Raw genomic sequence first — 115343 nt, forward strand, 5'->3', positions numbered from 1 at the left:
AATAAAAAAACTGCACACTTTGAAAGGAACTCTCCTTCCAAAGTGTGCAGTTCTTTGCTTTTTGTACTTCCATCAGCTCTCGAAGACTTCAGGGAACAATAGGCGTAAAACAGACATAGTTAAGCGTCGGCCTTTCCCGCTGTATGGATAAACGTGCATATGCATCGCTGGGTTGAAATTGGCTTCAATGATTCCATAAGCCCCCGGTTCATTGGCTGGCTTGGTTTTATCTGGAATAATCAGATCGATTCCGCTGATAGATGCTTGTAATGCGGCTACCGCATCGACTGCTACTTGTTTGTAATCATCGTTGAAGTCATCCGTCACATCGATAGAATCACCGCCAGTACTGATATTCGAGTTTTCTCGCAAATAAACGATCTGCCCCTCTTCGGGTACTGAATCCACTTGATACCCTTGCTCTTTTAACATCAGTTGTTCCAGTTCCCCTAATTGGATCAGCTCTAATGGGGTCCGATGATGGGTGCCGCGCAATGGATCGAGATTTTTCTCTGCGACGAGTTCCGTGATCGTGCGCTTGCCGTCACCCACGACATTGGCAGGGATACGTAGTAAAATCGCATCGACTCGCCCATCGATCACGAAGAACCGATATTCCGTCCCTGACAAAAAGGTCTCAACGAGGATCGAATCATCTTCCGCAAAGGCAATGGCGACCGCCGCTTGATAATCCGCTAAAGAGGCACCTTCTTTGAAAATCGAGATACCGATCCCATAGTTGGTGGTTTTCGGTTTTACCACAAACCCGCTGTGGGCAATCTGAGGATAAAACGCGATCGCTTCTTCTGCCGAAGCGAACTCAGCGCCACTTGGTACATAAAAGCCATTTTCGGCTAAGATTTTTTTAGTGACCGTTTTATTCGCCATGATCAATGGGACGATGTACTGATCCTTACTGGTCATATTGGCATTTTTAACATATTCGATGTGGTCTTTCACGGCTAATTTCAAGAATTGATCCGTTTCATCCAGTACCGACACTTCGATTCCTTTTTGGATCGCATCGAACAAGAGGATCTGGGTCGACAATTCCATTGCTCGAAAGCCAGCTAATTGATATGGTTTTTCCCAAGCAGCTTGATGATACTTTTGTCCCAGCACTGTTGCTGTCTGGGCTTGACTGGTTGCTTGACTTGCTGAGAAAAGACGTCCCGCGAAGGTTCTTTCTGGTTCAGCCAGCATTTCTGAAAGCTGATCCAAAAATGGTGGATGCGGCAGCTCAAGGGCTTGGGCAAAGTCCATCATTTCAGTAATCAGCGCTTGCGCTTCTTGCTGATAAGTCAAAGGTGCAAGCGGATGTTCTAATGCGACCTGATCATTTTTCTGATTGCCCTCTTCGATCCACGCATCCGCATCGCTGCCTTCTTCTTTTGTACTTAAAAACAATAAGAAGAAATGCAAGAATGCGACTTGCTCTTTGGAAATCCCATAGCGGGCAAAGGGATCGATGTCAATATTTCTTAACTCAATATAACGGATACCCGCTGAGGCTAAATCTGCGACCCGTTTTCCCCCACGTAGACGCACTGGCGCATAAAATTCTTTTTCCTCTGAAAGCTTTCCCGTCTCCACTAATTTGGCAATATCTGCAAGATAGGTCTCTAACGAAGCGTAAGATACCTTGACGTCTTCGTGATTCGTGTACCCATAGCGGCTATTGCGAATACTGCGGACTGGTTCTTGCGGTCCGTTTTCTGTCGTAAAATAATTGGCTTCTGAAGCAGGAGTCGCCCCAAAGAAATACGTCAAAAACCAGCGATAGTGCAAATAATTGCGAGTTACTTTCAAATAAAGTGCGGTTTTAAACGTCTGGAAGCTTTCCTTCGTTTCAGACAAAGCATACAGCTGTTGCAAAAAGTCTTCCGCAAATTCGAAATTGAAATGAATCCCACTGACCATTTGCTTGCGGCGACCATATGTTTTAGCTAAATAGCGGCGGTAGAGCACATCTTCAAATTGGTCTAATTTAGCAATGACGATGTCTTCTTCTTTTTCTGGTAAAGCCGGTGGCATACTCAATGGCCAGAGCATTTCTTCTGCTGACATCGAACGATACGCCACATCATGAATAGCCCCTAAAAAACGGAACAATTCATCCACGGAATCAGCGACGGGCGTAATCAGTTCCAGTTGGTTTTCGGAAAAATCCGTTTGGATATACGGATGGAAGCGCCGATTACCTAACGTTTTAGGATGATCGGTACCTGCAAACGTCCCATCGAGCCGCACCCGCTGCGCTTCACGCTCAATCCCGTAGCGTCCTTTCAATAAATAGGGAAAAAGCTCTTTATGTGATAACAATGTTTTTATTTTCATTCGACTGCCCTCTATGTTCTTCTACTAAATTTTTTCTCAAATGCTATTTCTTTCCATCTATTATAGTGAAAACTGGTGAAAAATGCAGAAATTTGCTCCTCACTTGTAATATCTCTTACTAAAATTACCAAGAATTTATAAAATACTTGAATAAATTTGATATTTACCTTCAAAATAAAGTATACTGCTTATAGAACAGTAAATTATTATGTCCATATTACTCTTTTTTGAAAGGAAGAATAGTGAATGAAGCCACTTAATCTTACCAAACGCGAACGTCAAATCATGAATATCTTTTGGAATTCAGACAAACCTCTTTCTGCAAATGACATTGCTGTCCAACAGCAAGATCTAAGCAAGAATACCATTCAAGCAGTCGTACGTAAACTAAAAAACCACGACTTATTGAAAGTAGCGGATATCGGCTACAGCGGTACTGTTTTGACTCGGTTGTATTCTCCGAATGTGACCCAAGAAGACTTCTTAGCAGCAGAATTGTCTGATCAATCTTTATTGAATTTGATTACGAACTTTATCGAAACCAATAAAGATATCGATACATTGAACAACTTGGAAAAAATGATCACTGAGCGCCAAGGGGAACTTAAGAAATAATCTTTCCCCATCGTTCAACTCGTTGTATTCTGCCTGATACTTCCCAAAGTTTTTAGACAGTGCAGAAGAAAACGAAGCCTTCAAACTGCTTTTCCTGATTTTTTGGCAAAGTCGTGCATCGCTGTACCCACATTTGCCACGCCAAGTGTTCTCAGCTTTACGTCACAAGTCAAGCTCGTGGAAAGAGACGACGACCCGTTTTCTCTTCCCTTTGATCTCACAAAAGCAACAATAAAGGAGAGCCATGTGTAGGTGTATCACCTAACACAGGGCTCTGTTTTTTTATTCTTTGATCAAGCCTTTGAATAAGCCAACGACAAATTCATTTGGATCAAATGGTTCTAAATCATTGATGCCTTCCCCGAGCCCCACTAATTTGACAGGCAGCCTCAGCTCGTTACGGATCGCCAAGACGATCCCCCCTTTGGCTGTTCCATCAAGTTTGGTTAAGACGAGACCAGAAACATCCGTCGTTTCTTTAAATTGTTTTGCTTGATTCATCGCGTTTTGACCCGTTGTTGCATCCAACACGAGCAGGACTTCATGAGGGGCCGTTGGGTCCACTCGTTGAATGATCCGTTTGATTTTTTCTAGTTCGTTCATCAAATTGACTTTGTTTTGCAAACGACCCGCTGTATCTACTAATAAAACGTCAGCATTTTCTCGTTTTGCGCGCTCCATCGCATCAAACACGACTGCTGCAGGATCGCCTCCCGCATTACCACGAACGACTTCAACACCAGCCCGTTCACCCCAGACCACTAATTGATCGATGGCACCGGCACGGAAAGTATCCGCTGCAGCCAATAAGACTTTCTTGCCTTCGGCTTTGAATTGGTGGGCTAATTTCCCGATACTGGTGGTTTTTCCAACACCGTTCACGCCAACAAATAAAATGACGGTCAACCCCGACTGCATATTCAACTCGTTGACTTCACCGACACCTGCTTCCCCATATAGGTCAACCAATTTTTCGATGATGACATTTTGGACATCTGCCGTTTTCTTCACATTACGTAGTTTGACTTCTTGTCTCAATGCATCCGCGATCTTCATCGCCGCATCAAAGCCGACGTCTGCGCCGATCAGCGTTTCTTCCACTTCTTCGAAGAAGTCTTCGTCCACCGTACGGAAGTTGGCAAACAATTCGTTCATCCGTTGCCCAAAGGTTTTCCGTGATTTCGTCAATCCTTTGGTGTATTTATCCTGCACACTTTCCGTTTCTGGCGCTGGTTGAAGGATTGGTTCAGAAGCTGGTACTTCCTCTGATGGTGTATCCTTAGCCACTTCTTCTGGAATACTTGGTGCTTCTTCTCCTTTATTCGCTGTCATTGCTTCTTGCTGCGGGGACACTTCAGCAGTTTCTTGCTCTGCCTCCAAATCACTGGAGTCGGCGGCTTCTGCAGGTGCCACTGGTTCTGAAGCGCCTTGTTCAGCAGGAGTTTGTGCTGGCTGGCTTTCTTCTGAACGCTGTGCCTCTGGTGAGTCAGCATCGACTAACGGTTTGTCGGTTTCTTGCTCTGCTTCTTTGGTTTCTCCAATCAGCGCTTTTTTGATTTTGTCAAAAAATCCCATCTTACGCACCTCCTTTTAAGACATATTCTTCAATCACTGCTGCCACACCGTCTTCTTGGTTTGAAACGGTGACAACGTCAGCTGCCTCTTTAATGATTGGCACGGCATTGGCCATCGCTACGCCAATCCCTGCATAGCGAATCATCGGCAAGTCATTTTCTTCATCACCGATCGCCATCACTTCTTCTTGCTTGATCCCTAAATCTTGCGCCAATAGGCTGATACCATAGGCTTTGGTGATTCCTTTAGGCATAAATTCCAACAGGTTATTCCGGCTTTTGATGATTTCATATTTCTCGCGGATCTCTGAGGAAATCTCGGGGATCTTAGGATCCAAGACTTCCTGATGGTAGGCGATCACCGCTTTATTATAGAGCATCGATTCATCAAGATCAGCTACGGCAAAAGGACGACAATCCAATAAAGGATTTAACGAGCCATAAATCGATGGATGCGCTGCTGAAGTGGGTAAACTCAAGACGATCTCTTCGGATACCACGTCTAGAGGCAAATTCAAGTCTTCCGCCACTGAAACCAATTCATGGATATCTGCCAGCTGCATCGCTGCTTTTTCAATGATCTCGCCAGTCTCATTTTTTTGAACCAAACCGCCGTTAAAGGTGATGCTATAGTCGCCGGGTTCTTTCAGCGATAATTCTTCTAAGTACGGACGGATCGCCCGTAATGGACGTCCCGTACAAATGACGATTTTTACGCCTTGTGCTTTGGCACGAGCAAGTACCTCTTTGTTGCGAGGAGTCACTTCTTTTTTGTCATTCAATAACGTTCCGTCTAAATCGATCGCAATCAGTTTAATCATATCATTCCTCCTCTATGCTTGATCTGCTGCAAAACTACCGCCTTCACGCACTTCTTCTAAGCGCACGGACACGGTCTTCGACACTCCAGATTCTTGCATGGTCACACCATACAACACATCTGCTGCCTCCATCGTTCCTTTACGGTGAGTTACGACGATAAACTGTGTATCATTTTGGAAAGCACTCAAGTAATGACCGAAACGAGAGACATTGGCTTCATCCAATGCTGCTTCCACTTCGTCAAGCACACAAAACGGTACTGGACGAACTTGAATAATGGAAAATAATAACGCAATCGCAGTCAGCGCCCGTTCGCCCCCTGATAGCAAGCTGAGGTTTTGCAATTTCTTGCCCGGTGGTTGGGCTTCGATCTCGATCCCAGTGTTCAATAAATCTTTCGGATCTGTTAAGACTAATTCCGCATGACCGCCGCCAAACATATTAGGAAATACTTGTTTGAATTGCAGACGAATCGCATCGAAGACTTCGCCGAAACGGGTTTTGACTTCTTCATCCATTTCAGACATCGTATCAAACAGCTGTGCTTTAGCCGACAGCAGATCGTCTCGCTGACTCGTCAAGAACAAATGCCGTTGATTGACTTGCTCATATTGTTCGATCGCATTTAAATTGACTGGACCAATTTGCTCGATCGCTTGTTTTAGTTCCTGAATGTCGACTTTGGCTTGTTCTGCATCCTCAATTTCAGGGAAATCTTGCGCTGCCTTTTCAAAGGTGAGATTGTATTCTTCTTGTAAATACAACAAACGATTATCCATCACTAATTCTGCGCGATTTTTTTCGATCTCAACTTCGGTTTTTTCTGACAGCTTTTCTTTTTGCGTTAAGTTTTCAGCACTCAGGGCTTCATCTAATGCGCCGATTTCTTGTTGAACGACTTGCCGTTGTTCACGAATCACCGTCAATTCCGCTGTTACCTGCTGCTTGGTTTTTGTGAAGGCTTCAATTCGCTGAAGAATGCTTTCTTCTGAAAACTCATGATCGCTGACGTTGCTTGTCAAGGCAGCTAACTGCCGTTCTAAGGAGAGTTGACGCGCTTCGTTTTCTTCTAATGCTTGATTCGTAGCGGCAATTTTTTGCTGCAAATGCGCCACTTGTTCTTTTTGAACTGCGAAAGCTGCCTGCAAGCGCGCACTTTCTTGTGCTAAGGTTTGGCGTTTTTCCTCGATCAAGTCTTCTTCGGCATTCATTTGATGAATATCTTGGTCGATTTTCGCCAATTGCGCTGCAATATTCTTTTGCTGTTCTTCCAAGATCGTCTTCTTCTCATCATATTCCTCAAAGAAGGCTTGCACTTCGCGATGTTCAAAATCAAACACTTGCTGCTCTTGCTTCAAGCGGCTCAGGTCATTCTCAAGGTTTTGTAAGCGGCTTTGCAGCTCATGCTCCGTCATGCGAGCCTGTTCTCCTTGCGTCCGCAATTCTTCTAATGCTGCTTGTGCTTCTTTGGTCGCTGCTTCAAAATGCTGGACTTGCTTTTCCGTTTTTAAAAGCCGCTCATCCAGTTGCGCCGCTTGTGCCGTCAATTGTTGCAGCTCGTTGCTTTGGCTAAACAAACTACCGGCATTTTTCTTCGTTGCGCCACCTGTCATGGAACCGCCAGTATTCATGACATCCCCTTCTAAGGAAACGACCCGATAGCTATAGTTCAATGCCCGTGCTAACGCATTGGCACTTTGCAAGTCTTCGGCAATCAAGATACTGCCTAACAAGTTATCCGTAATCGTTTGGACGTGTTCGGGCGACTGGACCAATTCGCTGGCAACGCCGATAAATCCAGACACTTGCTTGGCTTGATTGCGGGCATAATCTGGTAAATGACGGGCTTTGATGGTCGTCAGCGGTAGGAAGGTTGCACGACCCCCGCGATTTTCTTTCAAATACGTGATGGCTGCTCGCGCATCCCGCTCATTTTCAACGACGACATGCTGTGCAGCGGCGCCTAATGCGGTCTCGATCGCCACGGTATAGTCTTGCGGCACATCGATCAACTCCGCTACTGCGCCAACGATACCGCTGATCTGCTGTTTGTTTTTCAAAATCAAGCGAACGCCTTGATAAAAGCCGCTATAATTTTCTTGAATGTCTTGCAGACTGCGCTGTTTCGCTCGTACCTGCTGCACTTGACTCATTAACTGATACATTTTCTTTTGTTCTTCATCAAAGCGTTTTTTGTTGGTCTGAGCTTTTTCTTGAAGATGGATGTATTGCTTGCGTTGTTCTTCTAAAATCGCTTTAGCCTGCGTCAGCTGCTCTTCCACGATTTGCGCTTCCGTCGTCTTTTCTTTCAACGACGTATTCATTTGCGTCTGCTTGCTTAGCGCCGTTTGATTTTTCGCGGCTTCTTGTTGGTATTGACGCTCCAAGTATTTCAATTCGTTTCCAATCGTTGCCTGCTCCTGCATGGCTTCAACATATTGGCTACGCAACTCTTCAATGATTTCTTTTGCTGAACGTTGGTACTTTTCCTGCTCTTGCTGACACGCCAGCATCGCTGCTTCAACTTCCTGCACACTACGATTCTTTTGTGAAAGCAAGCCGATCAGTTCCGTTTTTTCTTCATTTAAAAGTGTGACCCGCTCTGTGACTTCCTCTAAAGTTTCTTGGTATTCGGCAGAGCTTTTTTGCGTATGCTTTGAACGTTCATCCAAGACTTCTTTTTGCCCTTCGGCTTGCTTCAGTCCTTCGGTGACCTCTAAAAGCTGCTGATTCAAACGCTCCAACGTTTCATCAAAAGCAGTACGTTGTTGCCGCAAAGAATGTAACGACAGTTCCCCTTGGTTGATCTTTTCGGAAATCTGCGCCAGTTCTTGGTTAAAGGTACTCAGTTGAGCTTTGGCTGTCTCCCACGCTTCTTTTGCTTTCGTGATCTCTAAGACCGCATAGGCCACATCGACCGTCGTCAATTTTTCTTTTAACGCTAAAAAGCGGTTGGCTGCTTCACTTTGGGCTGCCAGAGGCACCAACTGATCTTCTAGTTCATAAATGATATCTTGTAGACGGCTTAAATTGTCTTCAGTTTCAAACAATTTTTGCTCGGCTTTCTTTTTCCGCTGTTTGTATTTCAATACCCCCGCCGCTTCTTCAAAAATCCCACGACGGTCTTCTGGTTTGCTGCTGAAAATTGCTTCTACCTTGCCTTGGGAAATGATCGAAAATGATTCTTTCCCCAACCCAGAGTCCATAAATAACTCTTGGATATCCTTTAAACGGCAAGCTTGTTTATTTAAGAAAAAGTCGCTTTCGCCGGTTCTTCTCAAGCGGCGAGTCACGCTGATCTCACTGTAATCCATCGGCAAGTATTGATCGCTATTGTCTAAAACGATCGTCACTTCCGCTATATTTAGCGCTCTGCGGGTGTCAGAACCTGCAAAAATAACATCAGGCATTTTGCCACCACGTAGATTTTTGGCAGATTGTTCTCCTAAAACCCAACGAATCGCTTCGGTAATATTGCTCTTGCCGCTGCCATTTGGTCCGACGACTGCAGTCACTCGATGTTCGAAATCAATGACTGTGCGGTCGGCAAAGGATTTAAAGCCGGCAATCTCTATTCGTTTTAAATACACTCCGCCAGTCCTCTCTTACTGTTCAAGATCCGCCAAGGCATTCGCAGCGGCGTCCTGTTCTGATAATTTCTTCGATTTTCCTTGTCCTTTTCCGATCAAGGTGTCATCGCAATAGACTTCCGTCCAAAAAATCCGTTCATGGGCGGGGCCTGCTTCTTTGATCAAACGATAATTGATGGAAACATCGCCGCCACGCTGCAAGACTTCTTGCAAGCGGGTCTTGTGATCCATCTCATGGGAAAAAGCACCTGCTTTTACTTTTGGAAAGACAACTTTCGTCAAAAAGCCGCTGACACTTTCCAGTCCTTGGTCCAAGTATAACGCACCTAAAAAGGCTTCAAATAGATCACAAAGCAAAGAAGGTCGTTTACGACCGCCAGAGTTTTCTTCCCCTTTGCCTAGACGAATGTATTCATCGAATCGGCAATCTTTGGCAAACATGGATAAACTGTCTTCGCGAACGATTGACGCCCGTAGCTTCGTCAGCTTACCTTCGGGCAGATCTGGCAATTCACGATACAAATACCGTGAAACGATCAACTCTAAGACAGCATCGCCCAAAAACTCTAAACGTTCGTTATCTGACAAGTGCAAGTTGCGGTGCTCATTCACATAAGATGAATGCGTAAACGCTTGTTCAAGCAGATCTACATCATGGAACACAATATCAAACTTTTCTTTTAGTTCTTTCGTTAATTGTGTATTCATTTGTCACATTCCTTCATTAGTTTATCGACACTTCCCTATTATACTGGTTTTTGCCGAATTATGAAATGTTTCCTCCAAATTCTTGGAAAGACTGTAATAAAATTTTATTTACTTAATCTTCTCCTGTATAAAAAAGCCTGTTTTCCTCAGATACCCGCAAAAAAACAGAAAAAAAGACGTCCTGGAAAGGACGTCTTTTCATCGATCATTGATTAACGAGATTCAGCTGTAACTGAAACTGTTGCCCATCTGTTGTGGTCAATGTCATAAGCCCATGAGAAGTCTTTGACACGGTTTGAAACAGGCATTACTTGGTTTCTGTAAAGAGTAGGGATAACAAACGCTTCGTCTGCTGCATACTCTTGCCATGCATCAAATGCTTCTTTACGTTTTGCATCATCAAATGAATCTTTTGAGTCGATTGCATCTAGAAGTTTTGTATTTTCTTCAGATTCAAAACGAGTGTAGTTGAATGCTGCGTTCGGGCCGTAAAGTCCGCTTGGAGAAGGATCTGAACCAGTTCCCCATGCTGCTTGGAAGACATCGATCTCAGGATCATCGTTTTTCAACTTGTCATAGAAAGCTTGGAAGTCGATCAAGCGACCAGTTGTGTATTGTACATCAAGTCCGATTTCATTCCATTGTTGGATGTAGTAATCAGACAATGGTTGAGCCGTTTCGCCACCAGACATTGAAGCAAAGTTGATGGTTAATTTCTCACCATTTTTGTCTTCACGCATGCCGTCGCCATCGACATCTTTGTAGCCAGCATCATCAAGTAATTGATTTGCTTTGTCGATGTTCAATGTGTAGCCTTCTACTTCGGTGTTGTGCAGTGTGCCGAATACTGGTGGGATCAATGTCGTTGCATTTGAACGCAAGCCATTGTAGAAACGGCTTCCGACAGCATCGTTATCGATTGCGTAACCCATTGCTTGACGCAATGCTTTATCCGCCATTTTAGACTCAGGGTTGTAGTTTACTTTGTTTTCTTCTTCATTCCAAGTACCTAATTTAAAGCCTAGGTAAGTGTATGCTTGTTCAGGACGACCTAAGATTTGGTAGCCATCTACATCTTTGTAGGTTGGATACGTATCTGTTGGCATTGAATAAACAACGTCATATTGTTTTGCATTCAATCCTTCTACGATTGATGCTGAAGGAACAGCTTTAAATGATAATTTATCCATTTTAGGTGCGCCGCCGTAGTAGTACTCATTCGGTACGTATTCAACAGACTCTCCCGCAACGATATTTGACATCACATAAGGACCAAAGACAACTGGATTTTTACGAACTGGATCGCTTGATTCCATATCTTTGACTTCGATACCTTCAAAGGCATGTTTCGGTAAAGCAGATTCATATACTCCGCCACCAGCTTGCAACATACCTGGGTGAACTTCTTTGTATTGGATTTTAACGACTTTGTCACTTTCTTTGGTGATACCAGAAATAGTATCAGCTTTGCCATCATGGTAATCTTCCATACCAACGATATTGGTAAAGTTGTTGTCATAGCGGATACCTGTGTAATCTTTATGACCGATTACTTCATAAGAGAAGATCACGTCATCAGCGGTAACATCTTCGCCATCTGACCATTTCAAGTTGTCACGTAATGTGATCGTTGCTGTGTTGTTGTCTTCATCTAACTCAAGATTTGCTGCACCGCCGTCAACGATTTTGAAGTCAGAATCGTATAAGAACAATGTTTCATTACTTGGTTCCATGAAATAACTGTCATAACTGTCTTGATAAAACTCAGGTACGAATAACCCTTGGAACTGCGTATCCATCACTACTGCAACATCCAATGTACCGCCTTCGATTGCTTCTTCATCATTGCTGACTTCGACTGGCATTGTGCTGATATCTTCTGTTTCTGTCGCTGCATTACCGCCACCAGAAGAATCGGTTCCGCCACCGTTGCTGCCACAAGCTGCCAATGCTAACACTGACAAAAGAGTGACCATACCAAAAATATTTTTCTTCATCCTGTATCCTCCTTGTTTATCCTAGTCGTTGACGCGCATCCGCTGAACGCTTAAATGCTTGACCAACGTAATTGATACTCAACATCAAGACTAAAATTAGAATTGATGCGGGTAACCAGATCCACTGTCTGTTGACCAGCACATCACCGCTGCTGGCATATCCGATCAGTGTTCCCAAACTTGGAACATTGGTCGGCAGACCAAAACCTAAGAATGTTAGTGTCGTTTCAATACCGATATTCGCTGCAAAGTTCATTGTTAAGTTGGTGATGATCAATGAGCTAAGGTTCGGCATGATTTCGCGGAACATGATGACAAAGTCATTGGTTCCAAGGGTTTTCGATGCACTAACATAGTCGCGACGGCCTTCTGAAAGGGTCTTACTTCGGAAGAGCCTTGCTTTTCCGACCCAGTAAAAGGCACTCATGACCCATATAAAGGTCCAAACGTTGTAACGAGGTACGATCGATACGATAACGATAATGATCAACATGATCGGCAAAATCATAACGAAGTCAACGATACGCATCAAAATATTATCAATGATGCCACCATAGTAACCTGAGATGATCCCTAATCCGACCCCAACGATCGACGTAATGATCGTGATTGAAAAACCAATCAAGATTGAGTTACGCGCACCGATGATCAATTGTCCCCAAACATCACGGCCACCTTCATCCGCCCCTAAAAGGTAGGTGCCGCCGTTTGGCGAAATCGCGCCGGGTACAGCGTATTTATCAAGGATGCTGACACGCATCACTTGTGATTGGTCGATAACTGCTGAGCCGATAAACACGAACAATAAAACTGCGACTAACAACACTAATGAAAAGATCGCCATTTTATCTTTTAAGAATTCGCGAAAAATCATTTTTAATCCCATAGGCGGGATGCTCTCTTGTTTTAGTACTTTTTCTTTCTTTTCAGACACATTTATCCCCTCCTATTACTGGATTCTGATTCTTGGATCGACAATACTCATGATGATATCTGATAGTAGCGTACCGATCAAGGTCGCTAGTCCTAAGATCAATGTCAGTGAAGTGATCACGGCATAGTCCCGTTGGACGATACTATCGATAAACAGTTTTCCGACACCCGGGTAAGCGAAGATTTTCTCAATGACCACAGAACCTGCGATCAATGAAGTGATCTCGTAGCCCATTTGTGATGCGATTGGCAACGATGCATTACGGAAAACGTGACGTGAGAAGACTTTATTCGTTGGTACCCCTTTTGAACGAGCGGTACGAACGAAATCCAATGATTTCGAATCAATGACTTCACTTCGCAAGTATTGGATCGTCACTGCTGTTCCTAATAATGCAGAAGTGATCGCCGGTAATAGTAGGTGATACAAGCGACTCCAAAACTCAGCCATGCCACTGACCCCCGGTGCAACGGAACCACCCGTTGGGAACCAAGCCAATCGGTAACCGAAGATGAACAATGCGATCAACGCAAAGATAAACAACGGTACGGCGAAACTGAAGAAGTTGTAAACAACGACGACTTTATCAAGCAATGAATTTTGGTAACGTCCTGCCCACATCCCTAAAGGAATGGCAATCACGTAAGTCAAAATGACCGTCAATAAAGATAACCACAATGTATTGCTGATACGTCCTGCTAATAACGTTGAAACAGGTAATTTAAAGATGAAACTTTGACCAAAGTCCCCTTTTAAGGCATTTCCGATCCAACGGAAATACTGGGTATACCATGGGTCATTCAAACCAGCGGCTTCACGCATCCGCTCAATAACAGCTGGATCTTGGTTTGGATTGATCAAACCAGTAAATGGATCCCCAGGCATTGCTTGTGCGATCAAGAAAATCAAGATACTCAAAATAATGACTTGCGGGATCATCAACAACAAACGACGTAGAATTGTTTTCCACATTATTCAGCACCCCCGTTTTTCAATGCGACTTGGTGCGACTCGGTGATTTTACGCAAGTCATACACTCTACCAGTTTCGTCGTAGTAATCTTTTTGATGGGTCACATATTCCAATTCGACCTTGCGGCGGTTTTCTTTGTGAGCATCGCGATTTTTTACGTCGATTTGAGGAATCGCTGATAATAAACGTTTTGTATAGATGTGACGCGGGTCTTGATAGATGTCTTCCCGTGTCCCGATCTCAACGAAGCGGCCTTTGTACATGATGGCGATATTGTCACACATGTGTTTTACGACCCCTAAGTCATGAGAGATAAATAAGAAACTTAAGCCAAATTCTTGCTGGATCCGTTTCATAAAGTTCAGTACCTGCGCTTGAACGGATAAGTCAAGGGCCGAAACCGGCTCATCGGCGACGATCAGTTTTGGATTGGATGCTACCGCGCGGGCAACCCCTAACCGCTGACGTTGCCCACCAGAGAACTCATGAGGATATTTGTATAGGGCATCTTCTGGCATCCCAACGATATCCAGAAGGCTTTTCACTCGTTTTTTCTCTTCTTGATCGCTTAAGCGTTCAAAGTTGCGTAATGGTTCGGCGATAATGTCTATTACGCGTTTTTTAGGATTCAAGCTGGACATTGAATCTTGGAAAATCATTTGGACATCTTTGTTGTAGTTCATTTTTTTGCGGACGGAACGTTTGGTCACGTCTTGCCCATCATAAATGATTTCGCCACTGGTGATTTTTTCTAATCCAACGATGGCTTTCCCCGTCGTGGATTTACCAGAACCAGACTCACCAACCAATCCGTAGGTTTTTCCTTTTTCTATGATGAAGTCCACACCGTCAACGGCATACACATGATCCGTGACGCGGTTGAAAAATCCGCTGCGAATAGGATAGTGGACTTTCAGATCTTTAATTGTAATTAATTCTGTCATCTACACTTCTCCTTCTTCGTCTCTAAAATGAAAATGCTTGTAGCATGTGCAACGGACCAAATGATCAGGTGCTACTTCATGCAAGACTGGGTTTGCTTCGTGGTCGCTTTCAGGAATCCAAGGAATCCGTGCGGCAAACCGACAACCCGTCCGTGGCATATTTTTCAAGGAAGGAACTACGCCTTCGATCACGTGCAGTTCACTGTCTTGTGAATTTTCTTGAGGGATCGAGTTGAGCAATGAGCGGGTGTATGGATGTTTCGGATTGGCAAACAACTCTTCGGCTGTTGCGACTTCCACAAACTGCCCCCCGTACATCACGGCTACTCGGTCGGCCATCTCTGCTACGACACCTAAATCGTGGGTGATCAAAATAATCCCCGTTTGCGTTTCTTCTTGCAAATCTTTTAGTAGATCAAGGATCTGTGCTTGGATCGTCACGTCCAATGCGGTCGTTGGTTCATCCGCAATAATGATTGGTGGTTTACAAGCAATCGCGATCGCAATGATGACCCGCTGACGCATCCCACCAGACAATTCATGAGGGTACTGACGTCCTACACGTGGCGGATTGGGAATCCCCACTTGTTCTAATAATTCTAATGCTCGTGCTTGGCGCTGTTCGGCATTCATATCTGTATGATAAGACAAGCCTTCTTTGATTTGATCTTCGATCCGCATCAAAGGATTCAGTGCAGACAATGGATCTTGGAAAATCATCCCAATATCATTTCCGCGAATTTTGTTGTACAGCGTTTCGTTTAAGTTTGACAAGTTTAAATCTTTATATAAGATTTCTCCGGTGATTTTCGTGTTATTTGGGTCATGCAGCCCCATGATCGTTGTAGCTAACGTACTCTTGCCGCAACCAGATTCTCCTACGATCGCTAAGATCTCATTGCGATCCAGTGTAAAAGAAATACCATCTACTGCGTCATAGTAATCGTCTTTAATACGAAAACCTGTGTGAAGGTTTTGAACATCTAGTAATTGATTATCTCTGGACAATCGAATACCCCTCTCTACTTTCTAAGATGTCTTGCAATTTAATGTAAAAAAAGAAGGAACATGCATTTCATTTCCAAAAGCTTTCTTAACATTGTATAATATATTCTTAATAATTATATAGAAATGCCACCAATAATGCAAGTCCCAGAAAAGTTAATACACTGAATTTTCAGAAAATTTACATTATGCTTTCAACGCCGTCATGTCAGGTTTAACGACCGTTTTTTAGATTTCGCTACCAAAGAAAAGCCGCTCAAAATCACTGCGGATCAATTATGAGAAAGAAAGAGCTAAGTCATCTAGGACTTAGCTCTTATGTCTGTCTTAAGCAAGATGGCTTGAAATATAATCAACCGCTCCACCGACTGTTTCGATCTGCTCGGCATCTTCATCAGAAATCTCGGTACCAAATTCATCTTCTAGTTCAAGGACGAATTCCATCACACTGATCGAATCAGCGTTCAAGTCGTCTTTAATGCTCATCGTATCCGTTACGTTCTCTGCGTCAATTTCAAAATGATTGGCGATCACGACCGCAACTTTCTTGAATACTTCATCTCGTGTCAACTGGCTTCACCTCCACGCGTTTGCACAAAACATAGAATGGCTAACAAACATTGTACTGCTTTCTATGCTTTTTGTCTAGATATTTTTGCAATTTCATTACAATCATTGCATTATGATTGCGTTTCGTCTTTGTCAGTCGGCATTTCTTCAAAATGGGCGACCAATTGTGCCACGACATCTGTCGCTAACATCGTATGGATCTGCTTGATGGTGTACGCCACCGCTTCTGGTCCTGTCGCACCATGGGTTTTGATGACTGGTGCTTTCAAACCAAACAATACGGCACCGCCGTGTTTCGCATAATCCATTTCATTTTTCACTTTCCGCAACGCATCTTTTAATAATAATGCGCCTAATTTCCCTTTGGCACCAGAATCGAGAATCGATTGTTTCAACAGCGCCATCAAATTCAAGGCGGTTCCTTCGATCGATTTCAAAACAGCATTTCCAGTAAAGCCATCTGTCACGACGACGTCAGCTGCACCATCCAATAATTCCCGAGCCTCGACATTGCCGATAAAGTGGATCGTCGGGTCTTGCGAAAGCAGTTCAAAGGCTTTTTTCGTTAATTCACTGCCTTTGGTTTCTTCCGTTCCGTTATTTAACAAGCCGACCCGTGGTCGATTGATCCCGCGAACTTTTTGGGCATAAAAGGACCCTAAGACGGCATAGTTTGCCAAATGTTCTGGTTTATTGTCGGCATTGGCACCTAGATCCAGCATGTCAAAGCCAGCATCTTTGCCGATCACTGGCATCGTGGACATCAATCCGGGACGGTCGATCCCTTTGATCCGACCGACGATAAACAAACCAGCCGCTAATAAGGCACCAGTATTTCCAGCTGAAAAAATCGCATCTGCCTCACCATTTTTGACCGCTTGTGCTGCCAAGACCATTGAGGCGGTTTTTTTTCGTCTGATCGCTTTGACAGGCTCATCATCACTATTGATTTTTTCATCCGTGTGGATAATGGTGACATTTTTATCGTCCGTCATGTATTTTTTGATTTCATTTTCTTTTCCGTAAAGGAGGAATTCAATCTCTGGAAAGTCTTTTTTTGCCAGCATGACTCCTTCTACGATCGCTTTTGGGGCGTTGTCTCCGCCCATTGCATCAACAGCAATCCGCATCTCGCTGCCACTCCCTTCATTTTCCCAATCAGTATAGCATATTCTTTAATCAAAAAATTGTTTGTCTGCTTTTTTTGCTGCTAAATAGTTTGCCAATGCCGAAAATTCTGGCAACAGCTGCCAGCCATTTTTTTGCCAAAGCTGGGCAGCTTCGACTTGTGCCACTTCTAGAATATGGGCATCTGCGACCAAATCGGCAGCCGCAAACTCTGGCAAGCCCGATTGTCGATTGCCGAAGACTTCTCCTGGTCCTCGCAACTGCAAATCTTTTTCGCTGACTACAAAGCCGTTGGTGGTTTCTGTCATGATCTTCATTCGCTCGACCCCTGTCTCATTTTTCGGGTTTGCGATCAATATACAGTAAGAAGCATCGGCACCGCGCCCTACCCGTCCACGCAATTGATGAAGCTGGGCTAACCCGAAGCGATCGGCGTCAATGATCAGCATCACTGTCGCATTGGGGACATTGACCCCTACTTCGATGACCGTCGTGGAAACCAAGATCTGCAGTTGATTTTCTTTGAAAGCTTCCATGATGCTGTCTTTTTCTTGATTCTTCATTTTCCCATGCAGCATTCCCACTTGATAAGTAGGAGAAAAGTAACTTTGCAGCTGCTCATAAATCTCCGTGGCATTCTTGACATCCAGCATTTCGGATTCCTCGATCAAAGGACAGATGACATACATCTGATGCCCATGTGCCAATTCTTTTTGCGCCCACTCTAAGATCGATTCAAACTGCGGCGGACGGACCCAGCGAGTCTCTACAGGAATCCGTCCTGCTGGCATTTCATCGATCACCGAAACATCCATTTCGCCATAAGCCGTGATCGCTAACGTACGAGGGATCGGTGTGGCGGTCATAAAGAGCACATCAGGCAGATAGCCTTTTTCCCGTAAGACTTTTCGCTGATTGACCCCAAAACGGTGTTGTTCATCGGTGATGACTAAGCCAAGATGTGCAAAGTCCACCCCTTCTTGAATCAGCGCATGGGTCCCAACGATGATGTCGATCTCCCCGGCTGCTAATTGTTCTAAGATGACTCGCCGTTCTTTTGGTTTGGTCGAACCTGTCAAAAGAGCGGTGGTCACTTCTAAGGGGTCAAAGAGTTGATTCAAGCTTTCTAGGTGCTGCTGGGCCAAAATCTCAGTCGGCACCATCAGTGCGCCCTGAAAGCCAGCCGTCATCGTGGCATAAAGGGCGATCGCCGCCACGACTGTTTTCCCGCTTCCTACATCTCCTTGCAAGAGTCGCTGCATGTGCTGCGGACTTTTCAGGTCATGGCAGATTTCATTGGTCACGCGCTTTTGCGCATTCGTCAATTCAAAGGGCAGTTTACGAGTAAACTCTTTCAAGCGTTGCACATCATAATCGATCGCCAAGCCGTTTTTCTCGGCTTTTTCGCTTTTCTTCAGTCCTTGGATCTGCATTTGGAACAAAAAGAACTCTTCAAAAATCACCCGACGCTTCGCTTGATGACTCTCTTGGGGATCTTTAGGAAAGTGCATCGCAAACATCGCGGATTTCCGATCCAACAAGCGATATTTTTCGATCAATGACAAAGGCAAGATCTCTGTGATCTGATCACCAAAATCAAGGAATGCCTGTTTGATCAGTTCAATCAACACACTTTGACGCACGGCTTTATTGACATGATAAATGGGGGCAAAGTCTTCTGCGCTCTTGCTGCCGAGAATTTTCATTCCCGTCAGTCCTTTGCGTTTGGCGTCCCATTTGCCATAGACGGCGATCTCTTCTGAAACCTCTACTTTATCCTTCAAATAAGGCTGATTGAAAAAGGAGACATTAAAGACATCGTGGTCTTGCATCATGCGAAATTGCAACCGACTTTTTTTATAGCCAAAGCGATTGACGACCGGCGGGGAAACGACGATCCCCTTGATCGTTACTTTTTCTTGGTCTTGAATCTCCGCTAATTGCCGTTCTTGAATGTCTTCATAACGAAACGGATAATACTTCAGCAGGTCTTCAATGGTTTCGATCCCTAAACTCGCCAAGTCTTGGGCGCGTTTTTCTCCGACACCCTTTAATACCGTAAGTGGCTGATTCAGCATAGGTACCCTCCTTTTCCAAAGTGATTTTGTTTATTGCAGAGATTCCTGCATTCATAGAAAAAGACGGAGCCAAAAATCATCTACGATTTTTGCCCCCGCCGCCTAATTTGTTTATTCTGCTGAGAAAAGATACGGATAAACTGGCTGATCGCCTTGATGGATCTCTACTTCAATCTCAGGATGCAGTTCAACGATCGCTTCTTCGATTTTCGCTGCTTCTTTGGCTTTGCCTTCTTCACCGATAATGATGGTGACGATCTCAGTATCTTCTGTGATCATTTTTTCTAAGGTAGTCATGGAAGCAGAGAAACGATCAGGAACAGAAACAACGATTTTGCCGTCGACCATTCCTAAGAAGTCGCCTTCTGTGATTTCGATGCCATCAATTGATGTATTACGGATCGCATGAGTCACTGATCCGCTGACAACACTTGCTAAGACATCGGTCATAGCTTGCTGATTTTCAGCTAGTGTGGATTGCTCGTGGAATGCCAGCATCGCTGTCATCCCTTGTGAGATCGTCCGTGTTTCAACAACCGCTACTGGAATCTCGGAAACTTCCGCTGCTTGCTGTGCAGCCATAAAGATGTTTTTGTTATTTGGTAGAACGATCACTTGGTCGGCATTAACTTCATTGATCGCCAACAAAATGTCTTCCGTACTTGGGTTCATCGTTTGGCCGCCACTGATGACATATGAAGCACCCAGGCTAGTGAACAATTCTTTCAAGCCTTCGCCAGCCGCGATCGCGATGATCGCAAATGGTGTCCGTGGACGTTTCACTGGTGCAGGTTTTGCACCTTGTTGGTCGTGTTCCAAAATCGTTTCATGCTGAAGACGCATGTTGTCAACTTTGATTTTCACCAATGAGCCGAATTTTTGACCATAATTCATGACTTCGCCAGGATGTTCCGTATGGACATGGACTTTGATGATCTCATCGTCGTTGACCACTAATAAGGAATCCCCTAACTCATTTAAGTAATTACGGAATGTTTCATAATCAAATTCACTATCTACAGTCGGACCTTCACCGATCTTCACCATGATTTCTGTACAGTAACCAAAGGTGATATCTTCTGTCGCTAAGTGTCCTTGAACGCTGCGATGATGTTCGGCATTGACCATTTCATCCATAGCCGCTGGGGAAGGTTCGAAGATTTCATCGGCTGGGTATTCACCCGTCAACGCATTTAAGAAGCCTTCATAAATGAACAACAATCCTTGACCGCCGCTATCTACCACGCCGACTTCTTTTAAGACGGGCAATAGATCTGGGGTTTTCGCCAATGAACGTTTTGCACCGTGAACCACGGCTTTCATCACTTCGATACAATCATCGGTAGTTTGTGCTTTTTTCTCGCCATATTCAGCTGCGATGCGTGCCACAGTCAAGATGGTTCCTTCCACAGGTTTCATGACTGCTTTATAGGCGGTTTCTACTCCATGAGTAAAGGCTTGAGCCAATTCTGGTGCAGTGAGTGTTTCTGCGGTCGGGATAGCTTTAGAAAAACCGCGGAATAATTGAGATAAAATGACGCCAGAATTCCCACGTGCGCCCATCAATAGTCCTTTTGAAAGTGTAGCGGCAAGATCGCCGACGTTTTCTGAAGTCGCATCTGCGACCGCTTTTGCTCCACTGGTCATGGATAGATTCATGTTTGTCCCAGTGTCTCCATCTGGAACAGGAAACACATTCAATGAGTTGACAAACTCTGCATTAACTTGTAGACGAGCCGCGCCTGCCTGCACCATTTCTTGAAACTGACTTGCGCTGATATTCGTTACCTTCACTTAGATAGTCCTCCTTAAAATCATCCGCCATGAACGGATCCCTTGCCTAATCTGGCAGTACACGTACGCCTTGAACAAATACATTCACCGAGTTCGCAGATACACCTAGCATCGTTTCTAAGTTGTATTTCACTTTTTCCTGCACGTTGCGGGAAACTTCGGAAATTTTTGTTCCATAGCTGACGATCGTGTATACATCCACTGCAATGCCGTTTTCTTCTTGGCGGACAACGACACCGCGAGAATAATTTTCTTTTCGTAAAATTTCATTGATGTTATCTTTGATTTGTTTCTTGCTAGCCATACCAACAATGCCGAACACATCTGTTGCTGCGCCTCCGACCACTGTTGCAATGACTTCATTGCTGATTTCAATAATACCTGATGAGGTTTGAATTTTTACAGCCATTTTATAGCCTCCTTCAATGGGCATGACCCATCTTTCTTCTTACATATTTTATCATAGCTGTACCGCAAATAAAAGGATGAGACATATGAAAAGGGGCTTTCTGACCAAACGTCTTGCATTTCGACCTTGTTTAATTTACAATGTTTACCGGGAAAAGTCAATGTTTCTTGAAAATTACTCTTGCTTTTTTCACCTTTCTGTGATAAATTCAGATGGTATGAGCTGAAATAGCGCTCCAACATCAAGGCAAAGGAGGAAATAACCACATGGCTAAAGTTTGTTACTTTACTGGACGTAAAACTACAAGTGGAAACAATCGTTCTCACGCAATGAATGCGACAAAACGTACTGTGAAACCTAACTTGCAAAAAGTTCGCGTTATGATTGACGGAAAACCTAAAAAAGTTTGGGTGTCAACTCGTGCTTTGAAATCTGGAAAAGTTGAGCGCGTATAATTAGACCTTTTCGGCCGTTCGTTTTGAACGGCTTTTTTTGTACCCTTTTTTCTTTAGTGCGCTTTCACTTAGGTTTTCATTAAAGAAAACAGGTCTTTGTTTTTTTAATCGATTCACCTGTGGTAAACTAAGAAAAAATTGATAAAGAACAGGTGACTTCTTGTGACGAAAATAAAAACATTTGCCAAACAACATTGGCCTTATATGCTTGCTAGTTTCTTCTTGCCGTTTCTTATCATGGCAGTGATCTATTTGACCATCGGCATCTACCCTGGCAGCAGCCGCAGTGTCTTAGCCAGTGATGCCTTTTCGCAATTCTCAAACTTTCATGCCAGCTTTCGCAATATGCTCTTAGGCAAGCAAAGTATCTTTTATACATGGAACGCCTCTTTAGGCTTGAATTATCTGGCACTGATCTCCTATTACTTAGGCGGGATCTTCACTCCTCTGGTCTTGTTTTTCCCAAATCAGCTGATGCCAGATGCGTTGTACTTCTTGACCTTGATCAAGATCGGCAGTGCGGGCTTGGCGTTTTGGTTTTATGCCAGCCAAACCTTTAAGATCCAACGTTGGCAGCATGTGACCTTAGCCGTTTGTTATGCCTTGATGTCCTTCATCACCGCCCATTCGGAACTGATCATGTGGCTTGATGCCATGATCTATCTACCGCTAGTGATTTTAGGTATTGACCGTTTAGTGAAAAAGAAAAAACCAGTCGTGTTATTTATCAGTTATCTGCTGTTATTTTTATCCAGTTTTTACATGGGCTTTATGATCGGTCTCTTTTCCGTGATGTATTTCTTGGTTCAGTTGGGTCGCAACTGGAAGCAAGCTCGGGGGGCGATCATCCCTTACGGCATCACCTCCTTGTTAGCTGGCGGCGCCTCAATGGTGATCATCTTACCTGCCTTATTGGATTTACGCTCAAACGGGGAAGAATTGACGACGATATCTTCCTTTAAAACCGAAGCCACCGATGTCTTTGACCTTGTGATGAAAAACATGATCGGTGTTTACGATACGACAAAATACGGCTCCATTCCCTTCATCTATATCGGCTTATTGCCGCTGCTGTTGTGTATTTTATATTTTGTTTCGAAGAAAATCCGCTTGAAGGATAAATTCTTATACGCTGGCATGTTTGCTGTTTTGATCGCCAGTTTTTATATCGTGCCGATGAATCTTTTTTGGCACGGGATGCATGCCCCAAATATGTTCCTTTTCCGTTATGCCTATTTGTTCTCCTTCTTAGTGATCATGCTGGCGGGATACGGGTGGGAGCATCTGCAGCAAAAAGATCGCGGATTGTTTCTCATTATTGGTCTTTCTACGATCGTGGTGTTTGCCCTCTCCTACGCATTGAAAGGACCTGGAACCTATGAATATGTTTCCGCTACTTCTTTTGCGCTAACGATCGTATTCTTTGTTCTTTACTTGTTATGTATTGGGTTCGGGCAATTAGGTCTTTTAACACAAAAACGAGTGACGATCTTGATGCTGATCTTCGTCTGCGGAGAAATGGCCGTCAATACGAGCGGCATGGTTCGCGGAATTTTGAATGATTGGAACTATGCTTCTCGCAGTTTGTATACAGAACCTTATCCGGACATCAAAAAACTAGTCACTCAAGCCAACGAAGACAATGATACCTTTTTCCGATTAGAAAACCTTGATCCTGTTTCTTCCAACGACAGTATCAATTATGGCTACAGCGGTGTCAGCATGTTTTCTTCGATCCGTAACCGCAATTCCTCAAGCTACCTGGATAAGCTGGGCTTTCGGTCCCGCGGCACCAATTTAAATATCCGCTATCCGAACAATACCTTGCTGATGGATGCTTTTACAGGGATCAAATACAATATCTCCAAGCCAAATCTCACCAAATACGGCTTTCAACGAGTCGGAGAATCTGGTGAATACAAGCTTTATGAAAATCAAAATGCGTTACCGCTAGGTTTCTTGGCTGAACCGACCATCGAATCGATTGAACAGCCGCAAAACGACAACTTGACGAGCCAGAAAAATCTTTTCAACGGCTTGGCGGATTTAAATTTAGAGTATTTTGCCTTTCAGCCGATCACGGTGATCCATAGTAAAAATACAGATATCACCAATGACGGCATGTATATGAAATTTACCGAGCAAGAAAGCAATGTCGCAAAAGAAGTGACTTGGCAAGTGGAGGTTCCGGCGAACTCGCAAGCGTACTTGAGTCTCTTCCCTGCCAACTTTGGGGAATTGGAAAGCTCATCTGCCACCGTGACAGTCAACGGCCAGCAGCGAGAAACGCAAATCAGTATCAACGGTCAATACTACGACTTAGGGCACTATGAGACCGATACGACGGTTCAATTCACCGTCAGCTTCTACGGAACGCCTGAAATCTCCTTCCAAAACCCGCAAGTCGTGACCTTGGATACCAACGCCTACCAACAAGCAATTGATGCGATCCAAGATCGAGGGGTCGCTATGACGGTCGGCAAACGCAGTGCCAAAGCCGATATCACGACTGAAAAAGAGCAACAGCTTGTAACGACCATCCCTTATGACAAGGGCTGGACTGCTACGCTTGACGGCAAAGAAGTTCCAATCACCGCCTTTCAAGACGGCTTTATCAGTGTGACGATCCCAAGTGGCACCCATCACTTGGAACTGTCCTTCTTGCCGCAAGGCTTTGTTATCGGTGTTTGCTTGTTCTTCGGCTGCATCGCATTGTTTATCCTGTTTGCTTGGTTTTACCAGAAACAAGTAGCCAAAAAGCAAGTCTTAGACGACCAACGTCAACTCATGGATCAACCACCAGAAACCTAATCGAAAAAGAACCAACTCGTCTTTTTGAGGCGCTCCCCATAAGTTAGAGCAAACGCTGACTTATGGGTGTCGCTCAATGATCGGTGAGTTTGGTTCTTTTTTTGTGCTGGCGTTCCGCAGTTGTTCGCTCTAGTGGTCTTAGCCTCCACTGCCGACTAGATCCCCTTCGATGCGGGGGCAATTCCTAGCCCGTTAGCCCTTAGAGCGTTTAGCGAAACATAAGATAACTGTTAGGTTCTTCCGCATTTTTCTTGATGGAGTGCAACGATCGCTCCCATAAGTTAACCATTTTGGTTTGTTTCAAGACGCGAAAGATCGAAAGCCCTTGATCGATTTTCAACAGTCCTTTTTCTTGATCGCCATAAATATACCAGTACCACCCTTGATAGCAAAGAAGATGCGTGCTGTTTAGCATGTCTCCGCGCTCTGCCAATAATTCCTCTGCAATGGTCAACACCTCTTTTGCCCACTCCAGGCGGCGAAAATTGACAAACGTCGTAAAACAACTAAAAATCAAATCCATTTGAATTTCTCGCATCAAGGACAAGCCTTGTTCTTTTTTTGTGCTGGAAATAGCGATCTGCAGTAAGTGATAGGAGGTTTCGACAGGAAACAAGAATTGAAAATACCGAAACAGTAAAATCTCATAAACGCCCCAGTTGTCTACTTTCGTAAGGTAGGAAATGACGGGGCGAGTTTTGGTGCGCAGCTTTTCCATATAGTCACTAGAAGAGTGATTGGGTTTAGGACCTGAGAGATTGATTTCATGTATCTCCTTTGTGATCTCAAGGTACAGAAAAACAAAAGAATGCTGTTTGGAAGCGGCGATCAGTTCGCTGCGCATTTCCTCCAGCCCTTCTTTGCTTCGCTGGGCGTGGGCGTTACTCAAGTAAGCTTCTTTGTTGATCCCTAAAATTCGATCCAGTAAATCCATAAATTCGCTCGTCATATAGCTGGGGAAGCTCATCAGGTTGTCGTGACTTTTTATGCCTTTTTGCTGCGCACGTAAATAATAAAACTCCTCCACCGTAACATGTATATTTTCTAATAAGCGTTCCAATCGATGAATACTGATACTTGAAGCACCTTGCTCAAATTTACTGATAAACGAGCGACTGTTTTGTTCATCCGCCACTTGAGCGATCGTATAGCCGCGCTCTTTGCGCAATTGTCGGTACAGTTTTCCTTCTTCCATAACCATCCTCCTAGCGATCAGTCTGCAAACGCCAAACCAAACTTGCTTTACGAATGAAGCTCTGCCATTAAATGCTACTATTTTAGATTCAAATTTAGATTCAACCTTATAAAATGTTGAGGAACAAAATCTACGGTACCCTATTTACATGCCACTCTTTTAGCTGTTAGCCACTCGTGACAGTAACCTCTGGTACGCTCCTGGTACATTTAAATTCCACTATAGTGGATTATTTTCTTCTCTTAGTATAAAGCATCCTATACTGATTTTACAACGTAGAACGTGAAAGGATGATTTCGATGAAAGAATATCAACAAAACAAAGGCTATCGTGCCTTAGTCAACGCCGCCTTACTCAGCGGCATCGGCATGAGTTTATTTAATATCGTCTTTGTAGTTTATGCCAGTACATTACCCTTTAATGCCCTTGCTGTTTCCTTAGCCTCCATGGCACTGTTAGTCCCTGATCTCTTACGGATCCTGACTGGCTATCTAGCCGATCGTACCAAAAACAAAGTGCAATGGATGATCAGCAGTCGACTATTACAAGGGGTCCTTTTTGTGGCACTCGCTTTTTTGATCCAACTGCCGCCTAGTTTATGGTCTTTCTTCCTTTTGCTAGGCATCAACATTGTATCTGATTGTTTGGGCACTTATTGTTCTGGGTTGCAGCTGCCCTATGTTCGCCGTCTTGTGCCTGCTGACGCCTTAGACAGTGCCATGGGCTTTCAAATGGCGTGTCAAACCACCGTTCAAATCGTCTTTCAAGGGATCGGTGCTTGGGGGATCATTTTACTGAATAATAATTTTGCCGCTTTTGGTTTGATCAATGCCGTGACGTTTTTCTTAGCCGCCATCGTGATCTTCTGGAACCGCTCGCTCTTTTATGCGGTGCTAGGGAAAATCAATCAAGCACCAACACCACTCTTTCAGAATTTCTCGGAAACCTTTAAATTATTGACTGGTACAGCTTTTCTTAAAAAGATGATCCTCTTTGCCTTACTGATCAATACCTTAGCTGCTAGCACGAGCGGTCTACTAAATCTCCAGCTGTTGGATGACCTTGCGCTTTGGTTTGCCACTTATGGCAACACCGTTGCGATGGCAGGCATCGCCACTTCCATCGGCATGGTCGCTGGCGCCTTGTTTGCTGCCGACTGGTTCAAGAATACTGGTCTGGTTCGCTTGATTGCGTATACCTCCTTCGTTTTATGTCTATTGACCTTGAATTTTCTCTTTCTGCATAACCGTTGGCTTATGATTGCGCTGCTCTTTGCTGAAGGCTATCTGATTGGAAAAATCAATCCTCGCTTTTCGGCACATCTGATTCGTGAGATCGATGAAGAACATCTCGCCATCAGCAGCGGGATCTTTTCCACCATTGTGATGCTAGGGGGACCCGTCGGTCAAATGGTCTTTTTAGGCATCGGCAATCGCTACCACGTTGCTTGGAGCTGGCTGCTTTACTTGCTTTTCGCATTTTTGGTAGCCATCGCCGCCTTAGTAGCTGCCGGTACCTTGGAAAAAACACCCACCATTGCTGCGCCTAAAAAGGCAGCGGGAAGGACTGAAGATTGGCAAGAAACCACCTCTGTTTTGCCTGAGAAAAAATAAAAACACAAGCTTTCGCTTTCTCTTGTTGGACAAGAGCAGCGAAGCTTGTGTTTTTCCTTATTCATAAGCAACATGAACCAAATACAATCCTTCTGGATGAGCCGTGGGACCTGCCGCATTTCGGTCTTTTTGCGCAATGATCGCGGGAATACTGTCAGGTGCGAGTCGTCCATTGCCGATTTTCAACAATGTGCCCACCATGATTCGGATCATCTTGTACAAAAATCCATCGCCGCGAAAGGTGAAAATCAACTCATCTCCAGCGTCATTGACTGCCATGGATGCTTCATGGACCGTCCGTGTTTTGTCATCAACGGAACTGCCCGTCGCACAAAAACTGGTAAAGTCATGGGTGCCTAAAAAATCTGGCAACGCTCGTTGGATTTTTTCCAAATCTAGCGGATACGGATAATAGCTCGCATAATGACGGCGGAAAGGACTGCGAGGTTTCCCAATGTCCACTCGAAACTGGTAGGTTTTTTCAACGACTAAGTAGCGGGCATGGAAGGTATCGTCAACGATCTCCACCGATTTTACCGCAACATCTTCTGGCGTTTGGGTATCTAAACCAAAGCGCATTTTTTCCAGTGGGCGCTTTTGAGGGAAATCGAAGTGGATCACTTGCCCTTGCGCATGGACCCCCGCATCGGTGCGGCCAGAACCATGAATCTGAATCGGCTGCCCATTGTTCATCTTCGTTAATGTCTTTTCAATCTCTTCTTGAACCGTTCGTCCATTGGGTTGACGCTGAAATCCTTGAAAATTCGTGCCATCATAAGCGATCGTCGCTTTATAGCGGACCATTGAATCACCTGTTTCTTTCTATTTTTTCACAAAAAAGCCTATGAGAAAAGTCTGATCGATCGACAGGCCTTTTCGAACCAGCCGCTGGGATCGCCAGCAGCCTCGTTGCTTCGTTAAGAACCTTTCGCGGGTTGACTTCAATCATAGGTCTTCGATTATCCTCGTAAGAACACTAACGCTACTGTAAAGAGCGCAAAAACGATGACAACCAATGTGTCCCGTTGATGCCAGTGCAAAATCCGATACTTCGTACGCCCTTCGCCGCCTTGATAGCCTCTGGCTTCCATAGCGGTAGCTAGATCTTCCGCACGGTTAAAGCTGCTGACAAATAAAGGAATCAATAAAGGAACGATCGCCTTCATCTTCTGCAACAGTCCCCCTTCGCCGAAATCGACCCCGCGGGCACGCTGAGCATTCATAATTTTTTCTGTTTCATCCATCAAGGTTGGCACAAAGCGCAACGCGATCGACAGCATCAGTGAGATTTCATGGACAGGGAAACGGATCGCTTTTAAAGGACGCAAAATGTATTCGATCGCATCTGAAAGCTCTAATGGAGGCGTCGTTAACGTCAACAAGGTCGACATGAAAATGATCAAAACAAAACGGCAAAAAATAAAAATCCCGTTTTGGACACCAAATTCTGTGATGTTAAAGATCCACCAAGACCAGTAGACGTCGCCGCCGGTAGTAAATAAAATCTGTAACGCCACAGTAAATAAAATCAGCCAAATCAAAGGTCGCACGCCTCGAATAAAGAAGCCAAAATCGATTTTTGAAAAGGAGATACAAAAGAGCGTAAAAGCACCCGCTAATAAATAGCTTTGCCAATTATTCGCCAAAAAGATAATCGCGATAAAATAAAAACTAGCAATCAATTTGACTCGTGGATCTAAACGGTGGATCAAGGAGTCCCCAGGAATAAAACGACCGAAAATCAGTTTATTCATCATGGGCAGTCGCCCCCTTTGCTACTAAAACATCTGCCAGTTCATCAGCCGTTAGCGGCAACTGCTCAAATGCCAATCCTCTGGCTTGTAGTTGCTCCGCAAATGCGGTTGCTGTCGGTACCCCTAACTGCTTTTCTTGCAGCCAGGCAGTATCTTGAAACACAACGGACGGCGTGCCTGCTTTGACGAGACGTCCTTTTTCTAACACATAGACATAATCAGCATAGTTTGCCACATCATCCATCAAGTGGGTCACTAAAATGATCGTCATGTTCTTTTCCCGATGCAGGCGATCAAACATTTCCATCATCTCTTTGCGTCCTTGTGGATCTAAGCCAGCTGTCGGCTCGTCTAAGACCAAAACTTCTGGTTCCATAGCCAAGACCCCAGCAATCGCTACACGGCGCATTTGGCCCCCTGAAAGGTCAAATGGTGAACGTTCCAGAAAACTTTCATCTAAACCTACCAATTGAATGTATTCTTGGGCTAAACCTTTGGCTGCTTCTTCGGAGACCCCAAAGTTTTTCGGTCCAAAAGCGATATCTCTCGCAACGGTTTCTTCAAATAATTGGGATTCAGGAAATTGAAAAACGATCCCGACTTTTTTACGTAACGGTTTTAGATTTTTGTTGTCTGTCTCGGGTTTGATGACTCGCTCACCGATCGTGACCGTGCCAGTCGTTGGTTTTAATAATGCATTCAAGTGCTGCAGCAACGTAGATTTTCCGCTCCCTGTATGACCGACTAAGGCGGTATAAGAGCCTTCTTTGATCTCTAAATCGATATCGAACAAAACCCGTTGTTCAAACGGAGAATGCGGTTGGTAGGTGAATCCTACTTGTTCAAAACGGATGTCCATAGCCAATCCACCATCCCTTCTTCAGTTAAGTACGCTTGCGGTACCGTGACGCCCCGCTGTTTTAGTGCCGCCTTTAATTTTTCAGGAAATGGCAGATCTAAGCCTAGCTCAATCAGTTCCGGACCTGCAGAAAAAATCTCTGCGGGTGTCCCTTCGCGGACGAGCTCTCCTTGACGCATCACCAGCACCCGATTGGCGTTGGCTGCTTCATCGATATCATGGGTGATCGAAAGCACGGTCAAATTGTTTTTCTCTTTGATTTTTTTGATCGTTGCGATCACTTCTTCACGGCCTTCTGGATCTAGCATACTAGTGGCTTCATCAAGAATGATGATATCTGGGCGCAATGCAACGACGCCTGCAATGGCTACCCGCTGTTTTTGACCACCAGAAAGACGTGCGGGTTCCCGGGTCGCAAACTCGCTCATCCGTACTTGTTCCAGAGCGTCTTTGACACGAACCAGCATTTCTTCTCGCGGGATTCCTTGATTTTCTAAACCGAAAGCCACATCATCTTCCACCGTCGAACCAACGAATTGATTGTCAGGGTTTTGAAAGACCATACCGACCATTTTTCGAATATTCCAGATATTTTCTTCATTCAAAGGCAATTCGCCGACAGAAACACTGCCTTCTTGCGGCAAGATCAAGCCATTGATGGTTTTTGCTAAAGTTGATTTACCAGAGCCGTTATGGCCGATCAACGCCACCCATTCCCCTTTGTTGATGGAAAAGGATACGTTATTTAACGCGGCACGCTCTTCTTCGCTATAACGCACAGTAATAGCATTCAATTCAATGATTGGCTTCATGATAGACTCCTTCATTTGCGATTAATTCTTTCTAACACTACCAAAAAAGTGCACGTTTTTCAATGATTCACGCACGATTTGTCTCCAGATCTTTTTTTCACTTGCCATTACCTGTCTTGACAGGTAATCGAAAGTAAAAAAAAAGCACTTTATGATGAGTGCGTACACCTCGAAATACATCGAGGTGTAGGCGCTGAGCTAGACTCGGAAAGTTTCTTCCAACATCATAACACTCTTAGTAAACATCTATAAAGTGATGATAAGTGTGATTTTAAACAAGTTCTAGGATAACCATTGGTGCAGCATCTCCGCGTCTTGGTTCTGTTTTCAAGATACGAGTATATCCACCTTGGCGATCTGTGTAACGAGGAGCGATATCATTGAATAATTTTTGTAATGCTGATTCAATAACTACTTCTTCGTTTTCTTCACGTACACTTGCAACTTCATTACGAACGAATGCTGCTGCTTGACGACGTGCATGCAAATCACCACGTTTACCTAAAGTGATCATTTTTTCTGCAGTTGAACGAACTTCTTTCGCACGAGCTTCAGTCGTAACGATACGTTCGTTAATGAATAAATCAGTTGTCAAATCACGCAACATCGCTTTACGTTGGCTAGATGTGCGTCCTAGTTTACGATAACTCACGTGGTTTCCCTCCTTCACTTTCGAATGTTGTATCGGTCAGACGAACCGAACTAACGTAATCGAAAACGGTTTAATCGTCTTTACGTAGTCCTAAACCTAAATCATGTAATTTCACTTTGACCTCTTCAAGAGATTTACGGCCTAAGTTTCTTACTTTGATCATTTCTGGTTCAGATTTGTTTGTCAATTCTTGTACAGTATTGATTCCTGCACGTTTTAGACAGTTGTATGAACGAACAGATAAGTCTAATTCTTCGATCGTCATTTCCAACATTTTTTCTTTTTGTGTTTCTTCTTTTTCAACCATGATTTCAGCGTTTTTCGCTTCATCCGTTAGGTTAACAAAGATGTCTAAATGTTCAGTCATGATCTTCGCAGACAAACTCATTGCTTCCAATGGTTCGATTGAGCCATCAGTCCATATTTCCATCGTTAATTTGTCGAAATCATCCCGACGACCGACACGTGTGTTTTCTACTTGGTAGTTGACACGACGTACTGGTGTATAGATTGAATCGACTGGAAGAACACCGATCGGCATGTCTTCTTTTTTGTTTTCGTCCGCTTGAACGTAGCCGCGGCCAGGTTTCACTGTTAAGCGAGCATGGAACGTAGCACCTTCAGAAACGGTACAGATATACATATCTTTGTTAAGGATTTCTACATCACTATCAACGATGATATCGCCAGCAGTTACTGTAGCAGGTCCTGAAATATCAATTTCAAGGGTCTTTTCTTCATCCCCGTACATTTTCAATGCAAGACCTTTAATATTCAAGATGATTTGAGCAACGTCTTCCCGAACACCCTTAACAGTTGAGAATTCGTGTAAAACTCCATCGATTTGAATATTGGTGATTGCCGCACCAGGTAAAGAAGATAATAAAATACGACGTAGGGAATTTCCTAGTGTAGTTCCGTAGCCTCTTTCAAGAGGTTCCACGATGAACTTGCCATAATCTTTGTCTTCATCAATCTTTGCGATTCTTGGTTTTTCGAATTCAATCATTCTTATCTATTACCCCTTTCAAAACGAAAAGTGTCTTGTTCAATGACGTATTTGTTACACTCAAAATGAGCAGCACTCATTAAACACGACGGCGTTTTGGAGGGCGGCATCCATTATGAGGGACTGGAGTCACGTCACGGATCGCACTCACTTCCAAACCTGCTGCTTGTAATGAACGAATTGCTGCTTCACGTCCAGAACCAGGTCCTTTAACTGTTACTTCAACAGTTCTTAATCCGTGTTCCATTGCTGCTTTGGTAGCTGTTTCTGCTGCCATTTGAGCGGCAAAAGGAGTAGATTTTTTGCTTCCTTTGAAACCTAATGAACCAGCTGATGACCATGCTAATGCATTACCATGAGTATCAGTGATCATTACGATTGTATTATTGAATGTTGAGTGAATATGTGCAATACCCGCTTCAATATTCTTTTTCACACGGCGTTTACGACTCACTTTTTTTGCTGCCATGAAGTTTTAACCTCCTTCACTTAGGAATTATTTTTTCTTGCCTGCGACTGTTTTAGACGGGCCTTTACGAGTACGTGCATTGTTTTTCGTGTTTTGTCCACGAACTGGCAATCCACGGCGATGACGGATTCCACGGTAAGAACCGATTTCCATCAATCGTTTGATGTTTAAGTTCACTTCACGACGAAGGTCACCTTCAACTTTTAATTTATCAACTTCCGCACGGATAGCATCTGTTTGTTCATTCGTTAAATCACGAACGCGAACTTCTTCAGACACGCCAGCGTCAGCTAAAATTTGTTTTGCAGTCGTGTTACCAATACCATAGATATAAGTAAGTGAAACGACCACACGTTTATCACGAGGAATATCTACTCCTGCAATACGAGCCATATTTGTTACACCTCCGATTATCCTTGACGTTGTTTATGTTTTGGATTTGCTGGGCAAATCACCATAACGCGTCCTTTACGACGAATTACTTTACAATGTTCGCACATTGGTTTTACTGATGGTCTTACTTTCATGATAATACCTCCTGTGGTTTTACGGAGTACAATTATTTAAAGCGATAAGTAATGCGGCCACGGTTCAGATCATACGGGGATAATTCCACCGTCACTTTGTCTCCAGGTAAAATACGAATGTAGTGCATCCGGATCTTACCAGAAACGGTCGCTAGAACTTGGTGTCCGTTTTCCAATTCTACTTTAAACATTGCATTCGGCAAAGTTTCGACGACTGTACCTTCGACTTCAATCATATCTTCTTTTGCCACGCACAGTACCTCCTTGTACTTGTGATTTTCACACGATAAAATGGCGGAAACTCGGTTCCCACCTGATATTCTCAAACTATGCTCCTACTTAATAAAAAGTAGAAGTCGGACTGACATATTCTATCATATCCTGTCAAAGATTTCAAGAGAAAGTTTTAAGCTGCAAGTTGGACTCGGGCAATCTATGATTAGTCAATGATCTTTTGAACATCTTCGAATACAGCGTCGATGTCGCGATCCCCATCAATCGATTGCAATAACCCTTTGTCTTTGTAATAAGTCAAAATTGGTTCACTGCTTTTGATATTGACAGCTAGACGATTTTTGACCGTCTCAGGCTTATCATCTTCACGTTGGTAGAAGTCATGACTTCCACAACGATCACATGTTCCTTCCTCTTTTGGAGGATTGAACAATTTATGATAAGTTGCCCCACAATTGCGGCACATGAAGCGGCCGGCTAAACGTTCTACAAGAACTTCTTCAGGAACATGAATATCAATAACGGCATCAAGTTTTTTGTTAAGGTCAGCTAGCATCTCATCTAACGCTTTTGCTTGATCCAATGTACGAGGAAAACCATCTAATAAGAAACCTTTCTCGGTATCAGGTTCAGCTAAACGTTCTTTAACGATCCCATTTGTAACCTCATCAGGAACTAATGCGCCTTGATCCATGTATGATTTTGCTTTAAGGCCTAGTTCTGTTTCGTTCGCCATCGCAGCCCGAAACATATCGCCTGTTGAAATATGAGGAAGACCGTATTCAGCAACGATACGTTCTGCCTGAGTACCTTTTCCAGCACCAGGTAATCCCATTAAAATGAAGTTCATTCTAATTCCTCCTGTAAGTTTTTGAATAGTGTTGAGGAAATCCTCAACACTTCAATAACTTTAATTGATGAAACCAGTATATTTCCGTTTCAGCATAAGCCCTTCTAACTGCTTGGCAGTATCAAGTGCCACACCGATAATGATCAATAGACTCGTTCCACCTAGACCGATCGATTGCGGTAGATTCCAAGCCATCTGAGCGATGATTGGAAGTAAAGCAACCAATCCTAAAAAGATCGATCCAACCGTGCTTAATCGCATCAACAAACGTGATACATATTCTTCGGTTCCTTTACCAGGACGCACACTCGGAATGTAACTTCCTTGTTTTTGCAAGTTTTCCGCTAATTTCTCAGGGTTTACTTGAACAAATGCGTAGAAGAAAGTAAACGCAACGATCAAGACAGTATAGATGATCGCACCCGGTACAGTGTTATAACTAAAGATCGTTTGCACCACTTCGTACCAAGTTTCTCCTCTATATGAACTACCTAATGCTTGAATGATCGCATTTGGTGTTGTAATAAAAGAACTGGCAAAGATAACTGGGATAACCCCGGCAGCATTTACTTTCAAAGGAAGGTAACTGCTGGTAGGCGCTCCTGCTACCCGTTTTGTATATTGGATCGGAATCTTGCGTTCTGCTTGTTGAACATACGTTACTAAAGTAATGACGATCAACACAGCGATCACAAGCAGCGCCATAAAGATAGCATTTAGCCAGATATCCGATTGATCCACGTTAATGAAGTAATCTTCAATCAATTCTTTGATGCTTGCTGGTAAGCGTGAAATGATTCCTGCAAAGATGATCATTGACACACCGTTTCCGATACCACGCTCGGTGATCTGCTCTCCTAACCAAGTGACTAACATCGTTCCGGCTGTTAAAATCAGACCGATCACGATATAGGTTGCCATATTAGGATTGTTTACAAACCCGAGTTGAGTGTAATAGTTAAATCCAGCCGTTAATGTCATGGATTGGACAAAGCCCAATACCAACGTCAAGTAACGTGTTGCCTGATTTAGTTTCTTACGACCCACTTCACCTTGCTTCGACCATTCAACAAATTTAGGGACGATATCCATCTGCAACAACTGAATAACAATTGAGGCAGTGATGTAAGGCGAAACCCCCATCGAGAAAATCGAAAATTGTTGCATGGCGCCACCACTTACCAAGTTTAACATGTTTAAAAATGGTAGATCTGCGATGGTGTTTAGGCGACTTGCGTCTACGCCTGGCACAGTAATATGTGTTCCCAGACGAAAGACAAACAAGATTAAGACGGTGAACAATATTCTGGATCTAATATCCTTAACCTTAAAGGCATCCTTCAATAGTCTGATCATTAGATCACCTCGATTGATCCACCAGCAGCAACGATTGCTTCTTCAGCTGCTTTTGAGAATTTAGCTGCTTTCACAGTCAATTTCTTCGTTAATTCTCCATTAGCTAATACTTTGATTCCAGCTTTTTCGTCTTTGACGATTCCAGCTTCGTGTAAAGCAACAGGTGTTACTTCAGCACCGTCTTCAAAGCGGTTCAAGACATCAAGATTGATGACTGCATATTCTTTGCGGTTCACATTTGTAAAGCCACGTTTTGGTAAACGACGGAACAATGGTGTTTGTCCACCTTCGAATCCTAGACGTACTCCGCCGCCTGAACGAGCTTTTTGACCTTTTTGTCCACGTCCAGCTGTTTTACCGTTACCAGATGAAGTTCCTCGACCGACACGGTTACGTACTTGGCGTGAGCCTTCTGATGGTTTTAATTCATGAAGTTTCATAGGTTTGGCACCTCCTTAATCAAACTAGATCTGCTGATCCTTAGACCTCTTCAACGTCCACTAAGTGAGAAACAGTGTTAACCATGCCTTTGATTGCATCATTAGCAGGTTTTACAACTGTTGAATTCAACTTTGTAAGACCTAACGCTTTAACAGTATCACGTTGGTTTTGGGGACGTCCGATAATACTGCGTTTTAAAGTAATTTTCAATTCAGCCATTATAGTGTCCTCCTTAACCGATTAATTCTTCTACTGATTTGCCGCGAAGTGCTGCCACTTCTTCAGCGCGTTTTAATTGTTTTAAACCTTCAACTGTTGCGCGAACAACGTTGATTGGTGTGTTAGAACCTAAAGATTTAGATGTGATATCAGCTACCCCAGCTAATTCCAATACGGCACGAACTGGTCCACCAGCAGCTACCCCAGAACCTTCTACAGCAGGTTTCATAAGGATGCGTCCGCCGCCGAATACACCGATAACTTCGTGAGGGATTGTAGAACCAACCATTGGTACTTCCACCAAGTTTTTCTTCGCGTCTTCGATTGCTTTACGGATTGCTTCTGGTACTTCTTGTGCTTTACCAGTACCGAAACCTACGTGTCCGTTTTTGTCACCGACAACAACTAATGCAGCAAAACGTAGACGACGTCCACCTTTAACAACTTTAGTTACACGGTTGATCGCAACAACGCGGTCTTCTAATTCCAAATGTTTTGGATCAATATAAACCATGAATGGTGTTCCTCCTTCTCTTAAAATTCCAGTCCATTTTCGCGAGCTGCTTCAGCTAAAGCTGCTACACGGCCATGGTAAAGGTATCCACCACGGTCAAAGACTACTACTTTAATACCTTTTGCTGCTGCACGTTCTGCGACTAATTTACCGACAGCTTGTGCTTGTTCAGTTTTTGTTGCACCTGAAACTTCTTTGTCTAAGGCAGAGGCACTTGCTAGCGTCACACCCGCTACGTCATCAATTACTTGTGCGTAGATGTTTTTGTTCGAACGGAACACGTTTAAGCGTGGGCACTCAGCAGTACCAGAGATTTTGTTACGTACACGACGATGTCTTTTCTGACGTGTCTTGTTTTTATCTGGTTTTGTAATCACAATTTGTCACCTCTTTTAATTTTGCTAGCCTAAGCTGCTAGTCGTAAAGAATTACGACTATTTACCAGTTTTACCTTCTTTACGGCGTACAAATTCGCCAACATAACGAATTCCTTTGCCTTTGTAAGGTTCTGGAGGACGAACGCCACGGATATTGGCAGCCAATTCGCCAACGACTTCTTTATCTGATCCTTTAACGATCACAGAAGTGTTTGAAGGAACTTCGATTTCGATTCCAGCTGGCGCTTCGATTTCAACTGGATGAGAGTAACCAACGTTCAACACAAGTTTTTTCCCTTGTAATTGAGCACGGTACCCAACCCCGATTAATTCTAACGCTTTTTGGAAACCTTCAGAAACACCAACAACCATGTTGTTGAAGTTTGCACGGGTAGTTCCGTGGATAGTTTTCATTTCTTTACTATCATTTGGACGAGTGAATGTTACTTCGTTTCCTTCGATATTCATTGTGATATCAGAAGAGAAAGTACGTGTTAATTCACCTTTAGGTCCTTTAACTGTAATGTCGTTTCCGTTTTGCTTGATTTCAACACCAGCAGGAAGAACGACGATCTTATTACCGATACGACTCACTTAGAGGCACCTCCTTGTGGAATATTTTAAATTACCATACATAAGCGACTACTTCGCCGCCAACATTTTTTGCTCTAGCTTCTTTGTCAGTGATTACACCGTCAGAAGTTGAGATAATCGCGATTCCTAGACCATTCAATACTTTTGGTACTTCGTCAGCTTTGACATAAGCACGCAAGCCTGGTTTAGAGATACGTTTTAAGTTTGTGATAACACGTTCACCGTTTTTACCGTATTTAAGAAATACGCGGATCACGCCTTGTTTGTCATCTTCAATGTATTCAACATCGCGGACGAAACCTTCACGTTTCAAGATTTCAGCGATATCACGTTTGATTTTTGAAGCAGGTACTTCTAGGCTTTCGTGTTTAACCATGTTTGCGTTACGCACGCGCGTTAGAAAATCTGCAATTGGATCTGTCATGACCATGGGATAATTTACCTCCTTTATGCGAGTATAGTTTACCAGCTAGCTTTCTTCACGCCGGGAATTTGTCCTTTATAGGCAAGTTCGCGGAAGCAAATACGGCAAAGATGAAATTTACGATAAACTGAATGTGGACGTCCGCAACGTTCACAACGAGTGTATTCTTGCGTTGAGAATTTAGCAGGGCGTTTGTTTTTAGCAATCATTGATTTTTTAGCCACGTAGTTCGCCTCCTTTTTTTATTTTTGGAATGGCATGCCTAATTGTGTCAACAATTCACGAGATTCTTCATCTGTGTTTGCTGTTGTTACAATCACGATATCCATACCACGTACTTTGTCGATCAAATCATAATCTACTTCAGGGAAAATCAATTGTTCTTTGATACCTAAAGTGTAGTTTCCGCGTCCGTCGAACGCTTTTTTGCTCACACCGTGGAAGTCACGGACACGTGGCAATGACACACTTACTAGTTTATCTAAGAATTCATACATTCTTTCGCCGCGTAGTGTTACTTTCGCACCGATTGGCATTCCTTCACGTAAACGGAATCCTGCGATAGATTTTTTCGCTTTTGTGATCAATGGTTTTTGACCTGAGATCAATTGTAATTCTTCAACAGCTTTGTCTAAGTTTTTAGCATTAGAAACAGCGTCACCGACACCCATGTTGATAACGATTTTATCAACTTTTGGTGCTTCCATGATTGAGCTGTAGTTAAATTTGTCCATTAATGATGGGACAACTTCTTTTGAATATTTTTCTTTAAGGCGGTTCATCTGTTAGCCCCTCCTTCCTTCATCAGATTATTTATCAAGAACTTCTCCGGTTTTCTTAGAAACGCGGACTTTTTTGCCGTCAACTTCTTTGTAACCGACACGCGTAGCTTCACCGTTCGATGGATCAACCACCATCACGTTAGAAACATGAATTGGTGCTTCCATTTCAACGATTCCGCCTTGAGGAGCAGTTTGAGAAGGTTTTTGGTGTTTTTTGACAACATTGACACCTTCAACAACGACTTTGTCTTTTTTAGGAAACGCTGCTAGCACAACGCCTTCTTTGTTTTTGTCTTTACCAGTGATAACTTTAACTTTATCGCCTTTTTTAACAAACATGTTTGTTTCGCACCTCCTTTAGATAAGAATCACTATTACAATACTTCTGGTGCTAGGGAAACGATCTTCATAAAGTTGCCTTCACGCAATTCGCGGGCAACTGGGCCAAAGATACGAGTTCCACGAGGGCTCTTATCGTCACGGATAATAACCGCAGCATTTTCATCGAATTTGATGTATGAACCGTCTGTACGACGAGCTCCTGATTTAGTACGAACGATAACGGCTTTAACGACGTCACCTTTTTTGACAACCCCACCTGGCGTTGCTTGTTTAACCGTAGCAACAATCACGTCACCAATATTGGCAGTTTTACGACCAGATCCGCCAAGGACTTTGATCGTTAGAATTTCACGGGCACCTGAGTTGTCCGCCACTCTTAATCGGCTTTCTGCTTGGATCACGATGTGTATCCTCCTTTCAGATTTTGCAATTCACAATCTATATAGGAAAATCTCGTGTGATTAGATAATCACTGCCTTTTCAACAATCTCTACTAGACGGAAACGTTTCGTAGCTGATAATGGACGAGTTTCCATAATTTTCACGATATCGCCAACTTTTGCTTCGTTGTTTTCATCGTGTGCTTTGTATTTCTTAGAATAGTTCAGACGTTTGCCGTAGATAGGGTGGTTTTTCTTTGTTTCAACGACAACAGTGATAGTTTTATCCATTTTGTCTGATACCACGCGACCTTGGTAAACTTTGCGTTGATTTCTTTCTTCAGTCATACGCTAAATGGCCTCCTTCCACTATTACTTAGCTTGTTCACGCAATACTGTTTTAATGCGTGCAATCGATTTACGTACTTCTTTGATACGTGCAGTGTTTTCTAATTGACCTGTTGCTAATTGGAATCTAAGATTGAACAATTCTTCTTTCAATTGTTTTTCTTGATCTAGCATTTCGGCAGTGGTTAATTCTCTGATTTCTTTAACCTTCATTCGATTCACCACCCATTTCCTCACGTTTTACGATCTTCGTTTTCACTGGTAATTTGTGAGAAGCAAGACGTAGCGCTTCGCGCGCAACTTCTTCAGGTACACCGGCAATTTCAAACATGATTTTACCACGTTTAACTGGTGATACCCATCCTTCAGGAGCCCCTTTACCAGAACCCATACGTACCCCGATAGCTTTGGCAGTATAAGATTTGTGAGGGAAAATTTTGATCCATACTTTCCCGCCACGTTTCATATAACGAGTCATTGCGATACGGGCAGCTTCGATTTGACGGTTTGTGATCCAGTGTGATTCAACAGCTTGTAAGCCGTATTCACCGAATGCTACTTCTTTTCCGCCTTTCGCTTCGCCACGCATTTTTCCGCGGAACTCACGACGGTGTTTTACACGTTTAGGTACTAACATGTTTATTTCCCTCCTTTCTCAGTGTTCTTTTTAGTTGGAAGAACTTCTCCACGATAAATCCACACTTTAACTCCTAGTTTTCCGTATGTTGTATCTGCTTCTTCCCATGCGTAATCAATGTCCGCACGTAATGTATGAAGTGGAACGGTTCCTTCTGAGTAACCTTCTGAACGAGCGATATCCGCACCATTTAGACGGCCAGAAACTTGTGTTTTGATTCCTTTAGCGCCAGAACGCATTGTGCGTTGGATCGCTTGTTTTTGAGCACGACGGAAAGCAACACGGTTTTCTAATTGACGTGCGATTCCTTCGCCTACTAATTTAGCATCTAAATCTGGTTTTTTGATTTCAACGATGTTGATGTGAACTCGTTTGCCAGTTAGGCTATTTAATTCTTTTCTTAGGTTTTCGACTTCAGATCCGCCTTTACCGATAACCATACCTGGTTTAGCTGTGTGGATTGAAATATTCACGCGGTTTGCTGCACGCTCGATCTCAACTGTAGACACAGCGGCATCAGCAAGTTTAGATGCGATAAATTTACGGATTTTCAAATCTTCATGTAGAAATTCAGCATACTCTTTTTCAGCATACCATTTAGCATCCCAGTCACGGATGATGCCTACACGCATTCCAATTGGATGTACTTTTTGACCCACTGATTGTCCCTCCTTATTTTTCTGATACGACTACAGTAATATGACTTGTACGTTTGTTGATCGGTGAAGCTGAACCTTTCGCACGTGGACGGAAACGTTTCATCGTTGGTCCTTCGTTTACGAATGCTTCAGAAACAATCAAGTTTTCAACATCTAAGTCAAAATTATTTTCTGCATTGGCAATAGCTGACATCAAGACTTTCTCGATGATTCCAGCTGCTTTGTTTGGTGTGAACTTTAAGATCGCGATTGCTTCAGCAACGCTTTTCCCTCTGATTAAGTCAATAACTAGACGAGATTTACGAGGAGAAACGCGGACTGTTTTAGCAGTTGCTTTCGCTGATGTGATTTGTTCTGCCATTTTTGGATATCCTCCCCTCAAAATTAGCGTCTTGTTTTCTTATCATCGGCAGCATGTCCGCGATAAGTTCTTGTTGGTGCAAATTCACCTAATTTGTGTCCTACCATGTCTTCTTGGATGTAAACTGGTACATGTTTCCGTCCATCATACACAGCAATTGTAAATCCGATAAAATTAGGGAAAATTGTAGAACGACGTGACCAAGTTTTGATCACTTTTTTCTTTTCAGCGCCTTCTTGTGCTTCGACCTTTTTCATCAAATGGTCATCGACAAAAGGTCCTTTTTTCAAACTACGACCCATGGTGTACCTCCTCTCAAAATGTGCGACACACGGTCAAGTATATTACTTAGTTTTACGACGACGAACGATAAGTTTGTCTGATTTTGCTTTTTTGTTACGTGTTTTGTAACCAAGTGCAGGTTGTCCCCAAGGAGAAACTGGTGCTTTACGTCCGATTGGTGCTTTACCTTCACCACCACCGTGTGGGTGATCATTAGGGTTCATTACGCTACCACGTACAGTTGGGCGTTTGCGCATCCAACGAGAACGACCGGCTTTACCGATGTTGATCAATTCGTGTTGTTCATTACCAACAGAACCGATTGTTGCACGACATGATGCTAAGATCATCCGTACTTCACCAGAGTTCAAGCGGATCAATACGTATTTGCCTTCTTTACCAAGTACTTGAGCACTTGTTCCAGCTGAACGAATCAATTGTCCACCTTTACCAGGTTTCATTTCGATGTTGTGGATAACAGTACCGACTGGAATGTTTTCTAGTGGTAATGCATTCCCTACTTTAATATCTGCATCTGGACCAGAAACGACAGTCATGCCAACTTCTAATCCTTTAGGTGCTAAGATGTATGCTTTTACTCCATCCTCGTAATGTACTAACGCAATGTTAGCAGAACGGTTTGGATCATATTCAATCGTTTTAACCGTAGCAACGACGTTGTCTTTGTTACGTTTGAAATCGATCAAACGGTATTGACGTTTGTGACCGCCACCTTGATGACGAACCGTGATACGTCCGTTGTTGTTACGACCAGCATTGTTTTTCAAAGGAGCTAACAATGTTTTTTCTGGTGTTGAAGTTGTGATTTCAGCGAAATCAGAACTTGTCATATTACGACGGCCGTTCGTGGTAGGTTTGTACTTTTTAATCGCCACGTCTTTTTCCCTCCCATGTAAAGTTTATGCGTGAGTTGCTTATTCAGCAGCTTCGAAAATTTGGATTTCTTTAGAATCTTCAGTTAAAGTCACAACAGCTTTGCGACGTTTTTTTGTATATCCTGCATATTTACCCATGCGTTTGAATTTTGGACGAACGTTGATGATGTTCACGTTTGCCACTTTCACTCCGTCAAAGGCAGCTTCTACAGCTTGTTTTACTAAAGTTTTGTTAGCTTTTGTGTCCACTTCAAAAGTGTATTTCTTGTCATCCATGGCAAGCATTGATTTTTCAGTGATCACTGGGCGTTTAATAACGTCTAGTAAGTTCATTATGCAAGCACCTCCTCGATCTGAGTAAGAGCAGTTTGTGTCACTAACATTTTGTCGTTAGAAACGATGTCTAAAACACTAATGTTATCAGCAGTAACTACAGAAACTTTTGGCAAGTTGCGCGCAGATAAAGCGGCAAAGTCGTTTTCAGATTCTAAAACTACCAATACTTTAGAGTCAATTGTCAAGTTAGCTAAAACTTGTTTGAATTCTTTTGTTTTTGGAGCATCAAAGCTTAATCCTTCTACTGCTACCAAGTTATTTGAAGCAACTTTTTCTGACAATACAGATTTCATTGCTAAGCGACGAACTTTTTTAGGAAGTTTGTAGCTGTATGAACGTGGTGTTGGTCCGAAGACTACGCCACCTCCACGCCATTGTGGTGAACGGATTGAACCTTGACGGGCACGTCCAGTTCCTTTTTGGCGCCATGGTTTACGGCCACCGCCACGAACGGCACTGCGGTTTTTCACAGCGTGTGTTCCTTGTCTTAATGAAGCGCGTTGCATGATGATTGCATCATAGACAACTGATTCATTTGGTTCGATTCCGAAGATTTCTTCGTTCAATGTAATTTCGCCATTTTGGCTTCCATCTTGTTTGAATAATGCTACATTCGGCATTCCTTAGTTCCTCCTTTCTTCCTATCTACTTATTTAGCTTTCACAGCTGATTTGATTGTAATCAATGATTTTTTCGCGCCAGGTACATTACCTTTGATCAAGATAACGTTGCGTTCTGCGTCCACGCGTACGATTTCCAAGTTTTGGATCGTGATGCGATTTCCGCCCATACGTCCAGCAAGACGTTTGTTTTTGAATACACGGTTAGGTGCAACTGGACCCATTGATCCAGGACGACGGTGGTAACGAGAACCGTGAGCCATTGGTCCGCGGCTTTGTCCGTGACGTTTGATAACGCCTTGGAATCCTTTACCTTTCGAAGTGCCGGTTACATCGATGATGTCTCCTGCTTCAAAAATATCAACTTTGATTTCTGATCCTACTTCTAAGCCCTCTAGCTCTACATTCTTGAATTCGCGAATGAAGCGCTTAGGAGCCGTGTTTGCTTTTGCAACATGACCTTTCGCAGGTTTGTTAGACAAAACTTCACGCATATCTTGGTAGCCGACTTGAATTGCTTCGTAGCCGTCATTTTCGATTGTTTTCACTTGTAGCACTACGTTTGGTGTAGCTTCTACTACAGTTACTGGAATCAATTCGCCAGATTCAGTGAAGATTTGAGTCATTCCCACTTTTTTCCCTAAGATTCCTTTGGTCATGATTACACCTCCATCTTAATTATTATAGTTTGATTTCGATATTAACACCGCTTGGCAAGTCTAGCTTCATTAAAGCATCAACAGTTTTTGGTGTTGGATTCACAATGTCGATTAGACGTTTGTGTGTACGCATTTCGAATTGTTCGCGTGAATCTTTGTATTTGTGCGTCGCACGGATGATCGTGTACAAGCTGCGTTCAGTTGGTAATGGAATTGGACCAGATACGCCAGCTCCAGTTCTCTTTGCAGTTTCTACGATTTTATCCGCTGATTGATCTAAAATACGATGTTCATACGCTTTTAAACGGATACGAATTTTTTGTTTTGCCATTGTTTTCCCTCCTTCGCCTATTTTGAAAAGTAGACATAGCTCCACGAAAATTTTCCGTCACGCTCGTCCATGGCAAAGCGTCCGGGCGTGTCGCAACCTCTCGTTTCGTAGCCGGCAGAAAATTTCTTTGCTGCCAGTGTGACTTACGTATTTACGTAAACAGCACCTTTATGATTATATTACGGATAAACATTGATTGCAAGCTTTTTTTATGGAAAAACCGGGATTCTTTTGCATTTCTTTCAGAAAATTTTCTTTTGTTTTCGAAACACAAAAAAAGAAGCGTTGCCCGCTTCTTTTAAGTGCTTCTTCAATTCCTATTTATATAGAAGAAAACCTGCTATTGCGGCGCTTCTTCCTTCATACGGTCTTGGGCTTGGGTATAGGCACCGTGCCACACATGACCCACATAAGGATTGATGACCACGCCTTCTTTGATTGCTGCTGTGACAAAAGCTTTTGCTAAGCGAATACTTTCCACGACGGGTTTGCCTTTTGCAAGACCAGCAGCGATCGCTGCTGAAAAGGTGCAGCCTGCTCCGTGATTAAAATCGGTAGCGATTTTGTCACTTTCCAACAGGAGGAAGGATTCTCCATCATAAACAAGGTCGATGGCTTTTGCTCCTGGCAAGCGATGACCGCCTTTGATCACGACGTATTTAGCACCTAATTGATGGATTTTTTCAGCAGCTTGCTTCATGGCTTCCACACTAGTCAAATCACCCAAACCTGAAAGAATCCCCGCTTCTACTAAATTAGGGGTGACAACATCTGCTAAAGGCAACAAATGCGTGATGATGGCATCGACACTTTTTGGCTGTAAGATTTCTGCAGTCCCTTTGCAAGCAATGACGGGATCGATCACCACATTTTTAACTTGCTGTTTTTGAATCATCTTCGCTGCTTGCACAATATTGTCTTCATTGCCTAACATCCCCGTTTTAAGGGCATCCATCGGATCACCTGCAAAGGCGGAGATCAATTGCTTTTCGACAAGCGCTGTTTCCATTGCCGTTACTTCATGGCTCCAACCTGCTTGTGGATCCATCGTGACGATCGAAGCGATCGTGGCAAAACCAAAGACACCATACTCCTGAAACGTTTTTAAATCTGCTTCGATACCGGCACCTCCGGTTGAATCAGACCCGGCAATTGATATTACTTTTTCCATCTTCCTCATCTCCTTGTGCTTTTTGCTAAGTATAGTCAATCTTCCCCTTGACGAAAAGAGCCATTTGGCTTATTTTTAAACCATCCAATTGAAAAAGGTGGTGCAGGATGGCTTCATCAAGTATCGACAAACAGAAGAAACAACCGATTTACCAGCAGATCGTGACTCATTTTATCGAAGAGATCCAAGCGGGAATCTATGGACCTGGGGATCGTTTGCCACCAGAGCGCAGCCTCGCCCAGACTTTTGGCGTCAATCGTTCCACCGTCGTCAAAGCGTTAGATGAATTGAAAAGCTTAGGATGGATCGAACGAAAACAAGGCAGCGGCTCTCGTGTGTTGGAAGGTCGTTGGGGGAACCGCCAAACGCCACTTTCTTATTTGCGCTCGTCTTTAAGCAGCCCTTATCTGCAGCAAGACCCTTACGTTCAACAGATTCAGCATTTGCGCACCGAGAAGGATGTGCTGGATCTGTACACAGGTGATCTACCTGCCGATCTGATCCCCGATTTCACGTTTCCTGCCTTTACCTGGGAAGAGATTCGCAAGGAAAGCACCAAAGTATTACCGACGGGTTATGAACCTTTGCAAGAAATCTTATTGCAGCACCTTGCTGATTCCTTCAATTTGCCCACCAACGGACAAAAACTAGTGATCACTGCTGGATCGACACAAGGAATCACCTTGCTAATGCAAGTCTTATTGCATGCGGGGGATTGTATCGCGACAGAGGACCCTTCTTTCTTGTTCTCTCTCCCCTTGTTTTCCACGATGAATGTCCAGCTGATCGGGATCAAGCAAGATAGCGAAGGGATGCGGCCTGCGGCATTGGAAAAAGTGTTGAAGGAAAAGAAGATCAAATTCGTCTATCTGAATCCCACCTTCCAAAATCCAACGGGTCATACTATGAGTGACCATCGGCGCCAAGCGATCATCCGCCTTTGCCAGACCTACCAAGTACCGATCATAGAAGACGATGTTTTTAGCGAGTTGGCTTTTGATAAAGTACCACCCAAGCTAAAATCCATGGCTCCCGAAACCGTCATTTATTTAGGCTCGCTTTCCAAATTACTAGGATCATCCATCAAAATCGGCTGGCTTTTGGTGCCAGAAGCGTTAGCCGACCAATTTGCCCAAGCGAAAAAACGGATGGCGATCGATACCACGATCTTCCCGCAAGTCCTTGCCACCATCGCCTTACGCTCCTCTGATTACCACCAGCAGCAGCGGACACTGCTTGCAGAAATGGCCCAGCGTCAGCAAGACTTACTCCAACTCTTGCAGGCATTTCAGGAGGATTGGCAATGGCAGCCGACGAAAGGTGGCCTTTACCTGTGGTTGACTTGGCGTCACCGCACATTGACTCGCAAAGATTGGTCACTCTTTTTGGCGAACCATTGCTTAGTAGCACCTGCGTTTCTTTTCAGTAACGATACGAATGGCTTGCGTTTGAACTATACCCGCTTAGCCAAAGATGATTTACCGCGATTTCAAGAACGATTCACAAAAATCACCCAACAGTTAAAGGAGCAAACCTATGAACGAAACCATTGAGCTTTTGCACAATCACCGCACTTACCGACAATTTGACCCTGACTACCGCTTGAGCCAAGAGCAAGTAACCGCGATTTTGACTGCGGCTCGTCAAGCACCTAGCTGGATGAACGGGCAAGCCTATTCGATCTTAGTGATCGACGACCCACAGATCCGCCAACAAATGGTCGAATGGAATCCTGGCAATCCTCATATCGCAGCAAGTTCACTCTTTCTGCTATTCTTAGCTGATTTAAACCGAACCAAAAAAGTTGCTGACGAAAAACAGACCCCCTATCCAATCGATGAGGGCTATCAGCCATTATTGATCGCCACCACTGATGCCAGCATCGCTTTGCAATCTGGTGCGATCGCTGCTGAATCACTAGGCTTAGGCACCGTCATTTCCGGCAGTGTCCGCAAAGACAGCGCAAAAATCGCTGAATTGTTGCACTTACCAGAATACGTCTATCCTGTGGCTGGCTTGAGCATCGGTAAACCAATCGTAGAAATGAAGGTCAAACCTCGCTTGCCAGAAGAAGCGGTCATTCATTACAACCATTATCAGGACTATTCTTATGAGGCGATCGAAGCGTACGATCAAACGATGACTGCTTTTGGAGAAGCCCGCGAGACCAAACCATGGTCAGAAAAATTCGCTGGCTTTTACAGCAATCGTCCTGACCAAGGATTTGACGCCTTCTTGAAGAAGCAAAATCTAATAAAATAAAAAGCACCGCTCTCTTTAGCTTCGATGAACCGTAACGGATTCATCCACGCTAAAGAGAGCGGCTTTTTTTCTACAAGAGTCAAAAAAAGAGCAAAAGCGCGTACGCTTTTGCTCCTCGATCAATCAAATTAAGCTTGGATTGAAGTTACAACGCCTGAACCAACAGTACGTCCGCCTTCACGAATTGAGAAACGAGTTCCGTCTTCGATAGCGATTGGGTGGATCAATTCAACGTCGATTGTTACGTTATCACCAGGCATAACCATTTCAGTTCCTTCTGGTAATTCAACAACACCAGTTACGTCAGTTGTACGGAAGTAGAACTGAGGACGGTAGTTAGTGAAGAATGGTGTGTGACGTCCACCTTCTTCTTTTGTTAAAACGTAAACTTCAGCTTTAAATTTTGTATGAGGTGTGATTGTACCAGCTTTAGCCAATACTTGTCCACGTTGGATGTCTTCACGAGCAACACCACGTAGCAATGCACCAATGTTATCCCCTGCTTCAGCATAGTCTAACAATTTACGGAACATTTCAACACCAGTTACAGTTGTTTTAGCAGTTTCTTCAGCAATACCAACGATTTCAACTTCGTCACCAACGCGAACTTGTCCACGTTCAACACGGCCTGTAGCAACAGTACCACGTCCAGTGATTGAGAATACGTCTTCGACTGGCATCATGAATGGTTTGTCAGTGTCACGTTCTGGAGTTGGAACGTATTCGTCAACTGCAGCCATTAATTCCATGATTTTTTCTTCGTATGAAGCATCGCCTTCAAGAGCTTTCAAAGCAGAACCAGCGATTACAGGAACATCGTCGCCTGGGAAGTCATATTCTGACAATAAGTCACGAACTTCCATTTCAACTAATTCTAGTAATTCTTCGTCATCAACCATATCCATTTTGTTTAAGAAAACAACGATGTATGGTACACCAACGTTACGTGATAACAAGATGTGTTCACGTGTTTGAGGCATAGGACCATCAGCAGCAGATACTACTAAGATCGCGCCGTCCATTTGAGCAGCACCAGTGATCATGTTTTTAACGTAGTCCGCGTGTCCTGGGCAGTCAACGTGAGCATAGTGACGTGCTTCAGTTTCGTACTCAACGTGAGCAGTTGAGATAGTGATTCCGCGTTCGCGTTCTTCTGGAGCGCCATCGATTTGGTCGTAAGCTGAAGCTTGAGCCAAACCTTTTTTAGATAATACAGTTGTGATAGCAGCTGTAAGTGTAGTTTTACCATGGTCAACGTGTCCGATCGTACCAATGTTTACGTGGGGTTTAGAACGGTCAAATTTTTCTTTTGCCATTTTAAAATGTTCCTCCTAAAAATGCAGTTTATTTTTTATATTTGATAGGTAGGGAGCCGCAGCTCCCCATCCCTTATCATCGATAATATTGTACACGAAACTCAGAAAAAAATATAGCTTTTTACTTAATTTCCTATACTTCCATCAATTATTCAGCTTTGCCGCCGTTTTTCTTGATGATTTCTTCTTGAACAGATTTAGGTACATCTTCATAGTGATCAAATGTCATCATGAACGTACCGCGACCTTGTGTTGATGAACGAAGTGTTGTTGCGTAACCGAACATTTCAGCTAATGGCACGATTGCGTTCACGATTTGTGAGTTACCGTGTGCTTCCATTCCTTCTACGCGTCCACGACGAGCAGTTACGTGACCCATAACATCACCTAAGTAATCTTCTGGTACAGTGATAACTACTTTCATCATTGGTTCAAGAATTACTGGGTTTGCTTTCTTCGCTGCAGCACGTAAAGCCATAGAAGCTGCAACACGGAAGGCAGTTTCACTTGAATCGACATCATGGTATGAACCATCATAAAGTTTTGCTTTGATGTCTACTAATGGGTAACCGGCTAAGACACCGTTCGCCATTGATTCTTCAAGTCCTTTTTCAACTGCTGGGATGTATTCACGAGGAACCACACCACCGACAATCGCGTTTTCGAATTCGAAGCCTTTACCTTCTTCGTTTGGTGTAAATTCGACCCATACGTGACCGTATTGACCTTTACCACCAGACTGACGTACAAATTTACCTTCCGCTTGTGTTGCTGCACGGAATGTTTCACGATAAGAAACTTGAGGCGCACCTACGTTTGCTTCAACTTTAAATTCGCGACGCATACGGTCAACTAAGACGTCCAAGTGAAGTTCTCCCATACCAGCGATAACAGTTTCGCCTGTTTCAGCGTTTGTTTCCACACGGAATGATGGATCTTCTTCAGCAAGTTTTTGTAAAGCAACCCCCATTTTATCTTGGTCAGCTTTTGATTTAGGCTCAACAGCGACTTCGATAACTGGTTCTGGGAATTCGATTGATTCAAGGATTACTGGTGATTTTTCATCACATAGTGTATCCCCAGTTGTTGTGTCTTTCAAACCAACAGCAGCGGCGATATCGCCTGAGTATACTGTTTGGATTTCAGCACGAGTGTTGGCGTGCATTTGTAGGATACGACCGATACGTTCGCGTTTGCCTTTTGAAGCATTCAATACGTATGATCCAGAGTTCAAGATACCTGAATACACACGGAAGAATGTCAAACGACCTACGAATGGGTCAGTCATTACTTTAAATGCTAATGAAGCAAATGGTGCTTCATCGTCAGCCGGACGATCAGTTTCTTCGTCTGTTTTAGGATTGATCCCTTTAATCGCAGGAACATCAAGTGGTGAAGGCAAGTAGTCGATGACTGCATCCAACATCAATTGAACCCCTTTGTTTTTAAAGGCAGATCCGCAAAGAACAGGGAAAAAGTCAACAGTCAATGTTGCTTGACGAATACCAGCTTTCAATTCTTCTTCAGTGATTTCTTCACCTTCCAAGAATTTCATCATTAGTTCTTCATCAGTATCAGCAACAGCTTCAATTAATTTTTCGCGCCATTCTTCAGCTAATTCTACGTATTCTTCAGGAATTTCAGTCTCTTGGATTTCAGTTCCTAAGTCATTTGTGTAGATTTCAGCTTTCATTTTTACTAAGTCGATAATACCAGTAAAGTCATCTTCCGCACCAATTGGTAATTGGATTGGGTGAGCATTTGCTTGTAAACGATCATGTAAAGTTGATACAGAGTATAAGAAGTCTGCACCAATTTTGTCCATTTTGTTACAGAATACAACACGCGGTACGCGGTAATCTGTCGCTTGACGCCAAACTGTTTCTGTTTGAGGTTCTACACCTGATTGTGAGTCCAACACAGTTACAGCACCATCAAGTACACGCAATGAACGTTGCACTTCGATTGTGAAGTCCACGTGTCCTGGTGTGTCGATGATATTTACGCGGTTTTCTTTCCATTGCGCAGTTGTCGCAGCAGAAGTGATTGTGATCCCACGTTCTTGTTCTTGTTCCATCCAGTCCATTTGAGAAGCACCTTCATGTGTTTCACCAATTTTATGGATTTTACCTGTGTAATAAAGGATACGTTCAGTTGTCGTTGTTTTACCAGCGTCAACGTGGGCCATGATCCCGATATTACGAGTTTTTTCTAGCGAAAATTCTCTTGCCATTCTAGGTTGTTCCCCTCTCATTCTTACTTAACTTAAGCTAAGGTTGTCTCAGTACCTTCCAATAAAAAGCAGTGAGGATCTTACCAACGATAGTGAGCAAATGCGCGGTTGGCTTCCGCCATTTTGTGTGTGTCTTCGCGTTTTTTCACAGAAGCACCAGTGTTGTTTGCTGCATCCATGATTTCTTTTGCAAGACGTTCTTCCATTGTGTGTTCGCCACGCAAACGAGCGTAGTTTACCACCCAACGAAGACCTAGAGTTGTACGACGTTCAGGACGTACTTCTACTGGTACTTGGTAGTTAGAACCACCGACACGGCGAGCTTTAACTTCCAATACAGGCATAATGTTTTTCATTGCTTGTTCGAAAACTTCCAATGGATCATTTCCTGTAGATTCTTTGATAATGCCAAAAGCATTGTAGATAATATTTGCAGCAACACCGCGTTTACCATCAACCATTACACGGTTGATCAAACGAGTTACTAATTTTGAGTTATAAATAGGATCTGGTAAAACATCACGTTTTGCAACAGGACCTTTACGAGGCATCCGTAACTCCTCCTTCCGAGATATCAGTTCTGATTTAAATAAGATTCATTTGATCTGTTTGTCTTAAAGATTAAGCTTTAGGACGTTTTGTACCATATTTAGAACGAGATTGTTTACGATCGTTAACACCGGCAGTATCCAATGCACCACGAACGATATGGTAACGTACCCCTGGTAAGTCTTTTACACGTCCACCACGTAACAAGACCACGCTGTGTTCTTGTAAGTTGTGTCCGATACCTGGAATATAAGCTGTCACTTCAATCAAGTTTGACAAACGAACACGCGCATATTTACGTAGAGCTGAGTTCGGTTTTTTCGGTGTCATAGTTCCCACACGAGTAGCTACCCCACGCTTTTGAGGTGAGTTAACATTCGTTTGAGCTTTCTTGAAACTGTTATATCCTTTGTTCAATGCTGGTGAATTTGATTTTTCAACCTTGGATTTACGAGGTTTACGTACTAATTGATTAATTGTAGGCATCCCTAGTTGTCCTCCTTCCTTGATTCGCTTTATAGTCCCACACATCCAGGTGGTTCTTTTTTTGCGATAAAAAATAATGCATTCTCTGCATTCATATCAACTATGCTTTGATAGACAGTCAGCACGTCTCCAACGAGAGACCTGTAGATAAAGCACCTTTGATAGAATATCATGCTTATTCTTACCTGTCAAGTATCCTCCTAAGCTTTTTTCAAAAGAAATCTGTTACGAAAAAATCCGCAAATTTTGCGCTTCTTCCTATATAATAGAGACAAAGCATTTATTTAAAAAAGGCGGGAAGAAAATGAACCTAAAAGAAATGGTCGGCATTGAAGCGGCTAGTTATGTAAAAGATGGCATGGTCGTTGGCTTGGGCACTGGCTCAACAGCCTACTACATGATTGAAGAACTGGGTCGACGTGTAAAAGAAGAAGGTCTATCAATCACGGGTGTCCCAACTTCTTGGGCATCGAAAAAACAAGCAGAAGGATTAGGTATCCCGATTCGCACCATCGATGAAGTGGACGCTGTGGATCTTACGATCGACGGTGCAGATGAGATCAGCCAGGATTATCATGGCATCAAAGGCGGCGGTGCAGCCCTTTTATTCGAAAAGATCGTGGCGTCTAACTCCAAGAAAGTCTTGTGGATCGTTGATGCATCGAAAATGGTCGAAACACTTGGTGCCTTCCCGTTGCCAGTGGAAGTGATCCCTTATGGCAGCCAACAGCTGCTGCGTCTGTTCGAGAAGAAAAACTACCATCCAAAACTGCGTCTGAATGAAGAAGGCGAACCGTTAAAAACCGATTGCAGCAATTACATCATCGATCTTCATTTAGAAACGATCACCGCTCCTACTGAGTTGGCACAGGAATTAGATGCTACAGTGGGCGTGGTTGAACACGGTCTGTTTTTGGATATGGTCCATACGATCATTGTCGGATTGCCTGAAGGCCCGAGTACCAAGCACGTTAGATAAAGGAAACAAAAAAGAGGAGCGATAATGCTTCTCTTTTTTTCGTTTTTTTTCTTCAATCGACTTAATTTTTATTATTTTTTGTGCAAATTACCCTATCATTTAAGAAATAATTATGATACATTCAATAAAAAGGGAAAGGTAGGAGGGTTTATGAAAATCATAGGCTATGCTCGTTCAACGATCACCGACAACTCAACAAGTGAACAATTAAACAAGCTCGAAGAATTTGGGTGTCATGAATTTTTCCATGAGACATTTAGCGTGGAAGAAAGTGAAGAAAATCATTCATTGGAGTCAGTGGTGGCACAAATGCAGCCCGGCGACACCTTAGTCGTTACGGAACTGCATCGTTTAGGGAAAACCACCAGACAGCTGACCGATCTCACTGATCTATTAAAACAGCGAGAGCTTCATCTGGTTTCACTGGCAGAACAAATCGATACCCGCGGTCCGATGGGACAGGTTTACTTCAATTTAATGGAAGGACTTGCGATCATGGAACGCTCACTCATCAAAGAGCGCACGCTGGTCGGCTTAAATAAAGCCCGCAAAAAAGGCAAAATTGGCGGTCGTCCAAAAATCGATCCGAAAACGATTAAAAAAATCCGTCAATTGTACTACGAGAAAAAAGAAACGATTCAATATATTTCTGAAAAATGCGGTGTTTCTGTAGGTACATGCTATAAATACATAAAATTATCCGAAGAAGAATGGAACAAGTTACGTTCATAGTTGTCGACTCCCCCTAGAACAGCATGAAACAAAAGCGGTCCTCTTTTTAATGATCCCCTTTTGTTTTTCCTTAAGAATGGCGTTTTCCCCCAGCTTTTCCTCCAAAACCATGGAAATTCTTTGAGAAAGAGTGTACAATAAATACGGAATTGAAAATTTCAGAAAAATATCGAATATCTAAAGGAGAGTTTTACATGCCAAAATTAGTATTTTCTCGTCATGGACTAAGCGAATGGAACAAATTAAACCAGTTTACCGGTTGGGCTGATGTTGATCTAGCGCCAGAAGGTGTCGAAGAAGCAATCGAAGGCGGACGTAAAATCAAAGAAGCAGGCATCGAATTTGACGTTGCTTACACATCTGTTTTAACTCGTGCCATCAAAACTTGTAATTACATTTTAGAATATTCTGATCAACTTTGGGTACCAACGATCAAATCATGGCGCTTAAACGAACGTCATTACGGTAAATTACAAGGTTTAAATAAAAAAGAAACTGCTGAAAAATACGGTGACGAACAAGTACACATCTGGCGTCGTTCTTACGATGTTTTACCTCCATTGATGGAAGCTTCAGATGAAGGTTCTGCTGCAAACGACCGTCGTTATGCAATGCTTGACCCTCGCGACGTACCTGGTGGAGAAAACTTAAAAGTTACTTTAGAACGTGCATTGCCTTTCTGGCAAGATGAAATCGCCCCAGCATTAAAAGACGACAAAACTGTCTTAGTTGCGGCTCACGGAAACTCTCTACGTGCATTAGCAAAACATATCGAAGGTATTTCTGACGAAGATATCATGGATCTTGAGATCCCAACTGGTCAACCACTTGTTTATGAATTGAACGATGATTTGACTGTTGCGAAAAAATACTACTTATAAGCCTCGCTTATCGCTGCCCTTTTTTAAAAAAAGGGCAGTTTTTTTATTGGCATTTCCTCCCCCCTCTTTTATAATTGAGGGCGTACTCGAAAGGAGCTTATTATGAAACTAGTCAAAAATGATACCGTTTTATTTTTAGGTGACAGCATCACAGATTGCGATCGTGATCGCCAAGATCCCCACGATTTAGGACATGGGTTTGCCCGTCTCGTTGCCGATCAGCTGGCAGAGAAATTCCCCACTGCGGACTTTACCTTTTATAACCGCGGGATCGGCGGCAATAAAGCTGCCGATGTCTTAGCCCGTCTCCAAGAAGATTGCCTCCAATTAGCGCCTGACGTCTTGGTCTTTATGATTGGGATCAACGACACGTGGCACAATGCCGGTGGTCCCGATTTTGGTTCAGAAGCTGCGGCAACGTCCTTTGAGGCAACCTACCGTCAAATTCTGGAACAAGTGACCCAACAGGGGATCACGCGTATTTTCTTGCTGGAACCTTTTGTTTTGCCATATCCTGAAGATCGCCAAACTTGGCGGATCGATCTTGATCCGAAAATCCAAATCGTTCGTCGCTTAGCTGCCGCCTTTCATTGTCAGTTGCTGCCGCTGGATGGCTTGTTTGCCGAAGCAGCCGTCGCTAGCTCCCCACAGGCTCTGACAGGCGATGACGGGGTGCACCCCACTCCTGCAGGACACGCCTTGATTGCGAATCAGCTAATGGCCCGTTTGGCTTTTTCTTCTGAAGGGTAAATAAACAGACCGCTCCGCGACAACCAAGTTGCAGGAACGGTCTTTTTTATGATTAAAGATAAGTTGAAGGAGTCAAGGAATCTTGGTAGATTGCAATCACGTCTTCTTCTTGCAGCGGTACATACGCATTTGTTGCAATAGAGCTGAATTGAACTGCTTGAGCCGCCATTTCAGCAAAATGGGTGTCATCGGCGATCCCTACTTCTGGCAAAGTCATCGGAATATCGCAAGAAGCAAAAAAATCATACAGTTTTTGAATCCCCATTCGGGCAGCTAATTCTGGCACTGCTTCTTGGACACCAAAGACTTCTCTAGCAAACCGCGCAAATTTCGGCGCCGTTTCTTCATTCAACACATGAAGCATCCAGCGTGGGGTCAGGATCGCTAAGCCGATGCCATGGGTAATGTCATAAAACGCACTCAACTCATGCTCCATCGCATGACAAGACCAAGCACCACCCTTGCCACTTCCAGTCAAACCATTTAAGGCTAAGGTGCTCGCCCACATCAAATTCGCCCGTGCATCATAGTCTGTGGGGTCATTTAATGCGATGGGCAGATTTTTAATGACTGCTTTTAGCAATCCTTCTGCTACACCGTCTTGGACATCTGTTCCTTCTGTTTTACTGAAATAATTTTCAATCAGATGGCTCATGATATCCGCTGAACCGGCAGCCGTTTGATAGCGACTGACACTAAAGGTCGTTGTTGGATCTAAAAAAGATACTTTCGGTAAAAATTCGGGTCCGTGAACACCAAGTTTTTGTTTCGTTTCTAGATTAGAGATCACCGCGCCGCGATTCATTTCACTGCCAGTAGCCGCAAGGGTCAAGATCGTTACTAATGGAATCGCTGGTCCTTGATAGCTTCTGGAAAGAACTAAGTCCCAAGGCTCTTGCTCACTGCAAGCCGCCCCAGCGATCACTTTGCTGCAATCAATTACAGAACCGCCGCCAACAGCTAAAATGACGTCGATCTTTTCTGAACGACAAAGAGCGGCTCCTTGACGAACGGTTTCGATTCGTGGATTTGGATCGACACCAGTCAATTCAGTGACTTGATTGCCGTTGGCAGTCAATTGCGCCATGACTGCATCGTACAAACCGTTTTTCTTGATACTGCCGCCACCATAGACTAGCAAGACGTTTTTTCCAAATGTATTCAGTACCTCTGGCAGCTCGTTCAGACGGTCTTTCCCAAAACGAATGTCCGTCGTTACATGAAACGTAAAATTATTCATTGTCTCGTCTCCTTTTTACACCTTTTCTTTTCATTAAACCATTTTCTGGCAAAAGTGCAACGCTTCTTCGTGGCTTTTTGCCAACAAAAAAAGATAACACATTCTCGGTTGCATGCAAACCAATACGATTTGGCTGCTTGCTCTATCAAAAGCAAGCAGCCTTCGCATCGTTCATGCACCGATCCTGCGGTATCTTTTTTACGCGATCGCTGTTTCTAAGCCAACTTTGATCATGTCGTTAAATGTCGTTTGTCTTTCTTCTGGCGTTGTTTCTTCTCCAGTGATGATGTGGTCGCTGACGGTACAGATCGCTAAAGTTTGAACGTGGAATTTCGCCCCTAAATAGTATAAGGCTGCGGCTTCCATCTCAACACCCATCACCCCAAGGTCTGCCAACTGTAACGTTTCCGTCATGTCATCTTTGTAGAAGGTATCTTCAGATAAGATATTGCCGACGTGGGTCGTAAATCCTGATTCAATCGCTGTATCATAGGCTTTACGCAACAGTGCAAAGTCAGCGATTGGTGGGAAATGGAAACTTTGGAAGTTTTTTGCTACCATCGATGAACTTGTTGCTGCCGCTTGGGCAATCACAAGATCACGCACGTGGACATCTTTTGAGATGGCACCACACGTACCGACCCGAATCAATTTCTTCACGCCGTAAGAGTTGATCAATTCATGGGCATAGATACTCGCTGAAGGCATGCCCATGCCGGTTCCTTGGACAGAGACCCGCTCACCCTTATAAACGCCTGTATAGCCCAACATTCCCCGAACGTTGTTGTAACAGATCGGGTCTTCTAAAAATGTTTCAGCAATATATTTTGCCCGCAGTGGATCACCTGGTAACAAGATTTTGTCTGCGATCTCGCCTGCTTTTGCTTCGATATGAACGCTCATTCGTTTTTCTCCTTTGGTCTGCTTTTTATAGTACTGCTAACGTTTCTTTGATCAACGCTTTAAATTCTGCCTTGACCCGTTCCGTCGTTTCCACGACTTCTTCATGATTCAAGCTCGCTTGCATACCAGCAGCCAAGTTTGTGATACAAGAAACTCCTAAGACTTTCAAGCCACTGTGAACAGCAACGATCACTTCCGGGACAGTCGACATACCGACAGCATCGGCGCCGATCGTCCGAGCAAAGCGGATCTCTGCTGGCGTTTCATACGTAGGACCTGAGAAGCCCATATAGACGCCTTCTTTTAAGTGCAATCCTTTTGATGCACCAACTTTTTGTGCCGCTTCCCGATAAGGCAAATGGTAGGCTTGGCTCATATCTGGGAAACGTGGACCCATTTCTTCTTCGTTTTCACCAATCAGTGGGTTGTCCCCCATAAAGTTGATTTGATCGGTGATCAACATCAAGTCTCCCGGCTGGAAGCTTTCGTTTACGCCGCCACAGGCATTGGTCACGACTAAAGAGTGAGCTTTCAATGCCGCCATCACACGGACGGGGTAAGTAACCGTCTGCATCGAATGGCCTTCATAATAATGGAATCGTCCTTGCATCGCTAAGACTTTTTTCCCAGCTAATGTTCCATAGACCAATTGTCCTGCATGACCAACCACTGTCGAAACAGGAAAATGCGGAATATCGTTGTAAGGCAACACGATTGGGTTTTCGATCTCATCGGCTAATTCACCTAAGCCAGATCCTAAAATCAACCCAAATTCCACTTCACCGACGCCGCTTTCTTGAATAAATGCCGTTGTTTCTTGTAATTTCTCATGTAACGTTGTCATTTCATCACCTCTAGTTTAAATGTTGTAAAAAGCTTGTTCCGTTTTCTGTAGCTGAAACACCAAAGTTTTCAGCGATCGTTGCGGAAATATCCGCATAGTAGCCTTGTGGCAATTTGCCTTGGCCTTGGAATTTCTTGCTGTACGCTAATAATGGCACATATTCTCTCGTGTGATCCGTTCCCGTAAAGGTTGGGTCATTGCCGTGGTCAGCTGTGATCAACAACAGATCCTCGTCTCCCATTGCTTCTAAAAGTTCTGGAATACGCAAATCAAAATCTTCAATGGCATGAGCATACCCTACAACATCGCGACGGTGACCATAAAGCGCATCGAAGTCGACCAAGTTCGTAAAGCTTAGACCCATAAAGTCTTGTTTCATCACCTTCAGTAACTGATCCACACCGTCCATATTGCTCTTCGTCCGTACAGAATCGGTGATTCCTTGTCCGTTGAAGATATCATTGATCTTCCCAACGGCGATCACGTCTTTTCCAGCTTCTTTCAAGGAATCTAATACTGTATGGCCAAATGGATCGAGTGCGTAGTCATGACGATTGCTCGTACGAGTAAAGTTTCCAGGCTCACCGACATACGGACGCGCGATGATGCGGCCGATCATATATGGCTCATCTTTCGTGATGTCCCGAACGTACTGACAAATACGATACAATTCTTCTAATGGAATGATTTCCTCATGCGCAGCGATCTGCAACACTGGATCAGCCGAGGTGTAAACGATCAGATCGCCTGTCTTCATTTGATGTTCGCCGAAGTCATCAATGACTGCTGTCCCTGAATACGGCGCATTGCAGACGATTTTACGTCCAGAGAACGCTTCGATCTGTTGCAACAATTCATCGGGAAACCCATCGGGAAATACGCGGAAAGGTTTTTGGATATTCAAGCCCATGATCTCCCAGTGCCCCGTCATCGTATCTTTCCCAACGGAAACTTCTTCCAATTTGGTTGCATACCCATCATGGTCAGCTACCGCCTTCACGCCTTCTAAAGGACGGATCGTCCCTAGGCCTAATTGTTCCAAGTGAGGGATCGTCAAGCCTGCTTCTTTTGCAATATGGCCTAACGTATCTGAACCGACATCACCAAAAGCTGCCGCATCAGGTGCTTCACCAATTCCGACTGAATCCATCACGATCAAGTGTACACGTTTAAACATTCTATTCCCTACTTTCTTTATTTTATGCTTTTACAAGCGGATCTACTACCTCTATCATACTAAACTTAAGCAAAAATTGCGCTGGGTTGCTTTGGAAATTTCCTGATGCGTTCCTTTCACCCAGAGGATAGAAAAAGGGCAGGACACAGCAACACATTCATGTCCCATAGCCCCACCCTTTCATACTGAAAAAATTATTTAGATTTAATGTAGTTCTTCCCGTTAGCTTTCGGACCAGCGGCTTTTCCAAGGAAAAGAACGAGCACGATGATCGTCAAAGCATAAGGCGCAGCTTGTAAGTAAACCGCTGGAATGGAAGAGATGATTGGCAGTTGGCCACCTACGATACTGATGTTTTGCGCAAAACCGAAGAAAATCGCAGCTCCCATTGCACCAAGTGGATTCCATTTACCAAAGATCATCGCAGCCATCGAGATAAATCCTTGACCGGCGATCGTTGTCACGGCAAAGCGACCCGCGATCGATTGAGCAAACAAGGCACCGCCCATCCCGCCAAGGAAACCAGAGATCAAGACACCTGAGTAGCGCATCACGTAAACATTGATCCCTAAGGTATCCGCTGCTTGTGGATGCTCACCGACAGAACGAAGACGCAACCCAAAGCGTGTTTTGAAAATCACGAACCACGCGATCACTGAGATCAAAATAGCGAAGTACGCCGGTAAGAATGTTTGATTAAAGAAAATCGGGCCAATGATAGGAATATCTTTAAGAATCGGGAAATTGAAATACCCCAATGTCCGTTGGATGTTATCCGTTTGCCCTTTGTTGTAGATCGCTTTGACTAAGAACACAGCCAAAGCTGGTGCCATCAAGTTCATCACCGTACCACTGATGATGTGGTCGGCACGGAAGTTGATGGTTGCCACCGCATGCAGCAAGGAGAAAACCACACCGACAAGTCCGCCGACGAGCATCCCTAACCATGGTGTCCACGCTCCAAATTGTGACGCAAATTCAATATTGAAAACAATCGAGCTAAAAGCACCCATAACCATGATTCCTTCAAGACCCACGTTAACGATCCCGCTGCGCTCTGAGAACACGCCACCTAGCGCCGTCAAAATCAGAGGAGACGCATAAATCAATGTTTGAGTGACGATCGAAGAAATTAAACTAATATCCATTAGATGGTTCCTCCTTCCTGATCTTGATCGTTTGGTTGGGCTTCAATCTCCTGTACGACCAGCGCTTCTTTTTTGCCGTCAAAGATTTTTGCCAACAAGAAACGAATCACAAAGCTGATCGCTACGAAGAAAATAATAATTGCGATATTGACATCGACTAATTCAGATGGAATACCTGCAAACTGCATGCCTTGTCCACCTAATTTCAAAATACTGAACAAGAGGGCTGAAAGCAAGATTCCGATCGATGAGCCGCTTCCTAACAAGGATACAGCCATACCGTCAAACCCGATGCTCAATGATGACCCTTGAACGAAGAAGTTTTCAAACGTTCCTAGTCCTTGAACGACTCCACCTAATCCAGCAAGCGTTCCAGAGATGATCATGGAGACAATGATCGTCCGTTTGCTGCTCATCCCCGCATATTCAGAAGCGCTTGGGTTCAAGCCCACCGCGCGAATCTCATAACCAAGAGTGGTTTTTTTCATCAAGAACCAAACCAAAACTAAGAAGATCAAGGCTAAGAAGATCCCTAAGTTCAAGCGAGAGTTGCTCGTGATGCTTGCTAGAAACGGCGTCTGCATGGAGGCATTTTCCCCCACCATTTTTGTGACCCCTTTTGTCGTGATCATGGATTCGCTCATCACATTATTGACTAAATGGTTCCCCGTATAAAGCAAGATATAGTTCATCATGATCGTCACGATGACTTCACTTGTTCCAAAGAATGCCCGTAGGAAACCAGGAATCGCAGCTGCGATCGCCCCGCATAAAGCCCCTACGATCACGGCTAATGGCAAGACCACCAACCGAGGCGCATCTGGCATCGCTAGTGCGACCCAGATACTGGCAACCCAACCTGCTAGCGCTTGACCAGAAAGACCGATATTGAAGAATCCGGCTGAGTTTGCAACGGCAAACCCCAGAGCGGTAAAGATCAATGGTCCTGCTGTAACAAAAATCTCACCAATGTTGCGGGCATTTAACCCACCTGTTTGTCCGTTGATAAAAACGGTCCGAAACATTTGTGTATACCCTGTGATCGGGCTGTAGCCGAAGGCCGCCATGATGATCCCGCCAAGGACGAATCCTAACAAGACAGCGATGATCGGCACTAATATATTGCGGATCTTTTCTTTGCGGTTATTCAACCGAACCACCTACTTCCTCCATTTGCAGCTCTCGTCTTGCTTCCTCCAAGGAGTACCCTGCCATCAACAAGCCAAGCTCTTTCTCTGATGTTTCTTTCGGATCAACGACCCCAACGATCTCACCAGCATGAATAACAGCAATGCGGTCTGATACATTCAAAATTTCATCTAATTCAAAGCTGACTAACAATACCGCTTTGAACTTATCCCGCTGTTCAATCAAGCGTTTGTGGATAAATTCGATCGCTCCAACATCCAACCCACGGGTCGGATTGGCAACGATCAATAGATCAGGATCGCGGCTGATTTCTCGTGCGATGATCGCTTTTTGTTGATTCCCGCCGGACAATGCCCGTGCTGGTACGATCTCGTTGACTGTTCGTACGTCAAATTCTTGAATCAAGTCACGAGCAAACTCGTTGATCTCTCCGTAATCCAAGACACCTGCATTACTCAAAGGTTTTTTGTAGTAGGTTTGCAAGGCGATGTTTTCTGATAACATCATATCCAAGACAAGCCCGTATTTATGGCGGTCTTCTGGCACATGACCAACGCCGGCTTCGGTGACTTTCCGAGGCTTGAAGTTAGTGATGTCATCACCATTCAGCAAGACCTTGCCGCTTTCGACTTTCCGTAAACCAGTGATGGCTTGTAACAGCTCTGATTGCCCATTGCCATCGATCCCAGCAATCCCCAATACTTCACCTGCACGTACTTCTAAGCTTAAGTTTTTTACTGCTTCTAAGCCACGGTTTTCTTTTACAACTAAGTTTTCAACAGAAAGCACGACTTCTTTTGGTGACGCTTCTTTCTTCGGTGTCTTGAAGGACACAGAACGACCAACCATCATATCGGCCAACTGTTGTGAGCTGACGTCTTTGACATTGACAGTGCCGATCCCTTGTCCCCGACGGATAACTGTACAACGGTCTGCCACCGCTTTGATCTCATCCAGTTTGTGGGTGATCAAGATGATTGATTTGCCTTCACGCACCAATCCGCGCATGATCTCGATCAGCTCTTCGATTTCTTGCGGTGTCAAAACTGCCGTTGGTTCATCAAAAATCAATACATCTGCGCCGCGGTAAAGAGTCTTCAAGATCTCTACCCGTTGTTCCATCCCGACAGAGATGTCACGCACATAAGCATCTGGATCAACCGATAAACCATATTGTTCAGAAACTTTTTTGATTTCTTTGCGGGCTTTCTTGCGATCTAACACACCGAGATGATGGGGTTCGCTCCCCAAAATGATATTTTCTGTTACAGTAAAGGCGTCTACCAGCATGAAATGCTGATGCACCATCCCGATCCCCAATTTGTTTGCTGCGGTCGGACTCGTGATATTCACTTTTTCACCATTCATCCAGATTTCACCAGATGTTGGTTCCAATAATCCTGACAGCATATTCATCAAGGTCGACTTGCCCGCTCCATTTTCACCAAGCAATGCGTGGATTTCTCCTGGCCTTACTTGCAAGTTGACATCGTCATTGGCTTTGAACGTTCCAAACTCTTTGGTGATATGACGCATTTCTACAACATATTTTTCCTCAGCCAAATTACTCACATCCTTACTTTCTAATTCGCTTATACAAACCATTCGTCATGTCAAAAAAATAATTGCTATTGCTTAGGATGATTACTATCCTCATGAAAACCCGTAGCTTTCATCAACATAGTAATCCAACAACGATCATCTTGCCCTAAACTAGGGCAAGATAACCGAAAAGAACAACTTTATTTTTCAGGTGTTTCTGGTACTTCTACTTTGCCGTCGATCACGTCTTGTTTCGCTGTTTCGATCGCTGCTTTGGCATCATCTGAAAGGAACCCTTCAGTAATGTCTACACCGCCATCTTTCAAGCCGTAAACAATGTGTTCGCCGCCAGGGAAGTTGTCTTCTAACGCACGAGTTGAGATATCTTGTACCGCTGCGCCAACACCTTTCAATGTTGAAGCCAATGTGAAGTTATCTTCTTTGCCGTCAGCAGTTGTGTATTTCCCTTCGTCTTGTTGATCGCTATCCACACCGATGACCCAAACTTTTTTGTCTTCTAGGTCTGCTTCGTTCAATTGTTCATTGATTGCTTTTGCTTCTTGGAAGACACCTGCACCAGTACCACCAGATGCGTGGAAGATTACGTCAACGCCACTTTGGTACATTGAAGCTGCCAATGCTTTCCCTTTAGCAGGATCACCAAATGATGCTGCATATTGAGGATCAACCGTGATTTCTTTGCCTAATTTTTCAGCTGCGTCTTGAACGCCCTTCATGAAACCAGCTTCGAAACGGTCGATAACGACGCCTTCTTCACCACCGATGAAGCCGACTTTGTTTGTTTTGGTTGTATACGCTGCGGCAAAACCAGCTAAGTAAGCTGCTTCGTTATCTTTAAATGTTGCTGAAACAACGTTGTCTTTGCCTTCGATCACATCATCGATGATCCCGAATTGTGTATCAGGGTTTTGGTCAGCTGCTGCTGCGATTGAATCTTTCAATAAGTAACCTACACCGAAAACTGTTTTGAAACCATTTTGAACGGCACCATTTACGTTGGTTGTGTATTCTGAAGCTTCATTTGATTGCACGTAGTCATAACCACCAGCACCGCGAGCGATCCCGTGTTCCTCACCCCATGCTTCTAAGCCTTCCCACGCTGATTGGTTGAATGAACGGTCATCCACCCCACCGATATCGGTAACGATTGCGACACTATGCGCTGCATCAGTCGTACCGTCTGCAGAACCTCCGCCAGTTGAATCAGTTGAACCTGAATTTCCTCCGCCACAAGCACCAAGTAAAGTCAACCCAGCTACTGCAACAATACCTAAACTAAATAATTTTGCTTTTTTCATTGCTGTAAAGCCCCCTAAAAATATAGTTTTTTTCAACAGCCGCATCGACTGAATGAACATGGTTTATAAATCTTTGTTCGTGAAGTAATAAGGCAATAGGCCTTCTACCGTGGTTTCTTTGATGACACCATCATCGCCGACTAAGGTCACCGGCATATCTGGCGCACAAAATTCCACCATGACCTGGCGGCAAGCACCGCAAGGAGAGATCGGTTCTGGCGTATGACCCGCCACAACCAAATGTTGAAACTCTTTTTCGCCTTCAGAAACGGCTTTGAAAAAAGCGGTTCGTTCTGCGCAATTTGTTAAGCCATATGAGGCATTTTCAATGTTGATCCCTTGATATATCGTACCATTTTTGGCAACGAGACAAGCACCGACCGGAAACTTAGAGTACGGCACATACGCTTTATCTAAGGCGGAAACGGCGGTGTCGATCCACTCTTTTTTCGCTATTGTCATTGTCTTCACCGCTCTTATTTTTATTTTTTGCTACTTTACTTAATAATGCTAAGCTTAGTAGCCAGCACCTGTTGAGCCAGTCACGATAGCAACACTTGCGCTTGTTCCTAAGCGGTTTGCGCCCGCTTCGACCATAGCTGCTGCTTCTGCTTCGTTGTGGATACCACCAGAAGCTTTGACACCCATTTCTGGTCCTACTGTTTCACGCATCAAGCGAACATCTTCAACGACTGCCCCACCAGTTGAAAAGCCAGTTGAGGTTTTCACGAAATCTACACCAGCTGCTTTGGCTAATTCACAGGCTTTGACGATTTCTTCGTTGTCTAATAACGCTGTTTCAATGATTACTTTGACAAGCGCTTTGTCTTTGGCTGCTTCAACGACTGCTTCGATGTCTGCTTGAACTTTTTTGTATTGTTTTGATTTCAAGGCACCTACGTTGATTACCATATCGACTTCATCTGCGCCGTTTTTGATCGCATCTGTTGTTTCATAAGCTTTGACCTCAGATGTGTTTGCCCCTAAAGGAAAACCGATCACGGTACAAACAGCCGTTGGTTCGCCTTGTAATTTTTCTGCTGCTAATGAAACCCACGTTGGATTGATGCAGACAGAATAGAAGTGATAGGTTTTTGCCTCTTCGATGATTCGTAAAACATCTTCCTCCGTTGCGTCTGCTTTCAAAATCGTGTGGTCGATCATGCGATTCAATTCCATTTTTATTCGCTCCTTATTCTGTAATAATGTCATGGATCAATGGCGGTTCTGCGCCATCTTCCCCAATTTCAATATTTTGGTCGATCAATGCTTTGACATCCTCGATTGCTTCGGTATTGCTATAGATCGTCAATAGCGATTCCCCTTTGCTTACGGATTCGCCAACTTTCTTATGCAATTTGATGCCCACGGCATGGTCGATGTCTTCGTCTTTGGTCTTACGACCTGCCCCTAACATCATCGCCGCGATCCCTAGCTCATTGGCAACTAATTTCGTCACCACGCCGCTAGTTTTCGCTGGGACTTCCACTTCATATTTCGCTGTCAAAATCTTGCTCGGGTCATCGATCACTGTAGCGTCTCCGCCTTGGTCTGTGATCATCTGTCTGAATTTTTCTAACGCTTTGCCTGAATGCAGGGCTTCTTCCAACAGTTGGCGTGCTTCTTCCAATGAATCAGCTTTTTTCGCTAAAACGACCATTTGGCTGCCCAGTGCATAGCACATTTCTTCCAAGTCTTTCGGTCCTTTTCCTTGCAGCGTCTCAATGGCTTCCACCACTTCCAAACTGTTGCCGATCGCTTCCCCTAAAGGCTGTGACATATCAGAAATGACTGCCATCGTTTGGCGATTTGCCAATTTTCCGATGCGGACCATCGTTTGGGCTAAGCGTTTGGCATCCTCCAAGTTTTTCATAAAGGCGCCATCGCCTGTGGTTACGTCTAACACGATCGCATCGGCACCTGCCGCGATTTTTTTACTCATGATCGAGCTGGCGATCAATGGGATCGAACTAACCGTTGCCGTCACATCTCGTAAGGCATACAGTTTTTTGTCTGCAGGAGCTAAATCTCCTGATTGACCGATCACGGCCACTTTGCTTTCATTGACTAATCGGATAAAGTCGGCTTCAGAAAGCTCGATTTTAAATCCAGGGATCGCTTCAAGCTTGTCTAACGTCCCACCAGTATAGCCTAAGCCGCGCCCAGACATTTTCGCAACTGGTACGCCAACACTAGCCACTAAGGGCGCTAAGATCAATGTGGTCGTATCACCAACACCGCCCGTCGAATGCTTATCGACTTTGATTCCTTCAATTGAGGATAGGTCGATCACTTCACCAGAATTTGCCATTGCTAGCGTTAAGTTCGTGATTTCTTCATCTGTCATATCTACATAAAAAATAGCCATCAACAAGGCACTCATTTGATAATCTGGAATACTTCCTTCAGTATACGCAGTTACAATGTAGTCAATTTCTTCCTTCGTCAATGACTTGCCGTCACGTTTCTTTTCAATTAAATCCACCATTCGCATCGAAATGACCCTCGCTTCCTTTAACATTATACAATAATTTTTCGTAGGGTAAACCACTTTAGTAAAACAGTTTACTAAATATCGCAAAACTATGAAAACACTTACAAGAAGAAATATACCGCATTATTTCTCGCTTGTCAATGTCTTCACGCTCTCACGAATAATTAATTTTGTATCAAAAATCTTATTTGGAATTCGCCGTGTCGGAAACTCAATGGCGTCCACTAAAAACTTCGCTGCGGTAAACCCGATCTCAAAAGTCGGCTGCATGACCGTGGTAAGCGGTGGTGTGATGTATTCCGATAATTTCAAGGCATCAAAGCCGATCACCGAGTAGTCTTCTGGTACTTTTTTGCCCGCCTCATAAATCGCTTGATAACAGCCGATCGCCATAGCATCGTTGCCACAGAAGAACGCTGTGATCTCTTTGTACTTCAATAATTCCTTCGTTGCTTCGTACCCGCCAGTAACCGTTAATTCAGCATTTTCCACATATCGGCCTTTAAAAGGGATCTGATGATCCTTTAAGGCATGGCGATAGCCATTGAACCGTTCCTCTAATTGATAGTAGCCGGTGATTTCTTTGAGCATCGCAATGTTGCGGTGACCATTTTTGATCAAATAGCTGACGGCTTGGTAGGCGCCTTCGTATTCTTTCACGATCAAACGACCATTGTCCCGCTGATTGATCCCACGATCGACTAAAATAATTGGTCGGTCATCAAAGAACCCGCTCTTCAAGGAATAATCCTCTGGCAGCAAATGCGGCGTCGCTAATAAGATGCCATCTACCGAACGATGAGACAGTTCATTCAAATATTGAACCTCTTTTTCTTGGCTGTGGCGCGAATTGCATATCACTAGCATGTAACCTAGTGGATTGAAATAACTTTCCGCCCCTTCAATGACTTTAGAGAAAAAGAAATCCGTCACATCAGGCACGATCATTCCGATCGTTTTTGAATGGCGGTTGATAAGATTCGAAGCAAAAAAATCCGGCTTATAGTGATATTTATTTACGATATCTAAGACCCGCTTTCGGGTTTCTTCACTAAAACGGCTGCCTTTATTGTTTAGGATCTGCGACACGGTCGTGACAGAGACGCCAGCCATTTCAGCAATCTGTTTAATCGTCAATTTCATCTGCTTCTCTCCTCTCTTGCCTAAAGTGTAGCAAATTTTTCTCAAAAAAAATAGCACACTTTCAACAAGTGTGCGACTTTCTTTTTCGTTGATCAAAAATGGCCCGATGACACAGACAGCTCTTTTAGCGGAGCTGCGATTGCCCCAAAGGCTGATGACAAAAGGCTTTTTTGAGAAACCAACTGGTCCAGTTGCCGCTAACCAGTGCTTGTCTTGGCGATGCCTTTGATCTGTTGAGAATCAAAGAGCAGCTACGCTTCTTTTACGCTTTGAATGATGTAATAGCCTTTGTCTTTTTTGATGATTTCGGCATTGCCAAAGGTCTCTTGCATTTTCTTTTGAGCACTCGGCGCCCCTTGTTTCTTTTGGATCACGATCGTTAAAGTCCCACCTGCTTTAAGCAAAGGAAACGCCCCCGTCAAAATCTCATGAACGACTTCTTTTCCTGCCCGAATCGGTGGATTGCTAAGGATCGCCGCATAAGCAGTTTGATTTAATTGGGCATAGATATTGGATTGATGGATATCTACCTGTTCAATGCCGTTACGCTGGGCATTGCCTTTTGCCAAATCCACTGCCCGTTGATTGATATCGATCATCTCGACAGGTCGTTGACTCGCATGAGCTAACGCTAAGCCAACAGGACCATAGCCGCACCCAACGTCTAGCAGACTTCCTTCTGGCAGCTCCCCCCACTCAAACGCATCGATCAGCACCCGCGAGCCATAGTCCACCGTGTCTCGGGAAAACACCCCGCTATCTGTCACAAAATGAAACTTCTTTCCTCTTAATTCAAACGACCACTGCTCAAAATCATGGGCCGTATCAGGATTTTCTGTATAGTAATGATTACTCATGGTTATGCTCCTTTCTTCTATTTCCTCTTCGCTTGTTTTTTCTACTGGTTTCTACTAGTTTTTCCTTGTTTTTTCTATTCGAACAAGTGAACATAGTGAAATCACCAGTAAAAAAGCCCTGCAAGAATTGCCTGCTGCTTCTTTCTAATCATACCGAAAAACAGCCAGAAGTAAACGCCCAGCAAAAAAAACAAAGAAAAAACAGTTTTTTGTTGTTTCTGCAAAGGAATTCATGTCTTTTTTCCAAGTTCCGCAAGTTTCTATGGTAAAATACTTTCGAACAGTGGCCTATCGCTTCTAATAGAAACCGATGATGCCGCAAAAAAGGAGCCTACTATGCAAGAAACCATGAATTTTTATCAAATTCCTCGTGAGCAATGGCAAGGGTTTTATACGAACGGCATGATGCCTTTCACTCAAGAAGAATTGGATAATATCAAAAGTTTGAACGACCGGATCTCGGTCCAAGATGTGGAAGATGTTTACGTGCCTTTGTGCCATCTGATCCATCTTTATATGAAAGAGTTTGAATCATTGACCCTCAGCAAGGGACTCTTTTTACACCGCTACGTCAAAATGCCGCCTTTTATCATCGGCATCGCTGGAAGTGTCGCCGTCGGCAAGAGTACCACCGCACGGCTCGTCCAAAATTTATTGGCCCGTTTGTTTCCCCGCAGAACCGTCCAACTGATCACCACTGACGGCTTTTTGTATCCGAACGAAGTCTTGGAGGAACGCGGCAGCTTGAATCGCAAAGGATTTCCAGAAAGTTATGACATGGAAGCCTTGATCAACTTTTTGAATGCGGTCAAATCAGGAGAACCAGACATCCAGATCCCCGTCTACTCCCATGAAGTCTACAATATTATTCCTGATACGTATGAAACGATCAGTCAACCAGATATCTTGATCGTGGAAGGCATCAATACCCTGCAACTACCTGCCAACCAACAAATCTATATCAGTGACTTTTTTGATTTTTCAATTTTCGTGGATGCCCAACCGGCACTGATTGAAAAATGGTATTTGGAACGATTTGAATCATTACTAGACACTGCCTTTCAAGACCCTAGCAATTATTATTACCAATATGCGATCGGGGATCGCAAGGAAGCGATTAAAATGGCAAAAGAAGTATGGAAAAATGTGAATTTAAAGAATTTACACGAGTATATCTTGCCTACACGCAGCAGAGCCGATATAATTCTTCATAAAACAAAGCACCATTTGATCGATGAAGTGTTCTTGCGCAAGTATTGACCGCTTCATTTTTATAATTATGCTGTTGAAAAGGCCCAGCCTTTTTTCAATAAAAACTAAAAGAATTGAGGTAATTTATTGTGACAAACGTTGACACTTTGCCAAACGTCGAAAAAATTATCGTACTTGATTACGGTAGTCAGTACAACCAGCTGATTACACGCCGTATTCGTGAGTTCGGTGTTTTCTCAGAATTATTGAGCCACCGCATTACCGCTGAAGAAGTAAAAGCGATGAACCCAAAAGGGATCATCTTATCTGGCGGACCAAACAGCGTCTACGACGAGAACTCTTTCGGCATCGACGAGAAAATTTTTGAGTTAGGCATCCCAGTTTTAGGGATCTGTTACGGCATGCAGTTGATTACTTATAAATTAGGCGGAAAAGTTGAACCTGCCAAAAACCGTGAATACGGCAAAGCAGAATTGGAAGTCACTTCTGATGCAGCGGCCCTTTTCCAAAACACGCCCGCAACCCAAACCGTGTGGATGAGCCACGGGGACTTGGTCACTCAAGCACCTGCAGGCTTTGATGTCGTGGCAACGAGCAAAGATTGCCCGATTGCTTCTATCCAAGATGCCGAGCGCAAAATGTACGGTATCCAATTCCACGCAGAAGTTCGCCATTCAGAATACGGCAACGACTTATTGCGTCACTTTGCCATTGACGTTTGTCAATGTACAGGTGATTGGACAATGGACAACTTCATTGATATGGAAATCGCAAAAATCCGCGAACAAGTGGGCGACAAAAAAGTCTTGCTTGGTCTTTCAGGCGGGGTCGATTCTTCTGTCGTTGGTGTTCTTTTACAAAAAGCGATCGGCGATCAACTGACTTGTATTTTTGTTGACCATGGTCTCTTGCGTAAAGGCGAAGCCGAGCAAGTAATGGAAAGCCTAGGCGGCAAATTCGGCTTGAACATCATCAAAGTTGATGCCAAAGAACGTTTCCTATCAAAACTTGCTGGAGTTTCTGATCCTGAAGAAAAACGCAAGATCATTGGAAATGAATTCGTGTACGTCTTCGATGATGAAGCAACCAAACTAGCTGGCGAAGAAGGCGTTTCTTTCCTTGCCCAAGGAACCCTTTATACCGACGTCATCGAATCAGGAACTGAGACTGCTCAAACCATCAAATCACACCACAATGTGGGTGGTTTACCTGAAGACATGCAATTCAAATTGATCGAACCATTGAACACCTTGTTCAAAGACGAAGTCCGTGAATTAGGGACTCAACTTGGTATGCCAGACAGCATCGTATGGCGCCAACCATTCCCTGGACCAGGTCTAGGCATTCGTGTCCTTGGCGAATTAACAGAAGAAAAACTAACGATCGTCCGCGACTCTGACGCAATCTTGCGGGAAGAAATCGCAAATGCCGGCTTAGACCGCGACATTTGGCAGTACTTCACCGTCTTACCAGGCATTCGCTCCGTCGGTGTCATGGGTGATGGCCGGACCTACGATTATACCGTCGGCATCCGTGCAGTCACTTCAATCGATGGCATGACCGCTGACTTTGCCCGCATCCCATGGGAAGTCCTACAAAAAATCAGCGTCCGCATCGTCAACGAAGTCGCACACGTCAATCGGATCGTGTACGATATTACGAGCAAACCACCTGCTACTGTGGAGTGGGAATAAGAAAAAAGAGCTTAGAACCCTTTATTTATAGGGTGTCTAGGCTCTTTTTCTCGAGGTTACTCAACCATTAGCTTTTACTCTTCTTTTGAGTTAGAATCAGAAAAATCATGTTTTATTTTTCTACATAATTTTAACCCCTTAACTTTTCTTTGTGTAAGTTCTAAAGAATCATAACTTTCTCTACATCCGAAATTATTATGCTCATATTTAGCAACTTCAATTAAGGCTAACTGAAAAGCTCCACATAATGTTTCATATAAATCATTTCCATCAGCATAAACAGACATGACTTGCATATTCAATTCTTTAAACTCATCTGGTATATCTTTGCCAAATCTTTCAATTTTTATAGATACTTGATTTTTCCGCATACAACAACCTCCTAATTATGTTCTAAAGATATTTTCTATTCAAAAAGATTTCTTTATCATCAACAGTCATCGACCATTTTTAAAATCTAATAAAATGCCATATAACTTAGCAATACTATCTGCACTTTGCAGTGAATACCTTCTAGGTGTAACCGTCAAATAAGACACGTCATGATTTCCTAAGAGATTTATCACTTCGACACCGAAAACTTTCATCTTTGATTTCCATATGAACAAATAGTCTAATTCATTCATGTAAAGATCAACGTTTTTTTCTTGCTCGTATGCGTCTGTATAATCTCCTAGCAAAATCACTTGTTTAATGCCTAATTCTTTAAATTTCTGCTCAACCATTGGCAAGATTATTTGTGCTGTTAAGTGTAAATCGCCCACTAAAAGTGTTCTCATTTTGAATCACTCTCCCTCTAACTCTAATATTTTAAACGCCTTTTGATATTTCTTAACTCTTTCAAAATCTTTTTCAGTTGGGGAAGTAATTCTTGAAAGATTCATATTATCTTTTAAATCTGCAAGTTTAACCATAGTGGCTAGTTTATTTTTCTTAATTTCTACAATATAGCCAAAATAGGGTTGATAACGTTCATGCGTCAAACCCTGTACTGCCGAAACAATCGTGTCTGAAAAACCTAACTCTTTCAGTTTTTCAATAGTAATATCCGTGTCTTCAACAGTATCATGAAGATAGGCAACAACCTTAGCATTTTTATCTGTTAGTGAATTTGCCACTCGTTGAACATGAAAAAAGTAAGGTTCACCACCTTTGTCAGTTTGACCAGCGTTAGCTTTTTTCGCTACCTCGATAGCCATATTTTTAAATTTATCATATTCTGTCATGTTGGCAATCCCGACTTTCTTTTAAAATTTTGGTCTGAATGTCATTGAGAAAATTTATTTCTTGCTGAGAATAATCTTTCTCAAATCCGACAATTGAAAAATGGGTGACATTCTTGAGTAAAGCTGAAACGACACAATCAAAAGAATGTGCATGGTCTCGCCGTACATCTCCGGCTATTAAGGTATTAAAACTATAATGTAACCCGTCCTCAATAAATTCCGATAAAACATAATACATATCGCCAAATTCAACACGATTACCTGTATCAACAGCCCAAACACCAGATTTAGAATCATATTTCGGTATTTTTTACCCTTTAAATTTGTCTGAATCAAAAACAGTATTTTCCATATTGATACACCTCGTCATTCTTTATGCTTCACATACTGATTGCCTGTAAGTTTCCGTTGCGCATTTTCCTTAGGCATTTCAATAGTATTCGTTAATTTTTTAGCGACTTCTTTGTTAGCGTTCTCGTATAAATGTCCGTAAGTTCCCAAAGTTGTTTGAATATCTTCATGACCTAAGCGATTACGAACGACCAACGCATTTCTTCATAATGTTGTTATTTTCGCTTTAAGCTATCATATTTCTCAATAGTTGGTAGCTCATCATAAGTTCGACGTGTATTACTATCAATTAACCAATCTAATTGACGTGAACCATTTTCATTTTCAACAGAATAACTATAGAAAATAGGTTCATCATACTGATACACCTCAATATAGGTGGAAGTTTCAATAATTTTAGTATTATACGCACGAGTTTCTTTAGACATCACACACCTCTCAGCGCGCGCTCAAACGAGCAGATGTTGTTTTATATATCAAGTTAAGTGTCAGGCAAAAACCGCCCGACTGGCCCCCACAAAGTGAGTGAAAAGACTCGGACACTCCGTTTAGTCGCTGGGGCGACTACCTCCCTATTTCACTCACTTCGAGGGGGTTAATTTGTTGTTGAGGGAACTGACTACGGCTAGTAAACCAAACATTAAGCCAGTCACCTTTGTTATGGCTAGCCCTATACCTAGAGCTAAGAAAAAGTAGAAACGAAAATTATCAGCGTTCATTTTTTCAATCCTTTCAATTTTTGATAATGCTTTGAGTATGCTTTTTCGGCGTATTCACGTTATAGGGTATCGAATTGTAAGTAGTATTCGATTTCTTTTAGAATAAGGCTTGCTTGTTCCACTTTTTCATAATAACACCCTCTATTCGATATCGTGGTACAACATGTAAACATTTATTTGAAATAAAATTCTAAATAGCGACTAAACTATTTAGAAAAATAACTTTCTAGTCGATTTGACTATAAAAGGCAAAAATAATTAATTTAATGATATAACTTAATCGCGGTAGACGTTTACTAGGCTCATCACTTTTAAAATGGTAACGATATTCCTCTAAGCCATCTAATACATTTTCATCTAAATAAAGTCGGGGCGTAACGGAAGATTTATCTTTATAATTTTCTTTTACAATTGTTCTATCCATGCGATTTTGAATTTTTTCCCAATCGTCATCAGTGAAATTTTGTTTTTTACAATATCTGTAAGCTTGTTCTATAACACTACCAGCTGATACTTTTAACACCACATTGAATGATATCCCATCCAGCAAATCACTGTAATGTTCTTGCATGTCTGTTTCTAGTTTATTAATCAAGCCATTTTTTAGTTCATTTTTTAGTTCTCGTTCTCTATGAATAATTAGTTTGTCTATCCAAATTTTAGCCTCATAAGCCAATCTGACTGCTTTATATACCCTTGCCATTTGTCATACTCCCTATTTACAATTTATCAGAGCTATCTGTTGTGATATTGCTAAGTAAAATCCATAATTGTTCGGCGTATTCTGATTTCGATAACAGTTCCGCTCTATTTTTAATTGCAGTAATCATTCCTGAAACAATGCTAACAGCATCTTTTTCATTCAGTGAACCGAAGTTTTCAGTTTCATCTTTTGGAGATTCTAAATAGTCCGTTTCAATAATAAAATGCTTTTCTATAAATTCGCTGTAATCTTCAAAATTTTTAAAATAGAAATTGTATAATCCTTGTTTTTTCAATCTGTTCCAATTATTCCTAATTTCACTCAAAAACCTTCCCATATAATCTTGTGTTCTAAATTCAAAATTATCTATAGAAATTGTTTTAGAACTCTTTCTTCCCATCTCTATAGGTATTATCCAAAAATTAGCTAAACTATGATACAGTTTATAAAACTCATAAAATATCTTTTGAGTATACTCATCAGCATCACTGTCAAATATCAATCTCATTCGTCCTTTTGAATCATTGGGCATATAGTATTGCTTATTTATTTTTTCCCCATCTATTGATAACTCTTTAATCAATTTCCCAGAAATTGTTTTAAAAGAGTTCATTGTATCACCAGCAAAAGAAACATTGGCAAAATCATTAATATAAATATTTCCTTTATCATCAGATTTTCCAAATACATTAAATTCGCCTTGTTGATTTTTGGGAATAGTATTTTTATAGATGATTTCGTAAAAAGCAATTGATACATCAGACATGTCGGGGTCTTCCACACCTCTATATACTTGAGCGCTTTTTATTGTGTCGCCTTCTTTTTGAATTGTATTGGTAAGTTTATCAACCACAATAGGTGTTAGCAGCATTTGTTTTAATTTTTCTTGTTTTTCAGATAACATTTTTTTTCCTCTCAAATTCTCAAATCAAATCTTTTGCGTTTGCACTTGCAAGTAAGAAAAACTGCACATCATCAATGAAATATTTGGCATCAAAATCATAAAAAACAAAGTTCTCTTTTTCCACAACCTTTTTATTCGCTTCGATTAAAGCATATTTTATACCCCTGCATAATTCTTTTAGTTCATCTCTACTTAAGTATTCATTTAATTGAAGCTTTCCCCAGTTATCAATTAATATTTTAAATTCTGGATCAATTAGAATTCTTAGGTCACTACTTTTAAAAACTCTATCTAGATTTTCTTTGAACAACATAAAACCCCACCTCTTTTGTTTATTTGAATTACTACAACTTACAATAACATAAATTCAATCATTTTCAAGCATTTCATTCAAAAAAATTTTATTACTGCAACCAATTTGCAACCAACACAAGAAGAACATTACAATTTCTATCACTCCCAAACGATACAAAACTGCATAAACTCAACAAATCAATCCTTATAAATCATCAAGCGCATGGAATGGGAATAGTATAAAAAGCTTTGGAGTTCCTATAAAAAGGCCTACCAAGGCTTTTTTGTGTCTGATATCAATTGGTTTTTTATATTTTTTCATAGTAGAAAATCATTCTGATAAATTTTTCTCATAAGTAGCAAAGACTCTATCTAATGCTATCTTTATTTTCACATCATTTTCTATATAGGAGTCTTCAATGTCTTTTTTACAGTATTTATATTCCACTTTCCTATCTGAATCGTGTGTTTTCACTATAAAGCTTTGCATAATTTTAACTGAGAGCTGTCTTCTTAAAAATACCAACAATTTTTCTGCTGTAATTTTACCTGAATAAATATTTTCTGTATCTAAACATATTCTTTCTTTAATAGCTCCATCAATATGAGAAACCGTTGGAGGATTCCTTAACAAAAATGCGTTAAATGAAGCTTCATCAACTACCAACACATTCTCTTGTTTCCCAGCTTCACCAAGAATAGTAGAGGTAAGTAATACCCGCTGGACTTTTTCTATTGATATTTCTTCACTCAATCCCAATTGCTTTAGAGTTATAGAAATATTCTCCTCAAAATAGTCAGCATTTTTATTTAATTGTTTAATTGCCTCTTTTATTTTCTTATTAGTTTTAGCATGCTCTCTTACCGTATACGGTTGATTGAATGACTTACATTCAAATAAGAAGAGCGTTTTATCTAAAACAAATGCTAAATCAATCTCTCTTTCCAAGTCTTTTTCCTTTGTAATCTTAATATGTAATCGTTTAGCATCTATTTGACTACAAACTTGTAATAAGTGTTTGGTACGTTGTTCAAACATAGCTCCTTTGAACCCTAATGCAATGTCTTCCCTATTTTTTTGGGTCTCTTCTTCATCTCTTGAAAACATAGATAAAATGACAGACAGTGGTCGAATTTCTTTAGCTAACGTTGGTAACAGTATTAATTTATCTTGAATCTTTATTAATGGAGCATCTATTAAGTCTTTTGATTTGCCAGTAAAAATGAACTTTTCTAAAATCATTTTTGCTTCTTTTTTTGATATATTTTGAGAAAACTTAGACAATTTTTTGATCCAATCATACTTTGTTTTTACAACACATAAATTCTGAACAGAGTAAATATTTCTATTCTTCTTTTTATTGGAATATAGAATAGATTCATGTTGCAAAAAATAAATTCCCTCTATCCACTTTCTAATTTCAATGCCATGAACTTTTTTATCTAAGTTTTCTTGTCCAATATATCTTCGACAAAGTTCTTCTGATAAAAAAGTTGTTAGTTCTTCGTCGATTGCTCCATCAATCCTTCGTCTGTCTTTTTCTAATTTATAATTTAAAATGTCTAATTCAATGCTAGTCATAAATCTTTTATATCTAAAATTAGATACTAAAACAGCTCTATTAAAATCCTCATCTAAAAAATCGATAATTACTTTCTCATAAATTTCTTCAATTCGTATATCTGAATACTTCCAATACTCAAAAGCATCCATTAAATTATCTCTTTCTTGATATTTCGAATATACATTTATATTCCATAATAAATTTTTTTCTGAAAATATTCGATTAATTCCACATTGTTTTTCCAGAGAAATGTTATGAAGTAAATACTTTAAGATATTTCCTGAACTAAATACATAAGTATCATAAGTATCAACCCTCTGTTCAAGACTAATATCCAAATTATTTTGTTCTCTTAACAATCTCAATTGTCTCTCCAAAAAAATTATAAATATAGCCAAAATATGGTTGGGGTCGATAATAGATTCATCAAGCTCTTTGTTGATAGATTTATTAGATTCTACGAACAAATTTTGTAGCTGGTCAACTTGTTTTAAATGTCTATCTAAAACTTTATTCATTCCTGTATCTGTGTTTTTTTTTAGTAAATTATTGTATTTTTCTAAATATGGATTTGGTTTATAGGAACACAGATACTCATTAATTTCTAAGCCAAGTGATTTGATTTTAAGCAGAAAAAGATAAATATCATCAGGCGCTTCTTTAAATAATTTTTCAATATATTTCTTTTTACTTAGTTTTTTCATTTCATCCATATAATCCAAATAGTCAAACTGTTGGTTTTTGGTGTAAAAGTCATTTCCCATTTCTATGCTCTCCTCGTAAATTTAAAATTTGTCTAACGATTTTTTAAAGTTGTCTTTAAAAGCAAAAAAAATTGAACAAGATATTCCTAACGTAATTTATTTCGTTATGGTGTGATTTCTCAGAGTAAAATAGATACATGAGAAGGAGCCAACGGGAATTTATCACTTCCTCCTGGAGGTTTATCTACCTCTATAAGTTTGTTATTCGAACCAATGTATTCGCTAACAATACGTTAAGTAACTTACCAGAATTAGCAACACTTTTTAGAAAATCTAACTTACAAGTGAAATAATTGGGGTCAGGAAATGGGCGTCCTATCAACGAGCTTATTTAGCTTTACTGCCATTTTCCTTGTGACTGTAGTGCCTATGCTAGGTGAATTTCAGAACTTTCTTTTGTATAATTTTTCCTCATCAATCTTTTAACATATCATCCTTTCCTCTTCCCATATTTCCGTTGCAGCTTCTTTGACATCTTTTTTTCTTTCTTTTTTACTAACGGATTTTTCGCCCGCTTTTCTGCGTAAAATACGTAATAGTCGTCAACTTCTGTGACTTTCACGTAACCGAAAACGGAGCGAATCTTGTTCTCATACCATTTTCGGCGCTTGGTCACCATGTATAGCTTTCCGTTGAGTGCCAGTTGACGATAGGCTTTCTCGATAAATTCCTTTGGTACAGAAAAATCTACATGGTACGGCGGATTAGACAGAATAACATCAAACGTTTTGTCGCTGATTTCTTTAAATCCTTCACTTAAGACGATCTCTGGTGCTACGTCATTTCGTTGCGCATTTTTTGTAGTCAAGTCGATGGCATTTGCTGAAATGTCTGTCATTGTAACTGCTGCTTCAGGATACCTTTTTGCCAGATAAATTCCTACAAACCCATAACCGCATCCCAGATCCAAAATTCTATCCTGGTCATTGATAACTGCTGCTTTTAACATCGCTTTCGTTCCTACATCTAACCCTTTTGGGGAAAATACGCTTTCATTTGTTTCAAACTCTAATGATAGTTCATCATATCTGACTGCAAGCAAATCCTACCCACTCCTTTAGCTGTTTTATGAATTGCTTGGTGGCAGCTTTATCACTAATAGTAGATTATCACCGTAATCACCGTAAGACCCTTGTGAATTGGTCAATTAGTTACCAAGCCAAAGATCCTCATTTTTCTAGTCCACTGCCCAAACAAAAAACAGCTTTTCAATCATTATATAATAAAAATAATTAAAATATTTGATTTATAGGAGTAAATATAACGGTTTTTTGTTAAAATCAAATTATTTATGAGTATAAATAAGAAAATTATTTTATAAAAAAAGAGTGCGGAAAAATATTCCACACTCTTTTTCTATTTACATATTCTTATCTATCAGTTATTACTGCTAATCCTAACCCAAAATACCAAACGCACTCAAAACGATCGACAAAATCAAGATGATCCAAATTACTCGAGTGGAATTTAGTTTCTTTTGGCCTAACATCCAGTAGGTCAGCAAGACGAGCAAGATAGGTACAAGGGATGGCAAGATGGCATCCAACGTGTCTTGGATCACCAATTCGACGCCGTCTTTTTTATAGACAAAAGGAACAGTTGCTTTGACCACAGAGGGAATCAAGGCACCAATCACTGTGACCCCTAAAACGGTTGCGGCATTGGTGAAGGCAGATAATTTGTCTTTCAAGGTCGTCACTAATTTGACCCCTTGTTTGTAACCTAGGGGAAGTAACGCTGCCCGACCGAAAAGTAACGCGATGTTGGCGATGATCCAGATGACACAGCCAACGACGGAACCGTTTTGCGCCAATGTGCCGGCAACAGAGCCAAAGATCGTTCCCCAAATCACGTGGAACAAGGAGTCACCGACACCGGCCAAGGAACCCATCAAGGCCGTTTTCAAGGCGATGATCGTTTCTTTGGCTTTGTGTCCATCTTGTTCTTCAATCGCGACATCGATCCCCATGATCAAGTTCCCAAAGATCGCATTGGTATTGAAAAATTGATTGTGGGTCCGCAGCATATCTTGCAGCTGGGTTTCATCGTGGCCATAGAATTTTTTCAAGACGGGCAGGATGCCGTAAAGGTAGCCTGAACTCATCATTCGCTCATAGTTCCAGTTTAATTGGCTTGCCAAAATATAGCGCCAGCTAATGGTATTCAACTCTTTTTTTGTCAGTTTTTGATCACTCATCGCCATCATATCCTCCTTCAAAATCTCCAGCAGCTGCCGTTGCAACGGTGCCTTTTTCGCTATCTCGTTTAAAGACTAACATTGCTGCTACGAGCCCAATGATGGAAACGCCGAGCATTGGCACTTGCAGATACGCAGCTAAAAAGAAGCCTAATAACAAATAAGGAATATAGTGCTTTGTTGGCAAGTAGCGCAATAAGATCGCTACCCCGACGACTGGCAAGACGCCACCAGCGGTTTTTAGTCCAGTCATCAGCCATTCTGGCGTGTTATCGGTAATCGTCGTAACGACTGCATCTCCAGCTAAAAGCATCAATAAAATCGGAATCGCCCGTGACAATCCCCATAAGAAAGAACCCGATAAAACTAACCGTGGGATTCGTTTGACTTGCATGTTGTCGATGGCTCTATCGATCCGGTGTAGTAGAAATACGTTACAAAAACGGGCCACCACATCCAGTTGCAGCATCAGCAAGGACACTGGAACTGCTAAGCCGATGCCGTATTCCGCGCCGTTTCCTGAGATCACGGCAAACGCGGTTCCCAGTACTGCGCCGGTAAAATAATCTGGGACGGATGCACCACCAAATGCGGCGATCCCTAAACGCATCAACTGCAAGGTACCGCCGACCATCAAACCGGTCTTCAAGTCCCCCATGATCATTCCAGAAATCATTCCGGCGATCGCTGGTTGGGTCAACGTATTGGAAATAAGTGAATCATTAATAGCAATAAAAGCATAAACAGTAATAAGAATGATTTGATACGCTGCTAAATGCATGAATTTTCCTCCTAATTGTATGAACGAGTCTTAACTGGCTGGTTATCGATCGTTGTGTCGCCTCAGATAAATCGTGAAAAACACTCGTTTTTTGACAAATCTTCCGCTACATATTCTCCTCGATCGAAGCGCTGCCTGATTTATCCTCGTAATTTCTTCATAAAGTCGATCGATGGTTCATTGGGTACAAGCTGTGCCGTGACGGTGATTCCTTTTGCGGCGATCGCTTCAAAGATCGGCTCTTCTTCTGGCAGCACTTGAATGCTTTTGGTCACTTCCCGTGCGCCTTCTTTGTAGCTCATGTTGCCGACGTTGATCGCTTTGATCGGTCCATCTGCTTCAATATAACGCAAAACATCTTGGGGATTTTTGAAAAGTAAAAACAACCGTTGCTTGCCGTAACGACCAGCGCGAATATTCTTGGCTGCAGTTGCCACTGGAAGGACGGAAAGTCGCATCGAAGTTGGCGCTGCCATTCGTAAAGAAGATTTTTGTAATGGGTCTGCGGCGGCTTCATCATTGGCCACGATGATCCGTTGCGTGTTTAAACTGGTGGACCAGATACCGGCGACTTGTCCGTGGATCAAGCGCTCATCGATCCGACTATTGACGATATTTTCTTGCCCAGCATACGCACTGTAATCCCCTAATTCCTCTTGCTTTTCTTCTAAAATTTCTTGTTCTGCCTGGTTCATCCCTGCTTTGACATCAACGATGTTTTCTTTGGCTAAGCACAGCAGCTCGTTGATCGTCGCTCGTTGATTGACGACTGCCTCGATCACTACGGACAATGTCATTCCAGCGAAAATCGCCACTTCGTCATCCTCTAAATAATTCTTGACTGCAACGTTACACGGGGTCCCTCCTAATAGATCCGCAATAATCAATGTCGAACCGTTAAGGGCTTTCATTTTCTCGTTCAATTCTTTTTCAAACTGCAGATTGTCACTATCTGGTCGTAATGAAACGGTGTGAACGTTTGCTTGTTGGCCTACGATCATCTCCAGACTGCTTTTGACCCCTTCTGCCATGCCTCCATGACTGATCAATACAATGTTTTCCACTAATTTCCCTCCTACTCCGTAGGTCGCCCCACTTAACATGTTATGTTCCTTGTAAGCATACTATACCACACGGCAAGCCATCCGTAAACCTAATATCTTAACATATTGAATTTTATTTTTTAGACCTGTACAGATTGGAAAACAACATATTTTCTACAATAATTAAGTGGCAGGAAAGGATTTAACATGTTATGCTTGATGTATTCATATGGAATGGAGGGAAACCACTGTGTTGCCAAAGTATGAGCAGATCAAGCAAGATCTTTTACAAGAAATCAAAGACCATAAATTCATTCCCGGCGATAAGTTTTATTCAGAGGCGGATATCAAGCGAATGTATTCTGTTAGTTCGATCACGGCAGTCAAAGCATTGAATGAATTGACGAGTGCTGGCTATCTGTATCGCATCCAAGGCAAAGGGACCTTTGTTTCAAAAGCAAAAGTATCTCAAAGTGTGAAGTTTTCCGACATCGAGCTGCATTCACTGGACCAAGAAAAGGTCAAGGTCCTTGCGGTGGAAGAAGGAAATGACCCCGAGATCTTGAAAGAATTAGGGTTGGCTGCCAGTGCTTCCTACTACCGAATCAAACGAGTCCGCTATTTTGGCGATGTTCCTTTCTTGGTTCACATCACTCATCTTCCGAAGAAACTGATGAAAGAACCGATCGCCAAAAACCTCAACCGGTATGCCAGTGTTTATGAGCGGGTCCGGAAAGACTTTGCGATCGACCTTTTCTCATTGGCTTCTGTTGAAACCAATGAAATCGTCTTTCCTGATGATGCTGAATTGTTGAACTTATTGCAACTGAGCTTCCGAGAGCCTGCGGTCAAACAAGTCAAGCACTCCTATTTAGCAGATGGAAGTGTCGCTGAATACATCGTCAGCTACAAGCATTGGAAATATTTCAAAACAAAAATAGAAGTAGAGCCCGCATAAATTTGGGTCTCTACTTCTATTTTTTTATTCCACGACAGGTTGATCACAGAAAACGAGCTCCTTGATCTCCACGCCATCGGTTTCAAATACTACGACTTCGTTGCTGCCTTTTTTCAAAAATTCTTTCGGACAGTATAAGGAATGCACAGGGCCACGTTGCCAATAGCGACCAAGATTGATGCCGTTGACGATAACGACGCCTTTGCCATACCCACGGCAATCGATGAACGTATCTCCTACCTCTGTCAGCGTGAAGGTCGTTTGATAAAAGGAGGGGTGTGTCGGATTTTTTCCTGCTTGATAATCGATGGCTTGCAGCTGCTCTGCGGAAAGCGTCACTGGGTAATGACGATAGCCTTGATGAAAATGAATGTCTTGCATGATACCTCCACGGATGCCTTTGGCTTGTGTAGGCCCATTCAATTTAAACCCGTAGTTCACGCGCCCTAAGTTTTCTACTAAGACATCTAGCTCGATGGTTTCTTTATCTGGTGTCCCTCGGATCAATAGCTCCTCGCCTAGCGTCTCTTGGTATTGGATCGCCTGTAATTGGCCGTCGGTAAAAATATGCAGCCGATCGCTAGCTTCTACCACTTTTAATTTGTTTTCTCGATGATAGTTTTTTAACTGAACCGAATAGAGCAAATAGCCGTAGCCTGTGCTAGCAGCTTCCATTGTTAGAGGATACATGCTTTCTTGCGGTGTCATCAGCTGGTCTTTGATGGCCAATAACGAGACACTGTTTTCGATGGGAAAGTTTCCTAATGCCGCTAATTGCTTGGTCCGTGGGTTGGCTTGCCACACTTCGGGACAGGCTTCTTTTATGGCTTTTTGTACCTGATAGTATTTGTCGGTAGGTTCTCCTGCTTCTGTCAGTAAAGCATCGTAATCATAGCTGGACACTTGTGGTAGATCCAGCGCTCCCCGAGCGGAACATCCATTGGAAAAGCCAAAGTTCGTGCCTCCATGGAACATGTAGAGATTCAAGGAACCGACTGCTAACATCTCTTTGACTTCATTGGCTAAGTCTTGACCGTCTCGCTTGATGATCGGCTCGCCCCAGCGGTTGAACCAGCCATCCCAATATTCCATGCACATGATGGGCCAGTTTTTGCCATGTTTTGCCATAAACTCTTTCATCACAGCCGCATTTTCCTTGGAACGACTGCCGAAATTGCCTGTGACAAAGACGTCGTCTTCAATCAATGTCCCAGCGTCCAAGACTTCTTCCCATGCCCCATCTGAAGTAAACAAGGGTACATCGATGCCGCATTCTTCCATCAACTCTTTGGTCTGGCGCAAATACGCTTTTTCCATTCCATAAGAGCCGTACTCATTTTCCACCTGCATCATGATCACTGGTCCCCCATGGGTGATCTGCAACGGCACAAGCTTTGGCAGCAAGACCTGGAAATAGTTACGCACCTTTGCCATGAAGCGTGGGTCGGTTGAGCGCAACCGCATCGGTTCGTTTAACAGCCAAGCTGGTAGCCCGCCAAATTCCCATTCAGCACAAATGTAGACGGAAGGCCGCAAAATGACCATCAAGCCTAGCGCTTGGGCTTGCTTTACAAAAGCACAGATGTCTTTCATTCCTTCAAAGTCGTAGACTCCTTCACGAGGTTCGTGGAGATTCCAAGGAATGTAGGTCTCAACTGTGTTGGCTCCCAGTGCTTTTAGATTGTAGAGGCTATCTGTCCATTGCGCCGGTGTCATGCGGAAATAATGGATCGCTCCGCTGATCAATTTGATTGGTTTTCCATCTAACAAAAAATCTTCTTTTATCTCAAACGTTCGCATGTCGTCTTCCCCTTTACCAGTATCTTCGCCAATTAGGCAATGCCAATCGGATCAATGCTTCTAAATAGAAATAGTCTCCCCAAAGATTGGGTTCATCGATGCCTTTGCCTTCCGCATAAGCATACACACCATGCAGCAATAAGCCTTCATTTTCTGGCACTTGGCTCGCTGCATACTGCTCGCCTAATTGGTAAAGCATCCCTTTAGCGATTTTTTTAGCATCGGGATATGCCCCCATTTTCTCTGCTTCCAACAAGCCACAAGCCGCAATCGCTAAAGCTGAGCTGTCTTTTTCAGCAGGATGTTGGTCGTTAAAATCAAAGTCCCAATACGGCACCAAATCTGCTGGCAAATGAGCTAAGAACACCTCCACGATCTGCGGATAATTTTCTGGAAAAGGCTGGCTATGCAAGTAGCTTTCATTCAAAGGAAGCCCTAAAATCGCCCAGCTTTGCCCTCGTGCCCAAATCGATTGGTCGCTGTTTCCTTGATGCGTCGCCCCGTGACTTGGCTGCCCCGTTTCAGGATCGAAATAATACGTATGAAAGGTGGTGGCGTCATTTTTGATGACAGTCTTTCGCACTGTCTGATAATGCTTACTCGCGGCCTCTGCATAGCGAGTCTCTCCCGACAATTGGGTTGCTGCAAATAAAAGCGGCAAGTTCAGTAGCGAATCAATAATCAAGCGGTATTCTTGTGGGTCGCCATAAGTGCCCCAAGCTTGAATAAATTCCCCCTTTTCTTGAAAACGTGCCAACAAAACATCTGCTGCTTGAATGACTTCTTGCTTGCAGTGTTCATCGCCAGTGATCTTGTAGCCAGCACCGGCGGATAAGCTATATAAAAACCCGATATCATGATGATCTAATACAAAATGGTCGTCTAAGCGCGTTTGAAAACTGTCAATATTCTCCATAGCTCGAGTCAAAAAGTTCTTTTCTTTGGTCCACTCATAGGCGAGCCACAACATCCCCATCCAAAAGCCATTGGTCCAATCATCGTTGCCTTTCAGCCGATATTTGCCATTGGTGGCACAGGCTGAAGGAAACTGTGTGCCAAAGCGCTGACTATTTTTTTCGATCTGTTGGATGCACGCGGTGATTTTATCCGCTAACCACACATCGGTCACTTTTTCTCCTAACAGGATCAAGCGTTGTTTGTTCTCTTGCAGACGCATGTTTACCCTCCTCTTAACTTGTTAACATATTAACTGAAATCATTATAACGTAAACGAACAAAAAAAGCGACCTTCCTTCATTGATTCCTAAAAAAAGAGCATGACAGCTGCCCACAAATGCAGACCTGTCATGCTCTTGTCCTCTTTTTTTTAACAGTTCCAACCAAATACTTCGATTTGTGTAAGAGCTGGAAATGGGGAATCATCCTCTGCTTTTTGCAGCTCTTTATAGGTTAGCTTAGTCGTTTCTTTTTTCGGAAAACGAACTTCTTGAAATGACGCCGTATTTGTCGTTTCCACCACCAGCTCTTCTCCATCAGCAAAGACCAAGGTCCCTTTGGTCCAATAGCTATCATGGGGATAATCTGCCCGTAATAGGAAGCGAACCCGATCGATCAAGACAGGACGACCAAAATCAATGGTCAATGCAGCATCGGCTTGCTGATTGATGCCCCAAGAAGCAAACGGATACGAACCGTGGGATCGGTTGCCATATTTTCCATCGATCGCATTCTTGGCAAAAAAGACGGAATCATCTCGCGTCTCCACATTCGCTGAAGCATGAGGATACGCCCCTGTCGCTGACTTTTGATCATGGGCATTGAAGGATAAATTTTGATAATTCGTGATCTCAAATGCATGGGCTTTACGCACCATCAGGTGATGGCGCTGCGAGGTAAAGGCCGTTTCCACCGAGGACTTTCGATGAGATTCCGTCCAAGGGATCTGATATTCCCAAGTGGATTGGGAAAGATAGATCAGTGATGGTGCTAAGGTTTCATCAAGCTGAAGGACATAATACGGATTTTCCCCTGTCACCTCAACGATGATTTTATCTCCTTCCTCATAGAGATAGTTTTTAATGGCTAATACGGCCAAATCATCACCAGAAACTTGAAACGGCGCGGGTTCTTTTTCATGGTCGATGCGACCGACGATCACCTGGTCCTGCTTATTTTTTATTGCTAGCGTAATCATTTGGATCGATCCTTTCTTTTTCTACGATACCACCGACTAAACAAATCAAACGGTGCTTCCCTGGCAGGATATGCTGTGCTAAGTATGGAAAACTAGTTCTTGGAAAAAAGACGGAGGTATTGGCTTCTGGCTGAACAATACTGGCTTGTTGATAGCCTTCGATGTTGATGATTTGAGAACAAAAGCCTTCTTCACTGACTCGACTCCAGGTCGGTCCTGTTTGGGCCTGAGGCAACCGTCCGATTAGCGGTACACTAAACCCGCCCTCACGGAGGTCCAACGAAATCGTCGTCGTCAACTCGTGCACGCGCACATGCCACTGACCAAAGGGATAAATCTCAGTTTCAATCACTACCTCCTCAAAGGGTGCCCATTGGTAAAAGACCCCTTTTTCCGTCACCCGATAATCCCTGACTGCGCCCTTCGTGCGAAAATAGCTGCCATCTCGAGCAATAGCTAATGTGCTATCGAAGGCGCCTTCGGCATACGTGACGCCAGCTTTCGGCACACTGAAACCAAGTTTGCTCGAATAGACGAATTTGCTGTATTTTGATTGAGCATGGGCTTGCTGTTCAAGCATCAAGCCTGCAGGATACCCCAACAGATGATGGCTTTTTTCATTGTGCACCAGCAACATATTGCCTTTTTCAATCCGTTTTTGCGGCTCTCTTTTGATCGGCTCAGGTTCAGCCCGCCAAAAAGGATGCGTTTCTGCGACCGCTAAAAGCAAAAAGGTCTTCAGCCCCCAATAAGGCGAGCCTGGTGCATTATACCCTTCTGCCATTACATGATTTTCATAGTGGTACCCGATGGACAAGCGACCATCGAAAGTGAAAATTTCTTGTGCCATCCAATCGCGCAAGTGCTTCGCCAGTAGTCCTCGCACCTGTCCCCATGGGATCGCTTCGACGTCTGCGAAAACCAGTGCCGAGAAAAACGCCCCTTGCGCAAACCGATAAGTCAGGCTGCGGCCATAGGGCAAGGCTTCGCCATCTTCATCAAAATAATAGACGAAGTCTTGCGCAAATAGCGTGGCTCGCTCTTTAAAACGCTGCGCCCATTCTGGATCTTCGTCTTGCATAAATGTAGCGTAAATCAAGCCGTAATAATGAAACGCAAAAGGGATGTAGTAATCTCGCTGCGTCGTTTTCCCGTCTACGTACCAACCATCGCCAACGTACATGGAATCGATCAATGCCAACTCTTGGGACAATTCTTCTTTTGCCAACGGTTCCCCACAGTGAAACAAGGCAACGCGTATCAACACTTTGAAGAATGTCCAGTTGTTCTTAGGAATCTTGCACTCAAGTGCTTGGGAAAGCCAAGCCACTAGCTTTCGCTGGTTCTTCTGCGGCAACGCTGTCCAAAAAGCGTCCTTCTGCAACAATAGGGTCAATGACAATGCGGCTGCTTCCACGATGTATTGATCATAATCCGTGATCCTTCCCCAGTAAAACGCGTGTTCAGGATCTGTCCCTGCTATCACTTTTTCTACGTAAGCTGCTCGTAACGGATCATCTGGGCAAACCCTCCAATAAGGCGCCAGCCCCCACAAAGGACGCACAAGCGCTTCCATCTCAGCCCGTGTTCGATCATATACGGCCCCACTGCTACCTAGATTCAATCCTGGATAGTCATCTGCCAAGATCGCTTCTCGCAAAGGAGCGATCATGTCTTCCAATGCCCGCTGATAATCCAGACGCGTCAAAAACGGATTCTCTTTGATTGCCATTTGCTTCATACGCCATCTCCTTCTGTCAATTTACAGAACAGAATAGCAAGCCACGGCTTTTTTATCAAGCGATCTTCTACTGGCAATACTGCTGAAAAATGAGAAAAGATTTTGAGGGATTTTTGACTTAACCTGTTAACAAATCTTTTAGGATTGATTTTCTTCCCTTCTTTTTCTTTTAACTAGCAAAGTTAACTTAGTCTATATGAAAAAATTATGATAAATCATCCATAGTGCTCTGACTTTTTTTCATAATTTTTTTGCTAACCCTTTTTTGTCTAGATGAGGTCAGCGTCCGTTATACTATCAACTTTTTTCACTAGAAAAAGACATCCTAAAGCCTTAAGTCAGAAGCCTGCCACTTCTTCTCAAAAGCCCTTAAGATGTCTGATTATTGGCCATTTATCTTGTCAAACAGCGAAAAAAAACTATTCTTCGACCGTGACTTTGTCCCACCAAGAAGTGGCGGTCTTTTGGATCACTTCATTCAAGTCTTCTATGTGCTGTTTTCCGGTACTTGCTAGCCATTCTTTTGCTGCTTCTGTTCCTTGTTTTACAAAGGGTTCAACACCATCTTTCCACGTTGCCCGGCCGCACAAGACGCCATTGAAGGTGGAACCGGCTTCTTTGGCAAAAACCAGTGTTTCTTGGAATAAGCTGGCTGATACGCCTGCACTGAGAAAAATAAACGGCAGATGCGTCGCGTCGCTTTGCGCTTTGAAATACGCGGCAGCTTCTTCCTTGGTATACACGGCTTCTCCCTTGGCAAAACCTGCCACATAATTCATGTTGACTGGTACTTCCACTTTTAACACATCGACTTTGTACTGCGGTTTTGAAAATTCCTTCATCAATCCGATGACTTTTTCTGGTTTGCGTTGCGCATATGCTTTTGAGTCGACTTCAGGCAGCTTAGCATCATAGGAAAGGACTTCTAAAAAGAAGGGCAGATCAGCCGCTTGGCATTCACTGCCGAGTCGTTCCACAAAGACATGTTTCAACTGATTGATCTGGGCATCTTCATCTACATCATAGTAAAGCAAAAATTTGATAGCATCTGCGCCAGCTGCTTTTAATCGCTCAACCGACCATTCCCCTAATAAATCAGGCAAACGTCCCGGCGTAGTCGCATCATAGCCGGTTTTTTCATACGCCAGCAAAAGCCCCGCCTCTGGATCACGGCTTTGCGCAGCTGCCAACCCGTATTCTGGATCTAATAAAATAGAAGACGCGTAAGGGGTCAATTCTTGTGAGACGAGCGTTTTAAACTGGCTGATTTTCTCTGCGTCAGCCTCCACGCCAAGTGCTGCCATCATTTTTTTCAAGGCACCTCGTTGGTCGATCGCTAAAGCTGCGATCACTCCTTCTTTCGTTGACAGGCGATCCATCGCTGCTTTTTTGGCTTTCGTTACGGTTGCTTTCATTAAAATTCCTCCTTTTTTGTCCATGCCAAAGAATCAACCGCTTTCACTTTTTTCAGCGTTGGCGAAACGGTTGTCAGTACGTATAAAAATGTCTATTGATGAAGCCTTTCGACTGATTGACCACCGCACGTATCGACTTCGTACACGAAAAGATACGTGCTCGTGGTGGGCTTTCTCAGTCATCGTTAGTTGTTATACGGATGAATCGTCACGCCTTTGACCACCCGATTGACGGTACGCGTTGGCGAAGGGGTGTCGGGTGTATTCCCGACTTTGATCGATGCCAGCAGTGCGATCGTTTGTGCAAAGACAATGTCTGCTAAGGCAAGATAACCGTCTGGCAATGATGTGTCAGCTGGAAAGAAAAAGTTTGTTCCTGAGAAATTCACGGCGGCCGGCTGTCCGATGGCAGTCACTGCGGCGGCGATGCCATCACTCTTTAATTCTTCCAACATATCAAGATCATACTGCCGCGTGTAGGACGTATTGCTGACAAAGACAAAGACGAGGGTTTGATCATCTACGAATGATTTCGGTCCATGACGGAAGCCCATCGAAGAATCGAACACGGTGGCGATTTTTCCCGCAGTCAGTTCCAATACTTTTAGCTGTGCTTCCCTGGTCAACCCCGACAACGTGCCTGACCCAAGGTAAACGATCCGCTTAAAGGAACGGTCCGTCAGTACTTGGAGTTCTGTTTCTCTGTCGATCACTTCTTGCCCCAATCGGCTAAGGGTTTCAACATAATGCCTCTTTTCTGTCAGAGGCGTCTGGTCAAAAATCAGCAGTGCGGAAAGAGCCATGCAAGAAAAACTTCCCGTCATTGCAAAGCCAGCATCATTTGACCTCTCAGGCATCAATAACAGATAGCTCGTTTCATCAGCGGCAGCTTGTTGTGCCAAAGATCCGTCGGCTGCACAAGTGATCGTCAAGTGATAACTGTCGGCAACGAATTGATCGACGATTTTGACCGCTGCTAAACTTTCTGGTGAATTGCCGCTTCTAGCAAAAGAAACGAGCAGTGTTGGTTCATCCGCAAATAAAACTTGTTCTGGAGCAGCGACGATATCCGTCGTAGCAATACTTTCAAAAAGATAATCCGCAGTTGCGCCGGTCTTATTCAAGTAAGGAACGATCGTATCTCCGACATATTGCGACGTCCCCGCTCCCGTGAAGACCACCCGGATTCGTTTGTCCGTCTTTTGCTTGATGGTACGTAAGAAATCCGCGATCGCCTCTTGCTTTTCTTGATAGATCGTCAAGGTTTCTTGCCAAAGTTCTGGCTGTTGTTTGATTTCTCTTGTTGTAATCTCCGCACCTAATTCTGCTAATTCCTTTGTTGACAGTTGAAACATCTTTCTTCCTCCTAGCTACTGTTTTTCCAGTATGTATTCCCAGTGACGGTGCGAGGAGCGCTTGTCTTGGATGAATGCTTAGCGATCACCCAAAGGGCAAACTTCCCCGACCTCACTGGTTTTGAATACATGCCTTTTCTTTGCTCGAGTGGATCATTTCAGACTGTCTAGGAAATGCGCTACTCGTCGTTACGCAAGTGGCGGACTTTGTATCTAAATTGGTCTGCTCGAGCAACACTCAAGGTGTATTCGATCACTTCATTTTCAATATTGAACGTGCTGCGTACTAGGTTCAACACCGGCGCACCTTCGTGAATTTTCAGCAATGCCGCATCTTTTGCACTGGCAATGCTGGCAAAAAATTCTTCGTCCGCGAGGCGGATCACTTGATGAAAATCTTCATGGAAGATGTCGTACAATGGTTTTTGCTCGATCATCTCACTCGTTAAATGCATGAAGCGTTTGACCGGCAGATAAGAACGCTCGATCATCATCGGTTGTCCATCAGCAAGACGCAATCGTTTTAACTTGTAGATCGGCTCGCCGATGGAAACTTGCAACTGAGTGGCAAAATATTTTGTCGCTTCCATTTTTTTGAATGCCAATACTCTAGTTTCTGGTTGTTTCCCTAGTGCTTTCATCTGTTCGGTAAAACTATACGAACCTGATAAATTGGTTGCCTGCTTGCGGATATCCGAGACAAAGGTGCCTTTGCCATGTTGGCGATAAATATAGCCTAATTTTTCTAACTCCTGTAGAGCCAAGCGAACGGTGGTCCGACTTAATCCGTAGCGCTTTGACAGCTCTCTTTCTGAGGGAAGCATTGTGTCTGCTTCCATTTCATTTTCGATTTTTTCAATCAGTAAATTTAACAATTGATCGTATAATGGTTGTCGATTTTTATTGATATTCATAAGCCCCTCCAAACTGGTTACTACCACATAACGAGTGTACTATTTCCCGATAGGCGTGTCAAACAATCGTCTACAGGGGCTCTGTTTCCTGAATTTGTGTCTTTTCACGCAGGAAAATGAACCAATTGCCAGCACGAGCTAAGCTGAAAAGTCAGCTGTTGCTTGCTTAGCAAAACTCCTCCTACGTGTTGCGCCGTTTCTTCTGCTAGCTTGCTTATTGCGGCCAAATGGATGGATACAGACCAAAGCCAGAACCGATCAAGCCGATCACTAGCAGCAAAGCGATACATTTCAACGGCGTCCAGCCGCGTTTTGATAAGAAGAAATACAGCATCAATGTGATGGTCAATGGAATCACTTGCGGCAAGATCCCATCGAGGATTTTTTGAATATCGATCGTCACAGGCACTTCGTTGACTTTGTTAAACGTCAATTCATATTTGCCGTTAGCCAGTTCATTGACCGCCGCATTTTCTTGCAATGTGTCGGTCAATTGACCATTCTCATCCGTGGTATACAGCATGTCTTCGTAAGCGGCAATGGCTGCTTGATCATCCACGATCGTCGTCGCTTGCGTCACTTCATTGGTAGTGCCGTTAGGGATCTGAATATCCAAAGACGTCGCTCCATACACGCAGGTCAAGGAGCCGACAACAAAAATCCCTAAAATACTCGCTGCTCGGGTAAACTCTTTGGCATTTTCCGTTAAGATGCCAATTGCATCTGTCCCTAAACGATAGGACCAGTGCATCAAGAAGTACCGCAAACCAAATTGGGCCGCATTGAATACCAGTAAGAATATAAACGGTGCAGCGATATTGCCGCTGATCGCCATATTGGCTGTGATACCCGCCGTGATTGGTACCAAGGTAAACCAGAACAACGCATCACCGATCCCGCCTAACGGTCCCATCGCGGCGACTCGCACTGCCCAAATCATGGGAATATCGGCTTTGTTTTGTTCCATCGATAAAATGATCCCCATCACAAAGTTCACCAAAAATGGATGAGTATTGAAAAACTCTAAGTTATGGCTCATTGAAGCAGCCAAATCCTTTTCATTTTTATGGATCTTTTTCAATCCCGGTAAAATACTGAATAACCAGCCTCCTGCTTGCATTCGCTCATAGTTGAAAGAGGCTTGAAGAAATAAGGAACGCCAGACCATATTGTTCAAGGTCTTTTTATCCAGTTGTTCTGCGGGCGCTTGTTCGCTATAAGAATCGGGAATATTATATGCCATCTTCATCGCCTCCGAAATCATAGGTATTGGCTGCTGCTACTTTAAACTTGGACTGGATTTGATAATCCCAAAAGGCTAATGCAAAACCGATAAAGGCTAGAATGATCAAGGCTGGTCCTTGCAAAGAAGGTGCCGCCATTACGATCGTGGCTAAACCAAACCCCATAAAGAAGAAGCCCCACATTTCTTTGGAAACCATCACTTTTAGTAAAATCGCAAAACCGACATACCGCATCATGCCCCCAGCTGCGCCGAGCCCACCCATCAACCATTGAGGGATCGCTGCGACCGCTTGATTCCCGAAAGCAGCACCGCCGATAAAGAATAAGACCACGATCAAGCCGAAGATCGTTCCAAGACCCGCCATCGCTAAATAATTGATTCGATCAATCCCCTTCGTATTGGCATCATGGGCGTAGCTGTCGGCTTTTGACATCACTGGCGACATTAGTGAGAAGATAATCGTCACCCCATATTGCCCCAGCAAAGAAAACGGAATCGCCGTAGCAACCGCTACTGTGGGTTCCAGTTGCAGCGTGATTGCTAAGATTGCTGCCATAATTCCGCCAATCACCGCATTTGGCGGTTGCGCGCCGCCCACTGGCATATTGCCGATCGTCATTAACTGATACGTGCCGCCAACGATCAAGCCGGTTTGAAGATCTCCAAGAATAAGTCCGATAACCATCCCAGTAACAATGGGTTGGTACAATGATTCTAAAAAACTAAATTGATCGATCGCGGCAATGAATGTGACTATGAAGACTAAAATGATTTGAAAAATCGTGTAATCCATTTTCTTTCTCCTTCCTTACCTCTGCATTACTGAAACAATTTCTTTTCATCTTCAACAGGTGTCGTTGGAACCCGCTGGATCACTAATTGCACCCCCATTTCCTTCAGTTTTTTAAAGGCATCGACATCTGCTTCATCGACGGCAACTGTCGTAGCAACCTGTCTTTTCCCTTCTGACATATGCATATTCCCAATGTTCAGTTTCTTGATCGGCACCCCACCTTCAGCTAATTTCAACGCATCTTGCGGATTTTCAACCACCATGAAAATCTTTTGTTTTGGCGATGCTTTATGAATGATCTCGATGGTTTTTTGAAGCGAGAAATACCTCGTTTGGACGCCAGCTGGCGCCGCCATATCCATCAACCCTTGTCTGACTTTGTCTTTGGCGACCTTATCATTTGCCACTAAAATTAGATTTGCCCCCAACGTACCGTTCCATTGTGTGGCAACTTGCCCATGAATCAACCGATTGTCGATTCGCGTCAATAAAATATTTGGTTCTCCCATAAATATGTCCTCCTTCTATTTACTGCATGATTTCTGCAACCGCACTACGTTCTACTTCGATCACCGTTCCCGATTTCACCCTTAGATCCACTGTCTCTTTCCCAAGTGCTTGAATCTCCCCAATAATGCCGCCGTATAATTTGATTTTCTGCCCCTTTTTCAAGGACTGCTGCAATTCAGCGAAATAGCCTTTTTGCTTTTTCAGATGTTTCCCATTCAAGAAAGACGAGACCGCCAAAAAGAGAAAGAGAAAAACAAGCACCACGATTGAGGCTGCTAAGATCATTTCCCACATCGTTAAATCCCTTCTTCCTCATTGATTTCCTCATGGCCTTTGATCTTTCCGTGAAAAATACCGGTCTTGCCAATCTCTGCCAGCTCTTGGCAAAAACGCTCTGGATCAGCTGCTGTATATCTAGTCAACGAACCTTCCACTAGCATCAGTAGATTGCTGCCGCCGATGACCTCGACTTGCGGGTCCTCATTGGCAGCGGTCATCGCAACATTAAAAGGGGTTCCGCCCACAAGGTCTGCACAAATCACGACCCCATCACAGGTTTCCTTTAATTGATCGATTGCTCCTTGCAACTCTTTTTCAAAGTCAGCTAACGGATTTTCCTCTAAAAACGGCACTGCTAGAAACTGTTCTTGCGGCCCTGCAATCATCGCAAGCGCATTTTCCATCCCTTGCGCAAATCCTCCATGACCTGTTAAAACCAAACCAAGCATCTTATGTCCTCCCCCTTATTCTCAACTGGTAGTAACCACATATCCAATATAAACGCTTTCATTTTGTCTGTCAACAAAATTTTTGTTTTTATATAAAAATGTCTTTGTTATCTTTAAATACGAAAAAGAGCGCCAAAACAATGATTTTAAAAACAATAAACCACTTGATAAAGGTATTGAAATTCATCATTAATACAACAATAACGTTATTTTTAACTAATAAATCTACTGGTTTTTGTGCCCTGGTATCTCAAGAACCAGGAGTCACTCCACCATTCATCGTTACAACAATCAACGTTGTTAAATAAAGGAACTATCAGCAAATTTGCTGCCTTAATAAAAAAACCAGTTAGGTATAATCCCTAACTGGTTTTGGTCATCGCCAAACTCATTTTCCATTATGCGTTTTATTAAATTGTATTGCCAACATTACCAATACCACTCAGATGCCAGCCTGTTTTTAGTTCGGATAGATGATTTGCGTCAGTTCTCCAATCTTATCGTTATAAGCATCAGAAATAATGACAACGTCTTCTGTACTAAAAGCTTTTACCGCGGCGACTTGTCCATATTTCGAGCTGTCACACAATAAATAGGCGGTTTTGGCATTATTTAGAATTTCACGCTTTTTGTTCGCCTCTACCAAGTTGGGGGTGCTTACACCTTTTTCAGCATCAATACCATTAGCACCTAAAAAAGCCGTTTGAAAGTTAAACGTTTGTAAATTTGCATCCGTCAATGGACCATTCAAGGATGAAATAACGGGATTGTATCGGCCACCAAGAAGTAAAATCTCGGCAGGAGTTTCTTGTTGAATTGTAAAGACACTCGTATTGGTAGTAATAATCGTGATTTTTTTATTAATGATTTTATGCAGTAACGCTGTACAAGTCGAACCAGAATCTAGGTAGATCACATCGCCATCGTGAACCAGCTCAGCAGCCAAAGTAGCGATCGCTTCTTTCTCTTGGGAATACAAAGCAGCCTTAGCTGCAATCGGCATTTCGGAAGCCGTTGAACAAATCTTCACTGCGCCACCAGCCAACAATTCAACTCTTCCTGATTTTTCTAATTCTTTTAAATCCCGCCTCAATGTTGAGATAGAAACAGTAGGCAAAATGCTTTGCAATTGCTCTATTTTTAACAGTTCATCTTGAGCCAAAGCTTCTAAAATTTTTTCTTGTCTTTCATATGGAATCATAGCAACCTCCATTAATTGATCAACTTCACTTTTTTTCAAATTATACCATACTTTTTCTCTCGGTATGAGCAAGGACTTTCATTGTTCGTCAATTTGATCTCGATTATGGGATAAATTTCTCGTTAACAAAAAAAGACGAGGATTCGCTAATGCGAATCCTCTAACCTTTGATCATTCTACTTCTAACTGACCAATCATTGCTACCCGTTTTTGGTGACGACCACCTTCAAACTCAGCAGCCAGCCATTCCTTAGTAATCATTTTCGCTAGTTCGATGCCCACGACGCGCGAACCAAACGCCAGTACGTTGGTATTGTTATGCTCTCTCGAGAGCTTAGCACTATAGGGTTCGCTGCACACCACGGCTCGGATGCCCTTGATTTTGTTGGCAGCAATTGAGATACCAACCCCTGTGCCACAAATCAAGATTCCCAAATCACACTTTTGGGTTACGACCGCTTCTGCAACAGCCGCCGCATAATTGGGATAGTCAACGCGTTTAGCACTTTGTGTTCCAAAATCTTGTACCATGTGCCCCAACGACTCCAAATAAGTGATGATATCAGTTTTTAATTCAAACCCAACATGATCACAACCGATTGCTAGTTTCATGCTTGATCCTCCTCTTTATATATTGAAATCAGTTCTTGATACGATTCTGCTTTTCCAAAAAGAGCGGAGGTCCCTAAAACAAACCCATCAACGTCTAAGGCGCTTAAGCGAGTCATTACGGCAGGCGAAATCGCTCCATCTGCCATCAATTGGTAGGAATAACGTTCCTTAACTGCAGCAAGCTGCTTTATTTTCCCTTCCACATGTGTCAAATATGCTTGACCTGAAAAACCGGGATCAACAGTCATTACCATCACGTAATCGATCAATGGCAGCAGTTCTTCGATCATTGCTACACTTGTTCCAGGATTGATGGCGATTCCGGCTTGTTTTCCCTTTTGCTTGATTTTGTTGATAGTTCTTGTAGGATGGCGATCTGCTTCCGGATGAAAATAAATGATATCTACACCCATATCCGCAAATTTCTCTACATACGCTCCCGGATCTTCAATCATCAAGTGGACATCAACTAAGGTTTCTGACCATTTGCAAATAGCTTCGATATCTTGAAGTCCCATACCAAAATTTGGAACAAATCGTCCGTCCATAACATCAAGATGAAAAATATCGATTTTCGCCGCTTGTAAAGCGGCAACCTCGTCCTTTAGCATTGAAAAATCAGCACACATCATAGATGGACACAAGATTTTTTTCTTCAAAACACTACCTCCTGTCAGCAAATGCTCTCACTCATTAATAACGCCAATCGCTTGTCCACAACGCCCTTGCTTCTCTGTAATCACTAAGGTTCGCTGTGCGGAATTAGTGAAAACAACGATTACATCCGTTTCTTTGCCCTGTGATGCCAGAAACGGAAAATCAACGTTTGCCAGCACACTCTCGGCAGTAACTTTGTCACCTTCAGAAACTTTGGTATCGAATCCTGCGCCATTTAGCTCCACAGTATCGATCCCAATATGGACTAGAACTTCTAAGCCATTTTTGCCTTTTAACGAAATCGCATGTTTTGTAGGAAACACAGAGACCACTGTTCCTTCAATCGGTGCTGTAACAAGATCATCTGTTGGTACCACAGCAAACCCATCGCCTAATAGTTTGGTTGAAAACATCTCGTCCTTCACTTGTTCAATCCTTTTCACCACGCCATTAGCTGGTGCATAAATAACATTTTTCTTCTTAAATAGACCCATATTTCCCCTGCTTTCTACGCCAATGTCTCGTCTCGATTGGTAAATACAAATGCTAAGACTGCTGAAATCACCATTGAAATCAGTAAGCCGATCATCGCTTGTATGAAATTCGAGGAAGTTGAGCCTACAAAGGCGGGAAAAGTGGTGACACTACCAAAGACAAAGGCATTCGTTACAACTTGCATCAACCCTAAATAGGCACCACCCACAGCACCACCAATAATTTGCGCTAAGAAAAGCTTTTTATTTTTTACAAGTAAGCCGAACAAAGTAGCTTCGATAATCGCTGATAATGCGATCGTGACTAAGCCAGTTAAAGCAAAGCTTCGCAGTTTTTTATCTTTCGCTTTAAAGTAAACGCCAATCGTTGTACCTATAACGGCGAAGTTGCATGCAAAAGTAAAAGGAACGATGTAATCAAAGCCATAGGTCGAAACGTTATTGATCATGATTGGATTGACTGCCCAGTGGATGCCCAAACTTACGAGAACACTCCAACCACCACCAACTAAGATTCCAGTTAGCACACTACTACGCTCGATCAACCAATTCACCACATTAGCAACTGCTTCGCCACTATAGACCCCGATTGGTCCAATAACAATCACTGTCAATGGAACCATAATAGCTAGTGAGACTAACGGAACGACCACTAATTTTAAAGTCTCCGGTATGTGTTTGTCTAAGAATTTGTAGAGGTATGAAAAAGCCCAAATCGAAAGGATGATTGGTACGACAGTCGAATTGTAGTTCATCAAAACGACTGGAATCCCAAAGAACTCCGTCGTTGCACCGTTGCCTGCTCCTCCCATCAATGCAATAAAATCAGGATTGATTAACGCAGCCCCGATCAATGCCGAGATATACGGGCTGGCACCAAACCGCCGCGCCGAAGTAAACGCTAACAATACGGGCAAGAAATAAAATACACTCATAGAAGCAACAAATAAAATCGAATAAGTGCCGCTGTCTTCACTGATCAACCCGAGCTGAACAAACAAAATCAGCAGTCCTCTTAAAATCCCTGAGCCCGCCAAAACTGGGAGTAGTGGCGCAAAAATAGCAGATACGGCAGAAAAAATATTGCTGATAATACTGCCAGAAGCTTGTTCTTCCGTGGTAGGGCTACCAGAACTTTCGTTACCTTTAACTAACGGCTCAAACTCATCATAGAGCTTTCCAACTTCTGTCCCAATCAAAAGCTGGTACTGGCCCGCCTTATTAATGACATTGATCACTCCGTCGATATTCTCGACGGCTTGATCATCCGCTTTTGCGGTGTCATGTAACGTTAGGCGCAACCGGGTGGCACAATGTGTCATATTGCGAACATTTTCCGCTCCGCCTATTTTTTCTAAAATATTTTTTGCCATCACTTTGTAATCCATCTTCCCCACTCCTTTTATTTTGATTGATTTGTTGGTGACAAAAATTCAAGCAGCAACTGATTGGCTGCGACTGCATCGTTTTGATCGATCACAGCTTGAATCGCAGCCAAGCCTACGTTATCGATCATTTGATCCATTTGCTTGATCATTTTCATGTTTTGTTCGCACTCTTTTGAGGCGTGTTCAATTACAGGGAACGTATCAAAATAAATCACACCGTCATAGTTATGCTTTTTGACATAATACAAGAATTCTAATGTTTTGAAGGGTGTTGCTGAACCGATCATCAATCCATCGTCGTTTAACCCATACCCATCATTCAGATGCACACCGTATAAAAACCCTTTTCCCGCGAACAGATCCGCAGCAAAAGCAGGGTTTTCGTGTTTCATTAGCATATGGCAATAATCAAGGGTCACACCTACATTTTTGCGGTTGATCTCATTAAGCATCATTCCAGTGACACCCATACTATCAATGAACGCATAGGCTCTTGGTTGAAATGGTTTGTACTCGATACTGATTTTCAAATCTAGTGCGTAGTCAGCAATTTCAATAAAGGCATCTCGAATCTGATTCCAAACCTTTTGGTAATTGATTTGAAAACTATAGTCAAAGCCATCAAAACCAAGCCAAATGGTTACGACTTCTCCACCTGCTGCACGACAATAATCAGCAGCTTCTTTGCATAACGTTAAGGCATGCTGCGCAACCTGTGAGTTAGCATTGCCTAATTCACCGTTGATAAATTCTTCTCTAAATCGCAATGCAACACCATTCAATTTCAAATCAGCTTGTTCCAATCTCTCTTTCATTTCAGAGGCAGCCGTCCCACCGACGTGCTCCGGATAATTTAAATCTACATAATCAAGCCCCAATTCTTTGAATGCGCCAAATACATTGTCCAAATCATTTTCGTAAATTGATAAAAATGAATTGATTCTCGTTGCTAACTTCATCTTCATTCTCCTTAGCCATTTATTATAGACCCAGAATAGCACAAACTTTTTTCATTTACAACCACTTTATTTCATATTATTTCAAATTAATTCACTGAGAAGCATTGCTTTTGTTGAAAGAAATACTTCGAAAAAGTGATTTCAAGCATCTATTTTGTTAAACTCACTTTTGAAATCATTTGAAATAAATTGATTTTTTATGGATTATTTTAAAACACATTGTCTTGATTCACTGATTATGCTGATTTGACTCTATTCGTTTCAGAAAAAGGATCATTTGGTAAATCCTTAGTGGGCTGCTATTGAACTAGGCGCCCCTAGTAATGTATCCCCTTTCACTCTTTCGAATTGTTTTCACGTGAAACAAAAAAGCCTAACCAACCAGCAGGATCGCTGTTTGATTAGGAAAGAGGCACTGCTTTATTGTTCGGTCAACCACGTGCGCGAGTGTTCGACTTCTTCATACGTTAACTGATGACTTGGGGTCCAAACGGTTGAAAGGACTGCACCCCGGGAGGTGAAGATCTCTTGGACGTAAGCACTGTCGGCTAGGGAAACGATCGGGTCGTTTCTGCCAAAACTCAGAAACACATGAGTGTCAGGCAAGGAACTCGTCGGTAAATTCTCGACTGGATACATGGCGTGGTAGAGGATCGCTTTTTTGAAGTGGTCGCTATCATTTAGTAATAAGCGAATGGCAATGTTGGCGCCATTGGAATAACCCACCAGTACCACTTGCGCTAATGAAAAGTTGTATTCTTTGGCGGCTTGCCGAATGAAATCGGCTAATTCGTCGCCGCGAAGTGCTAAGTCGGCTTCATCATACACCCCTTCAGCCAGGCGTTTGAAGTAACGGGGCATGCCGTTTTCTAAAACGTTCCCGCGAATACCTAATAGTGATGCTTGGGGATCAAGGGCTTTGCCTACTTCCAGCAACGACTGTTCGTCGCCACCAGTGCCGTGGAGCAGCACCAAAACTGGTGCGTCAGCTGCTCCTTGTTGGTAGATTGCTTTCATCGAAGTTCCTCCTTTAACTTGGTCGTTTGATATCGAAAATCTCCCCAATCGTTGCGTAAGAATTTCCCGCTAGCCGGCTGACTGCTTGTAAGGCACGGGGATCGATCTTGCCGTCTTGATAGACATCCTCTGCAATCTGGTAGCCCACGACTTCCAACAACAAGAGATCGGCAGTGGTCTGCTGGTCTTTTTTGATGGGTACGTGCTGATGCAGAATCGTTTCTAAGCGGACACTGGCTTCGTTCAAGCCAGGAACGGCAATCGTTTTCGACGTTGTTGTGGTAAATTCAGAAACCGTCAACTCGCTTTGGTCTGCGGGCAATAATGCCGCGGTTTTATTGGCCTCTTGGACATTTGTTTGATCCAAAATATGCACGACGGCTTCTTTCGTCGCCAACAGATTGCGGGCGGTGTCTTTCAGTTCCCCTTCTTTGCGCTGGATAGCCAACGAGAGGATCACGGGTTCTGAGCTGACGATGTTAAAAAAACTGAATGGGGCGATGTTGACGATACCATCGGCTGATTGCGTACTGACCACTGCCACTGGCCGTGGAATGATGGAGCCAATCAGTAGTTTATAATTTTCTCGTTGGGTCAAATCCTTGGGATCTAAATAGTGCATACAGCGTCTCCTTTTCTAAACCGATAAATCTGGCAAGCGATCCTCGATCTCTGCACGGCGGCTTTCAAATTGGGCTGGCAGCATCAACTGCTGTCCTAACGTTTCTAATGGTTCATCAACTAAAAAGCCTGGGGTTTCTGTTGCGATCTCAAAGACGATGTTGCCCCGCTCTTGGAAATAGACGGCTTTGAAATAATTGCGGTCTTTGATTTCAGTGACTCCGTATCTTTGATCGTACAAGTACTCTTGCCACTCTTTTTGCACTGCTTCCGTTGGCACAGACCACGCGATGTGATGGACGGTGCCGACACCCCAGCGCCCTGCTGGCAGTGCTTCATGGGGCACGACGATCTCATGAGCGAGGGTGCCTGCGGTATGAAGATGGGTGCTTTTCTCTGTTTTGTTAAAAATGTTCAGTCCTAGATCATCTGCCAGCGTTTGAATGGTCGCTTCTGGTTGTGCCGAAAGCAAGACGGCCCCATGAAAGCCTACAATCGCTGGTGTTTCCGCCGATTCTTCGGCTTCGACTAGCGCCAAAGACAGGTCATGCTGATCATGAAGTTCTAAAGTTGGCCGGTCAAACAATGTACTTTCTTGGACAGTTACTTGATGTTTCGCCAAATGTTCTTGCCAATAGGCACTGCTGCCTTTAGGAATACGAAACGCGATCGTGCCGACTTGTCCGCTTCCTACTCGTCCAAGATGGGCATTTGCCCAAGGGAAGAAAGTGATGATGGTCCCATTTTCTAACGCTTGATTGCTGTAATAAAGATGATACGTGTAGGGATCATCAAAATTGACGGTTTGTTTGACGAGGCGCAACCCCAACACGTCACGATAAAAGGCAACGTTCGTTTGGGGATCGCCTACGATGGCTGAAATATGGTGGATCTGTTGAATGGGTTGCATACTATGTGCCTCCTTAGGCGCGTTTTGTATTGAAGGGTTTGATGACTCCTTCGATGTATTCACGGCGATTTTCTAAAAATGGTGCCAATGATAAGGATTCACCCAATGTTTCATATGGCTCATCCCCCATAAACCCTGGTTCATCTGTCGCTAGTTCAAAAAGAATATGGCCGATGCGCACATACAACGACTCAAAATAGTAGCGATCGACATAGCCAGAGTTGGCCAATCCCAAGTTATCAAAGACTTCTTGCCAGACTGCTAATGAGTCATGGTGGGCTAAACGAAAAGCGACATGATGCACTTCGCCGTCCCCTTGTTGTGCTTGCGGGCTCGTGGTATCTTCCGCTAAAACGATTTGGGCGCCATTGCCGCCTTCACCGACTTCTAGCAAATAGCGATTGTCTACTTGATCAATGGTTTTGAAATCAAAGACGGATTCCAGCAGCCCTTTGAAATCTGCCAAATAAGAAACAGACATTTCAACAGGACCTAAGCCATAAATCGCAAACTCAGTAGGAACGGGTCCTTTTTTCCAAGGAGTACCAGCTTTCACGCCAGTATTGTGTTCATCAGAGATCAGTTGATAGGCTTGCGTATCAAAATCCCAAAAGCGCAACACTTTTTTCCCAAATTCGGTGGTGATTGCCTCGTGTTTTACCTCAAATTCATCAAAGCGTGCGGCATAATAATCAAGGGCTGCGTCACTGGGCACTCGGAAACTGGTACGGGTGATCGAGTTGGTTCCTTTGCTACCACGAGCGGTATTGGGAAAATCAAAGAACGTCATGGTCGTTCCCTTTGTCCCTAAATCATCCGCAAAGTAAGTATGATACGTATAAATGTCATCTTGATTGACGGTTTTTTTCACTAAACGCATCCCTAACACATCTGTAAAGAAATGGTAATTCCGTTCCACATCACTTGTCATAGCCGTCACATGGTGTACCCCTAATAATTGGTCTTGTTTTCTCATTTTCTTTTCCTCATTTCTGATCGTAAGTTATTTTTCGTAAAATTGTTTTTAATTGTTGCAATTCTTCACTGCTGAGTTCGGAAAAACTCGCCGCAATCTTTTGTGCATGACTGGGAAAAATTTTCTCCATCAACGCCCTGCCTGCTTCCGTAATACTGACGTATATTACCCGTTGATCTTCTTGGCTAGGTTCCCGTTGCACGCAGCCTTTTTTGACTAATTGATCGACCACGTAGGTTGTGGAGCTGCTGGCGATCAAGATTTTTTCCTTGATGGCTTGCGTCGTATGGGTGCCTTTATGGTAAAGCAATTCCAGTACGGAAAACTCTGTGATATTTAAGCCATAACAACGGACATCTTTTTTTGCCACTTGTTCCAAACGACTCGCCGTACGCAGCAAACCAATGTACGCTTTGAGCGCTTCTTCTTGATGCGCCATTTTCCTCACCTCTTTATTTCGAATTCGAGATAATCGTAACTTACTTTTTGTAAGTTGTAAAAAGATATGCTTTGGTTGTTTAAGAAAATCATTCAATGCTTATTTTTATAGAGGTTAAGAACGGTTAGACACTAACGAAGGTCCCACCTTTTCTCTATGTCCCCTTCAAATCTAATAAAAAACGAAACTCATGAAAGGTTCCATGAGTTCCGCTAAATATATATTTTACTGAAGAGGATTCGATCCATTCCATGTACTGATCGATGAAGCGCTGATTCCGACGCATACTTGTCCTTTTTAGATCATTGTGGTCGGCTGCACCTGCTTTTCCAAAGCCAGCAGCCACTTTTTGCGTTCGATCCCGCCACCATAGCCGCCGATACTGCCATCGCTATTGATGACGCGGTGGCATGGAACGATCAACGCCAATTGATTTTTTCCGTTGGCATTGGCAACAGCTCGGGTGGCTTTTTCATTGCCGATTCGCTGTGCCAATTGTTTGTAAGAGTATGTTTCTCCGATCTTCATCGCCAACAGCTGCTGCCAGACGGCTTTTTGAAAATCAGAGCCGATCAATGCGATGGGTACCGTGAAGGCAGTTCGATTCCCTTCAAAATATTCCGTCAATTCTTGATTGAGTTGCTGAATGATTGCTGTTTGCTGGGGAATAATCACTGCATTCAAACGGCTTCTCAAAACAGCGATCTCCGTTTCTAGCCCTCTGCGATCCACGAATTCTAACAAGTAAAGCTGCTGCTGGTCGCTGATTGCCAGCATCTATCCCAGCTTGGTCTCAAGCCAAGCGGAAGAAAGAATCTTTTTTTCACGGCTGTTGGAAGGCAATTCCCCCATAATCCGGGAAAACGCATCTCGAAAGCCGTTGCCAGAATCGAAGCCGGCTTCTAATTGTGCTTGGATCAGCGGTTCTCCTTCACGAATCTGCTTGAACGCTAACCCTAAACGGCGTGCACGGGAATATTCGATAAAGGTCATGCCAAAATATTTTTTAAATTGTCGACGTGCAGTATTGGGATGGATCGCTAGCACTTCAAAATCTTTGTCGGTCCACTTTTTCTCCGGGTTGCTCTCCACCGCTTCCACAAGGCTTTTCACGTCAGGGGATAAGTGGCTAGGTGAGCTGAGCGGGCGACATCGTTTGCAGGGACGATACGCCGCCAGCAGCGCTTCTTGTACCGTCTGAAAAAACTCGCAGTTTTTCTTGAGCGGTTTTTTCGCTGGACAGGTAGGACGGCAAAAGACGCCGGTGGTTTTTACCCCAACGTAAAAAATCCCTTCATATTGGGAATTTTTTTCAATCAGCATGTCGTAATAGTGGTCCCGTTGTCGGCTATCTTCAATCATCTTGCGCATCCCTCCTTCTTTTCTACACTTACAAAAATACTTTGTACCTGTCCTAACACACGACCAACCAATGCAGCAGCCTGCAAAGGCAGGTCGAAAATTTGCCCACATCCTTCTGATGACATACGATCACCCTTTCCTCTGAATGACCTTAGTGTACAAAAAATGGACTTGGCACATCCCATAAAAATTAACACCAATTTTTTAAAAAGGATCGAAGGCAGTTGCCCTCCGATTTTTTTGATTTCCAGTTTACCTATTTTTCAGCGAATCTTAAAGCGGCACCTACAGGAACCTAGACCGTCGCCTTCTGCTTGACTTGCAGGGCACTTTTTTTCCGCAAGACTTGCTCCAAACGGGGGCGATTGTAGCGTTGGATCATGATGAATGGGCAGTTAGCCAATAACGCATAGACGATCATCACCCAGCCCGCCCACGCAGGATTCCAGAGGAAAAAGAACGGTGCTGGAACCATCAGCAGCCAATGGGTCAGCTCTGCTCGGCGTGTCTCGATGACGAATTTTTCCAGATAGTCCTTTTGCTGTTGAGCCAAGCGGGATTTGTCAAAGCCTTTTTTGGCAATCACAGTGCCGTCGGGCAATTTGTCTTTCCACTGACGAATACGAAACACCTCCGCCCAGATCCTACCGCCTTTTTCAAAGGCAAAAGAGCGGAACCAGTTGGCACGACGTTCAAAAAAGGCATCACTGACTTTGCGCAAGCCAAAGGAGATGCCTAGATGAAACAGCAGCCAAGCCAAGCTGTCTGTAATGAGCAAGAGCAGTGGAGATAAGGTGATCAGCGGCATGTGCATCGCCTCCTATAAATTGATTTTGCGTCCTTTCCAGGTCACGGATTTCAACAAATGGGTTTGGATCCACGACCAACCAAATAAGCCTAGGAAAAAAAGAAAGTAACATGGGAAAAAAAGCAGCAGGATTCGGTTGAAGTTGCCGACACGGCGGGCAAAGCACAGAGTTTGTCCAAAATAAGCAGCATAAAAAAGCAGTCCTAGCCAAAGCGGTTCCATCAGAAATGGTGCCGCCAGTACCCCAATGCCGCCGCTGATCCACAAGATGACGCCCGCCATAATCAAAGGGTGAGTGGATTGCGAAGCAGTGGCAAAGTCCTTCGTCCAGCCTTGAACAAGTGGACGAACACCAGCTGGATACATCCGAAAGGCCACCAAGTCTTTTCCACCATACAAGGCGATCGGCAAGCGTTTTTTCTTAAAGCGTCTCGCTAATGCTAGATCATCTAAGATTCCTTGTGGCATGTTCTGATGTCCATTGGCTTGAAGGTACGCAGTTTTGCTGCACAAAATACACGGACCAAAGACGCCGCCAGCTGAGAGTTTTTCGCCTACGATAGAAAAGCGGTTCAACCCGACAGGTAAGACGACATTAAAGACGGCAGACAGTTGTTCATACAGGCGCTTCGTTTGATGATAGGGCTGCACCGAGAGCAGTCCTTGTCCCGATCGCTCCTCATACGCAGCGAAAAGACGCTCTAAGCCATCTTCTGCTAGAAAGAAGGTATCGGCATCCAAAAATAATAGATACTTGCCCACCGCTTGTGAGGCGCCTAACCAACAAGCCGCCGCTTTCCCAGCAGAATCAGCAGTGGTTTGCAAGACCGTCGCACCGAAGCCCTTGGCACAGGCGATCGTCTCGTCTTCCGATCCGTCATCAACCACCAAAATCTCCACAGGATGAAGGGTTTGCTGCTGCAAGGATGCCAACAATTGCGGCAAATTTTCTGCTTCATTGCGGGCGGGGATGATGATCGACAGTTCTCCCCTCTCCGTCAAGTCTTTGGATGCGGCTGTCTCCTTACGGGTGGGTATCGTCGGCAGGCGGAAAAAAATCAGCCAGCCTGCCAGCCAAGCAGCGCAAATACCAGCGAGCAGCAGGTACACAGTCATCATCCTTTCTTGTCTTAGTGTTCTCTTTTGGTGATCATCTCACTGACTTGCTGGCCACTGAGGGTCACCATCGGCATGCCCGCCCCTGGATTGACCGTACCGCCAACGAAGTATAGATTGTCGTAGCGTTCGCTGTGTTTCGGGTGTTTAAAGCCATGATTTTTCTTGCGGTTAGAGACCGTGCCGTAGATGGCGCCACGATGTGACAAATAATTCTTTTGGATGTCTTCGGGTGTCCAGCGGTCTTCATACACGATGTGCTTACGTAGATCCGTTAAGCCCATGTTTTCCAGCTTGATCAAGATCCGTTCACGAAAGGCATCGTATTCCGCTTCCGTAAAGGGTTTATCCTGCAAATAAGGGATATGAGGCAAGATTTTGATGTTCTCATGCCCTGCCACTGTTTGCGAAGGATCGGTTTTGTTGGCATTGACCAAATAGATTGTTGGATCTTCTGGCAGCTGATGCTGATGGAAATTTTGATCAAAGTTTTCTTTTGAGGCATTTGAAAAGAAAAAGTTATGATGCGCCAATTGCGGATAGGAGGTTTTGACCCCTAAGTGCAAGACAAAACCCGAACTTGCTGGTTCAAATTTTTCTTCCAGTTTTTGAGTAAAGGTCGGCGCTTCTTCTAACAGCTCTTCATAGGCCGGGATCACTTCCATGTTGGAAACAAAATAGTCGGCTTCGATCAACGTGCCATCATCCAAACGAGCGGCACGAATCTGTTCCTGTTCAACGATCAATTTTTCCACTTTGTGTCCCGTGTGGAAGGTCACACCGATCTCTTTTGCTAAGCGAACGATGCCTTCGGCTAAACGATGCATCCCGCCTGGCACGTACCAGACACCTTGGGCATGCTGCATATAGATCATCATGTTCAAGACGGCTGGAGCGTCATAAGGAGATGAGCCGACATACTTGATAAAATAGCTCAGCATGTCTTGCAGCTGCGGATTGCTGACACGTTTTTGAATGGCATCATGCATCGAAGAGAAATAATCAAAGCCTTTCAGCGCTTTGATCACACCATGATACTTCAAGATATCTTTCGTGGTATCTAAGCCTTTCTCAAAATAGCCTTTTTCTGTGATTGCATAAATCTTTTGCGCATAGTCCAAAAAGTCTTGGTACTCGGCCATGTCTTTTTCCGACAAGTGCGGGTTTTCCTTTGCCATACGTGCAAGATCGCCATAGAGATCGATCTTGGTGCCGTCAGGAAAAAAGGAGCGCCATTCCAATGGCAATCGGCGAATCGCAACATAATCCGCCATATCGCGATTGCTGCCAGTAAATAATTTTTCGAAAATCTGCGGCATCGTCAAAATCGAAGGACCTAAGTCAAAGCCGAAGCCGTTTGTTTCCAGTCGGTTCAACTTGCCGCCTAAGTGTTGATTTTTTTCATATAATGATACATCAAAGCCATTTTGGGCTAATGAGACCGCCGCTGATAGACCACCAAGTCCGCCGCCGATCACTACAACTGTTTTTTTCTCTTTCATTGAATTGCTCCTCGTTTGCTTTAATGAACGTCCCTATTTAGCCAAACCTTCTCGTCAAAACAGATGGTTGCGTCTCACTGCAACTGCGTGTCTTGGCACTGTTTTGGCATTGACCACTTGAATCAAAGGATCGTTTTTCTAGATAATTCTATAGTATCACACCTTTGAAAAAATGACGGGGATGAGCCTATCGGTCAACTGATGCTGCTTTGTCCTCGTCCATGATTTCAGCAAATGAAAAAACAACCTGCTGGCAAAGAATGGAAACCCAGCAATTTCGCCCAATTCGGAAATATTCTTTTTATAACAACAATTATCAGAATATTTGAACATTTTTGACGTTAATACCAGTGAAAAACAAATCTTCGTATGGTTACGAAAAAACGCGTTTGAGCCAATTTGGAATATCCTGTACATTGAATGTAGCGAAAGTCCTTCCCCCAATCATTTAAAAAAAACAAACGAACCTTCTCAGTAAGACATTGCTTAACAGTGACTGTTTTTGATAATGACACGTATTGTCGCTTTTTCCTAACACTTATAAGGAGTATTGATATGAACTTAAAAACGATCCAATCAGCCGAAGAATATTTAAACTTTTTTGACGAAGAATTTATCCACTCGCCCTGTTCTTATACTCATCCGAAAATCTTTAATTTTTATCTCTCTTTGCGCCAACGATTTTTGTCGATCTATGAACAAGAAGAGGGTACTTTTTTCGAAAAAATGTCGTTGCTACTAGATATCGACGCACAGCTGCAAATACTAAAAGAACTTTATGTTTTAAAAATTTCTTCTTTAAATGAGTATGCGGAAGAAGAGATCATTCAGCTGACGGTCAAAGACAAAACCTGTTTCTATCGGGAATTGACCGGCCTTCAGCTAAACCAAAAGGCGCCTTGGAGTTTGATTTACTTAAGTGAAGCCCAATGAGTTCGCCCACATCGATCGATTGAATTGAAAACCGCTGGTTCCAAAGGCTTGCATCCGTACCTGATGCACTCCCCACTTCCCCTCCCCACACTCCTGCACAGCTGCGGAGAGTCAAGCCATTAAAAAAGAAAGCATTTTTCCTTCACTGCTTAAACAGTGAGAAGGAAAGATGCTTTCTTTTCATGTAAAAGGCCCTTTCTAGCAGCTCTTTAGGTCAAAACATAATGGGAAACTAGAAGAGGTCTTTTAAGGCAAATTGGCGGGTGACGTTAGGATTGATCCGTTCAAGCAATCGATTCCAGTCAGAAGAAGAAGGAATCGTTTTGAAGACGATGCACTCAACGATATCTCGAAATTCGGTCGCATGCTCGGCATAGTTCGTCACTAGCAGATCGATGGTGTTTTGTTCTAAATACTGAGCATTGACTTCCCCTGAGTCAGGATAAAAGACTTGATGGGATCGGCTAAAATAGCGGTTAGACCAGCCTTCAATGTACTGAACGATATTGTTATTTCCTTCGAAGATAAAGGCGATATTTTTTCGGGGAAACCAATGACGTTCTCGAACAGACTCGATATAAATCACTAAGTTTGCACAAAAATCCGTCAGATACTCCTCAGAATAAAGGTTGTGGTACTCGCGACTATTTTCTAAAAACTCTCGGTAAGCAGCAAACTCCTTAGGAAAGGTTTTCTTAATAAACGCATTCACATCATAGATATTGCGATTGGCAGACGTGGATAAGCACTCCTTCAATTTAGCAGAGGTAAAAAAGGATTCAATCAGAATCTGATCCTCTTTGGGCTTTTTCGACGATACATTCAACATCTGATAAAAATCGTTGGTCAACGTGCGGATCCCTGTCCAATGATTATACGAAAGACAAAACTTTTGTTCGACGATCACATTTTGCAGTTTTTTCTTTGTGATAATACTAACAAATAAGAAGATAAGTTCATCGTTCGTCAATCGACATTGAAAGTACTTTTCAATGACCCCATTGATTCGTTGAAAATGCATCAGCTGAATACTGTGTCGCAAGGCGTGGTACAATTCGGCGTTGATTTGCACAGTCTTACCTTGCATAAATCGCTCAAGCGAAATATAGAGCAGATACGTGTATTGTGAAAACGAAACGGTGTGGTAACTATTTTTGTCAAACATCCTGCCGATTTCCGTTACTGCCTGCTGGACCGCTGCTGGCGGAAATACAGTGTGGGGGGTGCTGTCCGTTTCATAAAAAAAGGTACAGAAGAAATTGCGGATATCTGCTTCTTCCCCAACGATATTCACAGGATCTAATGCTAGCTGGAGATCAAAACGTGCCAGTTGTTCATGAATGCGCTGCAAGTACTTCGATAAGGTACTCTTAGATAAAAACAAGCAGTCCGCCCACTCATCGATCGTCTTTAACTCTCCAATAAAAATATTTTCCAATAAAATAAAGAGCGGTTCATTCGCTAAAAGCGAGGCTTTTTTCTTTTCATACTGTGAATAATCAAATAGTTCAAACGAATAGCCTTGATTGGTGGAAGTGATCAAGATCAGCCCACAGAAATACTCGTTGATCTGACTGATGTCTTTGCCAATCGTCCTGGTGGTACTAGTTGTTACTTCAGCCAATTGACTGGCACTGCAAATTTCATTTTTTTCAAATTCACTTAGAATCTGCAGCCATCGGACGGTCGATTTGCTTGTGACAAAACTCAATTGAAAATTTTTCAAACATAAGCTCCTTACTAAAAAATTTCTTTTTTGCGGCTAAATTACGCATGAAAGGCGCCTAAGCAGTCTCATTATATCGGTTTTCATCCTACATAAAAAATCGGTTTTTTCATAGCCTGATGAAAAAAAGCGTTGTTTCCAGACTACTGTTGTATAACAATTATTTTATCGGCTATTGAAAATAGTGCAAGGATTTCGCTTTTGCTTTCATCAGATTCTTCTTAAGGAACAAGAAAATTCTTTGTATCATTTGCTTCATTTTGAAAAAAACTGCTATGTTGAAAATCACCTATGTTTTCTTTATTTGTCTAAACGTGTCTGACATGATGTTTAAAAGCTGCTCATATTGAGATTCTTGACTTGTTTTTTTCACCTGCACGTTAAAGTCCTGTTCAATAAATTGTTTGGGTATCAACTGATCCATTTCTATTTTTGAAAGCCGCTCGGTACACTCCGCTAACAGTTGGTAATCCTTTGCGAGTGTTTGCGGCAGCTTGTATGTTTGAGTAAAAAAAGAATAGCGTGCAGTCTGTTGAATCGTTGCTGCCACTTGCTGGTGAATCAAATACTGGAATTCTTTTACTTGCATATCTACGACTGACCCTACGCCGTTTCGTTCAAATAGTTGATAGTAATAGTCTAAAAATTCGCTATTAGCCATCACTGTCTCAAAATCCGTTTTATTTATTCTCATAAAATGTTCCCCTCTTTTTCTATTTTATGCATCACTGTTTACGACGTTCTTTTCGTTTGTCAGAAAAAAGAGCAGCTCATTTATCTCTTCTACTTTTTTATGGTTAATCATTTCTTGTTAGTTCTTTTCAACGATCAATACTGATAGAAAAAGGATTAGACTTATAATTGATGCACTTCCTGATTATTCGCTCCCCTACTTCGTTAGCAAGTTTTTATTCGTAGGTGTAACAACTGTAACGATTTTGCTTCTCCGCTCGTCACCAAGAGCATGCGAATCTACCATTTGTGCTGCTTGCTGACCGATCTGCTCGCGCCAGTTTATGGATTAGCAACGGTTACGGTTATGTGAAAATTATAAAGAATCTATGCACGATTTTTTTAAACATTTTTTCGGTTTTCCTGAAAAAA

The 115343-nt window shown here is 43.2% G+C and carries 121 protein-coding genes and 1 pseudogene; 14 read left to right on the top strand and 108 right to left on the bottom strand.

All coding sequences use genetic code 11. The features are described 5' to 3' along the window. Positions 1 to 72: 72 nt before the first annotated feature. Positions 73 to 2337, bottom strand: a complete 2265-nt coding sequence (gshAB, locus tag ECA1_RS01830; RefSeq protein ID WP_060791582.1) for a bifunctional glutamate--cysteine ligase GshA/glutathione synthetase GshB — start codon at positions 2335 to 2337, stop codon at positions 73 to 75. Positions 2338 to 2583: 246 nt separating this feature from the next. On the opposite strand from gshAB, the gene ECA1_RS01835 reads away from it, so the two are divergent. Then, positions 2584 to 2952: a BlaI/MecI/CopY family transcriptional regulator gene (locus ECA1_RS01835; protein WP_005227140.1), complete on the top strand. Its 369-nt coding sequence runs from the start codon at positions 2584 to 2586 to the stop codon at positions 2950 to 2952. Between the two features lie 282 nt (positions 2953 to 3234). Here the strand turns inward: ECA1_RS01835 and ftsY are convergent, their stop codons facing one another. From ftsY to ECA1_RS01905, 14 genes are all read right to left on the bottom strand, one after another. Beyond that, positions 3235 to 4527 carry a signal recognition particle-docking protein FtsY gene (ftsY, locus tag ECA1_RS01840; RefSeq protein WP_060791583.1) on the bottom strand — a complete coding sequence of 431 codons (1293 nt, stop codon included), beginning with the start codon at positions 4525 to 4527 and terminating at the stop codon, positions 3235 to 3237. Between the two features lies 1 nt (position 4528). Next, entirely contained in the window at positions 4529 to 5347 is an 819-nt protein-coding gene (locus tag ECA1_RS01845; protein WP_005227138.1) for a Cof-type HAD-IIB family hydrolase, read from the bottom strand. A gap of 12 nt (positions 5348 to 5359) precedes the next feature. Further along, positions 5360 to 8938: a chromosome segregation protein SMC gene (gene smc / locus ECA1_RS01850; protein ID WP_060791584.1), complete on the bottom strand. Its 3579-nt coding sequence runs from the start codon at positions 8936 to 8938 to the stop codon at positions 5360 to 5362. Between the two features lie 15 nt (positions 8939 to 8953). Continuing rightward, entirely contained in the window at positions 8954 to 9646 is a 693-nt protein-coding gene (gene rnc / locus ECA1_RS01855) for a ribonuclease III (protein ID WP_060791585.1), read from the bottom strand. Between the two features lie 212 nt (positions 9647 to 9858). Continuing rightward, a complete protein-coding gene (locus ECA1_RS01860) occupies positions 9859 to 11643 on the bottom strand; it encodes an oligopeptide ABC transporter substrate-binding protein (RefSeq protein ID WP_005227134.1) in 1785 nt (594 codons plus the stop codon). Between the two features lie 16 nt (positions 11644 to 11659). Then, positions 11660 to 12529, bottom strand: a complete 870-nt coding sequence (locus tag ECA1_RS01865; RefSeq protein WP_153883525.1) for an ABC transporter permease — start codon at positions 12527 to 12529, stop codon at positions 11660 to 11662. Positions 12530 to 12592: 63 nt separating this feature from the next. After that, positions 12593 to 13549 carry an oligopeptide ABC transporter permease gene (gene opp4B / locus ECA1_RS01870; RefSeq protein WP_005227132.1) on the bottom strand — a complete coding sequence of 319 codons (957 nt, stop codon included), beginning with the start codon at positions 13547 to 13549 and terminating at the stop codon, positions 12593 to 12595. After that, positions 13549 to 14493, bottom strand: coding sequence for an ABC transporter ATP-binding protein (locus ECA1_RS01875; RefSeq protein WP_060791586.1), 945 nt, complete (start codon positions 14491 to 14493; stop codon positions 13549 to 13551). Before ECA1_RS01875 ends, opp4B begins: the two co-directional genes overlap by 1 nt. Then, on the bottom strand, positions 14494 to 15501 hold the full coding sequence (locus ECA1_RS01880; protein WP_060791587.1) for an ABC transporter ATP-binding protein: 1008 nt from the start codon (positions 15499 to 15501) through the stop codon (positions 14494 to 14496). A 324-nt stretch (positions 15502 to 15825) separates the two neighbouring features. After that, positions 15826 to 16068 carry an acyl carrier protein gene (acpP, locus tag ECA1_RS01885; protein WP_005227129.1) on the bottom strand — a complete coding sequence of 81 codons (243 nt, stop codon included), beginning with the start codon at positions 16066 to 16068 and terminating at the stop codon, positions 15826 to 15828. Positions 16069 to 16178: 110 nt separating this feature from the next. Further along, positions 16179 to 17198, bottom strand: coding sequence for a phosphate acyltransferase PlsX (gene plsX, locus ECA1_RS01890; RefSeq protein WP_016609182.1), 1020 nt, complete (start codon positions 17196 to 17198; stop codon positions 16179 to 16181). Between the two features lie 45 nt (positions 17199 to 17243). After that, positions 17244 to 19274, bottom strand: a complete 2031-nt coding sequence (gene recG, locus ECA1_RS01895; RefSeq protein ID WP_060791588.1) for an ATP-dependent DNA helicase RecG — start codon at positions 19272 to 19274, stop codon at positions 17244 to 17246. A 111-nt stretch (positions 19275 to 19385) separates the two neighbouring features. Then, positions 19386 to 21068, bottom strand: coding sequence for a DAK2 domain-containing protein (locus ECA1_RS01900; protein ID WP_005227126.1), 1683 nt, complete (start codon positions 21066 to 21068; stop codon positions 19386 to 19388). Between the two features lie 46 nt (positions 21069 to 21114). Continuing rightward, positions 21115 to 21477 carry an Asp23/Gls24 family envelope stress response protein gene (locus ECA1_RS01905; RefSeq protein ID WP_005227125.1) on the bottom strand — a complete coding sequence of 121 codons (363 nt, stop codon included), beginning with the start codon at positions 21475 to 21477 and terminating at the stop codon, positions 21115 to 21117. Between the two features lie 266 nt (positions 21478 to 21743). On the opposite strand from ECA1_RS01905, the gene rpmB reads away from it, so the two are divergent. Beyond that, positions 21744 to 21932, top strand: coding sequence for a 50S ribosomal protein L28 (rpmB, locus tag ECA1_RS01910; protein WP_003128045.1), 189 nt, complete (start codon positions 21744 to 21746; stop codon positions 21930 to 21932). A 162-nt stretch (positions 21933 to 22094) separates the two neighbouring features. Beyond that, positions 22095 to 24743: a YfhO family protein gene (locus tag ECA1_RS01915; protein WP_060791589.1), complete on the top strand. Its 2649-nt coding sequence runs from the start codon at positions 22095 to 22097 to the stop codon at positions 24741 to 24743. 208 nt (positions 24744 to 24951) lie between these two features. Here the strand turns inward: ECA1_RS01915 and ECA1_RS01920 are convergent, their stop codons facing one another. Continuing rightward, complete coding sequence (locus ECA1_RS01920; RefSeq protein WP_060791590.1) at positions 24952 to 25938, bottom strand: Rgg/GadR/MutR family transcriptional regulator; 987 nt, start codon at positions 25936 to 25938, stop codon at positions 24952 to 24954. A 299-nt stretch (positions 25939 to 26237) separates the two neighbouring features. Here ECA1_RS01920 and ECA1_RS01925 point away from each other — a divergent pair, with 299 nt between their 5' ends. Further along, complete coding sequence (locus ECA1_RS01925) at positions 26238 to 27551, top strand: MFS transporter (RefSeq protein ID WP_060791591.1); 1314 nt, start codon at positions 26238 to 26240, stop codon at positions 27549 to 27551. Positions 27552 to 27608: 57 nt separating this feature from the next. On the opposite strand, the gene truA is transcribed toward ECA1_RS01925, so the two are convergent. The 34 genes from truA to thiD form a co-directional block, all read right to left on the bottom strand. Then, a complete protein-coding gene (truA, locus tag ECA1_RS01930) occupies positions 27609 to 28355 on the bottom strand; it encodes a tRNA pseudouridine(38-40) synthase TruA (RefSeq protein WP_060791592.1) in 747 nt (248 codons plus the stop codon). A 155-nt stretch (positions 28356 to 28510) separates the two neighbouring features. Further along, entirely contained in the window at positions 28511 to 29308 is a 798-nt protein-coding gene (locus tag ECA1_RS01935) for an energy-coupling factor transporter transmembrane component T family protein (protein ID WP_005227113.1), read from the bottom strand. Then, a complete protein-coding gene (locus ECA1_RS01940; RefSeq protein ID WP_005232516.1) occupies positions 29298 to 30164 on the bottom strand; it encodes an energy-coupling factor ABC transporter ATP-binding protein in 867 nt (288 codons plus the stop codon). The genes ECA1_RS01935 and ECA1_RS01940 overlap by 11 nt, the downstream gene beginning before the upstream one ends. Further along, positions 30140 to 30976, bottom strand: coding sequence for an energy-coupling factor ABC transporter ATP-binding protein (locus tag ECA1_RS01945; RefSeq protein ID WP_005227109.1), 837 nt, complete (start codon positions 30974 to 30976; stop codon positions 30140 to 30142). Before ECA1_RS01945 ends, ECA1_RS01940 begins: the two co-directional genes overlap by 25 nt. Before the next feature lie 271 nt (positions 30977 to 31247). Continuing rightward, positions 31248 to 31628 carry a 50S ribosomal protein L17 gene (gene rplQ / locus ECA1_RS01950; protein WP_003128038.1) on the bottom strand — a complete coding sequence of 127 codons (381 nt, stop codon included), beginning with the start codon at positions 31626 to 31628 and terminating at the stop codon, positions 31248 to 31250. A 70-nt stretch (positions 31629 to 31698) separates the two neighbouring features. Continuing rightward, complete coding sequence (locus tag ECA1_RS01955; protein ID WP_008376367.1) at positions 31699 to 32637, bottom strand: DNA-directed RNA polymerase subunit alpha; 939 nt, start codon at positions 32635 to 32637, stop codon at positions 31699 to 31701. A 79-nt stretch (positions 32638 to 32716) separates the two neighbouring features. Then, a complete protein-coding gene (gene rpsK / locus ECA1_RS01960) occupies positions 32717 to 33106 on the bottom strand; it encodes a 30S ribosomal protein S11 (RefSeq protein ID WP_005227104.1) in 390 nt (129 codons plus the stop codon). A gap of 27 nt (positions 33107 to 33133) precedes the next feature. Further along, positions 33134 to 33499: a 30S ribosomal protein S13 gene (gene rpsM, locus ECA1_RS01965; protein ID WP_005227102.1), complete on the bottom strand. Its 366-nt coding sequence runs from the start codon at positions 33497 to 33499 to the stop codon at positions 33134 to 33136. 17 nt (positions 33500 to 33516) lie between these two features. After that, positions 33517 to 33633, bottom strand: a complete 117-nt coding sequence (rpmJ, locus tag ECA1_RS16835) for a 50S ribosomal protein L36 (RefSeq protein WP_002288710.1) — start codon at positions 33631 to 33633, stop codon at positions 33517 to 33519. Between the two features lie 32 nt (positions 33634 to 33665). Beyond that, positions 33666 to 33884 carry a translation initiation factor IF-1 gene (gene infA / locus ECA1_RS01970; protein ID WP_002288695.1) on the bottom strand — a complete coding sequence of 73 codons (219 nt, stop codon included), beginning with the start codon at positions 33882 to 33884 and terminating at the stop codon, positions 33666 to 33668. Between the two features lie 188 nt (positions 33885 to 34072). Further along, entirely contained in the window at positions 34073 to 34717 is a 645-nt protein-coding gene (locus ECA1_RS01975) for an adenylate kinase (RefSeq protein ID WP_005227100.1), read from the bottom strand. Between the two features lie 60 nt (positions 34718 to 34777). Continuing rightward, entirely contained in the window at positions 34778 to 36073 is a 1296-nt protein-coding gene (secY, locus tag ECA1_RS01980) for a preprotein translocase subunit SecY (RefSeq protein WP_005227099.1), read from the bottom strand. Further along, entirely contained in the window at positions 36073 to 36513 is a 441-nt protein-coding gene (gene rplO, locus ECA1_RS01985; RefSeq protein WP_003128016.1) for a 50S ribosomal protein L15, read from the bottom strand. Before rplO ends, secY begins: the two co-directional genes overlap by 1 nt. Positions 36514 to 36553: 40 nt before the next feature. Continuing rightward, positions 36554 to 36733 (bottom strand): 50S ribosomal protein L30, encoded by a 180-nt coding sequence (gene rpmD / locus ECA1_RS01990; protein ID WP_003128015.1) that lies wholly within the window; start codon positions 36731 to 36733, stop codon positions 36554 to 36556. A 13-nt stretch (positions 36734 to 36746) separates the two neighbouring features. After that, positions 36747 to 37247, bottom strand: coding sequence for a 30S ribosomal protein S5 (gene rpsE / locus ECA1_RS01995; protein ID WP_003128014.1), 501 nt, complete (start codon positions 37245 to 37247; stop codon positions 36747 to 36749). Positions 37248 to 37267: 20 nt separating this feature from the next. Further along, positions 37268 to 37624 (bottom strand): 50S ribosomal protein L18, encoded by a 357-nt coding sequence (gene rplR / locus ECA1_RS02000; protein ID WP_005227097.1) that lies wholly within the window; start codon positions 37622 to 37624, stop codon positions 37268 to 37270. Between the two features lie 57 nt (positions 37625 to 37681). Then, the gene (gene rplF, locus ECA1_RS02005; protein ID WP_005227095.1) at positions 37682 to 38218 is read right to left on the bottom strand and encodes a 50S ribosomal protein L6; all 537 of its coding nucleotides are present in this window, start codon (positions 38216 to 38218) and stop codon (positions 37682 to 37684) included. 31 nt (positions 38219 to 38249) lie between these two features. Next, a complete protein-coding gene (rpsH, locus tag ECA1_RS02010) occupies positions 38250 to 38648 on the bottom strand; it encodes a 30S ribosomal protein S8 (protein ID WP_005227093.1) in 399 nt (132 codons plus the stop codon). Between the two features lie 32 nt (positions 38649 to 38680). Further along, a complete protein-coding gene (locus ECA1_RS16840) occupies positions 38681 to 38866 on the bottom strand; it encodes a type Z 30S ribosomal protein S14 (RefSeq protein ID WP_003128010.1) in 186 nt (61 codons plus the stop codon). A gap of 18 nt (positions 38867 to 38884) precedes the next feature. Continuing rightward, positions 38885 to 39424: a 50S ribosomal protein L5 gene (rplE, locus tag ECA1_RS02015; RefSeq protein WP_005227088.1), complete on the bottom strand. Its 540-nt coding sequence runs from the start codon at positions 39422 to 39424 to the stop codon at positions 38885 to 38887. A gap of 27 nt (positions 39425 to 39451) precedes the next feature. Continuing rightward, a complete protein-coding gene (gene rplX / locus ECA1_RS02020; protein WP_003128007.1) occupies positions 39452 to 39763 on the bottom strand; it encodes a 50S ribosomal protein L24 in 312 nt (103 codons plus the stop codon). A gap of 35 nt (positions 39764 to 39798) precedes the next feature. Then, positions 39799 to 40167 (bottom strand): 50S ribosomal protein L14, encoded by a 369-nt coding sequence (rplN, locus tag ECA1_RS02025; protein WP_003128006.1) that lies wholly within the window; start codon positions 40165 to 40167, stop codon positions 39799 to 39801. 60 nt (positions 40168 to 40227) lie between these two features. Continuing rightward, entirely contained in the window at positions 40228 to 40494 is a 267-nt protein-coding gene (gene rpsQ, locus ECA1_RS02030; protein ID WP_003128005.1) for a 30S ribosomal protein S17, read from the bottom strand. A 24-nt stretch (positions 40495 to 40518) separates the two neighbouring features. Continuing rightward, the gene (gene rpmC, locus ECA1_RS02035; protein WP_002288664.1) at positions 40519 to 40707 is read right to left on the bottom strand and encodes a 50S ribosomal protein L29; all 189 of its coding nucleotides are present in this window, start codon (positions 40705 to 40707) and stop codon (positions 40519 to 40521) included. Next, complete coding sequence (rplP, locus tag ECA1_RS02040) at positions 40697 to 41131, bottom strand: 50S ribosomal protein L16 (RefSeq protein WP_005226918.1); 435 nt, start codon at positions 41129 to 41131, stop codon at positions 40697 to 40699. The genes rpmC and rplP overlap by 11 nt, the downstream gene beginning before the upstream one ends. Before the next feature lie 2 nt (positions 41132 to 41133). After that, positions 41134 to 41790, bottom strand: a complete 657-nt coding sequence (gene rpsC / locus ECA1_RS02045) for a 30S ribosomal protein S3 (RefSeq protein ID WP_005226916.1) — start codon at positions 41788 to 41790, stop codon at positions 41134 to 41136. 13 nt (positions 41791 to 41803) lie between these two features. Then, the gene (gene rplV, locus ECA1_RS02050) at positions 41804 to 42151 is read right to left on the bottom strand and encodes a 50S ribosomal protein L22 (RefSeq protein WP_003127973.1); all 348 of its coding nucleotides are present in this window, start codon (positions 42149 to 42151) and stop codon (positions 41804 to 41806) included. Positions 42152 to 42174: 23 nt separating this feature from the next. After that, a complete protein-coding gene (gene rpsS, locus ECA1_RS02055; protein WP_005226914.1) occupies positions 42175 to 42453 on the bottom strand; it encodes a 30S ribosomal protein S19 in 279 nt (92 codons plus the stop codon). 42 nt (positions 42454 to 42495) lie between these two features. Beyond that, entirely contained in the window at positions 42496 to 43329 is an 834-nt protein-coding gene (rplB, locus tag ECA1_RS02060; RefSeq protein ID WP_005226912.1) for a 50S ribosomal protein L2, read from the bottom strand. A 39-nt stretch (positions 43330 to 43368) separates the two neighbouring features. Then, positions 43369 to 43662, bottom strand: coding sequence for a 50S ribosomal protein L23 (locus ECA1_RS02065; protein ID WP_005226911.1), 294 nt, complete (start codon positions 43660 to 43662; stop codon positions 43369 to 43371). Continuing rightward, a complete protein-coding gene (gene rplD / locus ECA1_RS02070; RefSeq protein ID WP_005226910.1) occupies positions 43662 to 44285 on the bottom strand; it encodes a 50S ribosomal protein L4 in 624 nt (207 codons plus the stop codon). Before rplD ends, ECA1_RS02065 begins: the two co-directional genes overlap by 1 nt. A 29-nt stretch (positions 44286 to 44314) precedes the next feature. Further along, entirely contained in the window at positions 44315 to 44944 is a 630-nt protein-coding gene (rplC, locus tag ECA1_RS02075; protein WP_003127967.1) for a 50S ribosomal protein L3, read from the bottom strand. Between the two features lie 22 nt (positions 44945 to 44966). Continuing rightward, positions 44967 to 45275: a 30S ribosomal protein S10 gene (gene rpsJ, locus ECA1_RS02080; RefSeq protein WP_003127966.1), complete on the bottom strand. Its 309-nt coding sequence runs from the start codon at positions 45273 to 45275 to the stop codon at positions 44967 to 44969. A gap of 340 nt (positions 45276 to 45615) precedes the next feature. After that, positions 45616 to 46446 carry a bifunctional hydroxymethylpyrimidine kinase/phosphomethylpyrimidine kinase gene (thiD, locus tag ECA1_RS02085; protein ID WP_060791593.1) on the bottom strand — a complete coding sequence of 277 codons (831 nt, stop codon included), beginning with the start codon at positions 46444 to 46446 and terminating at the stop codon, positions 45616 to 45618. Between the two features lie 107 nt (positions 46447 to 46553). On the opposite strand from thiD, the gene ECA1_RS02090 reads away from it, so the two are divergent. Next, positions 46554 to 47999, top strand: coding sequence for an aminotransferase-like domain-containing protein (locus ECA1_RS02090; RefSeq protein ID WP_060791594.1), 1446 nt, complete (start codon positions 46554 to 46556; stop codon positions 47997 to 47999). Beyond that, positions 47983 to 48708 carry a nitroreductase family protein gene (locus tag ECA1_RS02095; protein ID WP_015508810.1) on the top strand — a complete coding sequence of 242 codons (726 nt, stop codon included), beginning with the start codon at positions 47983 to 47985 and terminating at the stop codon, positions 48706 to 48708. The genes ECA1_RS02090 and ECA1_RS02095 overlap by 17 nt, the downstream gene beginning before the upstream one ends. 128 nt (positions 48709 to 48836) lie before the next feature. Here ECA1_RS02095 and tuf read toward each other — a convergent pair whose 3' ends face one another. From tuf to rpsL, 4 genes are all read right to left on the bottom strand, one after another. Continuing rightward, positions 48837 to 50024 (bottom strand): elongation factor Tu, encoded by a 1188-nt coding sequence (gene tuf / locus ECA1_RS02100; protein WP_005226902.1) that lies wholly within the window; start codon positions 50022 to 50024, stop codon positions 48837 to 48839. Between the two features lie 148 nt (positions 50025 to 50172). Further along, positions 50173 to 52257 carry an elongation factor G gene (fusA, locus tag ECA1_RS02105; RefSeq protein WP_060791595.1) on the bottom strand — a complete coding sequence of 695 codons (2085 nt, stop codon included), beginning with the start codon at positions 52255 to 52257 and terminating at the stop codon, positions 50173 to 50175. Between the two features lie 80 nt (positions 52258 to 52337). After that, positions 52338 to 52808, bottom strand: coding sequence for a 30S ribosomal protein S7 (gene rpsG, locus ECA1_RS02110; protein WP_003127957.1), 471 nt, complete (start codon positions 52806 to 52808; stop codon positions 52338 to 52340). Between the two features lie 70 nt (positions 52809 to 52878). Then, on the bottom strand, positions 52879 to 53292 hold the full coding sequence (gene rpsL / locus ECA1_RS02115) for a 30S ribosomal protein S12 (RefSeq protein ID WP_003127956.1): 414 nt from the start codon (positions 53290 to 53292) through the stop codon (positions 52879 to 52881). A 304-nt stretch (positions 53293 to 53596) separates the two neighbouring features. On the opposite strand from rpsL, the gene rpiA reads away from it, so the two are divergent. The 4 genes from rpiA (at position 53597) to ECA1_RS02135 (ending at position 56634) form a co-directional block, all read left to right on the top strand. Next, complete coding sequence (gene rpiA / locus ECA1_RS02120; RefSeq protein ID WP_060791596.1) at positions 53597 to 54271, top strand: ribose-5-phosphate isomerase RpiA; 675 nt, start codon at positions 53597 to 53599, stop codon at positions 54269 to 54271. Positions 54272 to 54421: 150 nt separating this feature from the next. Beyond that, positions 54422 to 55003, top strand: a complete 582-nt coding sequence (locus ECA1_RS02125) for a recombinase family protein (protein ID WP_005226873.1) — start codon at positions 54422 to 54424, stop codon at positions 55001 to 55003. Positions 55004 to 55197: 194 nt separating this feature from the next. Then, positions 55198 to 55884 (top strand): 2,3-diphosphoglycerate-dependent phosphoglycerate mutase, encoded by a 687-nt coding sequence (gene gpmA / locus ECA1_RS02130; protein ID WP_005226871.1) that lies wholly within the window; start codon positions 55198 to 55200, stop codon positions 55882 to 55884. A 102-nt stretch (positions 55885 to 55986) separates the two neighbouring features. Continuing rightward, a complete protein-coding gene (locus ECA1_RS02135; protein ID WP_060791597.1) occupies positions 55987 to 56634 on the top strand; it encodes an SGNH/GDSL hydrolase family protein in 648 nt (215 codons plus the stop codon). 52 nt (positions 56635 to 56686) lie between these two features. Here ECA1_RS02135 and ECA1_RS02140 read toward each other — a convergent pair whose 3' ends face one another. From ECA1_RS02140 to ECA1_RS02200, 13 genes are all read right to left on the bottom strand, one after another. Further along, positions 56687 to 57874 carry an iron-containing alcohol dehydrogenase gene (locus tag ECA1_RS02140; protein ID WP_010748609.1) on the bottom strand — a complete coding sequence of 396 codons (1188 nt, stop codon included), beginning with the start codon at positions 57872 to 57874 and terminating at the stop codon, positions 56687 to 56689. Positions 57875 to 58072: 198 nt separating this feature from the next. Further along, on the bottom strand, positions 58073 to 58777 hold the full coding sequence (deoD, locus tag ECA1_RS02145) for a purine-nucleoside phosphorylase (RefSeq protein ID WP_005226852.1): 705 nt from the start codon (positions 58775 to 58777) through the stop codon (positions 58073 to 58075). 25 nt (positions 58778 to 58802) lie between these two features. Further along, entirely contained in the window at positions 58803 to 59621 is an 819-nt protein-coding gene (locus tag ECA1_RS02150; protein ID WP_005226849.1) for a purine-nucleoside phosphorylase, read from the bottom strand. 10 nt (positions 59622 to 59631) lie between these two features. After that, positions 59632 to 60798, bottom strand: a complete 1167-nt coding sequence (gene deoB, locus ECA1_RS02155; protein ID WP_060791598.1) for a phosphopentomutase — start codon at positions 60796 to 60798, stop codon at positions 59632 to 59634. Positions 60799 to 60992: 194 nt separating this feature from the next. After that, on the bottom strand, positions 60993 to 61946 hold the full coding sequence (locus ECA1_RS02160; protein WP_005232556.1) for an ABC transporter permease: 954 nt from the start codon (positions 61944 to 61946) through the stop codon (positions 60993 to 60995). Next, positions 61946 to 63097, bottom strand: coding sequence for an ABC transporter permease (locus ECA1_RS02165; RefSeq protein WP_282956819.1), 1152 nt, complete (start codon positions 63095 to 63097; stop codon positions 61946 to 61948). The genes ECA1_RS02160 and ECA1_RS02165 overlap by 1 nt, the downstream gene beginning before the upstream one ends. After that, positions 63090 to 64631 carry an ABC transporter ATP-binding protein gene (locus ECA1_RS02170; protein ID WP_369907731.1) on the bottom strand — a complete coding sequence of 514 codons (1542 nt, stop codon included), beginning with the start codon at positions 64629 to 64631 and terminating at the stop codon, positions 63090 to 63092. The genes ECA1_RS02165 and ECA1_RS02170 overlap by 8 nt, the downstream gene beginning before the upstream one ends. 206 nt (positions 64632 to 64837) lie before the next feature. Further along, a complete protein-coding gene (locus tag ECA1_RS02175; protein ID WP_015508805.1) occupies positions 64838 to 65956 on the bottom strand; it encodes a BMP family lipoprotein in 1119 nt (372 codons plus the stop codon). Positions 65957 to 66019: 63 nt separating this feature from the next. Continuing rightward, on the bottom strand, positions 66020 to 66418 hold the full coding sequence (locus tag ECA1_RS02180; protein ID WP_005226837.1) for a cytidine deaminase: 399 nt from the start codon (positions 66416 to 66418) through the stop codon (positions 66020 to 66022). Positions 66419 to 66472: 54 nt separating this feature from the next. Beyond that, on the bottom strand, positions 66473 to 67135 hold the full coding sequence (deoC, locus tag ECA1_RS02185) for a deoxyribose-phosphate aldolase (RefSeq protein ID WP_060791600.1): 663 nt from the start codon (positions 67133 to 67135) through the stop codon (positions 66473 to 66475). 13 nt (positions 67136 to 67148) lie between these two features. Next, positions 67149 to 68450, bottom strand: a complete 1302-nt coding sequence (locus ECA1_RS02190) for a pyrimidine-nucleoside phosphorylase (protein ID WP_005226834.1) — start codon at positions 68448 to 68450, stop codon at positions 67149 to 67151. Positions 68451 to 68573: 123 nt separating this feature from the next. After that, positions 68574 to 69593: a LacI family DNA-binding transcriptional regulator gene (locus ECA1_RS02195; RefSeq protein WP_060791601.1), complete on the bottom strand. Its 1020-nt coding sequence runs from the start codon at positions 69591 to 69593 to the stop codon at positions 68574 to 68576. A 251-nt stretch (positions 69594 to 69844) separates the two neighbouring features. Then, on the bottom strand, positions 69845 to 70450 hold the full coding sequence (locus ECA1_RS02200; RefSeq protein WP_060791602.1) for a class I SAM-dependent methyltransferase: 606 nt from the start codon (positions 70448 to 70450) through the stop codon (positions 69845 to 69847). Positions 70451 to 70786: 336 nt separating this feature from the next. Between ECA1_RS02200 and coaA the strand changes: the two genes are divergently transcribed. Both coaA and guaA read left to right on the top strand, forming a co-directional pair. Then, on the top strand, positions 70787 to 71710 hold the full coding sequence (coaA, locus tag ECA1_RS02205) for a type I pantothenate kinase (protein WP_005226828.1): 924 nt from the start codon (positions 70787 to 70789) through the stop codon (positions 71708 to 71710). An 80-nt stretch (positions 71711 to 71790) separates the two neighbouring features. Continuing rightward, positions 71791 to 73356 carry a glutamine-hydrolyzing GMP synthase gene (gene guaA / locus ECA1_RS02210; protein WP_008376418.1) on the top strand — a complete coding sequence of 522 codons (1566 nt, stop codon included), beginning with the start codon at positions 71791 to 71793 and terminating at the stop codon, positions 73354 to 73356. A gap of 74 nt (positions 73357 to 73430) precedes the next feature. Here the strand turns inward: guaA and ECA1_RS02215 are convergent, their stop codons facing one another. The 12 genes from ECA1_RS02215 to ECA1_RS16855 form a co-directional block, all read right to left on the bottom strand. Then, positions 73431 to 73727: a hypothetical protein gene (locus tag ECA1_RS02215; RefSeq protein WP_005226821.1), complete on the bottom strand. Its 297-nt coding sequence runs from the start codon at positions 73725 to 73727 to the stop codon at positions 73431 to 73433. A gap of 66 nt (positions 73728 to 73793) precedes the next feature. Beyond that, positions 73794 to 74135 (bottom strand): metallophosphoesterase family protein, encoded by a 342-nt coding sequence (locus ECA1_RS02220; RefSeq protein WP_005226819.1) that lies wholly within the window; start codon positions 74133 to 74135, stop codon positions 73794 to 73796. A gap of 6 nt (positions 74136 to 74141) precedes the next feature. Then, complete coding sequence (locus ECA1_RS02225; RefSeq protein ID WP_236596102.1) at positions 74142 to 74582, bottom strand: HD domain-containing protein; 441 nt, start codon at positions 74580 to 74582, stop codon at positions 74142 to 74144. 566 nt (positions 74583 to 75148) lie between these two features. After that, complete coding sequence (locus ECA1_RS02235; RefSeq protein ID WP_236596103.1) at positions 75149 to 75361, bottom strand: hypothetical protein; 213 nt, start codon at positions 75359 to 75361, stop codon at positions 75149 to 75151. Between the two features lie 517 nt (positions 75362 to 75878). Continuing rightward, a complete protein-coding gene (locus tag ECA1_RS02240; RefSeq protein WP_060791603.1) occupies positions 75879 to 76355 on the bottom strand; it encodes a hypothetical protein in 477 nt (158 codons plus the stop codon). A 16-nt stretch (positions 76356 to 76371) separates the two neighbouring features. Continuing rightward, complete coding sequence (locus ECA1_RS02245) at positions 76372 to 77259, bottom strand: hypothetical protein (RefSeq protein ID WP_005226808.1); 888 nt, start codon at positions 77257 to 77259, stop codon at positions 76372 to 76374. Positions 77260 to 77278: 19 nt separating this feature from the next. Then, complete coding sequence (locus tag ECA1_RS02250) at positions 77279 to 77572, bottom strand: hypothetical protein (protein ID WP_005226807.1); 294 nt, start codon at positions 77570 to 77572, stop codon at positions 77279 to 77281. 312 nt (positions 77573 to 77884) lie between these two features. Continuing rightward, on the bottom strand, positions 77885 to 79882 hold the full coding sequence (locus ECA1_RS02255) for an NERD domain-containing protein (RefSeq protein ID WP_236596104.1): 1998 nt from the start codon (positions 79880 to 79882) through the stop codon (positions 77885 to 77887). Between the two features lie 430 nt (positions 79883 to 80312). Continuing rightward, a complete protein-coding gene (locus ECA1_RS02260) occupies positions 80313 to 80924 on the bottom strand; it encodes a class I SAM-dependent methyltransferase (protein WP_060791604.1) in 612 nt (203 codons plus the stop codon). Positions 80925 to 81278: 354 nt separating this feature from the next. After that, positions 81279 to 82088, bottom strand: coding sequence for a PTS system mannose/fructose/sorbose family transporter subunit IID (locus tag ECA1_RS02265; protein WP_005226799.1), 810 nt, complete (start codon positions 82086 to 82088; stop codon positions 81279 to 81281). Next, positions 82072 to 82860: a PTS mannose/fructose/sorbose/N-acetylgalactosamine transporter subunit IIC gene (locus ECA1_RS02270; RefSeq protein ID WP_005226797.1), complete on the bottom strand. Its 789-nt coding sequence runs from the start codon at positions 82858 to 82860 to the stop codon at positions 82072 to 82074. Before ECA1_RS02270 ends, ECA1_RS02265 begins: the two co-directional genes overlap by 17 nt. 140 nt (positions 82861 to 83000) lie before the next feature. Beyond that, entirely contained in the window at positions 83001 to 83924 is a 924-nt protein-coding gene (locus ECA1_RS16855) for a PTS sugar transporter subunit IIAB (protein ID WP_087626768.1), read from the bottom strand. 229 nt (positions 83925 to 84153) lie between these two features. Here ECA1_RS16855 and ECA1_RS02280 point away from each other — a divergent pair, with 229 nt between their 5' ends. After that, complete coding sequence (locus tag ECA1_RS02280) at positions 84154 to 84861, top strand: GntR family transcriptional regulator (RefSeq protein ID WP_060791605.1); 708 nt, start codon at positions 84154 to 84156, stop codon at positions 84859 to 84861. 24 nt (positions 84862 to 84885) lie between these two features. On the opposite strand, the gene ECA1_RS02285 is transcribed toward ECA1_RS02280, so the two are convergent. From ECA1_RS02285 to ECA1_RS02420, 27 genes and pseudogenes are all read right to left on the bottom strand, one after another. After that, entirely contained in the window at positions 84886 to 86661 is a 1776-nt protein-coding gene (locus tag ECA1_RS02285; protein ID WP_060791606.1) for a glycoside hydrolase family 35 protein, read from the bottom strand. A gap of 13 nt (positions 86662 to 86674) precedes the next feature. After that, on the bottom strand, positions 86675 to 87838 hold the full coding sequence (locus tag ECA1_RS02290) for a glycoside hydrolase family 88 protein (protein WP_060791607.1): 1164 nt from the start codon (positions 87836 to 87838) through the stop codon (positions 86675 to 86677). Positions 87839 to 87988: 150 nt separating this feature from the next. Beyond that, positions 87989 to 88816 carry a DUF7402 domain-containing protein gene (locus ECA1_RS02295; protein ID WP_060791608.1) on the bottom strand — a complete coding sequence of 276 codons (828 nt, stop codon included), beginning with the start codon at positions 88814 to 88816 and terminating at the stop codon, positions 87989 to 87991. Then, on the bottom strand, positions 88791 to 90557 hold the full coding sequence (locus ECA1_RS02300; RefSeq protein ID WP_060791609.1) for a DUF2264 domain-containing protein: 1767 nt from the start codon (positions 90555 to 90557) through the stop codon (positions 88791 to 88793). The genes ECA1_RS02295 and ECA1_RS02300 overlap by 26 nt, the downstream gene beginning before the upstream one ends. A 419-nt stretch (positions 90558 to 90976) precedes the next feature. After that, the gene (lacD, locus tag ECA1_RS02305) at positions 90977 to 91972 is read right to left on the bottom strand and encodes a tagatose-bisphosphate aldolase (protein ID WP_303621070.1); all 996 of its coding nucleotides are present in this window, start codon (positions 91970 to 91972) and stop codon (positions 90977 to 90979) included. A 185-nt stretch (positions 91973 to 92157) separates the two neighbouring features. Further along, complete coding sequence (locus tag ECA1_RS02310) at positions 92158 to 93327, bottom strand: SIS domain-containing protein (protein ID WP_060791611.1); 1170 nt, start codon at positions 93325 to 93327, stop codon at positions 92158 to 92160. Between the two features lie 179 nt (positions 93328 to 93506). After that, entirely contained in the window at positions 93507 to 94241 is a 735-nt protein-coding gene (locus tag ECA1_RS02315) for a GntR family transcriptional regulator (protein WP_005226773.1), read from the bottom strand. 214 nt (positions 94242 to 94455) lie between these two features. After that, positions 94456 to 95484, bottom strand: coding sequence for a PTS system mannose/fructose/sorbose family transporter subunit IID (locus ECA1_RS02320; protein ID WP_060791612.1), 1029 nt, complete (start codon positions 95482 to 95484; stop codon positions 94456 to 94458). Further along, complete coding sequence (locus ECA1_RS02325; RefSeq protein ID WP_005226770.1) at positions 95474 to 96280, bottom strand: PTS mannose/fructose/sorbose/N-acetylgalactosamine transporter subunit IIC; 807 nt, start codon at positions 96278 to 96280, stop codon at positions 95474 to 95476. Before ECA1_RS02325 ends, ECA1_RS02320 begins: the two co-directional genes overlap by 11 nt. Before the next feature lie 26 nt (positions 96281 to 96306). Next, on the bottom strand, positions 96307 to 96789 hold the full coding sequence (gene agaV, locus ECA1_RS02330; RefSeq protein ID WP_005226769.1) for a PTS N-acetylgalactosamine transporter subunit IIB: 483 nt from the start codon (positions 96787 to 96789) through the stop codon (positions 96307 to 96309). A gap of 19 nt (positions 96790 to 96808) precedes the next feature. Next, positions 96809 to 97084, bottom strand: a complete 276-nt coding sequence (gene yajC / locus ECA1_RS02335; protein ID WP_008376459.1) for a preprotein translocase subunit YajC — start codon at positions 97082 to 97084, stop codon at positions 96809 to 96811. Positions 97085 to 97086: 2 nt separating this feature from the next. Continuing rightward, positions 97087 to 97518, bottom strand: coding sequence for a PTS sugar transporter subunit IIA (locus tag ECA1_RS02340; protein WP_060791613.1), 432 nt, complete (start codon positions 97516 to 97518; stop codon positions 97087 to 97089). Positions 97519 to 97978: 460 nt separating this feature from the next. Next, on the bottom strand, positions 97979 to 98731 hold the full coding sequence (locus ECA1_RS02345) for a DeoR/GlpR family DNA-binding transcription regulator (RefSeq protein ID WP_005226765.1): 753 nt from the start codon (positions 98729 to 98731) through the stop codon (positions 97979 to 97981). Positions 98732 to 98890: 159 nt separating this feature from the next. After that, positions 98891 to 99331 (bottom strand): ribose 5-phosphate isomerase B, encoded by a 441-nt coding sequence (gene rpiB / locus ECA1_RS02350; protein ID WP_016609115.1) that lies wholly within the window; start codon positions 99329 to 99331, stop codon positions 98891 to 98893. After that, positions 99328 to 99990, bottom strand: coding sequence for a ribulose-phosphate 3-epimerase (locus ECA1_RS02355; protein ID WP_034859173.1), 663 nt, complete (start codon positions 99988 to 99990; stop codon positions 99328 to 99330). Before ECA1_RS02355 ends, rpiB begins: the two co-directional genes overlap by 4 nt. Positions 99991 to 100017: 27 nt before the next feature. Beyond that, complete coding sequence (locus ECA1_RS02360; protein WP_016609113.1) at positions 100018 to 100482, bottom strand: PTS sugar transporter subunit IIA; 465 nt, start codon at positions 100480 to 100482, stop codon at positions 100018 to 100020. 14 nt (positions 100483 to 100496) lie between these two features. Next, positions 100497 to 101870 carry a PTS transporter subunit EIIC gene (locus ECA1_RS02365; protein WP_060791614.1) on the bottom strand — a complete coding sequence of 458 codons (1374 nt, stop codon included), beginning with the start codon at positions 101868 to 101870 and terminating at the stop codon, positions 100497 to 100499. 14 nt (positions 101871 to 101884) lie between these two features. Continuing rightward, positions 101885 to 102829 (bottom strand): sugar phosphate isomerase/epimerase family protein, encoded by a 945-nt coding sequence (locus ECA1_RS02370; RefSeq protein ID WP_060791615.1) that lies wholly within the window; start codon positions 102827 to 102829, stop codon positions 101885 to 101887. A 420-nt stretch (positions 102830 to 103249) separates the two neighbouring features. Beyond that, the gene (locus ECA1_RS02375) at positions 103250 to 103846 is read right to left on the bottom strand and encodes an alpha/beta hydrolase (RefSeq protein WP_060791616.1); all 597 of its coding nucleotides are present in this window, start codon (positions 103844 to 103846) and stop codon (positions 103250 to 103252) included. A gap of 13 nt (positions 103847 to 103859) precedes the next feature. Then, a complete protein-coding gene (locus tag ECA1_RS02380; RefSeq protein WP_060791617.1) occupies positions 103860 to 104468 on the bottom strand; it encodes a flavin reductase family protein in 609 nt (202 codons plus the stop codon). Between the two features lie 15 nt (positions 104469 to 104483). Continuing rightward, positions 104484 to 105377, bottom strand: coding sequence for a VOC family protein (locus tag ECA1_RS02385; protein WP_060791618.1), 894 nt, complete (start codon positions 105375 to 105377; stop codon positions 104484 to 104486). Positions 105378 to 105390: 13 nt separating this feature from the next. Continuing rightward, positions 105391 to 106353: a ring-cleaving dioxygenase gene (locus ECA1_RS02390; RefSeq protein WP_060791619.1), complete on the bottom strand. Its 963-nt coding sequence runs from the start codon at positions 106351 to 106353 to the stop codon at positions 105391 to 105393. Positions 106354 to 106363: 10 nt separating this feature from the next. Next, positions 106364 to 106792: a MarR family winged helix-turn-helix transcriptional regulator gene (locus tag ECA1_RS02395; protein ID WP_060791620.1), complete on the bottom strand. Its 429-nt coding sequence runs from the start codon at positions 106790 to 106792 to the stop codon at positions 106364 to 106366. Positions 106793 to 107089: 297 nt separating this feature from the next. Then, positions 107090 to 108154, bottom strand: a pseudogene (locus tag ECA1_RS02400) (bifunctional transcriptional activator/DNA repair enzyme AdaA). 295 nt (positions 108155 to 108449) lie between these two features. Continuing rightward, positions 108450 to 108962 (bottom strand): glycosyl-4,4'-diaponeurosporenoate acyltransferase CrtO family protein, encoded by a 513-nt coding sequence (locus ECA1_RS02410; protein WP_236596105.1) that lies wholly within the window; start codon positions 108960 to 108962, stop codon positions 108450 to 108452. A gap of 12 nt (positions 108963 to 108974) precedes the next feature. Beyond that, positions 108975 to 110081 (bottom strand): glycosyltransferase, encoded by a 1107-nt coding sequence (locus ECA1_RS02415; protein ID WP_060791623.1) that lies wholly within the window; start codon positions 110079 to 110081, stop codon positions 108975 to 108977. A gap of 11 nt (positions 110082 to 110092) precedes the next feature. Continuing rightward, positions 110093 to 111580: a phytoene desaturase family protein gene (locus tag ECA1_RS02420; protein ID WP_060791624.1), complete on the bottom strand. Its 1488-nt coding sequence runs from the start codon at positions 111578 to 111580 to the stop codon at positions 110093 to 110095. Between the two features lie 555 nt (positions 111581 to 112135). On the opposite strand from ECA1_RS02420, the gene ECA1_RS02425 reads away from it, so the two are divergent. Next, positions 112136 to 112513 (top strand): DUF7006 family protein, encoded by a 378-nt coding sequence (locus tag ECA1_RS02425; protein ID WP_060791625.1) that lies wholly within the window; start codon positions 112136 to 112138, stop codon positions 112511 to 112513. A 232-nt stretch (positions 112514 to 112745) separates the two neighbouring features. Here the strand turns inward: ECA1_RS02425 and ECA1_RS02430 are convergent, their stop codons facing one another. Beyond that, the gene (locus ECA1_RS02430) at positions 112746 to 114239 is read right to left on the bottom strand and encodes an AcpB/EbpR/MafR family transcriptional regulator (RefSeq protein ID WP_071859213.1); all 1494 of its coding nucleotides are present in this window, start codon (positions 114237 to 114239) and stop codon (positions 112746 to 112748) included. Positions 114240 to 114528: 289 nt separating this feature from the next. Next, a complete protein-coding gene (locus ECA1_RS02435; protein WP_060791626.1) occupies positions 114529 to 114933 on the bottom strand; it encodes a hypothetical protein in 405 nt (134 codons plus the stop codon). Positions 114934 to 115343 lie beyond the last annotated feature (410 nt).

The sequence above is a fragment of the Enterococcus casseliflavus NBRC 100478 genome, from assembly GCF_001544095.1.
GTDB lineage: Bacteria > Bacillota > Bacilli > Lactobacillales > Enterococcaceae > Enterococcus_D > Enterococcus_D casseliflavus.

Excerpts from the sequence above, each read along its gene's own strand:
- ECA1_RS02135 (WP_060791597.1), top strand. The coding sequence starts at position 55,987 with ATGAAACTAGTCAAAAATGATACCGTTTTATTTTTAGGTGACAGCATC.
- rpsG (WP_003127957.1), bottom strand. The coding sequence starts at position 52,808 with ATGCCTCGTAAAGGTCCTGTTGCAAAACGTGATGTTTTACCAGATCCT.
- rplX (WP_003128007.1), bottom strand. The coding sequence starts at position 39,763 with ATGTTTGTTAAAAAAGGCGATAAAGTTAAAGTTATCACTGGTAAAGAC.
- ECA1_RS02390 (WP_060791619.1), bottom strand. The coding sequence starts at position 106,353 with ATGAGAAAACAAGACCAATTATTAGGGGTACACCATGTGACGGCTATG.
- coaA (WP_005226828.1), top strand. The coding sequence starts at position 70,787 with ATGCAAGAAACCATGAATTTTTATCAAATTCCTCGTGAGCAATGGCAA.
- ECA1_RS02160 (WP_005232556.1), bottom strand. The coding sequence starts at position 61,946 with ATGGATATTAGTTTAATTTCTTCGATCGTCACTCAAACATTGATTTAT.
- rplP (WP_005226918.1), bottom strand. The coding sequence starts at position 41,131 with ATGTTAGTACCTAAACGTGTAAAACACCGTCGTGAGTTCCGCGGAAAA.
- rpsM (WP_005227102.1), bottom strand. The coding sequence starts at position 33,499 with ATGGCTCGTATTGCAGGAGTAGATATTCCTCGTGATAAACGTGTGGTC.
- ECA1_RS02285 (WP_060791606.1), bottom strand. The coding sequence starts at position 86,661 with ATGCGAACGTTTGAGATAAAAGAAGATTTTTTGTTAGATGGAAAACCA.
- ECA1_RS01875 (WP_060791586.1), bottom strand. The coding sequence starts at position 14,493 with ATGACAGAATTAATTACAATTAAAGATCTGAAAGTCCACTATCCTATT.
- recG (WP_060791588.1), bottom strand. The coding sequence starts at position 19,274 with ATGCTGAATCAGCCACTTACGGTATTAAAGGGTGTCGGAGAAAAACGC.
- rpiA (WP_060791596.1), top strand. The coding sequence starts at position 53,597 with ATGAACCTAAAAGAAATGGTCGGCATTGAAGCGGCTAGTTATGTAAAA.
- ftsY (WP_060791583.1), bottom strand. The coding sequence starts at position 4,527 with ATGGGATTTTTTGACAAAATCAAAAAAGCGCTGATTGGAGAAACCAAA.
- ECA1_RS02325 (WP_005226770.1), bottom strand. The coding sequence starts at position 96,280 with ATGGATTACACGATTTTTCAAATCATTTTAGTCTTCATAGTCACATTC.
- ECA1_RS02270 (WP_005226797.1), bottom strand. The coding sequence starts at position 82,860 with ATGCATTTAGCAGCGTATCAAATCATTCTTATTACTGTTTATGCTTTT.
- ECA1_RS02240 (WP_060791603.1), bottom strand. The coding sequence starts at position 76,355 with ATGGCAAGGGTATATAAAGCAGTCAGATTGGCTTATGAGGCTAAAATT.
- rpsL (WP_003127956.1), bottom strand. The coding sequence starts at position 53,292 with ATGCCTACAATTAATCAATTAGTACGTAAACCTCGTAAATCCAAGGTT.
- ECA1_RS02225 (WP_236596102.1), bottom strand. The coding sequence starts at position 74,582 with ATGACAGAATATGATAAATTTAAAAATATGGCTATCGAGGTAGCGAAA.
- secY (WP_005227099.1), bottom strand. The coding sequence starts at position 36,073 with ATGATCAGACTATTGAAGGATGCCTTTAAGGTTAAGGATATTAGATCC.
- ECA1_RS02125 (WP_005226873.1), top strand. The coding sequence starts at position 54,422 with ATGAAAATCATAGGCTATGCTCGTTCAACGATCACCGACAACTCAACA.
- rpsS (WP_005226914.1), bottom strand. The coding sequence starts at position 42,453 with ATGGGTCGTAGTTTGAAAAAAGGACCTTTTGTCGATGACCATTTGATG.
- rpsJ (WP_003127966.1), bottom strand. The coding sequence starts at position 45,275 with ATGGCAAAACAAAAAATTCGTATCCGTTTAAAAGCGTATGAACATCGT.
- rpmB (WP_003128045.1), top strand. The coding sequence starts at position 21,744 with ATGGCTAAAGTTTGTTACTTTACTGGACGTAAAACTACAAGTGGAAAC.
- ECA1_RS02420 (WP_060791624.1), bottom strand. The coding sequence starts at position 111,580 with ATGAAAGAGAAAAAAACAGTTGTAGTGATCGGCGGCGGACTTGGTGGT.
- rplV (WP_003127973.1), bottom strand. The coding sequence starts at position 42,151 with ATGGCAGAACAAATCACATCAGCGAAAGCAACTGCTAAAACAGTCCGC.
- ECA1_RS01945 (WP_005227109.1), bottom strand. The coding sequence starts at position 30,976 with ATGAAGCCAATCATTGAATTGAATGCTATTACTGTGCGTTATAGCGAA.
- gpmA (WP_005226871.1), top strand. The coding sequence starts at position 55,198 with ATGCCAAAATTAGTATTTTCTCGTCATGGACTAAGCGAATGGAACAAA.
- ECA1_RS02180 (WP_005226837.1), bottom strand. The coding sequence starts at position 66,418 with ATGACAATAGCGAAAAAAGAGTGGATCGACACCGCCGTTTCCGCCTTA.
- ECA1_RS02200 (WP_060791602.1), bottom strand. The coding sequence starts at position 70,450 with ATGAGTAATCATTACTATACAGAAAATCCTGATACGGCCCATGATTTT.
- ECA1_RS02295 (WP_060791608.1), bottom strand. The coding sequence starts at position 88,816 with ATGATTACGCTAGCAATAAAAAATAAGCAGGACCAGGTGATCGTCGGT.
- ECA1_RS02370 (WP_060791615.1), bottom strand. The coding sequence starts at position 102,829 with ATGAAGTTAGCAACGAGAATCAATTCATTTTTATCAATTTACGAAAAT.
- rplC (WP_003127967.1), bottom strand. The coding sequence starts at position 44,944 with ATGACCAAAGGAATCTTAGGGAAAAAAGTGGGAATGACTCAAATCTTC.
- fusA (WP_060791595.1), bottom strand. The coding sequence starts at position 52,257 with ATGGCAAGAGAATTTTCGCTAGAAAAAACTCGTAATATCGGGATCATG.
- rpmJ (WP_002288710.1), bottom strand. The coding sequence starts at position 33,633 with ATGAAAGTAAGACCATCAGTAAAACCAATGTGCGAACATTGTAAAGTA.
- rpsE (WP_003128014.1), bottom strand. The coding sequence starts at position 37,247 with ATGGTTTATATTGATCCAAAACATTTGGAATTAGAAGACCGCGTTGTT.
- tuf (WP_005226902.1), bottom strand. The coding sequence starts at position 50,024 with ATGGCAAAAGAAAAATTTGACCGTTCTAAACCCCACGTAAACATTGGT.
- truA (WP_060791592.1), bottom strand. The coding sequence starts at position 28,355 with ATGGTCCGCTATAAAGCGACGATCGCTTATGATGGCACGAATTTTCAA.
- ECA1_RS01955 (WP_008376367.1), bottom strand. The coding sequence starts at position 32,637 with ATGATTGAATTCGAAAAACCAAGAATCGCAAAGATTGATGAAGACAAA.
- ECA1_RS02170 (WP_369907731.1), bottom strand. The coding sequence starts at position 64,631 with ATGCGTCATATCACCAAAGAGTTTGGAACGTTCAAAGCCAATGACGAT.
- ECA1_RS02340 (WP_060791613.1), bottom strand. The coding sequence starts at position 97,518 with ATGCTTGGTTTGGTTTTAACAGGTCATGGAGGATTTGCGCAAGGGATG.
- rpsQ (WP_003128005.1), bottom strand. The coding sequence starts at position 40,494 with ATGACTGAAGAAAGAAATCAACGCAAAGTTTACCAAGGTCGCGTGGTA.
- ECA1_RS02320 (WP_060791612.1), bottom strand. The coding sequence starts at position 95,484 with ATGGCATATAATATTCCCGATTCTTATAGCGAACAAGCGCCCGCAGAA.
- agaV (WP_005226769.1), bottom strand. The coding sequence starts at position 96,789 with ATGGGAGAACCAAATATTTTATTGACGCGAATCGACAATCGGTTGATT.
- rplO (WP_003128016.1), bottom strand. The coding sequence starts at position 36,513 with ATGAAACTTCATGAATTAAAACCATCAGAAGGCTCACGCCAAGTACGT.
- ECA1_RS02150 (WP_005226849.1), bottom strand. The coding sequence starts at position 59,621 with ATGACAACGTTACATGAGAAATTACAAGAAACAACGGCATTTATTCAA.
- ECA1_RS02255 (WP_236596104.1), bottom strand. The coding sequence starts at position 79,882 with ATGGGAAATGACTTTTACACCAAAAACCAACAGTTTGACTATTTGGAT.
- ECA1_RS01835 (WP_005227140.1), top strand. The coding sequence starts at position 2,584 with ATGAAGCCACTTAATCTTACCAAACGCGAACGTCAAATCATGAATATC.
- rpmD (WP_003128015.1), bottom strand. The coding sequence starts at position 36,733 with ATGGCTGAATTGAAAATTACTTTAAAACGCAGTATTATCGGACGTCCC.
- ECA1_RS02065 (WP_005226911.1), bottom strand. The coding sequence starts at position 43,662 with ATGAACTTACTAGACGTTATTAAACGCCCAGTGATCACTGAAAAATCA.
- ECA1_RS01905 (WP_005227125.1), bottom strand. The coding sequence starts at position 21,477 with ATGGCTGTAAAAATTCAAACCTCATCAGGTATTATTGAAATCAGCAAT.
- ECA1_RS02345 (WP_005226765.1), bottom strand. The coding sequence starts at position 98,731 with ATGGAGGTTGCTATGATTCCATATGAAAGACAAGAAAAAATTTTAGAA.
- ECA1_RS01920 (WP_060791590.1), bottom strand. The coding sequence starts at position 25,938 with ATGGAAGAAGGAAAACTGTACCGACAATTGCGCAAAGAGCGCGGCTAT.
- ECA1_RS01935 (WP_005227113.1), bottom strand. The coding sequence starts at position 29,308 with ATGATGAATAAACTGATTTTCGGTCGTTTTATTCCTGGGGACTCCTTG.
- thiD (WP_060791593.1), bottom strand. The coding sequence starts at position 46,446 with ATGGAAAAAGTAATATCAATTGCCGGGTCTGATTCAACCGGAGGTGCC.
- ECA1_RS01865 (WP_153883525.1), bottom strand. The coding sequence starts at position 12,529 with ATGGGATTAAAAATGATTTTTCGCGAATTCTTAAAAGATAAAATGGCG.
- rplE (WP_005227088.1), bottom strand. The coding sequence starts at position 39,424 with ATGAACCGCCTTAAAGAAAAATATTCAAAAGAAGTTGTCCCATCATTA.
- rpsK (WP_005227104.1), bottom strand. The coding sequence starts at position 33,106 with ATGGCAGCAAAAAAAGTGAGTCGTAAACGCCGTGTGAAAAAGAATATT.
- rpmC (WP_002288664.1), bottom strand. The coding sequence starts at position 40,707 with ATGAAGGTTAAAGAAATCAGAGAATTAACCACTGCCGAAATGCTAGAT.
- ECA1_RS02410 (WP_236596105.1), bottom strand. The coding sequence starts at position 108,962 with ATGCCGCTGATCACCTTATCTCCACTGCTCTTGCTCATTACAGACAGC.
- ECA1_RS02375 (WP_060791616.1), bottom strand. The coding sequence starts at position 103,846 with ATGAAAGCAATCTACCAACAAGGAGCAGCTGACGCACCAGTTTTGGTG.
- ECA1_RS02290 (WP_060791607.1), bottom strand. The coding sequence starts at position 87,838 with ATGCGTCTGCAAGAGAACAAACAACGCTTGATCCTGTTAGGAGAAAAA.
- ECA1_RS02250 (WP_005226807.1), bottom strand. The coding sequence starts at position 77,572 with ATGTTGTTCAAAGAAAATCTAGATAGAGTTTTTAAAAGTAGTGACCTA.
- ECA1_RS02265 (WP_005226799.1), bottom strand. The coding sequence starts at position 82,088 with ATGATGGCGATGAGTGATCAAAAACTGACAAAAAAAGAGTTGAATACC.
- ECA1_RS02090 (WP_060791594.1), top strand. The coding sequence starts at position 46,554 with ATGGCTTCATCAAGTATCGACAAACAGAAGAAACAACCGATTTACCAG.
- ECA1_RS02190 (WP_005226834.1), bottom strand. The coding sequence starts at position 68,450 with ATGCGAATGGTGGATTTAATTGAAAAGAAACGTGACGGCAAGTCATTG.
- ECA1_RS02425 (WP_060791625.1), top strand. The coding sequence starts at position 112,136 with ATGAACTTAAAAACGATCCAATCAGCCGAAGAATATTTAAACTTTTTT.
- ECA1_RS01925 (WP_060791591.1), top strand. The coding sequence starts at position 26,238 with ATGAAAGAATATCAACAAAACAAAGGCTATCGTGCCTTAGTCAACGCC.
- ECA1_RS02245 (WP_005226808.1), bottom strand. The coding sequence starts at position 77,259 with ATGTTATCTGAAAAACAAGAAAAATTAAAACAAATGCTGCTAACACCT.
- rpiB (WP_016609115.1), bottom strand. The coding sequence starts at position 99,331 with ATGAAACTAGCAATCGGTTGTGATCATGTTGGGTTTGAATTAAAAACT.
- yajC (WP_008376459.1), bottom strand. The coding sequence starts at position 97,084 with ATGTGGGAAATGATCTTAGCAGCCTCAATCGTGGTGCTTGTTTTTCTC.
- ECA1_RS01860 (WP_005227134.1), bottom strand. The coding sequence starts at position 11,643 with ATGAAGAAAAATATTTTTGGTATGGTCACTCTTTTGTCAGTGTTAGCA.
- opp4B (WP_005227132.1), bottom strand. The coding sequence starts at position 13,549 with ATGTGGAAAACAATTCTACGTCGTTTGTTGTTGATGATCCCGCAAGTC.
- rplD (WP_005226910.1), bottom strand. The coding sequence starts at position 44,285 with ATGCCGAATGTAGCATTATTCAAACAAGATGGAAGCCAAAATGGCGAA.
- ECA1_RS02140 (WP_010748609.1), bottom strand. The coding sequence starts at position 57,874 with ATGAATAATTTTACGTTTCATGTAACGACGGACATTCGTTTTGGGAAA.
- ECA1_RS02175 (WP_015508805.1), bottom strand. The coding sequence starts at position 65,956 with ATGAAAAAAGCAAAATTATTTAGTTTAGGTATTGTTGCAGTAGCTGGG.
- ECA1_RS02360 (WP_016609113.1), bottom strand. The coding sequence starts at position 100,482 with ATGGGTCTATTTAAGAAGAAAAATGTTATTTATGCACCAGCTAATGGC.
- ECA1_RS02235 (WP_236596103.1), bottom strand. The coding sequence starts at position 75,361 with ATGTCTAAAGAAACTCGTGCGTATAATACTAAAATTATTGAAACTTCC.
- ECA1_RS02300 (WP_060791609.1), bottom strand. The coding sequence starts at position 90,557 with ATGAAGCAAATGGCAATCAAAGAGAATCCGTTTTTGACGCGTCTGGAT.
- ECA1_RS02310 (WP_060791611.1), bottom strand. The coding sequence starts at position 93,327 with ATGTTTCAACTGTCAACAAAGGAATTAGCAGAATTAGGTGCGGAGATT.
- ECA1_RS02315 (WP_005226773.1), bottom strand. The coding sequence starts at position 94,241 with ATGAATATCAATAAAAATCGACAACCATTATACGATCAATTGTTAAAT.
- ECA1_RS01940 (WP_005232516.1), bottom strand. The coding sequence starts at position 30,164 with ATGGACATCCGTTTTGAACAAGTAGGATTCACCTACCAACCGCATTCT.
- gshAB (WP_060791582.1), bottom strand. The coding sequence starts at position 2,337 with ATGAAAATAAAAACATTGTTATCACATAAAGAGCTTTTTCCCTATTTA.
- plsX (WP_016609182.1), bottom strand. The coding sequence starts at position 17,198 with ATGCGGATTGCTGTTGATGCAATGGGCGGAGACAACGCCCCAAAAGCG.
- ECA1_RS02195 (WP_060791601.1), bottom strand. The coding sequence starts at position 69,593 with ATGAAATTGACGATTAAACAGATTGCTGAAATGGCTGGCGTCTCTGTC.
- ECA1_RS02385 (WP_060791618.1), bottom strand. The coding sequence starts at position 105,377 with ATGCAACCCATTCAACAGATCCACCATATTTCAGCCATCGTAGGCGAT.
- deoD (WP_005226852.1), bottom strand. The coding sequence starts at position 58,777 with ATGAGCGTTCATATCGAAGCAAAAGCAGGCGAGATCGCAGACAAAATC.
- ECA1_RS02435 (WP_060791626.1), bottom strand. The coding sequence starts at position 114,933 with ATGAGAATAAATAAAACGGATTTTGAGACAGTGATGGCTAATAGCGAA.
- ECA1_RS01975 (WP_005227100.1), bottom strand. The coding sequence starts at position 34,717 with ATGAACTTCATTTTAATGGGATTACCTGGTGCTGGAAAAGGTACTCAG.
- ECA1_RS02365 (WP_060791614.1), bottom strand. The coding sequence starts at position 101,870 with ATGGATTACAAAGTGATGGCAAAAAATATTTTAGAAAAAATAGGCGGA.
- deoB (WP_060791598.1), bottom strand. The coding sequence starts at position 60,798 with ATGTTTAAACGTGTACACTTGATCGTGATGGATTCAGTCGGAATTGGT.
- ECA1_RS02095 (WP_015508810.1), top strand. The coding sequence starts at position 47,983 with ATGAACGAAACCATTGAGCTTTTGCACAATCACCGCACTTACCGACAA.
- rnc (WP_060791585.1), bottom strand. The coding sequence starts at position 9,646 with ATGAATACACAATTAACGAAAGAACTAAAAGAAAAGTTTGATATTGTG.
- rpsH (WP_005227093.1), bottom strand. The coding sequence starts at position 38,648 with ATGGTCATGACAGATCCAATTGCAGATTTTCTAACGCGCGTGCGTAAC.
- ECA1_RS02380 (WP_060791617.1), bottom strand. The coding sequence starts at position 104,468 with ATGCACTATTTAGATCCCAAGGATTTGACCCAACGAGAAAATTATAAA.
- ECA1_RS02395 (WP_060791620.1), bottom strand. The coding sequence starts at position 106,792 with ATGGCGCATCAAGAAGAAGCGCTCAAAGCGTACATTGGTTTGCTGCGT.
- deoC (WP_060791600.1), bottom strand. The coding sequence starts at position 67,135 with ATGGAATTGAATCGCATGATCGACCACACGATTTTGAAAGCAGACGCA.
- ECA1_RS02215 (WP_005226821.1), bottom strand. The coding sequence starts at position 73,727 with ATGCGGAAAAATCAAGTATCTATAAAAATTGAAAGATTTGGCAAAGAT.
- lacD (WP_303621070.1), bottom strand. The coding sequence starts at position 91,972 with ATGAAAGCAACCGTAACGAAAGCCAAAAAAGCAGCGATGGATCGCCTG.
- ECA1_RS01845 (WP_005227138.1), bottom strand. The coding sequence starts at position 5,347 with ATGATTAAACTGATTGCGATCGATTTAGACGGAACGTTATTGAATGAC.
- ECA1_RS02415 (WP_060791623.1), bottom strand. The coding sequence starts at position 110,081 with ATGATGACTGTGTACCTGCTGCTCGCTGGTATTTGCGCTGCTTGGCTG.
- ECA1_RS02220 (WP_005226819.1), bottom strand. The coding sequence starts at position 74,135 with ATGAGAACACTTTTAGTGGGCGATTTACACTTAACAGCACAAATAATC.